106 protein-coding genes, 1 tRNA gene, 2 pseudogenes and 1 riboswitch (2 of these 110 running past the window's edge) are annotated in these 113,335 nt (G+C 67.9%); of the genes and pseudogenes, 49 read left to right on the top strand and 60 right to left on the bottom strand.

Annotated features, from left to right (window positions below):
* The 7 genes from OCQ_RS04775 to OCQ_RS04745 all read right to left on the bottom strand — a co-directional run.
* Positions 1–1,957, bottom strand: partial view of a vWA domain-containing protein gene (locus tag OCQ_RS04775; RefSeq protein WP_026071411.1) — the 5' portion only. Its footprint begins 29 nt before the window's first position; only the first 1,957 of its 1,986 coding nucleotides appear in the window; its start codon is at positions 1,955–1,957; its stop codon lies beyond the left edge, outside the window.
* Positions 1,950–3,344, bottom strand: coding sequence for an ATP-binding protein (locus OCQ_RS04770; protein ID WP_009957820.1), 1,395 nt, complete (start codon positions 3,342–3,344; stop codon positions 1,950–1,952). The genes OCQ_RS04775 and OCQ_RS04770 overlap by 8 nt, the downstream gene beginning before the upstream one ends.
* 133 nt (positions 3,345–3,477) lie before the next feature.
* A complete protein-coding gene (locus tag OCQ_RS26860; protein WP_026071410.1) occupies positions 3,478–4,041 on the bottom strand; it encodes an LGFP repeat-containing protein in 564 nt (187 codons plus the stop codon).
* 105 nt (positions 4,042–4,146) lie between these two features.
* Positions 4,147–5,730 carry a bifunctional phosphoribosylaminoimidazolecarboxamide formyltransferase/IMP cyclohydrolase gene (purH, locus tag OCQ_RS04760; protein WP_008254027.1) on the bottom strand — a complete coding sequence of 528 codons (1,584 nt, stop codon included), beginning with the start codon at positions 5,728–5,730 and terminating at the stop codon, positions 4,147–4,149.
* Between the two features lie 13 nt (positions 5,731–5,743).
* On the bottom strand, positions 5,744–6,373 hold the full coding sequence (gene purN, locus OCQ_RS04755; protein ID WP_041784810.1) for a phosphoribosylglycinamide formyltransferase: 630 nt from the start codon (positions 6,371–6,373) through the stop codon (positions 5,744–5,746).
* A 234-nt stretch (positions 6,374–6,607) separates the two neighbouring features.
* Positions 6,608–8,101, bottom strand: coding sequence for a cell division protein PerM (locus OCQ_RS04750; protein ID WP_162130194.1), 1,494 nt, complete (start codon positions 8,099–8,101; stop codon positions 6,608–6,610).
* Between the two features lie 38 nt (positions 8,102–8,139).
* Entirely contained in the window at positions 8,140–9,036 is an 897-nt protein-coding gene (locus OCQ_RS04745; RefSeq protein ID WP_008254020.1) for a DUF5336 domain-containing protein, read from the bottom strand.
* 242 nt (positions 9,037–9,278) lie between these two features.
* On the opposite strand from OCQ_RS04745, the gene OCQ_RS04740 reads away from it, so the two are divergent.
* Complete coding sequence (locus OCQ_RS04740; RefSeq protein WP_009957825.1) at positions 9,279–10,127, top strand: LLM class F420-dependent oxidoreductase; 849 nt, start codon at positions 9,279–9,281, stop codon at positions 10,125–10,127.
* A gap of 6 nt (positions 10,128–10,133) precedes the next feature.
* Here OCQ_RS04740 and OCQ_RS04735 read toward each other — a convergent pair whose 3' ends face one another.
* The 3 genes from OCQ_RS04735 to sucC form a co-directional block, all read right to left on the bottom strand.
* Entirely contained in the window at positions 10,134–11,660 is a 1,527-nt protein-coding gene (locus OCQ_RS04735) for an acetyl-CoA acetyltransferase (protein ID WP_009957826.1), read from the bottom strand.
* A 75-nt stretch (positions 11,661–11,735) separates the two neighbouring features.
* Entirely contained in the window at positions 11,736–12,638 is a 903-nt protein-coding gene (gene sucD, locus OCQ_RS04730) for a succinate--CoA ligase subunit alpha (protein WP_008254012.1), read from the bottom strand.
* Positions 12,639–12,650: 12 nt separating this feature from the next.
* A complete protein-coding gene (gene sucC, locus OCQ_RS04725; protein WP_014383911.1) occupies positions 12,651–13,814 on the bottom strand; it encodes an ADP-forming succinate--CoA ligase subunit beta in 1,164 nt (387 codons plus the stop codon).
* Between the two features lie 329 nt (positions 13,815–14,143).
* Between sucC and OCQ_RS04720 the strand changes: the two genes are divergently transcribed.
* Positions 14,144–15,196 (top strand): M23 family metallopeptidase, encoded by a 1,053-nt coding sequence (locus tag OCQ_RS04720; RefSeq protein ID WP_014383910.1) that lies wholly within the window; start codon positions 14,144–14,146, stop codon positions 15,194–15,196.
* A 1-nt stretch (position 15,197) separates the two neighbouring features.
* Positions 15,198–15,788, top strand: coding sequence for a hypothetical protein (locus OCQ_RS26855; protein WP_179945066.1), 591 nt, complete (start codon positions 15,198–15,200; stop codon positions 15,786–15,788).
* Positions 15,789–15,872: 84 nt separating this feature from the next.
* On the opposite strand, the gene pcrA is transcribed toward OCQ_RS26855, so the two are convergent.
* Positions 15,873–18,215, bottom strand: coding sequence for a DNA helicase PcrA (gene pcrA, locus OCQ_RS04710; RefSeq protein WP_008254003.1), 2,343 nt, complete (start codon positions 18,213–18,215; stop codon positions 15,873–15,875).
* Positions 18,216–18,606: 391 nt separating this feature from the next.
* Between pcrA and OCQ_RS04705 the strand changes: the two genes are divergently transcribed.
* The gene (locus OCQ_RS04705) at positions 18,607–18,927 is read left to right on the top strand and encodes a chorismate mutase (protein ID WP_080587981.1); all 321 of its coding nucleotides are present in this window, start codon (positions 18,607–18,609) and stop codon (positions 18,925–18,927) included.
* A gap of 113 nt (positions 18,928–19,040) precedes the next feature.
* On the top strand, positions 19,041–20,705 hold the full coding sequence (gene pgi / locus OCQ_RS04700; RefSeq protein WP_008253999.1) for a glucose-6-phosphate isomerase: 1,665 nt from the start codon (positions 19,041–19,043) through the stop codon (positions 20,703–20,705).
* Positions 20,706–20,712: 7 nt separating this feature from the next.
* Here pgi and OCQ_RS04695 read toward each other — a convergent pair whose 3' ends face one another.
* The 4 genes and pseudogenes from OCQ_RS04695 to cobF form a co-directional block, all read right to left on the bottom strand.
* Complete coding sequence (locus tag OCQ_RS04695; RefSeq protein ID WP_008253997.1) at positions 20,713–21,462, bottom strand: SDR family oxidoreductase; 750 nt, start codon at positions 21,460–21,462, stop codon at positions 20,713–20,715.
* A gap of 41 nt (positions 21,463–21,503) precedes the next feature.
* On the bottom strand, positions 21,504–21,971 hold the full coding sequence (locus tag OCQ_RS26990; RefSeq protein ID WP_232065649.1) for a zinc finger domain-containing protein: 468 nt from the start codon (positions 21,969–21,971) through the stop codon (positions 21,504–21,506).
* 201 nt (positions 21,972–22,172) lie between these two features.
* A pseudogene (locus OCQ_RS26985) lies at positions 22,173–22,313 on the bottom strand (Fpg/Nei family DNA glycosylase); the annotation flags it as partial.
* A 58-nt stretch (positions 22,314–22,371) separates the two neighbouring features.
* A complete protein-coding gene (gene cobF / locus OCQ_RS04685) occupies positions 22,372–23,115 on the bottom strand; it encodes a precorrin-6A synthase (deacetylating) (protein ID WP_041785384.1) in 744 nt (247 codons plus the stop codon).
* Positions 23,116–23,241: 126 nt separating this feature from the next.
* Between cobF and OCQ_RS04680 the strand changes: the two genes are divergently transcribed.
* The 4 genes from OCQ_RS04680 to OCQ_RS04665 all read left to right on the top strand — a co-directional run bounded on the left by OCQ_RS04680 (position 23,242) and on the right by OCQ_RS04665 (position 27,490).
* Positions 23,242–24,147 (top strand): AurF N-oxygenase family protein, encoded by a 906-nt coding sequence (locus OCQ_RS04680; protein ID WP_008253992.1) that lies wholly within the window; start codon positions 23,242–23,244, stop codon positions 24,145–24,147.
* Positions 24,148–24,401: 254 nt separating this feature from the next.
* A complete protein-coding gene (locus OCQ_RS04675; protein ID WP_232065648.1) occupies positions 24,402–25,379 on the top strand; it encodes a DUF4873 domain-containing protein in 978 nt (325 codons plus the stop codon).
* 380 nt (positions 25,380–25,759) lie between these two features.
* On the top strand, positions 25,760–26,524 hold the full coding sequence (locus OCQ_RS04670) for an STAS domain-containing protein (protein WP_008253988.1): 765 nt from the start codon (positions 25,760–25,762) through the stop codon (positions 26,522–26,524).
* A gap of 99 nt (positions 26,525–26,623) precedes the next feature.
* Positions 26,624–27,490, top strand: coding sequence for an LLM class flavin-dependent oxidoreductase (locus OCQ_RS04665; RefSeq protein ID WP_041785383.1), 867 nt, complete (start codon positions 26,624–26,626; stop codon positions 27,488–27,490).
* 95 nt (positions 27,491–27,585) lie between these two features.
* Here the strand turns inward: OCQ_RS04665 and OCQ_RS04660 are convergent, their stop codons facing one another.
* Positions 27,586–28,392, bottom strand: a complete 807-nt coding sequence (locus OCQ_RS04660) for an enoyl-CoA hydratase/isomerase family protein (RefSeq protein ID WP_036396658.1) — start codon at positions 28,390–28,392, stop codon at positions 27,586–27,588.
* Between the two features lie 62 nt (positions 28,393–28,454).
* Between OCQ_RS04660 and OCQ_RS04655 the strand changes: the two genes are divergently transcribed.
* A complete protein-coding gene (locus tag OCQ_RS04655; RefSeq protein WP_014381878.1) occupies positions 28,455–29,372 on the top strand; it encodes a class I SAM-dependent methyltransferase in 918 nt (305 codons plus the stop codon).
* Positions 29,373–29,376: 4 nt separating this feature from the next.
* Here OCQ_RS04655 and OCQ_RS04650 read toward each other — a convergent pair whose 3' ends face one another.
* A complete protein-coding gene (locus tag OCQ_RS04650) occupies positions 29,377–31,329 on the bottom strand; it encodes a fumarylacetoacetate hydrolase family protein (protein ID WP_008253979.1) in 1,953 nt (650 codons plus the stop codon).
* A complete protein-coding gene (locus OCQ_RS04645) occupies positions 31,326–33,593 on the bottom strand; it encodes an ATP-dependent DNA ligase (protein ID WP_008253977.1) in 2,268 nt (755 codons plus the stop codon). The genes OCQ_RS04650 and OCQ_RS04645 overlap by 4 nt, the downstream gene beginning before the upstream one ends.
* Before the next feature lie 11 nt (positions 33,594–33,604).
* On the opposite strand from OCQ_RS04645, the gene OCQ_RS04640 reads away from it, so the two are divergent.
* Together OCQ_RS04640 and ku are read left to right on the top strand one after the other, a co-directional pair.
* The gene (locus tag OCQ_RS04640) at positions 33,605–34,528 is read left to right on the top strand and encodes a carbohydrate kinase family protein (RefSeq protein ID WP_014383905.1); all 924 of its coding nucleotides are present in this window, start codon (positions 33,605–33,607) and stop codon (positions 34,526–34,528) included.
* A 154-nt stretch (positions 34,529–34,682) separates the two neighbouring features.
* Complete coding sequence (ku, locus tag OCQ_RS04635; protein ID WP_008253954.1) at positions 34,683–35,612, top strand: non-homologous end joining protein Ku; 930 nt, start codon at positions 34,683–34,685, stop codon at positions 35,610–35,612.
* A gap of 15 nt (positions 35,613–35,627) precedes the next feature.
* On the opposite strand, the gene pstA is transcribed toward ku, so the two are convergent.
* The 4 genes from pstA to pstS (OCQ_RS04615) all read right to left on the bottom strand — a co-directional run bounded on the left by pstA (position 35,628) and on the right by pstS (OCQ_RS04615) (position 40,056).
* A complete protein-coding gene (gene pstA, locus OCQ_RS04630; RefSeq protein ID WP_008253952.1) occupies positions 35,628–36,530 on the bottom strand; it encodes a phosphate ABC transporter permease PstA in 903 nt (300 codons plus the stop codon).
* Between the two features lie 48 nt (positions 36,531–36,578).
* Complete coding sequence (gene pstC, locus OCQ_RS04625; protein WP_014379265.1) at positions 36,579–37,577, bottom strand: phosphate ABC transporter permease subunit PstC; 999 nt, start codon at positions 37,575–37,577, stop codon at positions 36,579–36,581.
* 6 nt (positions 37,578–37,583) lie between these two features.
* Entirely contained in the window at positions 37,584–38,696 is a 1,113-nt protein-coding gene (gene pstS / locus OCQ_RS04620) for a phosphate ABC transporter substrate-binding protein PstS (protein ID WP_009953045.1), read from the bottom strand.
* Positions 38,697–38,949: 253 nt separating this feature from the next.
* Positions 38,950–40,056 (bottom strand): phosphate ABC transporter substrate-binding protein PstS, encoded by a 1,107-nt coding sequence (pstS, locus tag OCQ_RS04615; RefSeq protein ID WP_139826546.1) that lies wholly within the window; start codon positions 40,054–40,056, stop codon positions 38,950–38,952.
* A gap of 238 nt (positions 40,057–40,294) precedes the next feature.
* Between pstS (OCQ_RS04615) and OCQ_RS04610 the strand changes: the two genes are divergently transcribed.
* The 7 genes from OCQ_RS04610 to OCQ_RS25785 all read left to right on the top strand — a co-directional run bounded on the left by OCQ_RS04610 (position 40,295) and on the right by OCQ_RS25785 (position 46,076).
* The gene (locus OCQ_RS04610) at positions 40,295–41,086 is read left to right on the top strand and encodes an SDR family oxidoreductase (protein ID WP_014383903.1); all 792 of its coding nucleotides are present in this window, start codon (positions 40,295–40,297) and stop codon (positions 41,084–41,086) included.
* 24 nt (positions 41,087–41,110) lie between these two features.
* Positions 41,111–42,187, top strand: a complete 1,077-nt coding sequence (locus tag OCQ_RS04605) for an NAD(P)H-dependent amine dehydrogenase family protein (protein WP_014383902.1) — start codon at positions 41,111–41,113, stop codon at positions 42,185–42,187.
* Between the two features lie 95 nt (positions 42,188–42,282).
* Positions 42,283–43,509, top strand: coding sequence for an Nramp family divalent metal transporter (locus OCQ_RS04600; protein WP_008253939.1), 1,227 nt, complete (start codon positions 42,283–42,285; stop codon positions 43,507–43,509).
* Entirely contained in the window at positions 43,510–44,589 is a 1,080-nt protein-coding gene (locus OCQ_RS04595) for a poly-gamma-glutamate hydrolase family protein (protein WP_041784809.1), read from the top strand.
* An 8-nt stretch (positions 44,590–44,597) separates the two neighbouring features.
* On the top strand, positions 44,598–45,422 hold the full coding sequence (locus OCQ_RS04590; protein ID WP_009953038.1) for an LLM class F420-dependent oxidoreductase: 825 nt from the start codon (positions 44,598–44,600) through the stop codon (positions 45,420–45,422).
* A 48-nt stretch (positions 45,423–45,470) separates the two neighbouring features.
* Positions 45,471–45,543: transfer RNA gene (locus OCQ_RS04585), tRNA-Arg, on the top strand.
* A gap of 140 nt (positions 45,544–45,683) precedes the next feature.
* Positions 45,684–46,076, top strand: coding sequence for a hypothetical protein (locus OCQ_RS25785; protein ID WP_080552569.1), 393 nt, complete (start codon positions 45,684–45,686; stop codon positions 46,074–46,076).
* 27 nt (positions 46,077–46,103) lie between these two features.
* Here the strand turns inward: OCQ_RS25785 and OCQ_RS04580 are convergent, their stop codons facing one another.
* The gene (locus tag OCQ_RS04580) at positions 46,104–47,480 is read right to left on the bottom strand and encodes a PPE family protein (RefSeq protein ID WP_041784808.1); all 1,377 of its coding nucleotides are present in this window, start codon (positions 47,478–47,480) and stop codon (positions 46,104–46,106) included.
* A gap of 35 nt (positions 47,481–47,515) precedes the next feature.
* Positions 47,516–48,745, bottom strand: coding sequence for a PPE family protein (locus OCQ_RS04575; protein ID WP_020188652.1), 1,230 nt, complete (start codon positions 48,743–48,745; stop codon positions 47,516–47,518).
* 889 nt (positions 48,746–49,634) lie between these two features.
* Between OCQ_RS04575 and OCQ_RS27260 the strand changes: the two genes are divergently transcribed.
* Complete coding sequence (locus OCQ_RS27260; RefSeq protein WP_080587915.1) at positions 49,635–49,850, top strand: hypothetical protein; 216 nt, start codon at positions 49,635–49,637, stop codon at positions 49,848–49,850.
* Positions 49,851–49,895: 45 nt separating this feature from the next.
* On the opposite strand, the gene OCQ_RS04570 is transcribed toward OCQ_RS27260, so the two are convergent.
* Positions 49,896–50,276 (bottom strand): hypothetical protein, encoded by a 381-nt coding sequence (locus OCQ_RS04570; protein ID WP_026071406.1) that lies wholly within the window; start codon positions 50,274–50,276, stop codon positions 49,896–49,898.
* A 48-nt stretch (positions 50,277–50,324) separates the two neighbouring features.
* Positions 50,325–51,854 carry a DUF4185 domain-containing protein gene (locus tag OCQ_RS04565; RefSeq protein WP_014381863.1) on the bottom strand — a complete coding sequence of 510 codons (1,530 nt, stop codon included), beginning with the start codon at positions 51,852–51,854 and terminating at the stop codon, positions 50,325–50,327.
* Positions 51,855–52,713: 859 nt separating this feature from the next.
* Between OCQ_RS04565 and OCQ_RS04560 the strand changes: the two genes are divergently transcribed.
* The 3 genes from OCQ_RS04560 to OCQ_RS04550 are packed head-to-tail and all read left to right on the top strand — an operon-like array spanning position 52,714 to position 55,950.
* The gene (locus OCQ_RS04560) at positions 52,714–53,934 is read left to right on the top strand and encodes an acetyl-CoA acetyltransferase (RefSeq protein ID WP_009957327.1); all 1,221 of its coding nucleotides are present in this window, start codon (positions 52,714–52,716) and stop codon (positions 53,932–53,934) included.
* Between the two features lies 1 nt (position 53,935).
* The gene (locus OCQ_RS04555; RefSeq protein ID WP_014381862.1) at positions 53,936–55,462 is read left to right on the top strand and encodes a carotenoid oxygenase family protein; all 1,527 of its coding nucleotides are present in this window, start codon (positions 53,936–53,938) and stop codon (positions 55,460–55,462) included.
* A complete protein-coding gene (locus OCQ_RS04550; RefSeq protein WP_008253915.1) occupies positions 55,462–55,950 on the top strand; it encodes a VOC family protein in 489 nt (162 codons plus the stop codon). The genes OCQ_RS04555 and OCQ_RS04550 overlap by 1 nt, the downstream gene beginning before the upstream one ends.
* A gap of 4 nt (positions 55,951–55,954) precedes the next feature.
* Here the strand turns inward: OCQ_RS04550 and OCQ_RS04545 are convergent, their stop codons facing one another.
* The 8 genes from OCQ_RS04545 to OCQ_RS04510 all read right to left on the bottom strand — a co-directional run bounded on the left by OCQ_RS04545 (position 55,955) and on the right by OCQ_RS04510 (position 63,884).
* The gene (locus OCQ_RS04545; RefSeq protein WP_008253914.1) at positions 55,955–56,389 is read right to left on the bottom strand and encodes a hypothetical protein; all 435 of its coding nucleotides are present in this window, start codon (positions 56,387–56,389) and stop codon (positions 55,955–55,957) included.
* A gap of 73 nt (positions 56,390–56,462) precedes the next feature.
* A complete protein-coding gene (locus OCQ_RS04540; protein ID WP_008253913.1) occupies positions 56,463–57,233 on the bottom strand; it encodes a VOC family protein in 771 nt (256 codons plus the stop codon).
* A gap of 84 nt (positions 57,234–57,317) precedes the next feature.
* Positions 57,318–57,779, bottom strand: a complete 462-nt coding sequence (locus OCQ_RS04535; protein WP_008253911.1) for a type II toxin-antitoxin system Rv0910 family toxin — start codon at positions 57,777–57,779, stop codon at positions 57,318–57,320.
* A 3-nt stretch (positions 57,780–57,782) separates the two neighbouring features.
* Entirely contained in the window at positions 57,783–57,971 is a 189-nt protein-coding gene (locus tag OCQ_RS04530; RefSeq protein WP_008253910.1) for an antitoxin, read from the bottom strand.
* 65 nt (positions 57,972–58,036) lie between these two features.
* Entirely contained in the window at positions 58,037–60,424 is a 2,388-nt protein-coding gene (locus OCQ_RS04525) for a cation-translocating P-type ATPase (protein ID WP_014383899.1), read from the bottom strand.
* Positions 60,421–61,998 carry a serine hydrolase gene (locus OCQ_RS04520; RefSeq protein ID WP_014383898.1) on the bottom strand — a complete coding sequence of 526 codons (1,578 nt, stop codon included), beginning with the start codon at positions 61,996–61,998 and terminating at the stop codon, positions 60,421–60,423. Before OCQ_RS04520 ends, OCQ_RS04525 begins: the two co-directional genes overlap by 4 nt.
* Before the next feature lie 38 nt (positions 61,999–62,036).
* Positions 62,037–63,146: an MBL fold metallo-hydrolase gene (locus tag OCQ_RS04515; protein WP_009957318.1), complete on the bottom strand. Its 1,110-nt coding sequence runs from the start codon at positions 63,144–63,146 to the stop codon at positions 62,037–62,039.
* A gap of 6 nt (positions 63,147–63,152) precedes the next feature.
* Entirely contained in the window at positions 63,153–63,884 is a 732-nt protein-coding gene (locus OCQ_RS04510) for an enoyl-CoA hydratase (protein WP_014383897.1), read from the bottom strand.
* A gap of 27 nt (positions 63,885–63,911) precedes the next feature.
* Between OCQ_RS04510 and OCQ_RS04505 the strand changes: the two genes are divergently transcribed.
* From OCQ_RS04505 to OCQ_RS04485, 5 genes are read left to right on the top strand one after another with little or no spacing between them, the layout of a single operon-like run.
* Positions 63,912–65,393: an acetyl-coenzyme A carboxylase carboxyl transferase subunits beta/alpha gene (locus OCQ_RS04505; protein WP_014383896.1), complete on the top strand. Its 1,482-nt coding sequence runs from the start codon at positions 63,912–63,914 to the stop codon at positions 65,391–65,393.
* A gap of 51 nt (positions 65,394–65,444) precedes the next feature.
* Positions 65,445–66,155 (top strand): two-component system response regulator PrrA, encoded by a 711-nt coding sequence (gene prrA / locus OCQ_RS04500; protein WP_008253900.1) that lies wholly within the window; start codon positions 65,445–65,447, stop codon positions 66,153–66,155.
* A gap of 15 nt (positions 66,156–66,170) precedes the next feature.
* Positions 66,171–67,508 (top strand): sensor histidine kinase, encoded by a 1,338-nt coding sequence (locus OCQ_RS04495; RefSeq protein WP_008253899.1) that lies wholly within the window; start codon positions 66,171–66,173, stop codon positions 67,506–67,508.
* Positions 67,509–67,561: 53 nt separating this feature from the next.
* Positions 67,562–67,825, top strand: a complete 264-nt coding sequence (locus OCQ_RS04490; protein ID WP_008253898.1) for a DUF2630 family protein — start codon at positions 67,562–67,564, stop codon at positions 67,823–67,825.
* 26 nt (positions 67,826–67,851) lie between these two features.
* On the top strand, positions 67,852–69,423 hold the full coding sequence (locus OCQ_RS04485) for a phytoene desaturase family protein (protein WP_008253897.1): 1,572 nt from the start codon (positions 67,852–67,854) through the stop codon (positions 69,421–69,423).
* Positions 69,424–69,466: 43 nt separating this feature from the next.
* Here OCQ_RS04485 and OCQ_RS04480 read toward each other — a convergent pair whose 3' ends face one another.
* The 3 genes from OCQ_RS04480 to pdxH form a co-directional block, all read right to left on the bottom strand.
* The gene (locus tag OCQ_RS04480) at positions 69,467–70,762 is read right to left on the bottom strand and encodes a citrate synthase (RefSeq protein ID WP_008253896.1); all 1,296 of its coding nucleotides are present in this window, start codon (positions 70,760–70,762) and stop codon (positions 69,467–69,469) included.
* Between the two features lie 269 nt (positions 70,763–71,031).
* Positions 71,032–71,931 carry an amidohydrolase family protein gene (locus OCQ_RS04475; protein ID WP_014383894.1) on the bottom strand — a complete coding sequence of 300 codons (900 nt, stop codon included), beginning with the start codon at positions 71,929–71,931 and terminating at the stop codon, positions 71,032–71,034.
* A gap of 31 nt (positions 71,932–71,962) precedes the next feature.
* Positions 71,963–72,592 (bottom strand): pyridoxamine 5'-phosphate oxidase, encoded by a 630-nt coding sequence (pdxH, locus tag OCQ_RS04470; RefSeq protein ID WP_041784806.1) that lies wholly within the window; start codon positions 72,590–72,592, stop codon positions 71,963–71,965.
* 117 nt (positions 72,593–72,709) lie between these two features.
* Here pdxH and OCQ_RS04465 point away from each other — a divergent pair, with 117 nt between their 5' ends.
* Both OCQ_RS04465 and OCQ_RS04460 read left to right on the top strand, forming a co-directional pair.
* Positions 72,710–73,831, top strand: coding sequence for a citrate synthase 2 (locus OCQ_RS04465; RefSeq protein ID WP_008253892.1), 1,122 nt, complete (start codon positions 72,710–72,712; stop codon positions 73,829–73,831).
* Positions 73,832–73,965: 134 nt separating this feature from the next.
* Positions 73,966–74,424, top strand: a complete 459-nt coding sequence (locus tag OCQ_RS04460) for a VOC family protein (RefSeq protein WP_009957306.1) — start codon at positions 73,966–73,968, stop codon at positions 74,422–74,424.
* A 53-nt stretch (positions 74,425–74,477) separates the two neighbouring features.
* Here the strand turns inward: OCQ_RS04460 and OCQ_RS04455 are convergent, their stop codons facing one another.
* Together OCQ_RS04455 and OCQ_RS04450 are read right to left on the bottom strand one after the other, a co-directional pair.
* Positions 74,478–76,166 carry an FAD-dependent oxidoreductase gene (locus OCQ_RS04455; RefSeq protein WP_041784804.1) on the bottom strand — a complete coding sequence of 563 codons (1,689 nt, stop codon included), beginning with the start codon at positions 76,164–76,166 and terminating at the stop codon, positions 74,478–74,480.
* A 21-nt stretch (positions 76,167–76,187) separates the two neighbouring features.
* Entirely contained in the window at positions 76,188–77,213 is a 1,026-nt protein-coding gene (locus tag OCQ_RS04450) for an AurF N-oxygenase family protein (protein ID WP_026071403.1), read from the bottom strand.
* A 247-nt stretch (positions 77,214–77,460) separates the two neighbouring features.
* Here OCQ_RS04450 and serC point away from each other — a divergent pair, with 247 nt between their 5' ends.
* Together serC and sepH are read left to right on the top strand one after the other, a co-directional pair.
* On the top strand, positions 77,461–78,591 hold the full coding sequence (serC, locus tag OCQ_RS04445; protein ID WP_085978362.1) for a phosphoserine transaminase: 1,131 nt from the start codon (positions 77,461–77,463) through the stop codon (positions 78,589–78,591).
* 135 nt (positions 78,592–78,726) lie between these two features.
* Positions 78,727–79,497, top strand: coding sequence for a septation protein SepH (sepH, locus tag OCQ_RS04440; RefSeq protein ID WP_014379240.1), 771 nt, complete (start codon positions 78,727–78,729; stop codon positions 79,495–79,497).
* Positions 79,498–79,548: 51 nt separating this feature from the next.
* Here sepH and OCQ_RS04435 read toward each other — a convergent pair whose 3' ends face one another.
* Genes OCQ_RS04435 through OCQ_RS04425 form a run of 3 tightly spaced genes read right to left on the bottom strand, consistent with a single transcriptional unit; the run spans position 79,549 to position 81,111 of the window.
* Positions 79,549–79,827, bottom strand: coding sequence for a DUF2537 domain-containing protein (locus OCQ_RS04435; RefSeq protein ID WP_008253878.1), 279 nt, complete (start codon positions 79,825–79,827; stop codon positions 79,549–79,551).
* 10 nt (positions 79,828–79,837) lie between these two features.
* On the bottom strand, positions 79,838–80,683 hold the full coding sequence (locus tag OCQ_RS04430; RefSeq protein ID WP_008253875.1) for a TrmH family RNA methyltransferase: 846 nt from the start codon (positions 80,681–80,683) through the stop codon (positions 79,838–79,840).
* Positions 80,680–81,111 carry an Rv0880 family HTH-type transcriptional regulator gene (locus tag OCQ_RS04425; RefSeq protein WP_008253872.1) on the bottom strand — a complete coding sequence of 144 codons (432 nt, stop codon included), beginning with the start codon at positions 81,109–81,111 and terminating at the stop codon, positions 80,680–80,682. The genes OCQ_RS04430 and OCQ_RS04425 overlap by 4 nt, the downstream gene beginning before the upstream one ends.
* A 150-nt stretch (positions 81,112–81,261) precedes the next feature.
* Between OCQ_RS04425 and OCQ_RS04420 the strand changes: the two genes are divergently transcribed.
* Positions 81,262–81,537, top strand: a complete 276-nt coding sequence (locus OCQ_RS04420) for a DUF2530 domain-containing protein (RefSeq protein WP_008253869.1) — start codon at positions 81,262–81,264, stop codon at positions 81,535–81,537.
* A gap of 23 nt (positions 81,538–81,560) precedes the next feature.
* Positions 81,561–82,016 (top strand): SRPBCC family protein, encoded by a 456-nt coding sequence (locus OCQ_RS04415; RefSeq protein WP_008253866.1) that lies wholly within the window; start codon positions 81,561–81,563, stop codon positions 82,014–82,016.
* A 185-nt stretch (positions 82,017–82,201) separates the two neighbouring features.
* Here OCQ_RS04415 and OCQ_RS04410 read toward each other — a convergent pair.
* A pseudogene (locus OCQ_RS04410) lies at positions 82,202–82,984 on the bottom strand (DUF3027 domain-containing protein); the annotation flags it as partial.
* A gap of 130 nt (positions 82,985–83,114) precedes the next feature.
* Between OCQ_RS04410 and OCQ_RS04405 the strand changes: the two are divergent.
* From OCQ_RS04405 to OCQ_RS04395, 3 genes are all read left to right on the top strand, one after another.
* On the top strand, positions 83,115–84,764 hold the full coding sequence (locus OCQ_RS04405) for an MFS transporter (protein WP_036428514.1): 1,650 nt from the start codon (positions 83,115–83,117) through the stop codon (positions 84,762–84,764).
* Between the two features lie 20 nt (positions 84,765–84,784).
* Entirely contained in the window at positions 84,785–85,261 is a 477-nt protein-coding gene (locus OCQ_RS04400) for a DUF2771 domain-containing protein (protein WP_373307964.1), read from the top strand.
* A 193-nt stretch (positions 85,262–85,454) separates the two neighbouring features.
* Positions 85,455–86,390 (top strand): hypothetical protein, encoded by a 936-nt coding sequence (locus OCQ_RS04395; RefSeq protein ID WP_014383889.1) that lies wholly within the window; start codon positions 85,455–85,457, stop codon positions 86,388–86,390.
* A gap of 78 nt (positions 86,391–86,468) precedes the next feature.
* Here OCQ_RS04395 and OCQ_RS04390 read toward each other — a convergent pair whose 3' ends face one another.
* The 3 genes from OCQ_RS04390 to OCQ_RS04380 all read right to left on the bottom strand — a co-directional run bounded on the left by OCQ_RS04390 (position 86,469) and on the right by OCQ_RS04380 (position 89,946).
* Positions 86,469–87,473 carry a glutathione S-transferase family protein gene (locus OCQ_RS04390; RefSeq protein WP_041785382.1) on the bottom strand — a complete coding sequence of 335 codons (1,005 nt, stop codon included), beginning with the start codon at positions 87,471–87,473 and terminating at the stop codon, positions 86,469–86,471.
* Between the two features lie 15 nt (positions 87,474–87,488).
* The gene (locus OCQ_RS04385) at positions 87,489–89,441 is read right to left on the bottom strand and encodes an acyl-CoA dehydrogenase family protein (RefSeq protein WP_014383887.1); all 1,953 of its coding nucleotides are present in this window, start codon (positions 89,439–89,441) and stop codon (positions 87,489–87,491) included.
* Positions 89,442–89,538: 97 nt separating this feature from the next.
* A complete protein-coding gene (locus OCQ_RS04380; RefSeq protein ID WP_008253852.1) occupies positions 89,539–89,946 on the bottom strand; it encodes a cold-shock protein in 408 nt (135 codons plus the stop codon).
* Between the two features lie 165 nt (positions 89,947–90,111).
* Here OCQ_RS04380 and OCQ_RS04375 point away from each other — a divergent pair, with 165 nt between their 5' ends.
* The 4 genes from OCQ_RS04375 (at position 90,112) to OCQ_RS04360 (ending at position 93,117) form a co-directional block, all read left to right on the top strand.
* Positions 90,112–90,519, top strand: a complete 408-nt coding sequence (locus OCQ_RS04375; RefSeq protein WP_014383886.1) for a YccF domain-containing protein — start codon at positions 90,112–90,114, stop codon at positions 90,517–90,519.
* Positions 90,516–91,610: a GTP 3',8-cyclase MoaA gene (gene moaA, locus OCQ_RS04370; RefSeq protein WP_041784803.1), complete on the top strand. Its 1,095-nt coding sequence runs from the start codon at positions 90,516–90,518 to the stop codon at positions 91,608–91,610. The genes OCQ_RS04375 and moaA overlap by 4 nt, the downstream gene beginning before the upstream one ends.
* 4 nt (positions 91,611–91,614) lie before the next feature.
* On the top strand, positions 91,615–91,893 hold the full coding sequence (locus OCQ_RS04365; RefSeq protein ID WP_009957587.1) for a MoaD/ThiS family protein: 279 nt from the start codon (positions 91,615–91,617) through the stop codon (positions 91,891–91,893).
* 232 nt (positions 91,894–92,125) lie between these two features.
* Positions 92,126–92,309, top strand: a riboswitch (cyclic di-AMP (ydaO/yuaA leader).
* 13 nt (positions 92,310–92,322) lie between these two features.
* A complete protein-coding gene (locus OCQ_RS04360; RefSeq protein ID WP_014383885.1) occupies positions 92,323–93,117 on the top strand; it encodes a transglycosylase family protein in 795 nt (264 codons plus the stop codon).
* 100 nt (positions 93,118–93,217) lie between these two features.
* On the opposite strand, the gene OCQ_RS04355 is transcribed toward OCQ_RS04360, so the two are convergent.
* From OCQ_RS04355 to OCQ_RS04340, 4 genes are read right to left on the bottom strand one after another with little or no spacing between them, the layout of a single operon-like run.
* Positions 93,218–93,643 (bottom strand): molybdenum cofactor biosynthesis protein MoaE, encoded by a 426-nt coding sequence (locus tag OCQ_RS04355; protein ID WP_008253842.1) that lies wholly within the window; start codon positions 93,641–93,643, stop codon positions 93,218–93,220.
* Positions 93,640–94,122 carry a MogA/MoaB family molybdenum cofactor biosynthesis protein gene (locus OCQ_RS04350; protein WP_009951770.1) on the bottom strand — a complete coding sequence of 161 codons (483 nt, stop codon included), beginning with the start codon at positions 94,120–94,122 and terminating at the stop codon, positions 93,640–93,642. The genes OCQ_RS04355 and OCQ_RS04350 overlap by 4 nt, the downstream gene beginning before the upstream one ends.
* On the bottom strand, positions 94,119–94,649 hold the full coding sequence (gene moaC / locus OCQ_RS04345; RefSeq protein WP_026071397.1) for a cyclic pyranopterin monophosphate synthase MoaC: 531 nt from the start codon (positions 94,647–94,649) through the stop codon (positions 94,119–94,121). Before moaC ends, OCQ_RS04350 begins: the two co-directional genes overlap by 4 nt.
* Positions 94,650–94,657: 8 nt before the next feature.
* On the bottom strand, positions 94,658–94,858 hold the full coding sequence (locus OCQ_RS04340) for a hypothetical protein (RefSeq protein WP_008253834.1): 201 nt from the start codon (positions 94,856–94,858) through the stop codon (positions 94,658–94,660).
* 109 nt (positions 94,859–94,967) lie between these two features.
* On the opposite strand from OCQ_RS04340, the gene OCQ_RS04335 reads away from it, so the two are divergent.
* Together OCQ_RS04335 and OCQ_RS04330 are read left to right on the top strand one after the other, a co-directional pair.
* Complete coding sequence (locus tag OCQ_RS04335) at positions 94,968–97,226, top strand: helicase-associated domain-containing protein (protein WP_014383884.1); 2,259 nt, start codon at positions 94,968–94,970, stop codon at positions 97,224–97,226.
* A 54-nt stretch (positions 97,227–97,280) separates the two neighbouring features.
* Positions 97,281–98,930, top strand: coding sequence for a DNA repair helicase XPB (locus OCQ_RS04330; protein WP_014379227.1), 1,650 nt, complete (start codon positions 97,281–97,283; stop codon positions 98,928–98,930).
* 60 nt (positions 98,931–98,990) lie between these two features.
* Here the strand turns inward: OCQ_RS04330 and OCQ_RS04325 are convergent, their stop codons facing one another.
* Together OCQ_RS04325 and OCQ_RS04320 are read right to left on the bottom strand one after the other, a co-directional pair.
* On the bottom strand, positions 98,991–100,136 hold the full coding sequence (locus OCQ_RS04325; RefSeq protein ID WP_014383883.1) for a thiolase family protein: 1,146 nt from the start codon (positions 100,134–100,136) through the stop codon (positions 98,991–98,993).
* 15 nt (positions 100,137–100,151) lie between these two features.
* Positions 100,152–100,568, bottom strand: coding sequence for a Zn-ribbon domain-containing OB-fold protein (locus OCQ_RS04320; protein WP_009951778.1), 417 nt, complete (start codon positions 100,566–100,568; stop codon positions 100,152–100,154).
* Between the two features lie 144 nt (positions 100,569–100,712).
* Between OCQ_RS04320 and OCQ_RS04315 the strand changes: the two genes are divergently transcribed.
* Complete coding sequence (locus tag OCQ_RS04315; protein ID WP_008253825.1) at positions 100,713–101,006, top strand: putative quinol monooxygenase; 294 nt, start codon at positions 100,713–100,715, stop codon at positions 101,004–101,006.
* Positions 101,007–101,020: 14 nt separating this feature from the next.
* Here OCQ_RS04315 and OCQ_RS04310 read toward each other — a convergent pair whose 3' ends face one another.
* Positions 101,021–101,953: an AraC family transcriptional regulator gene (locus OCQ_RS04310; RefSeq protein ID WP_014383882.1), complete on the bottom strand. Its 933-nt coding sequence runs from the start codon at positions 101,951–101,953 to the stop codon at positions 101,021–101,023.
* 82 nt (positions 101,954–102,035) lie between these two features.
* Here OCQ_RS04310 and OCQ_RS04305 point away from each other — a divergent pair, with 82 nt between their 5' ends.
* The gene (locus tag OCQ_RS04305) at positions 102,036–102,530 is read left to right on the top strand and encodes an anthrone oxygenase family protein (RefSeq protein WP_014383881.1); all 495 of its coding nucleotides are present in this window, start codon (positions 102,036–102,038) and stop codon (positions 102,528–102,530) included.
* On the opposite strand, the gene OCQ_RS04300 is transcribed toward OCQ_RS04305, so the two are convergent.
* Complete coding sequence (locus OCQ_RS04300) at positions 102,527–103,516, bottom strand: LLM class F420-dependent oxidoreductase (protein WP_014383880.1); 990 nt, start codon at positions 103,514–103,516, stop codon at positions 102,527–102,529. The two genes, OCQ_RS04305 and OCQ_RS04300, sit on opposite strands and share 4 nt — an antisense overlap.
* 27 nt (positions 103,517–103,543) lie before the next feature.
* Positions 103,544–104,080, bottom strand: coding sequence for a TetR/AcrR family transcriptional regulator (locus tag OCQ_RS04295; RefSeq protein ID WP_009951783.1), 537 nt, complete (start codon positions 104,078–104,080; stop codon positions 103,544–103,546).
* A gap of 81 nt (positions 104,081–104,161) precedes the next feature.
* Between OCQ_RS04295 and OCQ_RS04290 the strand changes: the two genes are divergently transcribed.
* The 3 genes from OCQ_RS04290 to OCQ_RS04280 all read left to right on the top strand — a co-directional run bounded on the left by OCQ_RS04290 (position 104,162) and on the right by OCQ_RS04280 (position 106,932).
* Positions 104,162–105,370 carry an FAD-dependent monooxygenase gene (locus OCQ_RS04290; RefSeq protein WP_014383879.1) on the top strand — a complete coding sequence of 403 codons (1,209 nt, stop codon included), beginning with the start codon at positions 104,162–104,164 and terminating at the stop codon, positions 105,368–105,370.
* A gap of 63 nt (positions 105,371–105,433) precedes the next feature.
* Positions 105,434–106,294, top strand: a complete 861-nt coding sequence (locus tag OCQ_RS04285) for an LLM class F420-dependent oxidoreductase (protein ID WP_009951786.1) — start codon at positions 105,434–105,436, stop codon at positions 106,292–106,294.
* Positions 106,295–106,326: 32 nt separating this feature from the next.
* A complete protein-coding gene (locus OCQ_RS04280; RefSeq protein WP_014383878.1) occupies positions 106,327–106,932 on the top strand; it encodes a class I SAM-dependent methyltransferase in 606 nt (201 codons plus the stop codon).
* A gap of 71 nt (positions 106,933–107,003) precedes the next feature.
* Here OCQ_RS04280 and OCQ_RS04275 read toward each other — a convergent pair whose 3' ends face one another.
* Both OCQ_RS04275 and OCQ_RS04270 read right to left on the bottom strand, forming a co-directional pair.
* The gene (locus OCQ_RS04275; RefSeq protein WP_014383877.1) at positions 107,004–109,148 is read right to left on the bottom strand and encodes a 3-hydroxyacyl-CoA dehydrogenase NAD-binding domain-containing protein; all 2,145 of its coding nucleotides are present in this window, start codon (positions 109,146–109,148) and stop codon (positions 107,004–107,006) included.
* A 4-nt stretch (positions 109,149–109,152) separates the two neighbouring features.
* Positions 109,153–110,364 (bottom strand): acetyl-CoA C-acetyltransferase, encoded by a 1,212-nt coding sequence (locus tag OCQ_RS04270; protein ID WP_009951789.1) that lies wholly within the window; start codon positions 110,362–110,364, stop codon positions 109,153–109,155.
* A 200-nt stretch (positions 110,365–110,564) separates the two neighbouring features.
* On the opposite strand from OCQ_RS04270, the gene OCQ_RS04265 reads away from it, so the two are divergent.
* Complete coding sequence (locus OCQ_RS04265; protein WP_014379219.1) at positions 110,565–111,746, top strand: pyridoxal phosphate-dependent aminotransferase; 1,182 nt, start codon at positions 110,565–110,567, stop codon at positions 111,744–111,746.
* On the opposite strand, the gene OCQ_RS04260 is transcribed toward OCQ_RS04265, so the two are convergent.
* The 3 genes in view from OCQ_RS04260 to OCQ_RS04250 are tightly spaced (at most 58 nt apart) and all read right to left on the bottom strand, a layout consistent with a single transcriptional unit that may run on beyond the window.
* Entirely contained in the window at positions 111,739–112,194 is a 456-nt protein-coding gene (locus OCQ_RS04260; RefSeq protein WP_026071396.1) for an SRPBCC family protein, read from the bottom strand. The two genes, OCQ_RS04265 and OCQ_RS04260, sit on opposite strands and share 8 nt — an antisense overlap.
* 58 nt (positions 112,195–112,252) lie before the next feature.
* Positions 112,253–112,708, bottom strand: coding sequence for an SRPBCC family protein (locus OCQ_RS04255; protein WP_014379218.1), 456 nt, complete (start codon positions 112,706–112,708; stop codon positions 112,253–112,255).
* Positions 112,709–112,766: 58 nt separating this feature from the next.
* A protein-coding gene (locus OCQ_RS04250) for a CaiB/BaiF CoA transferase family protein (protein WP_014383875.1) crosses the window boundary here: on the bottom strand, positions 112,767–113,335 show its 3' portion. It continues 511 nt past the right edge of the window; 569 of the gene's 1,080 nt are visible here — the last part of the coding sequence; its start codon lies beyond the right edge, outside the window — the gene reads right to left on this strand; its stop codon occupies positions 112,767–112,769.

The raw sequence follows: 113,335 nt of genomic DNA, 5'->3' as shown, positions 1-113,335 counted from the left end.
CGCCGACCACCGCCGCTCCCAGCCCGTCGAGATCGGGCACCACGACGCGTCCCTCGACGCGCCGGGCGACCTGGTCAATGAAGCGCGCCAGGCCGGGATCGCTGCCCAGCCGGAAGATCGTGATTTGCGCACCGAGGCGCGCCATTTCATCGAAGCCGCGCACGGTGTGGGCGATGGTCCGCGGGTGCGGCGGGTAGTCGAAGAAGACCGTCGTGCCATCACCGTCGAAGTCCTCCAGGTGGGCGGTCGGCTCGCCGTCGGTCACCACCAGCACGACGGGCTGGGCATTGGGGTGGCGGCGCAGATGACGCCCCGCCAGCGCCAACGCGTGATGCAGGTTGGTCCCCTGCTCGTAGACACCTTCCAGGCCGGTGAGTTCGGCGGCGGTCACCGTCCGGGCGTAGCGGCCAAAGGCGATGATCTGCAAGGCATCCGAGCGAAAACGCGTGCACACCAAGTGGTTGAGCGCCAGCGCTGTCTGCTTCATCGGCAGCCAGCGGTTCTCCATCACCATGGAAAACGACGTGTCGACCAGCAGCGCGACCGCGGCCTGCGTGCGGGTCTCGGTCTCGGAGACCTCGACGTCGTCGACGGAGATCTTCAACCGCGCGTCCGGCCCATCGAGGGTGGCCGTTCCCGCCTGCCGCAGCACGGCATTGGTCAGCGTGCGCGAAATGTTCCACGGTTCGGTGTCACCGAACTGCCAGGGCCGGGTGGCGCCCGTGAGCTCGCCGGCCGCACCCGCCCGCCGATGATCACGCTCACCGCGCCGCCCGGAAAGTTGTTGCGCCACATCGCGTAGCGCCGTCTCGCCGAGCCTGCGCATCGCCTTCGGCGACAGCCGCCACTGGCCGTCGGAACCGCGGTCCAGGAAGCCCTGATTCACCAGCGCACGTTCCAATTCGGCGAGCGTGCGGGCATCGACGGCCGCCTCGTCGCCGAGCTGGCGTGCCAGCGCGTCGAGGTCGACGTCATCCATGGTGGCGCCGGGATAGCTTTGCGAGAGCTGCTCGGCCAGTTGCTCGAGCTCGGCGATGTCGGACAGCGCCTGGGTGCCCTCACCCATCCCGAACGGGTTGTCACCGGAGAACTGTTCGGATCCGGTCCAGTCCTCCCCGGGCCGCGCCGCCTGCAGGTGCGCATCGAGCCGACTCAGCGACTCCATCAGGGCCGGTGAGCCGAATGCCTGCTGCGCCAAGGCATCCAGCTCCGCGCGCTGCTCGGCGCTGAGGCTGTTGCGGAAGCGCTGCGCGGCGGCGGCCCGCTTGGCCAGCGAGTCCAGCAGCTCGTCGACGTTGCGCGGGTTCTCCGGGAAGAACTCGCCGTGGGAGTCCATGAAGTTTTCGAAGTCTTCCTGGGTGTCCTCGCCGCGCGCGTGCTTGTCCAGCAGGTCGTTGAGGTCGTTCAGCATGTCGTTGACGCGCTGGCGGTCCTCGTCGGTGGCCCCCTGAAGCGCCTGCTTCATGCCCGCGAAGCGCTGGTCGAGCATCTCGCGGCCGAGCAGATCCTTGATCTGGTCGTACTTTTCGCGCGCCTCGCCGCTGCGCCAGTTGTACTCGGAAAGCTCCTGGACGGCCTTGGCCGGCGACGCCGGTAGCGCGTCCAGTTGGAGTTCGCCGAAGCGGGCGTCGTCGTCGAGCGCGCGGGCCAGCTCCTTGCGTTCGGCCAGCACCGCCTCGTCCAGCAGTTTCTTGATCTCCTGCAGCGTGCCGTCCAAGTTGTTGCGCCGCAACAACTCCCGTCGCCGTCGGTTGGCCTCGGCCGCCAGCCGGTCCGCGCCCGGCATGTTCTTGGTGCCGCGGCGCAGCAGCTCGGAGAGCGCGCGTCGCGGCGAGGTACCGGCCATGACGTCCTGGCCGATCTGTTCGAGCGCCTCGCGCAGATCCACCGGCGGAGCCAGCGGGTCGGGCCCGCCGGTGTACGCCGAGTACCGCGATGAGTGCCCTCTATTAGCCATAGACGGTTTGCCCCTCCTCGGACACCTTGTCGATGCGCTTGGCCAGATACAAAGCCTCGAGCGCCAGCTCGAGCGCGGCGGCGCGTTCGCCCTCCGACCGCGCGCCCAGCTTGTCCGCGATCTTGTCCACCACCGGCAGGCTCGGGACGGCGGCCAGCACGTCCTTTGCCGACACCCGCTCGCCCGTCGTCACCGCGGAACCGCCCTCGACCGCGGACACCAGCGAACCGACGTCGATGCCGCCGAGCACCCGCGACGCCGTGTCCGCGGTCGCCCGGCGCAGCAGGTGTTCGAGCACCGCCTGCTCGCGGCCTTCCTCGCCGGACTCGAATTCCAGCTTGCCGCGCAGGACGTCGATCACGGTGCCCAGATCGACCACCCGTGCCACCGGGTCCGTCTCCCCCAGGATCGCGCCGCGATGGCGGGCGGCGGCCGCGACGGTCTCGGCGGCGGCGATGGCGAACCGCGCCGACACCCCCGAGCGTTGGTCGACGGAATTCGACTCCCGCAGGTAGCGGGCGAACCGGGCGATGATCTGCATGAGGTAGTCGGGCACCTGCGCCGACAGGTGCGCCTCCTGCGCGATCACCCCGACTTCCGCGTCGAGCTCGAGCGGATAGTGGGTCCGGATCTCCGCGCCGAAGCGGTCCTTGAGCGGGGTGATGATGCGCCCGCGGTTGGTGTAGTCCTCGGGGTTGGCGCTGGCGACCACCAACACGTCGAGCGGCAGGCGCAGCGTGTAGCCGCGGACCTGGATGTCGCGCTCCTCCATCACGTTGAGCATCGACACCTGGATGCGCTCGGCGAGGTCGGGGAGTTCGTTGACCGCGACGATGCCGCGGTGCGCGCGCGGAATCAGCCCGTAGGCGATGGTCTCGGGGTCCCCCAGGCTGCGGCCCTCGGCGACCTTGATCGGGTCGATGTCGCCCACCAGGTCGGCGACGCTGGTGTCGGGCGTGGCGAGCTTTTCGGTGTAGCGCTCGCTGCGGTGCTTCCACTCCACCGGCAGGTCGTCGCCCAGGGTGGCGGCCTTGCGGATCGACTCCGGCGTGATCGGCGAGAACGGATGCTCCCCCAGTTCGGCCCCCGCGATCACCGGCGTCCACTCATCGAGCAACCCGACCAGCGCACGCAGCAGCCGGGTTTTGCCCTGGCCGCGCTCGCCGAGCAGCACGAAGTCGTGACCCGCGATCAAAGCCCGCTCGAGCTGGGGCAAGACGGTGTCGTCGAATCCCAGAATGCCAGGCCAGATGGCTGCGCTGTCCGGCCCGTCGGCCAGTGCGGTCAGCAGATTTTCGCGGATTTCCTGCTTGACTCCCCGTTCACGGTGACCGGCGGCGCGCAGTTCGCCGACGGTGCGGGGCAGGTTGCTCGGTGACGTCACCACTCCACGCTACGACGATGCCGCCGATGGGACACTATGCCCTCCCCCAAGTACGCGGGTGCCGGGCAGGCTGATCGACTGCCCGGCACCCGGTCGGAGATCCCGAGCGCAGCGCGATGCTGCACCCGAACACCGCTCAGCTGTAGCTGACGACGGCCTGCGCGTCACCCGGCTTCCACGTGATCGTGCCGTGCTCGAAAGTCGACTTCTTCATGCCATCGGGGGTGTCGACCTCGTCACTGGTCGGATACCCGAGCTTGCCCTGCGAACCGCCGAGCTCATTCCACTTGTCGCGGATCAAGCCCCACACCACGTAGGCCTGCGTCTTGTTGACGATGACGCCGCCATCGAATTGCTGGTAGGTGCCACCGTCGGGATTCGTTTGCTGATTATCCTTCGGGGCCCCTAAGTCCTTGCGCGCCTTGTCGTCGAGGGACTGGTACTTCGCCAAAATTGGTCCCTGAACGGTGTACGGCGTGCCGTTTGCGCCCGGAATCTGCGTCGTGCTGCCTGGCGCACTCGGAGTCGTTGCTGCTGATGTTCCCGCGGCGGCTGAGCTCGAGGTTGCGGCCGACGAAGCGGGTGTAGTTGTTGAACTGCCGGCTTCACCCGATTTATTTGCCGAGCATCCTGCGCCGACGAGTGCGACACTCGCAATCGCGACGGAAATTGTGGCCGTTCGTATTGCGTTCGCGCGCATATCAATTCCTCTCGAATTGTGTTCGCCCCGCTATTGCCGACCCAAAGTGATGCTATTTCCATTCGCGACCATAGAGCAAGGACTGGGATCGACAATTGCCGATCTTCAGTGGGCGAAGTGGCGCGCCCCAGTGAGATACAGCGTGATGCCGGCGTTGGCCGCGGCCGCGGTCACCTCGTCGTCGCGCACCGATCCGCCCGGATGCACGATGGCCTTCACCCCGGCAGCGGTCAGCGTCTCGAGTCCGTCGGGGAAGGGGAAGAACGCGTCCGAGGCCGCGACCGCGCCGCGCACCCGATCCCCGCCGCGTTCGACGGCCAGCCGCGCGGCGTCGACGCGGTTCACCTGACCCATGCCGACGCCGATGGTGGCGCCACCGGCGGCGATCACGATCGCATTCGATTTGACGGCGCGGCATACCCGCCAGGCAAAAGCCAGGTCCGCCAGCGTTTCCGGGTCGGCGGGGTCCCCCGTCGCAAGGGTCCAATTCGCCGGGTTGTCCCCGTGGGCGTCGAGTTCGTCGCGCTGCTGCACCAACAGCCCGCCACTGACGGGCCGCAGTTCGGTGCCGCCGGTGAGCGGCTCGGAGGCGACCAGCACCCGGATGTTCTTCTTGCGGGTCAGGATGTCCAGGGCGGCCGGATCGTAGGCGGGCGCGATGATGACTTCGGTGAAAATCGTGCTGACGTATTCGGCCATCTCGACGCTGACTTCGGTGTTGGCCGCGATGACCCCGCCGAATGCGCTCAGCGGATCGCATTCGTGGGCCTTGCGATGGGCGTCCGCCACCGAGGCCGACGAAATCGCGATTCCACATGGGTTGGCGTGCTTGATGATTGCCACGCATGTCTCTTCGTGGTCGAAGGCGGCCCGCCATGCCGCGTCCGCGTCGGTGAAGTTGTTGTAGGACATCTCTTTTCCGTGCAGCTGCTCGGCCTGGGCCAGCCCGGGCCACGCGCTCGGGTCGTTGTAGAGCGCGGCCTGCTGGTGCGGGTTCTCGCCGTAGCGCAGCATCGCCGAGCGGCGCCAGCTGCGGCCCAGCCACTTCGGGAAGGCGGTCGCTGGATGTTCGGGGGCCAGCGTCGACTCCATCCAACTCGCCACCGCGATGTCGTATTCGGCGGTGTGCTGAAACGCCAGCGCCGCCAGTCTTTTGCGCTCGGCGAGCGTAAACCCGCCCTGCCGGACCGCGGCCAGCACGCCGTCATAGCCCTGCGGGTCGGTGATCACCGCCACGCTGGGATGGTTCTTCGCGGCGGCCCGCACCATCGACGGTCCCCCGATGTCGATCTGTTCGACGCAATCGTCGATGCTCGCGCCGGAGTCCACCGTCTCGCTGAACGGGTACAGGTTGACGACGACGAGTTCGAAGGCCGCGATGCCGAGCTGTTCGAGCGCCTCGGCGTGCTCGGGTTTGCGCAGATCCGCCAGCAGGCCCGCGTGCACGCGCGGGTGCAGGGTCTTGACGCGGCCGTCGAGCACTTCGGGGAACCCGGTCAGTTCCTCGACCCGGGTCACCGGAATGCCTTTTTCGGCAATGTTCTTCGCGGTGGATCCCGTGGAGACGATCTCGACGCCCGCCGCGGCCAGCCCCCGGGCCAGGTCGATGAGCCCGGTCTTGTCGTACACGCTGATCAAGGCGCGGCGGATCGGCCTTTTGGCGTTCTCCCGCCAGTCGTCGGTGCTCATCCGTTGTCGCCTTTCATCCGATCGTCGCTTTTCTCCCGACCAGGGTCAGCCCGCCGGTTGCGATCGCGGCCACCACGTCCGCGAGCAGCTTGCGTTCGGTGACCTTGATGCGTTCATGCAAAGTCTCTTCGTTGTCGCCGTCGAGCACGGGAACGGATTGCTGCGCCAGGATCGGCCCGGTGTCCGTCCCGGCGTCCACCAGGTGCACCGTACAGCCTGTGATTTTCACGCCGTAGGCCAACGCGTCGGCCACCCCATGCGCGCCCGGGAACGCCGGCAGCAGCGCCGGATGCGTGTTGATGACGCGTCCGTAGAACCGTGAAAGGAACTGTGGTCCAAGGATTTTCATGAATCCCGCGGACACCACCAGGTCGGGCGAGTGAGCGGCGGTGGCCTCGGTGATAGCGGCGTCCCAGGCGTCGCGGTTGGGGTGGTCGCCGAGCCGGACGGTAAAGGTGGGCAGGGACGCGGCCGCGGCGATCTCGGTGGCCAGGCAGTCGCGGTCGGCGCCGACGGCGACGATCCGGGCAGGATAGTCCGCGACGGCGGCGGCGATCAGGGAGTTCAGCAGCGATCCGGTGCCCGAGGCCAGTACCACTACCCGCGCCGACGCGTTGGGGGGCACATGGAGGGCTTCGACCACATCGGCGAGCCTAGTCGGGCGACGATGCGCGCCCTTACGGGCGCGCTGAGGAGCCCGACGATCGGCACAGCGGGCGACGATGCGCGCCCTCACGGGCGCGCTCAGGAGCCCGATGGCGGCGGCATGCGTTTGACGATCAAGCTGGCCAATAGGGCAATTGCCCACCTCCGAGCGACAACCGTCCGACGCCCGCGATTTCCCACGGCCGTTGTCGCTCGGAGGTGGGCAATTTGCCTATTGCTCCGGATCGCGTTCGGCAGCGGTAGGTCCCGGCTCGCCCTCCGCCGCGGGAGACCCCGCCTCGCCCTCCGCCGCGGGAGACCCCGGCTCGCCCTCCGCGGCATCGCCCCCCGCCGCGGGAGACCCCGGCTCGCCCTCCGCGGCATCGCCCTCCACCGCGGGAGACCCCGGCTCGCCTTCCCCGGCATCGCCCTCCACCGCCGGAGTCCCCGGCTCACCCTCCCCCGGATCACCCGCGGGACCCTCGAAGACGTCCTCCTCCGCCACCCGATCGTCGAAAACATCGGTGAAATCGGCCGGCTCTTCGGCCGGTGCGGCGGACGCGGGTTTGGCCCGCAACCGCCTGGGTCGGGGCCTGATCCCCCCACTCAGCACCACGGTGATCCCGCCGATCACCGTGAACCAGAAGAAGACACCGAGCAGCAACGCGCCCTGGTCGACGCCGACATGGCCGAAGTTACCCAGCTGGCCGCTCCCGGCGTACGCGAGCAGCGACATCACCAAAGCCCCGGCGGCCGAGGCGACCAACAGCTTGACCATCGCCGCGGCCGGCGGCAGCGCACGCCGGGCGCACTGCTGTCCCACCGCCACGCCCGACGACGCACCGATGATGAGCAGCGCAACCCATACCGGCCCCAGCGGCGGCCTGGGCACCGCCGCCAACACCGGCAAGGCCGGAATATCGCCACCGAACACGGTGAACGAGCTGAACGTCGCGAAACCGATGTGGGCGCTGGAGCCGACGGCGACCGCCGCGGTGCCCACAATCACGTTGGGCGCGTACAGCATTGACAGCAGGGTGAGGCTGAACTCGCCGAAGATCGAATCGGTGATGCCGTAGAGCTCCTGCATGGTCGCCCAGTGCACGACGAGCGACCCGGCCGTCACGAACCCGGAGAGCCCGAGCAACGCCAGCAGGCCGGCGGACGCGGCGCGCAGCGAATCGCCCAGCCAATAGGGCAACGACGACACCGCCAGCACGCGTGGCCCGACCCGGGACCACACCCCGATTCCCGCGCCGGCTGCGTGGACCACGAGCACGCTGAGGAACGCCCGCAGCGCGCTCGGGGTTTGCAGCTCGGTGATCACCGACGACGCGTCGTGGATGACGGCGAGGGCGATGGCCGTCATCAGCAAGGGTCCGCCCAGCGCCGACGCCACCACCCAGCGAACGACCAGCCACGACGAGTGCGGCGAGGTGGCCCGCGCCGTGCTGCGCGCGGTGGCCCAGACCATGAGCAGCACCGGCAGCAGCGGCATCACACCGAGTTCGCGGCCACCGATGGAGATCGGCACCTGGTGCACGCCGAGCCACATGCTGGCGATGGCACCCAGGGCGCCGGTCATGTCGCTGTTGGCGATCAGCAGTTGGATGAGCGTGACCGCGGCGATGATGACCAACGCCACCACGGCCGGGGCGAACGCGACCCTGACGAGGTCACGCGCCTGGCGAGCGCCCGCTGCCCGGTTGTCCTCTAGCCGTGTCACTCTTGGGCACGTCCCCGACTAGGCGCGACAGCGCACGGTTAAGCGGGCGCTGGGCCAGACGGTGAGGACGGCGACTGCTGCTCCTGGCCGAAGGATTGACCGCCGGATTGCTCGGAGTAGTTGGTGGGTGAACCGGCGTCCGATCCGCCGCCGACGTTCGGCGGCGGGCTGAAGCTGGGGAAGCCGGTGGGGGGCGTCGACGAGCCCTGGTGCTGCGCGGACGGCTGCGAGCCCGACTGCGGCGAAGGCTGGGCGCCGAAACCGCCGGTCGGTGCGCCGCCCTGGGTCGGCGCACCGCTGGCCCCATAACCGCCGTATTGCGATCCGTATCCCTGCTGGCCGCCGTGCTGCTGGCCGCCCGGCTGACCGTAGTAGGGCTGCTGGCCGTACTGCCCGTATTGCCCGTACTGGCCGTACTGCGAGTAGGGGTCGTACTTGGGGCGCGGCGTCGGCGCCGTGATCACGCCGGAGTCCAGCAACACGACGACGACTGCGGCGATCGCCTGCAGCACGATGGCCGCCACCAGGGGCCACATCGCCCAGCCGATGGCGAAACCGGCGGGCAGGTTGATCGTCTCGGTGATGGCCAGCAGCGCTCCCAGCACCGCGATGACCGCGACAACGCCCACGTAGCTCTTGGCTTTCGGGAGCAGGCTCAGGCCGGCGAGCAGCGCGGCCAGCAGGGCAACCACGACCGCGGTACCGGCATCGCCGGCCCGGCCACCGATGCCCGGCCCGAGGTCGGCGCTGATGGTGAACGTGGGCCCGAAGTTCAGGAGGTAAGCCACCAAGCCGAGCACCACCACCGCAATGTTCAGATACAGCGGCAGCTTGCTCTTGCCGTCGTCTTCTTTGGCGAACGAGGGTGTGGCGCCTGCATACGTGCCGCCGGACTGCGGCGGTGGGTATCCGGGGCTACCGGGAGAGTAGGTCATTGCTCCTCCTGTTGCTACCAGTGCCTTTAAGTGCCGAGCGGGCGCCGCGGTGGCGATGCGACGCTGTGCTTGCAGGCGCGTCACCGCATTGCGACGCGGTCGATCACCCACGCTAGCGCACGTGCGGGAACCGGTGGCGCCGCCACTGTCTTGGGCGGCGAGGCCCCCGGCGGCCCTCCGGCGAGACGGTCGGTATCACCGGAGCTTGCTCAGCACAGGTAGAACACGTTCTAATTCTCTGCATGGATTACGGGCTTGTGCTTTTTACCAGCGACCGCGGCATCTCTCCGGCGACGGCCGCGAAGCTTGCCGATGACCACGGCTTTCAAACCTTCTACGTGCCAGAACACACTCATATCCCGATCAAGAGAGAGGCCGCGCACCCGACGACCGGCGACGCGTCGCTGCCCGACGACCGCTACATGCGCACGCTGGACCCGTGGGTGAGCCTGGGCGCCGCCTGTGCCGTCACGTCGCGGGTGCGACTGTCGACCGCGGTGGCGCTGCCGGTCGAACACGACCCGATCACGCTGGCGAAAAGCATTGCCACCCTTGACCATCTCTCCGGCGGACGGGTCAGCCTAGGCGTCGGATTCGGTTGGAACACCGACGAACTCGCCGACCACAACGTGCCGCCCGGGCGTCGGCGCACCATGCTGCGCGAGTACCTCGAAGCGATGCGGGCGCTGTGGACCGAGGAGGAAGCCTCCTACGACGGCGAATTCGTCAAGTTCGGGCCCAGCTGGGCCTGGCCCAAGCCGGTGCAGCCGCACATCCCGGTGCTGGTGGGCGCCGCTGGCACCGAAAAGAACTTCAAGTGGATCGCGCGCAGCGCCGACGGCTGGATCACCACCCCCCGCGACTTCGACATCGACGAACCGGTCAAGCTGCTACAGGACACCTGGGCGGCCGCGGGCCGCGACGGCGCCCCGCAGATCGTGGCACTGGACTTCAAGCCCGTCCCCGAAAAGCTCGCCAAATGGAGCGAGCTGGGCGTGACCGAGGTCCTGTTCGGGCTGCCGGACAAGCCCGAGGCCGAGGTCGCCGCCTACGTCGAACGGCTCGCCGGCAAACTAGCGGCTCTCGTGTAACTGCGGTCAGGCCAGCGTGGCCCGGTTGTCCTTATCCGTCGACCGCACCACGATCGAAGCCCCCAGCGGCTCGCCGTCGCTGAGTAACCCGACCAGATCGGGGTCCTCGCTCAGGGCCAGGAAGCGGCTGCCGTCGTCGTCGAGGCGGCCGATGATGAGGCCGGTGCGCACCGGCCAGTCGTAGCGCACGGTGTAGGTCTCGATGGTCGCGCGACCGTCGGCCTTGATGGTCACCGCCATCTTGGGGCGGGCCGCGACCTCGGCGCGCAGTGCGGCGCTGTTGTCGGGCTTCCAATTCACCGGCGTGGTCGAGTACACCCCAGCGGAGTACTTGCTCATGATCCCGCCGTTGGCGGCGACCAGGCCGAATTGCCCTGGCAGATCCCGCATTTCGCTGACCGTTTCGGCGATGCCGTGCAGTGAGTAGTTGTTGCCCGGTCCACCGAAGTACGGCAGGCCGCCGGTGAGTGTGAGCCCCCGCGGATCGTCGGTGGCCAGCTGAGTCCCGTCGCAGAAGTTGAACACCGGCACCGGGAAGCAGCTGTAGAGGTCGAAGGTCGAGACGTCGTCGATGCCGACACCGGCCACGGCGAGCGCTTCCTGGACCGCCAGCACCGAGGCCGAGTTGTAGGTCAGGTCGAGGCGGTCCAGCAGTGGCTGGTCCACCATGTCGGCGTGGCCGTGCAGAAACACCCAGCGCTCCTCGGGCACACCGAGCCGGCGGGCGGCGCCCACCGACATCAGCAACGCGGCCGCGCCCTGATTGACCTGATCGCGGGCCACCAGCAGCCGCGGGTACGGATCGCAGATCATCCGGTTGGACTCGGTGACGGTGATCAGCTCGTCGACGCTGCGCTCCACCGGGGAGGACGCGAACGGGTTCTTCGCCGCCACCTTGGTGAACGGGGCGAACAGCTCGCCCATTTCGCGCCGGTAGTCGGCGACGCTCAAGCCCAGCCGGCCGCGGCGCGCGTTCTCCAGCAGCCCGTACTGGGCCGGCGCTCCGATGAGCCCATGCGCGACGGTGTAGTCGTCGAACAGGCCGTCGTATCCGAACCCGCGGTCCTCGAGGGAACCCTCGACCGTGTCGGAATGATCCGGCTTATCCCGGTCGGCGAAATACCGGATGCTGGACGTGTTTTCGGAGCCGAAGATCATCACGACCTCCGCCTCCCCCGAGGCGATGACACCGGCGAACTCGGTGACCAGATGCTGGGGGCCCTGGCCGCCGATGGGCTCGAGGATCGCGCGGGCCGGCGCGGCGCCGATGCGCTGGGCCACCGACCGCGGGTAGTTGTTGGACTTGCCCATCGGCGCGGGGGTGCGCCCGGAGATCTCGAACTGCCGGAGGGCGGCGACGGTGTCGATGGCCGTGGCGACGGCGGTGACGTCGGCCCCGGTGTCATGTAGCGCGGCCTGCGCCGCTGCCGTCGCCAACTCCACCGACGACATTCCGCGGTAGCCGGAGTCCTCGATGCGCTCGGTGAACTGCCCCACGCCGACGATGACGGGCGTGTTCGGGTCGAGATTCATAGACCCACTATCTACCGTGTGCCGGGCCACGGCCAAATCCGGGGCCCCCTCGCGGCATCGGCCGGGCACGGCCCCCTACAGGTTCTGCAGGATCTCCCGGGCGAGCGCCGCGGTCTCCGACGGGGTCTTGCCGACCTTGACGCCCGCGGCTTCCAGCGCTTCCTTCTTGGCGGCCGCGGTGCCCGACGAGCCGGACACGATGGCGCCCGCGTGGCCCATCGTCTTGCCTTCCGGCGCAGTGAATCCCGCGACGTAGCCGACGACCGGCTTGGACACGTTCGCCTTGATGTAGTCGGCGGCGCGCTCCTCGGCGTCGCCGCCGATCTCGCCGATCATCACGATGACCTTGGTGTCGGGGTCCTTCTCGAACGCCTCGATGGCGTCGATGTGCGTGGTGCCGATCACCGGGTCACCACCGATGCCGATCGAGGTGGAAAAGCCGAAATCGCGCAGCTCGTACATCATCTGGTAGGTCAGGGTGCCCGACTTGGACACCAGGCCGACCGGACCGGGGCCGCTGATGTTGGCGGGGGTGATGCCGGCCAGCGCCTCGCCCGGGGTGATGATGCCGGGGCAGTTCGGCCCGATGATGCGGGTCTTCTGCCCCTTGTCGACGTTGTAAGCCCACGCATAGGCGCTGTCCTGCACCGGAATTCCCTCGGTGATGACGACCAGCAGCGGGATCTCGGCGTCGATGGCCTCGATGATCGCGTCCTTGGCGAATTTCGGCGGGACGAAGACGACCGACACGTTGGCGCCGGTTTCCTTCATCGCTTCGGCGACGGTGCCGAACACCGGCAGCTCGACGTCCCGGCCGACCGGGTCCACGTGCGAGACGGTGGTGCCGGCCTTGCGGGCGTTCACGCCGCCCACCACCTGGGTGCCGGCCTTCATCATCAGCGCGGTGTGCTTGGTGCCCTCGCCACCGGTGATGCCCTGGACGATGACCTTGGAGTCTTTGTTCAAAAAGATCGACATGGCTTGGGTCCCTTACTTGTTCGCCAGCTCGGCGGCTTTGTCGGCACCGGCGTCCATGGTCTCGGCCTGGATCACCAGCGGGTGGTTGGCTTGGGCCAGGATGCGCCGGCCTTCGTCGACGTTGTTGCCGTCGAGCCGGACCACGAGCGGCTTGTTCGCCTCGTCGCCGAGCATGTTCAGCGCGGTCACGATCCCGTTGGCGACGGCGTCGCAGGAGGTGATGCCACCGAACACGTTCACGAAGACGCTCTTGACCTGCTTGTCGTTCAGGATGACGTCCAGGCCGGCGGCCATCACCTCGGCCGACGCGCCACCACCGATGTCCAGGAAGTTGGCCGGCTTGACCCCGCCGTGCTTCTCTCCCGCGTAGGCGACGACGTCCAGCGTGGACATCACCAGGCCCGCGCCGTTGCCGATGATGCCGACCGAGCCGTCCAGCTTGACGTAGTTGAGGTCGTGCTCCTTGGCCTTGAGCTCCAGCGGGTCGGTGGCGTCGCGGTCCTCGAACTCGGCGTGGCCGGGCTGACGGAAGTCGGCGTTGGCGTCGAGGGTGACCTTGCCGTCCAGCGCAAGGATTTGGTCTTTGGGGTCGCGCACCAGCGGGTTGACCTCGACCAGCGTGGCGTCCTCGGCGACGAAGACCTCCCACAGCTTGTTGATGGTGACGGCGGCGGCGTCCAGCACCTCGGCGGGCAGGTGGCCCTGCTCGGCGATGGCACGCGCGGTCGCCAGGTCGACACCCTTGACGGCGTCCACCGGAACCTTGGCCAGCCGCTCCGGCTTGGTCGCGGCGACCTCCTCGATTTCCATGCCGCCCTCGACCGAGCACATGGCCAGGTAGGTGCGGTTGGCGCGGTCCAGCAGGAAGGAGATGTAGTACTCCTCGGCGATGTCGCTGGCCTCGGCGACCAGCAGCTTCTTGACGACGTGTCCCTTGATGTCGAGACCGAGGATGTTCTTGGCGTGCTCGTAGGCGTCGTCGGGCGTCGCCGCGTACTTGACGCCGCCGGCCTTGCCGCGCCCGCCGACCTTCACCTGCGCCTTGACCATCACCGGACGGCCGATCTCGGTGGCGATCTCGCGGGCGCCCTCGGCGGTGTCGGTCACGCGTCCCGGCGTAGTCGGTACGTTGTGCTTGGCGAACAATTCTTTTGCTTGATACTCGAAAAGGTCCATGGACTCTCTGTCTTCGCTCGACTCAACTTTTAGGCCTCTTGGTGGGCGGTGCCGCAGCCGGCAACTCGCACGGACGAACTGTATCCACCCTCGAAATGGCTTTGACCGCCGCGTCCGCCGATGTGGCACAGCTCACGGGACATGGATAGACGGCCCGCGTGATCCAAATCACAATTCCGGCCGGATTGTGCGACGAGGTTGCCAGTCCCGCGCGTCAGCGGATACCTTCCTAGGGTCCAGATAACGTTATGGTCACGATACGAGGACATTTCAGGTTGCCCCAGCACCGTTTTGCCACGCCCGCTGCCGTAACAACAGGCATCTTGAGGGTGAGTCGCGCGGCAGGCGCCCGGTCGGCGGAGCCCCATCGCACCGAAGTCACGGAGATCCTTCCGCTCGACGGCTTCGACTTCGATGACCTTGATTTCAGCGATTCCTATGACGACGTCGGCGATCACGCCGGCCTGGACTTCAGCAACGACTCGACGTTCGACAACGAAGCGCAGGTCCTGCTAGCGCCGGAGCTCGACGACCTCCACGAGGTCGACGACCTGAGGCCTCGGTGGCTGGCCGCCCCCGCCCCCGAGGCGTTGCCGCGGGTCCCCGTCGAGCCCCACACCGAGCGCCGCCTCGATCACGCGCGCGCCACCGACGTCGTCGGCGCCGCCCGCCGCGGAGGACAGCACCGCAAGCAACCCACCAGCGCGGCCCGCGGTCGCCTGCTGATCTCGGCGATGGCCGCCGGCGCCGCCGCCGCGGCCGCCCACACGGCCACCAGCCACGCCGACACCCCCAAGACCGAGGCGGTGCTGACCGCCAACGCGTCCGCGCTCACCGGCGGGTCGGGCAGCAACACCGTCCGAGGCCCCCAGGTGATCGCGGTGGAGCCCGCGGCCACCGCGGCGCTGCACAACCAGGAACTCGCCCGGGGTGTGGCCTTCGCCAACGACCGCGCCGAGCGCGAGGCGCGCTTGCAGCAACCGCTCTACGTGATGCCGACCAAGGGCATCTTCACCTCCAACTTCGGTTACCGCTGGGGCGTGCTGCACGCCGGCATCGACCTGGCCAACTCGATCGGCACGCCGATCCTGGCCGTGTCCGACGGCGTCGTCATCGAAGCCGGACCGGCCGGCGGCTACGGGATGCTGGTCAAGCTGCGGCACGCCGACGGCACGGTCACGCTCTACGGTCACATCAACACCGCCCTCGTCAGCGTCGGCGAGCGCGTGATGGCCGGCGATCAAATCGCCACCATGGGCAACCGGGGCAATTCGACCGGCCCACACCTGCATTTCGAGGTCCTGCAGGGCGGCACCGAGCGGATCGATCCGGTGCCGTGGCTGGCTAAGCGTGGTCTTATGGTCGGCAACTACGCTGGTTGAGGTGACCGCGCCGAACGAACAACCTTCCGGTCCGCCTCCGTCCGAGCCCACTGCGGAGCCCTCATCTACCTCCGATTCACGGACGCGGATCATCCGCCGCGCGCCGACCGGACCGATCCCCACCACGCCGGACTCCCCTACTAGTCAATTCGTTCCACCGACCCCGACGTCCCGGGGCGGCCCGCGTGCGGGACGGACGGGTTATGCCGGAGTGCCGGCCCTGGAACCCAGCGATCGCACGGCTGTCGCCGCCTGCGCGGTCAGCATTCTCAGCGGATGGGCCACGTCGGTGGTGGCCACCGATCTGATCGCCGGCTGGTGGCGGACCGATCGCCTGTTCTGCATCGCGGTGGCGTTTCTCGCCCTGGTGTTCGGCGCCACCACGGTGACGGGTGTGATCGCGCTGCTGCAGCGCCGACCGGTCAGCCGCTACCTCCTGTTGGCCGGCGCGCTCGTCGCTTTCCTCACCTATATCGGCGTGTTCATCGCCGGCGCCCGTGTGGCGTGGGTCGTGCACCTGCTGCCGCTGTTGCCGATCTCCACGGCGGTGCTGGTGATGCTGCCGCAAACCAAACGCTGGCTGGACGCCTGACCTTCGCCGAACGTGTTCTGGCGGCGAAGATTTCGCCGATTTCTCGCCCAGGGTGCACGTTCGACGCGCTGTATTCTCGCCCGATTAGAGCTTGCTGATCGGGGCGTGGTTGTGCATCAGCTTGACCCGTCCCGAGCTGCCGAAGTCGATCAGCGACATCGCCGATTCGCCGACGCCGGAAACTTCTTCGACCCGTCCCAGGCCGTACTTGTCGTGGGTCACCCGGTCGCCGGGTTCGAGCACCAGCAGCGGTCGTTTGCTCATCCCGGAACGAGTGGGCGCCGCGCGCGGCGGGCCGAATCGTCCGGCGCCGCTCACCGGCGCGCTGAACGACGGCGCCGGCGCGGTGCGGCGCCAATCGATCAGTTCTTGCGGAATCTCCCGCAAGAAACGGGATTCCGGGTTGAGCATGGGCTGCCCCCAGGAGGAGCGGACGATGGCCCTGCTCAGGTACAGCCGCCGGCGGGCCCGGGTGATGCCCACGTAGGCCAGCCGCCGCTCCTCGGACAGTTCGGTCGGGTCGTCCAATGACCGCATGTGGGGGAACATCCCGTCCTCCCACCCGGTGACGAACACCACCGGAAACTCGAGGCCTTTCGCGGTGTGCAGGGTCATCAGCGTGACCATGCCGGCGCCGTCCTCGGGGATTTCGTCGCTGTCGGAAACCAGCGACACCCTTTCCAAGAACTCCGCCAGCACACCGGTATCCGGCACGTCCTCGTCTTCGGGCGTGTGCAGCGACTCGTCCAGCGCGTCGGCGTTCGCCCGGTCGGTACTGAATTCGTGTGCGACACTGACGAGTTCGTTGAGGTTGTCCAACCGCGCCAGTTCCTGGGGATCGCTGGAGGATTCCAGCTCCCTGCGGTACCCGGTGCGTTCGAGCACAGACTCGACGAGATCCCCGAGATCGTCATCCAGGCGGCCGCGCAGCTCGTCGAGAAGCTCGACGAAACCCGCGATCGCCTTCTCCGCGCGGGAATTCAGCATCGGCACTTTGCCTTCGGCCGCGGCGACGAGTGCGTCGGCGAAGCTGGCCCCGGTGTTCTCGGCGTACACCGCCACGCAAGCCTCGGCGCGATCTCCGATGCCCCGTCGCGGGGTATTGAGGATGCGCCGCATGCTGACCGCATCCCCGGGGTTGTCCAGCACCCGCAGATAGGCGACAATGTCGCGAATCTCCTTGCGCTCGTAAAACCGCACTCCCCCAACGACTTTGTACGGAATCCCGGCGCGGATGAAGACCTCTTCCAACGACCGCGACGAGTTGTTGGTGCGATAGAAGACGGCGACGTCGTTGTAGGTGATCTCGCCCTTGTCGGCGAGTGCGTCGATCTCCTCGGCGACGAATCTGGCCTCGTCGTGCTCGTTGTCGGCGACGTAGCCGACGATCAATTCGCCGGCGCCTTCGGCGGTCCACAGGCGTTTGTCCCGGCGCCCGGAATTGCGGGCGATCACGGAGTTGGCCGCCGACAAAATGTTCTGCGTCGACCGGTAATTCTGTTCCAGCAGAATGGTTGTCGCGTCGGGGTAGTCGCGTTCGAAGTCCTCGATGTTGCGGATGGTGGCGCCGCGGAACGCATAGATCGACTGGTCGGCGTCGCCGACCACGCACAACTCGGCGGGCGGCACATCGTCGGACGATGCCGGTGCTTCTGTGCCGCCGCGGCCCACCAGTTCCCGCACCAGCACGTACTGGGCGTGGTTGGTGTCCTGGTACTCGTCGACGAGCACATGCCGGAACCGCCGCCGGTAATGCTGGGCGATCTGCGGGAAAGCCCGCAACACCGCCACGGTTTCCCCGATCAGGTCGTCGAAGTCCAGCGCGTTCGCCGCCCGCAGCCGGCGCTGATACTCGCCGTAGACGCTCGCCACCGTGCGCGACAACTCGTCGGAATCGTCGGTCAGCTTGGAGACCGCGTCGGCGGGGTCGATCAGCTCGTTCTTCAGGTTGGAGATGGCGTTGGCCAACAGCCGCGGCGAGTAGCGCTTGATGTCGAGGCCCATGTCGCGCCCGATCATCTGCAACAGCCGCCGCGAATCGTCGGCGTCGTAGATCGAAAAGTTGGAGTTGAGGCCTTCGATCAGGGACGCCTGGTTGCGCAGGATGCGCACGCAGGTCGAGTGAAAGGTGGACACCCACATGGCGCGGGCCCGGTTACCGACCAGCCGCACCACCCGCTCCCGCATCTCGGCCGCGGCCTTGTTGGTGAAGGTGATCGCCAGCACCTGGCCGACCCCCACGCCGCGGGCCGCGATCAGGTAGGCGATGCGACGCGTCAACACCGCGGTCTTGCCCGAACCCGCCCCGGCGACGATCAGCAGCGGGGAGCCCTCGTGCACCACCGCCTGGCGCTGTTGCGGGTTGAGCCCCTCGAGCAGTTGATCGGCTTCCGAGGCCGGCTTGGTATCTGTTGCGTGCACACTCATGTCAGTCCAAACTTACCGCCGCCCAGTGACACAAAGCGCCCAGGCATCAAACCAGGCTAGTGGCTCGGCCGGCCTGGATCGCGCCCCGCGGGCCACCGGAGAATGGGCGTGTCGGAACGCATTCTTCGACCCCGTTCTCGTGCCGGTGCCGTAATTGCACCCAAGTCCAAAAAGCGCAGCTTAAACATGTTTTTTTGCGCGCCCACCGTTTTTAATGGCACACTCATTTCGTGCTCAATGTGCAGTGTCGACGACGCTCCTCGACCCCGGAGTGGCGCCGCCGATTTCCCTACGGGTGCCGGTCCGCGGTGCCCGTGGTCTAACTGCTTCCGCAGAGCCCCGGACCCGCCTTCGGCGCCCGGGGCTCGTCTTCAGTGAGGCCCGATGCTGCATGAGTCCAGAACCCACACATCACGACGAAGGCGCGGAGGCAACAGGGATGAACATCGAGACGGTGGAGACCCAAGGGGCCACCGACATCGACGACCTACGTCTCGAGATCGATCGGCTGGACGCCGAGATCCTCGCCGCGGTCAAACGGCGCACCGAGGTATCACAAGCGATCGGCAAGGCCCGGATGGCCTCCGGCGGGACGCGACTTGTCCACAGCCGCGAGATGAAGGTCATCGAGCGCTACAGCGAGCTCGGCCCCGACGGCAAGGACCTGGCGATACTGTTGCTGCGGCTGGGCAGGGGCCGGCTCGGTCACTGAGCCCGGCGCTCGCCCCCACATCTGGCTCCTTCACGTCAGAGCCCATAGGGTCGAAGCATGACGGCCCGCGTCGGCGACGATGCAGAGCGAAGCGATGAAGAGGAGCGACGCCAATGACTTCCCTGCACACCCTCCCCGACATCACCGCCACCCCCGTGTGGGACGCCCTCCGCAGGCACCATGAACGCATCGGCGCCACCCATCTGCGCCAGTTCTTCGACGAGGACCCCGACCGCGGCCGCGAGCTGACCGTCTCGGTCGGCGACCTCTACATCGACTACAGCAAGCATCGGATCACGCGAGAAACGCTGCGGCTCTTGGTCGATCTGGCCCGCACCGCCAACCTCGAACAGCGCCGCGACCAGATGTTCGCCGGTGTCCACATCAACACCTCGGAGGATCGGGCGGTGCTGCACACCGCGCTGCGGCTACCCCGGGACGCCGAACTGACCGTCGACGGTCAAAACGTCGTCGAGGACGTGCATGCCGTGCTGGACCGGATGGGCGACTTCACCGACCGGTTGCGCAGCGGTGAATGGACCGGAGCGACCGGCAAACGGATCAGCACCGTGGTCAACATCGGCATCGGCGGATCGGACCTCGGCCCGGTGATGGTCTACCAGGCCCTGCGCCACTACGCGGATGCGGGCATCTCGGCGCGCTTCGTCTCCAACGTCGACCCCGCCGACCTGATCGCCACCCTGGCCGACTTGGACCCCGCCACAACGCTTTTCATTGTGGCATCGAAGACGTTCTCGACTCTGGAAACCCTGACCAACGCCACCGCAGCGCGCCGCTGGGTCACCGACGCCCTCGGCGACGCCGCGGTGGCCCAGCACTTTGTGGCCGTCTCCACCAACAAGCGCCTCGTCGACGACTTCGGGATCAACACCGACAACATGTTCGGGTTCTGGGATTGGGTCGGCGGCCGCTACTCGGTGGATTCGGCGATCGGCCTGTCGGTGATGGCCGCCATCGGCCGGGAAGCGTTCGCGGACTTCCTGTCCGGATTCCACATCGTCGACCGGCATTTCAAGACCGCCCCGCTGGAGTCCAATGCTCCTGTGCTACTTGGCCTTATCGGCCTGTGGTATTCCAACTTCATGGGCGCGCAGTCGCGCGCGGTGCTGCCGTACTCCAACGACTTGGCGCGGTTCGCGGCCTACCTGCAGCAGCTGACCATGGAGTCCAACGGCAAGTCGACCCGCGCGGACGGCAGCCCGGTCACCACCGACACCGGTGAAATCTTTTGGGGCGAACCGGGAACCAACGGCCAGCACGCTTTCTATCAGTTGCTGCATCAGGGCACCCGGTTGGTGCCGGCCGACTTCATCGGTTTCAGCCAACCCATCGACGACCTGCCCACCGCCGAGGGCGACGGCAGCATGCACGACCTGTTGATGAGCAACTTCTTCGCGCAGACCCAGGTGCTGGCCTTCGGCAAGACCGCCGAGGAGATCGCCGCCGAAGGCACGCCCGCCGATATCGTGCCGCACAAGGTGATGCCGGGGAACCGGCCGTCGACCTCGATCCTGGCCGACCGGCTCACCCCGTCGGTGCTGGGCCAGCTGATCGCGCTCTACGAGCATCAGGTTTTCACCGAGGGCGTCATCTGGGGAATCGACTCGTTCGACCAGTGGGGCGTGGAGCTGGGCAAAACTCAGGCCAAAGCCCTGCTGCCGGTGCTCACCGCGGACGCCTCCCCGGCGCCGCAATCGGACAGCTCGACCGATGCCCTGGTCCGCCGCTACCGCAGCGAACGAGGCCGGACCAGCTGATCGGTCCTCAGGCGAACATCTTGGTCAGCTGAGGCGGCAGCACCCGCATCAGCTGCACCAGCGGCGCCCACGGCCACCACGGCACCGCCGCCCGCCCGGGCTCCCGCTCCATGGCGGCGACGAGCGCGTTGACGCCAGTTTCGTTGTCCACCATCAACATTGTGCTGTTCGACTTGGCCGTCATCTCCGACTCGATGTAGCCGGGTTCGATGACCGACACCTTGACGGGTCCCTTGGCGTATTCGGCGCGCAACGATTCGCCCAGCGAGCTCAGGCCGGCCTTGCTGGCCGCGTACGCGGCCTTGACGCCCGGCACGCCCTTGTTGCCGAGCACCGACGAAATCAGCACCAGGTGGCCCGAACCGTTCTTGTTGAACATCTCCAGCGCGGTCTCGATCTGCACCAGCGCGGCCACCAGGTTGGTCTCGAGGGTCGCCTTGTTGGCCCACAGCTTGCCGGAGCCGAGTTTGGCGCCCTTGCCGATGCCAGCGTTGACGATGATGCGGTCGATGCCGCCCAGCTCGTCGCTGAGTTCGGCGAACACTTTGGGGACGGCCTCGTGGTCGTTGACGTCCAGCGCGGCGACGGCGATCGTCACGCCCGGATACTTCTGCGTCAGCTCGGCTTTGAGCTCCTCGAGCCGGTCGGTGCGACGCGCGCACAGGGCGAGGTCGCGGCCCTTGGCGGCGAAGGCGCGCGCCATGCCGGCGCCCAGCCCGGAGCTGGCGCCGGTGATGAGGATCTTCTGGCGAGTCATCGGGGCAGCATATCGACAGGTGTCAAGTCCCGGACGGGCGACTACTTCAGCAAACGCGACATCCGCCGGTCGGCCAGGACCTTGCCTCCGGTCTGACACGTCGGACAATATTGAAAAGACTTGTCCGCGAACGACACTTCACGCACGGTGTCCCCGCACACCGGGCAGGGCAGGCCCGTGCGGGCGTGCACGCGCAATCCGGAGCGCTTCTCGCCCTTGAGCGTGGCCGCGCCCTGGCCGACGGATCGGCTCACCGCGTCGGTGAGCACGGTGATCATGGCGTCGTGCAGCGCGGCGAGCTGCTTCTCGGACAGCTTGCCGGCGGTGGCGAACGGCGAGATCTTCGCGACGTGCAAGATCTCGTCGCTGTAGGCGTTGCCGATACCGGCGATCACCTTCTGGTCGGTGATGACGGTCTTGATCCGCCCGGTGTTGCCCGCCAGAATGCGGGCCAGGTCGTCGGGGCCGAGGTCCAGCGCGTCCGGCCCGAGGGAGGCGATCTGTGGGATCTGCTGCGGGTCGCTTACCAGCCACACCGCCAGCCGCTTCTGGGTGCCGGCCTCGGTGAGGTCGAAGCCGGGCGCCTCACCGGGCGTGCCCAGGTGCACGCGCAGCGCGATCGGGCCCTTGCCGGGGCGCAGCGGCGCCGCGGCCAGCTTGTCGGACCACCGCAACCAGCCCGCCCGGGACAAGTGGGCGACCAGGTAGAGGTCGTCCGTCCGCAGCCCCAGGTATTTGCCCCAGCGGTCGGCGCCGACCACGGTCTGGCCGTGCAGCGCGTTGATCGGCGGGTCGAAGGTCTTCAGGACGGACAGGGCGGCGATGTCGACACGGCCGACCGTCAGGCCCACGGCGTTGCGCCGTAGATGATCGGCCAGCGCTTCGATCTCGGGCAGTTCGGGCACGGTTTCAGTCTGCCGGTCGGAGCAAATAGGTGTCCATGATCCAGCCGTGCCGGGCGCGCGCCTCGGCCCGCTGCGAAACGATGCGGGGTCCCACTTCGCCGACCGTGCCGGCGATGAGCAGTTCGTCGTCGGTGCCCAGGTAGGCGCCCCACCAGATGCGGGTGTTAGGCGGGCACGTGTTGAACGAGCAGTCCGCGTCGAGCATTACGACCGCATCGCCGGCCAATCCGTGCGCGCGCAGCTGCCGGCCGGTGGTGATCAGGACGGGTTCGCCGACCCCGTTGAGCGGGATGCGATGCCGGGCGGTCAGCGCCTGTATGGCGGTGATGCCGGGGATCACGTCGAACGTGAAATCGACCTGCGCGGCAACAGCGTCGAGGATGCGCAGGGTGCTGTCGTAGAGCGACGGGTCGCCCCAGGCCAAGAATGCGCCGACGCCGTGCGGACCCAGCTCGGCCGAGATGGCGTCGGCCCAGATCTGCGCGCGCGCGGCATGCCACTCCGCGACGGCGTCGCGGTACTCGGCGTGATCTGCGCGCCTGGGGTCGGCCAGCTCGACGAACCGGTAGCCCGGTTCGCGGATGAACCGGGCGCAGATCTCGCGTCGCAGCGCCACCAGGTCGCTTTTCTGGTCGCCCTTGTCCATCGCGAAAAACACCTGCGTGTCGTTGAGCGCCTCGATCGCTTGCACGGTCACATAGTCGGGATCGCCGGCGCCAATGCCGATGACGTGGATGTGCCGGCCCAATGAACCCTCCTGACTCGCGTCGCTGCTCAACCACATTGCCGAATCGATACCGAATAGGCCTAGTCGGGACCTGAAGTACCCAGTACCATGGGTACCGTCTAAGCACCCAATGGAGGGACGCCAGGGATGACCACGTCGCTGAAGCCAGGTGGGCCGAGCCGTGAAGAGTTCTCCGAGCGCTTGCTGAAGGGCTCGGTCAAAAAGTCCTATGAGCCCGTCGTCGACATCGACTGGGACGCTCCGCTCGACCCGGACAAGTTCTATCTGCCGCCGCGGTTGGTGTCGCTGTACGGCACCCCGATGTGGGACGAGATGACCCGCGAACAGCAGATCGAGTTGTCCCGCCAGGAACTGGTCAACACCCTCTCGGCCGGGATCTGGTTCGAGAACATGCTCAACCAGTCGTTGCTGCGCACGATCCTGCACGAAGACCCGACCAGTAACTCGACGCATTACAAGCTGACCGAACTGGGCGACGAGACACGTCACATGGTCATGTTCGGCAAGGCCATCGAGCGCGTCGGCGCAAAACCGGTGCGCCCCCGGATGTTTCACCGGATGATCATCAACATGCTTCCGCTGGCGTTTCAGCGCGGGTCGATGCTGTGGGTGGCCGCCCTGATCGGCGAGGAGATCTTCGACTCGCTGCAGCGACAGATGATGGACGACCCCGAGCTGCAGCCAATCATTCAGCGGCTCATGCGTATTCACGTGACCGAAGAGGCGCGTCACATCCAATTCGCGCGCGATGGCGCGCGCAAACGCGTCGCCGAAATGCCCCGGTTCAACCGCTGGTTCATGGCCAACATCAACGGGCTGGGCGGCTACTTCTTCAACTATCTGTTCAGCAACCCGGTCCCTTATGCGCGAACGGGTCTCGACCCGCAGCGGGCCCGAAAGACCGCGCGCACCAGCCCGCATCGCCGTGACGTTCAGGTCGCCGGCTTCGCTCCACTGGCGGCGTTTCTCACCGAGGTAGGCCTGATGGGCCGCTTCGCGCGCCGCGGCTGGAAGCGCAGCAGGTTTCTGTGACGGCTTCGCGTCCCGGCGGCGAATCACGTTGCCACACGGCCATTGTCGGCGCGGGGGTCGGCGGTCAGAGCGCCTGTGATGCGTTGTCGGGCGCCGGCTTCACCGACCTGGTCCTGCTCGACCGGCCCGGCCAGGGCGTCCTCCGGTCGCGGTTCGACGACGCCTCCGACACTTGGCTGTTGACCACGGCCCGTGGCGAGATCGTGCGGGCCGATGTCGTCGTCGCCGCGGGTGAAGACGTCTACGTTCCCTGGGTGCCGCACCTTGCCGGGCGTGACGAGTTTCGCGGCGAGTCGTTTCACGCGGCGGCGTGGGAGCCGGCGTTTGACCCGTCCGGCAAGCGCATCGCGGTCATCGGCACCGATGCCGCTGCCGGCTACCACCTCGGCCGGCTGGTCGAAGCCGCGGCATCCGTCACCGTCTTTGCCCGCGCACCCCGCCGTGTGGTCACCGAGGTACCGCTGTGGTCTACCCGCGTCGCGCGCTGGCTGCGCCGCCACACCCGCCCGAGCGCGTCGCGGCCGTCGGTGGTGATCGCTTCGTCGGCGGTCGAGACGGTGACCCCGTTGGGGGTGCGCACCGGCGATGGTGTCCACCACAGCGTCGACGCCATCATCTACGGCACCGGATTCTCGATCGCCGATCACGTCGCCGACGAGACGCTGACCGGCGCGGGAGGGCTGCCCATCCGAGAGGCTTGGCACGACGGCATGGAGCCGTTCTGCGGGGTGGCGGTGCGCGGGTTCCCCAACTACTTCTTCATCACCGGTCCCGACCCGGACGCGCAAGCCCGCTACATCGTGGAGTGCCTGAAGCTCATGCAGCGCACGGGCAGCCGCCGCATCGAGGTGCGCGCCAGCAGCCAGCATGTCTTCAACGAACGCGCCCAGCTGCGACCGATCGAGCCGCCACCGGCGGCGTCCGCCTTCGACCTATCGGCCAGCGCGCCTGCCGGCGACGACGCCTACGACGGCACCGCCATGCTGGAGATCGCCGGAAGCCGTCATCCGGTACGAGTCCGGCTCACCGGCCATCTGGACCCGATCGACGGTCGCTACCACTGGCAGGGAACCGTGTTCGGTTCGCCGTCCGACGACCTCAAGCAGGCGCGGACGGCCACGCTGACGGTGGGTGAGCGCAGTGCGCCGGCGCGCATCGTCGAACGGACACCCTGGGGCACGCACTCGGTTGCGGGCGTGGGCGCTCCCCCCTACGCGCTGAGCATTGGGTGAACGGGCACCGCGGCTGCTGACGGAGGCCAGCGTATTTCTGCAGGAAACGACCTGTTTTCAGGCCATACCAGAAAGTTTGGCCGCGCCCCCTATGTGGTAATCCCGTGGAACAGCGCGTGTTGGGCAATGAACTCCATTGTGCGTGCGGGGCGGTGCGGATCGACGCCGCGACGGGCACGGAGGGGGGCGCATGATTCATTCGATGCGGGGCTGCGGCATGAGTCCGGGGGGATCGGGATCGCGGCCTGCCGCTTTTCGGTGCAACGAAGCGAGCTCGCCGCGAACTAGACTTTTGCCGCTGAGGGCGGATACTCAAGCAGTCGGCCCGGCAGAACACACAAGGAGCGGGAAATGAAACCGGACGTCCCGATCGAGCTGGGATGAGCCCGGTGGCTGAGTCGGCCAGCTCACTGGCCGTCGCGACGCGAACGGATGATTCGATCGCCGTTCTGACCGTCGACGGCGTGCTTGACGCCGCCAATTCCACCGCACTGCGCGACCGCCTCATCAAGGCGACATCCGACGCGGCTTCCGCCGTCATCCTCGACGTCTCCGGCCTCAAGCTGAACGCCGAACCGGCATGGTCGACCTTTATGGGCGCCTACTGGCAGATCGGCAGCGCGGCCCACGTTCCGATCGTCTTCGTCTGCAGCAATCGGGCGACCCGCGAGGCGATTACGCGCAGCGGGATCGCGCACTTCATGCCGGTGTATTCGAGCCAGAAGGCGGCGATGAAGTCGCTCGGGCAGAACGGCCGTCGTGCCGTGCGGCGCGCCGACGCGCAGCTGCCCGCCGACCTGACCAGCCTGCGCGAGTCGCGGCGGCTGGTCCGCGAGTGGCTCACCACGTGGTCGCAGGCCAAGCTCATCCCCGTCGCGTTGGTGGTCGTCAACGTGTTCGTGGAGAACGTGCTGGAACACACCGCCGGCGTCCCGGTGATGCGGCTCGAGGCGCAGGGCACGACGGCGACCATCGCGGTCTCCGATGCCAGCAACACGCCCGCCGTGCGGCTTCCGTCTCCAGCGAAGGGCATCGACGTCTCCGGCCTGGCGATCGTCGACGCGTTGTCCCGCACGTGGGGCAGCACGCCGACGGGGTCCGGCAAGACGGTGTGGGCGGTCATCGGCCCCGAGAACCAGCTCTGACTCGTTCCAACCAGTTCTAGCCACACCCATCTGGCGGTTGTGCTGAAACTAGAACACGTTCTAATGTCGTGGGACGACCCCTTCAGGAAGGCAGATGACGTGCGGTTTACCTACGCAGAGGCGATGACTGACTTTCGGTTCTACGTCCCGCTGGCCAAGGCGGCCGAGGCGGCCGGCTACGACGCCATGACGATCGCCGACAGCATCGCCTACCCGTTCGAATCCGACTCGAAGTACCCCTACACCCCGGACGGCAACCGCGAGTTCCTGGACGGCAAGGAGTTCATCGAAACCTTCGTGCTGACATCGGCATTGGGGGCGGTCACCTCGAAGCTGCGGTTCAATTTCTTCGTCCTCAAGCTGCCCATCCGGCCGCCGGCGTTGGTGGCCAAGCAAATTGGGTCGCTCGCCGCGATGACCGACAATCGGGTGGGTTTCGGTGTGGGCACCAGCCCGTGGCCCGAGGACTACGAACTCCTGGGAGTCCCGTTCGCCAAGCGCGGCAAGCGGATGGACGAATGCATCGAGATCATCCAGGGCCTCACCTCCGGTGAGTACTTCGAATTTCACGGCGAGTTCTACGACATTCCCAAGACCAAGATGACGCCCGCGCCCACCAAGCCCGTCCCGATCCTGATCGGCGGTCACGCCGACGCGGCGCTGCGGCGCGCGGCCCGCCTGGACGGCTGGATGCACGGCGGCGGTGACCCCGAAGAACTCGACCAGCTGCTCGCCAAGCTCAAGCGTTTCCGCGAAGAAGCCGGCAAGACCGGGCCTTTCGAGATCCACGTCATCTCCGCCGACGCCTACACCCCCGACGGCATCAAGCGGCTTGAGGACAAGGGCGTCACCGACGTCATCGTCGGCTTCCGCATCCCCTATGTCAAGGGCAAGGACACGGAGCCGCTGGAGAACAAGATCCGCAACCTGGAGATGTTCGCCGAGAACGTAATCGCGAAGCTTTAGCGGCGGTCGCAAGCGCGGCGCAAGCCGGGCGCAGCGGGCCGCCGCCATCGGGCAAGCGGTGGTCGCAAGCGCGGCGCAAGCCGGGCGCTATCTCGTCACAGCGGATCCCACCTGGGCGCGCGCTTCTCCTGGTGAGCCTTGGCGGCCTCAACCGGGTTGTTGGTGAAACCGCTGAGGACCTGGGTGCGGTTCTCGATCTCGATGGCATGGCGGAGGCTGGGCGCGTCCAGCGCGGCATTGAGCCCAATCTTGGTCTGCCACACGCCATAAGCGTTGTTCTCGGCGATCGAGCGGGCTAGCCTCAGCGCGGCGGGCATCAGGTCGTCGGGCGCGACCACCTCATGCACCAGCTTGATGCGATAGGCCTCGGCCGCGTCGATGATGCGGCCGGTGAGCATGAGTTCGCGTGCCACGCCGGCGCCGACGATCTTCGGCAGCAGGTAGCTGGTGCCCATGTCCATCGACGAGAAGCCGGCCTTGATGAACACCGAACCGAACCGGGCCTGATCCGAGGCGACCCGGATGTCGCTGACCAACGTGAACGCCAGGCCGCCCCCGACGGCGACACCGTTGACCGCCGCGATCACCGGGATGTCCAGCTCGTAGATCCGGGTGTACAGGTTGGCCAGCCGGACCTGAGCGTCGTAGGTGACCTTGAACGCCGGGGTGGTCGGCTTGTTCTGCGTCCACGGCTGCCCGGTGCCGCTCAAATCCGCACCGGCGCAAAATCCCCGCCCGGCACCCGTCAGGATCGCCACCCTGAACTCGCCCGCGCTGAGCGCGTCCAACGCGTCGTCGACGCCGTCGATCAACGACCCATCGATCGCGTTGAGGCGTTCGGGCCGGTTCAGGGTGATGCAGGCGATGTTGTCCTCGAGGGTTTCCAGGTTCACTGAAGGCATACCGAGACCGTAGGCGACCGATCGGGCATACCGTGGTTGGGCCACACATCGAAGGAGCAGCCATGGCACGAAGCGAGGGCGACACCTGGGACCTGGCCAACAGCGTGGGCGCCACCGCCACCATGGTGGCCGCGGCCCGGGCGGCCGCCACCAGGCGGCCGCAACCGGTCATCACCGATGAATTCGCCGAGCCGCTGGTGCGCGCCGCCGGCCTGGACCTGTTCACAAAGCTGGCAACCGGCGAACTCGATTCCTCCGACATCGAAGAGGGGGTCGGGTTTTCGCGGTTCGTCGACACCTTCGCCGCCCGGGCGCTGTTTTACGACGACTATTTCGCCGCGGCCGGGCAGGCCGGCCTGCGCCAGGTCGTGATCGTGGCGTCGGGGCTGGATTCCCGCGCCTACCGGCTGCCGTGGCCCGCGGGGACCACGGTGTACGAGATCGATCAGCCCGAGGTGATCGCGTTCAAGACCGCCACGCTGGCCGAGATCGGCGCGGCCCCAACCGCCGAGCTGCGCACCGTGGGTGTCGATCTGCGTGAGGATTGGCCGGCGGCCCTGCAGGCGTCGGGTTTTGACCCGAGCAAGCCGACAGCGTGGTTGGCCGAGGGAGTGCTGATCGGATTCCTTCCGCCCGACGCCGAGGTGCGGCTGCTGGATGCCATCATTCCGCTGTCCAGCGAGGGCAGCCGGTTCGCCGCCGATTTCGGTGCCGTGGCCGGCACGTCGCCGGAGGCGCTGGAGAAATCCCGGCTCATGGCCGAGGGGTGGCGACGGCAGGGGCTCGACCTGGACATCACCGCGTTGACCTATCCGGGGGAGCACACCGACGTGGCCGCGCATCTGCGGGCCAACGGATGGGAGACTACCGAATTCCGGCTCTCCGACCTGTTTTCGGCGGCGGGCCTGCCGGACTTGGGGGAAGCCGAGCACCAGGCGCCCGCCGCCACGATCAGCTTCGTCCGCGCGGTGCGGACCTGAAGCGTCACACCGCCCGTTTGGCCAGCCACTCAGCCTGCATCACGAGCAGGCCCATGACCTCCAATTGCGGTGTCTGCGGGTCGAGTTCGCGGTAGCGCTGATAGACGTTGACGACGACGCGCTCGGCGTCCAGCCAGGACGCGTACTCACCGAGATCAATGGTGTCGGCGGCCTCCGCCCACGACAGCCCCTTGTGGTAGGCGGCCTCGGCCTGTTCGGCGACATGCATGAGATAGCCACGCACAGCACGGATCCCATCCGGATCGGTGACCGGGCCGTGGCCGGGTACCACCGTCGGCGCGTCCAGCGCGATCATCGCGTCACAGGCGGCGACCCAGTTGGCGATCGGGCCGGCCCACACGATGGGCGTGCAGCCGATGAACAACAGGTCGCCGCCGAACAACACCCCCGCGTCCGGTACATGCACCACCGAGTCGGCGGCGGTGTGCGCGGGACCCAGATTCAGCACATCGATGCGCCGCCCACCTACCTCGACGGCAAGGTTGCGCTCGAACGTCTGATCCGCATTGCGCAGCTTGATGTTGCTGAAGTCGAAGTGCCCGAAGCGTTCTCGTGTGTACGGCGTGGCGACCGGCCCGAGGTTGGCGGTCTGCGCCATGGCGAGCATCTCCGGGGCCATCCCATGTTCGATTTCCTCGGCGGTGCCGCGCGCGGCGATGATGCGCACCGAGGGATCGAGCAGTTGGTTGCCGTGTGTGTGGTCCCCGTTGGAGTGCGTGATCACCGCGTCGGTGATCGGCGCGGACGCGGTGAGCGGCCGCATCGCGGTGAGCATTTCGCGGGTCAACGCCAGGTCGAACAAGGTGTCCACCAGCAGCGACGCCCCGTCGCCGGCGATCAGCCCGGCGTTGCTCCATCCGTAGCCGCCGTCGGGCAGGGTCCAGGCCCACACCCGGCCGCCGACCTCGTGCAGCCCGCGGGTGTAGGGCACCCGCGCGCGGGCCGGGTTGACTCGCGGCGGGGCGGGAGCGGCGTCCGGATTCGGCCGCACCGCCAGCGGGTGCGGGGCACCGCTGGCCCGCACGGTTTGCCGGGTCTCTCCCAGCCCTTCGACCTGGAGCGTGACGATGTCGCCGTCGTGCAGCCAGCCCGGAAACGATTCCAGGGCCGCCGGATTGAGGTGCTCGACCAGCGTGCAGGTCGGCACGGTCCCGGAGCCGATGACGTCGCCGGGCGAGAGGGTGACGCCGCGCGAGGCATAGGAGATGACCTCGCCGAAGGTCCAGTCCATCTGGGCGGTCGACCCGGAACCGATGACGACGTCGTTGACCAGGGCGGTGACCCGCAGGTCCAATCTGCCCGGATAGGAGGGGTGGCGATACGGTTCGAGCTCGTCGGGGGTCACCAGGTACGGGCCCAACGTGACCCCGCTGTCTTTGCCCTTGCCTTGCCCGATCCCCAGTTGGCTCTCCATCTGCTGCAGATCGCGGGCGGACCAGTCGTTGAAGATGGTGTAGCCGATGATCGCCTGCTCCGCCTCTTCGACCGTGAGATCTTTGCCCCCGGTCCCGATCACGGCAGCGATCTCCAATTCGAAGTCCTGCCACGCGCTTCCGGGCGCCGTGGGGGCGTCGTCGTACGGACCCAAAACGGTTGCCGGGCAGGCGAAGTAGAAGGCCGGTATGCGGTACCAGGAGTCGCCGAGGGTGCGCCCGGCGCCCAGCGCGGCCTGGCAGTTGCGCATGTGGTCGAGGAAGCACAGGGAATCACGGATGGACGGCGGGCGTGGAATCGGCGCCAGCAATCGCACCTCCGCCAGCGGTGCCACCGCCGCCGGGGATCGCTGCGCATCCTGCCCCGCCTGCCGCAATCCCTCGGAACCGCGGGCGACGAGATCGAGCAGCGTCACGCCCGGTGGCATCGCATAGATCGTGTCGCCCGAGACCACGCCGACGTGTTCTGCGCCCGAAACATCTTGATAGGTAACCCATTTCACTCGCGCACCACCTCACTCGCCTCCTTGTCCGGTCGTAGTCCGCGCCAACTCGATTGGCGTAACCGGTCATCCGGGGTCCACTCGCTGTAGCGCACCTCCCCGACCAGCTCCGGCCGCACATACGTCACGCCGCGCGCTTCGCTCCTGGGAAGCGGTGGGTCAAAGGGGGATTCGTCGGTGTGCAGCGGTGCCAGCGTCTTCTTCAAGTTTGCCAGGTCGCGGTCGGTGAACCCGGTGCCGACGCGCCCGGCGAAGTGCAGTCCGCCCGCGGTTGGGATACCCATCAGCAGTGAGCCGATGCCGCTGCTGCGTCCGCCTTCCCCGGCTTTCCAACCGCCGATGACGACTTCCTGGGTGTTCCAGTGCTTGTCCTTGATCCACGACGACGAGCGGCGGCCCGGCTGATAGGTGGAGTCGCGCTTCTTGGCGATCACCCCCTCCCAACCGCGCTCCGCGGAGTGCTCCAGCGCCTCCCTGCCGTCGCCGGGCAGTAGGTCGGGGACGATGAGCCTGCTGCCGGCGGCCAACATTTCCAGCAGTTTTCGCCGATCCCGGTAGCGGGCCCGCAGCAACGAGCGGCCGTCGAGGTAGAGCAGGTCGAACGCCCAGAATTCGACCCGTGAGCCCCGTCCACGGTTTTGCATCTCGTGAAAGTTGGGCACCCCGGAGGAGTCCAGGACGACGGCCTCCCCGTCGAGCACCACGTGATGGTCGGCGAGATCGTCTGCCAGCCAACGCAGTTCGCGGTATTCCTGGGTGACTTCGCGACCGCGTCGCGACCGCACCCGAAAGGCACCGTGGTCGGCCTCGATCAGAAGCCGGTAACCGTCCCATTTGCCCTCGAACGCCCACTGACCTGCCTTCAGGGCCGTCACCGAACCGTGGGTGGCCAGCATGGGTGCGATGGTGTCGAACTCGAAGACCTTCTGGTCCTTCATCCGATGTGCCAACCACTGGTCGCCATTGGTTTGAATCAGCGCGTAGCGTCCGGAGATCTTGCTGCCGTGCAGGTTGACGATGACCTCGTCGTCAAGGAACTTTTCGGCGTCGTAGGTTCCGGAGTCCCAGATGATCACCTTGCCCGCGCCGTATTCGCCCTTGGGGATGACGCCTTCGAACCCGCCGTATTCCAGCGGATGGTCCTCGGTGTGGACCGCCAGGTGGTTCACCGACGTGGTTTCGGGCAGGTTTTTGGGCACCGCCCAGGACACCAGCACGCCGTCGCGCTCCAGCCGGAAGTCGTAGTGCAGGCGTCGCGCGTGGTGTTCCTGGATGACGAAGGTATTTCCTTGGCCGACAGCGGGTTTCGCCGCCGGAACCGGCTCGGGGGTTTTCGACGCGTCGCGCATGCTGCGGTACTTGGTCAACCGATCCGGCACCGGAGCGTCCTCGTCCAGCTCTGCAAGCAGGTCGCCGTCGCGCGCGACCCGGGACAGCACTTCGTCATACCGCAGCTGGCGCAGCGACGGGTCGTCGAGTTCGTCCCAGGTGCGCGGCGCCGCGACGGTGGGATGTTCGCGTCCGCGCAGGGAATACGGTGCGATGGTCGTCTTGGAGCCGTTGTTCTGGCTCCAGTCCAAAAAGATCTTCCCCGCCCGCAGGCTCTTGGTCATGGTCGACGTGACAAGCTTGGGCATCGTCTTTTCCAGCTGTTGCGCAACGCGTTTGGCTAACACCGTGGCGCCTTTGCTGCTCACCGGCTCGTCGAGCGGCGCATACAGATGCAGTCCCTTGCTGCCGCTGGTGAGCGGGAAGGTTCTCAGCCCGATCCCGGCGATCAGGTCGCGCACGGCGCGCGCCACCTTGGACATCTGCGCCATCGTCACGCCTTCGCCGGGGTCGAGGTCGAACACCAATCGCGTCGCCGGCCCGGGCTTGAGTTCTTCGGCCCGGCTGCGGGTCCACTCGGCGACGAACCGCCACTGCGGAACGTGAACCTCCAACGCCGCCTGTTGGGCGATCCAGGCCAGGCCGGTGGGGTCGTCGATGATCGGATAGGTCGTCGTTCCGGATCGATGGGTCACGCTGGCGCGCGGCAGCCAGTCGGGTGCCGACGCGGCGAGTTGCTTCTCGAAGAAGGATTCCTGTTCGACGCCGTTGGGCCAGCGTTTGCGCGTGGCCGGACGCCCGGCGATGTGCGGGATCATCACCTCGGCGATCCGCGTGTAGTAGTCGAAGATGTCGCTCTTGGTGGTTCCGGTGGCGGGATACAGCACTTTTTCGGCGTTGGTCAGCTTGACCCGTGGCCCCGCCGTCGGACTCATACTCTGAGTCTATGGGCGGCGCGCTGGTCATCGGTGAAGCGCTGATCGACAGGGTCGAACGGCGCGGCGCCGTCGAGCACGTCGGCGGCAGCCCCCTCAACGTCGCGGTCGGGCTGGCCCGGCTGGGTCGTCACGTCGACTTCTTGACCCATATCGCGGACGACGAATCCGGCCAGCGCATCGCCGCGGACCTGAAATCCTCTGGTGTGCAACTCGTTCCGGGAAGTGTCTCGGCCGAACGCACGCCGGCCGCGGTCGCGACGATCGCCGACGACGGCTCGGCCGCTTACACATTCGATCTGCAATGGCGGCTTTCCGGTACGCCCGAGGTGGCACCGCCGCTGCTGGTGCACACCGGGTCGATCGCCGCCGTGCGCGAACCGGGGTGCCTGGCGGTCGCCGCGCTGCTCGAGGCTTACCGCGTCTCGGCCACCGTGAGCTTCGATCCCAACGTGCGACCGTCGCTGATTCCCGACCGTGACGCCGCGCAGGCCCGCATCGCACACCTGGTCGAGCGCAGCGACATCGTCAAGGTCAGTGACGAGGACTTGAAGTGGATCGATCCCGACCGCGAGCCGCAGCGCACGGCCCGGGGGTGGCTGGCGTCGGGACCCGCGATCGTCGTCCTGACGCTGGGCGCCCGGGGCGCCGTGGCGTTCTGCGCGGCCGGCGATGTCCGGGTGGCGGCCAGGCCGGTCCGGGTGGTCGACACCGTCGGTGCCGGCGACGCCTTCATGGCCGGTTTGCTCGATGCGCTGTGGGAATTGGGTCTGTTGGGCGCCGACCGCCGCGCCGCCCTGAGCCGGGTCGGGCTCGACGCGCTCACGGCGGCACTACAAGCCGCCAGCCTGGCGTCGGCGGTGACGGTCTCGCGGTCCGGCGCCGACCTCCCCGATCGCGCCGCGCTGCGGGCCCAAGCAAACCGTCGCCGCTAGTGTCTTCGAGCGCGGCCCTTTCGCTCGCGGATGTAACGCCACGGCGAAAATTCGAGGACAATCTCGCCGTGGCGTTACGGGCGCGGGCTTTTGAACAGCGGCGCGGCGGCGGGGGTGCTGTTAGGCAGCGAACAGTGTGGGCATACTGACTTACATGCGCTCCATCTGGAAGGGTTCCATCGCGTTCGGGCTGGTGAACGTCCCGGTCAAGGTGTACAGCGCCACCCAGGACCACGACATCAAGTTCCACCAGGTGCACGCCAAGGACAACGGCCGCATCCGATACCAGCGCGTGTGCGAGGTGGACGGCGAAGTCGTCGAATACCGTGACATCGCCCGGGCCTACGAATCCGATGACGGCCAGATGGTCATCATCACCGACGACGACATCGCCACGCTGCCCGAGGAACGCAGCCGCGAGATCGAAGTGCTGGAGTTCGTGCCGGCCAGCGATGTGGATCCGATGCTGTTCGACCGCAGCTATTTTTTGGAGCCCGACTCCAAATCGTCGAAATCCTATGTGCTGCTGGCCAAGACGCTTGCGGAGACGGACCGGATGGCGATCGTGCACTTCACGCTGCGCAACAAGACCCGGCTGGCGGCGTTGCGGGTCAAGGACTTCGGCAAGCGCGACGTGATGGTCATCCATACGTTGTTGTGGCCCGACGAGATTCGTGATCCGGACTTCCCGATCCTCGACAAGAAGGTTGAGGTCAAACCCGCCGAGCTCAAAATGGCGGGGCAGGTGGTTGATTCGATGGCCGAGGAGTTCAACCCCGACCGCTACCACGACGACTACCAGGAGCAGCTGCACGAGCTGGTCCAAGCCAAACTCGAAGGCGGAGAGGCGTTTACCACCGAGGAGCAGCCCAAGGAGCTGGATGAGACCGAAGACGTCTCCGATCTGCTGGCCAAGCTGGAGGCCAGCGTGAAGGCGCGCTCCGGTGGAGGCAACGGCAAGGCAGCGGAGAAAAAGGCGCTCGCGAAAAAGAGCGCAGCGAAGAAGACCGCCGCCAAGAAGGCACCCGCGAAAAAGACCGCCGCCAAGAAGACTCCGGCCAAGAAAGCGGCCTCGAAGTCCTGACCCGACGCGCCTCGGTCAGCGTTTGCGGGTCGCCAGAAATCGGGTGGCCGCGGCGACGACGTTGATCACGGCGACCATGATGATGAGCGTCAGCGCCGCACCCCAGATCCGCAGGAATCCGGCGTGTTCGGGGTTGGTGAGCTCGGTGTAGATCAGCAGCGGCAGCGAGGCCATGTTGCCGTGGAAGATGTCGAAGTTGATCGACCTGCTGTAGCCGACCAGCACCAGCACCGGCGCGGTTTCGCCGATCACCCGCGCGATGGACAACAAGATGCCCGAGACGATGCCGGGCATCGCGATCGGAAAGACGATCGAAACGATGGTCTTCCATTTCGGCACACCCAGCGCGTAGCTGGCCTCGCGCAGGTCGTCGGGCACCAGCCGCAGCATTTCCTCGGCGGAGCGCACCACCACCGGCAGCATCAGCAAGACCAGCGCGAGCGACACCGCAAAAGAGCTCTGCTGGAAGCCCAGGGTGGCGATCCAGAGGCTGAAGATGAACAGGGCCGCGACGATCGAGGGGACCCCGGCCAGCACGTCGACCATGAAGGTGGTCAGCCGCACCAGGCGGCCAGAACCGTATTCGACGAGGAAGACCGCGGTCATCAGGCCCAGCGGCACGGCCAGCACGGCGGCCACCCCGGCCTGCACCAGCGTCCCGTACAGCGCGTGATAGACGCCGCCGAGGAACTGTTCGGGCAGCACGCCGCGCAGCGAGTGGGTCCACCACCCCGACCGGGTCACGGCGTACCAGCCCCGTGCGACCACGATCGACAGCACCCAGAACAGCGGCACCAGCGCGATGAGGAACGAGGTGAGAAAGAAGATCGTCGCGGCGCCGTTGGTGATCCGCCGCCGGAAGCTGAGCGGCCTGAACACCTCGGCCTTGACCGGCCGGTCGAGCGCGTCAACCGTCATGAGCGCCGCTTCTCCTCATCGCTTCGCTCTGCATCGTCGCGGCGCGCGTCATCCGTTGACCTTGCCGCCGGCGATCGCGCGGGCCAGCGCGTTGACGATAAACGTCAGCACGAACAGGGCGAATCCCGCCGAAATGTACGCCCCGGTGGGCAGCGGTGCGCTGAACTCCGCGGCCGCCGACGCGATCTTGGAGGCAAACGTGTAGCCACCGTCGAACAGCGACCAATTCCCCGGGCGGGCGGCCGAACGCAGAATGATCAGCACAGCCACGGTCTCGCCCAGCGCGCGTCCCAACCCCAGCATCGAGGCGGCGATGACGCCGCTGCGGCCGAACGGCAGCACGGTCATCCGCACCACCTCCCACTTGGTGGCGCCCAGCGCCTGCGCCGCTTCCATCTGGATGTGGGGGGTCTGCCGAAACACCTCGCGCGAGACCGACGTGACGATCGGCAGGATCATCACCGAGAGCACGACGCCGGCGGTGAAGATGGTGCCGCCGCCGGCCAACGACACGTTGCCCTGTTTGAACAGGAAAAACCATCCGAGGTGCCGATTGAGAAACGCCGCGACCGGCTCGAGCCGGGGGGCCAGGACGAAGATTCCCCAGAGCCCGAAGATGATCGACGGCACCGCGGCCAGCAGGTCCACCACCGCGCCGAACGGGCGCCCCAGCCGCTTCGGCGCGTATTGGGTGAGGAACACGGCGATACCGACCGCGATGGGCACGGACAGCACCAGCGCGGTGAGCGAACTGAGCACCGTGACCATGAGCAGGTCACGGATGCCGAAGGCCAGGTTGTGGGGGTTGCTGGTGCTGAACTCGGCGCTGGTGAAGAAGTTTGCGTGATTGACGCGCAACGACGGCAGGGCGCGCAGCAACAGGAACACCGCGATCAACAGGATGGCGACCACGATCGTGGAACCAGCGGCCGCGGCGACCAGCTTGAAGATCCGGTCGCCCCGCCGCGACACGCGTGCATTCAGCGCCGTTGATGCCGGTTTTTCCGCGGTCGACGGGCTGGTTGCTGTTCCTCGTGTCACGACCACCTCAGGTTATGTGATGGCGTTGATCGAAGAAGACAGCCTCGCCTTGAACGCGTCGGGGATCGGAATGTAGCCATTGTCGGCCAGGCCATTTTGCCCGGCGCCGATGGTGCTTTGCAGGAATCCCTTCACCGCCGCACCGACCCCGGAGTCGGGGTACTTCGAGCACACGATCTCGTAGGTCGCCAGCACGATCGGGTAGGAACCGGCCTGCTTGGGTTTGTAGAACGACAGCGTGTCGAGCACCAGGTCGTTACCTTGGCCGGAGATTTTGGCCCCAGCAATCGTCTTGCCCACCGATTCGGCGCTGATCGACACCGCGTCCGGGCCGGCCGAGGTGATGATCTTGGCCATGTTCAGTTTCTGTGCCTGGGCAAACGACCATTCGTTATAGGTGATGGATCCCTCGGTGGCCTTGATCGCCGCCGACGTGCCGTCGTTGCCCTTGGCTCCCTCACCGACGCCGCCCTTGAAGGTCTTTCCGGCGCCCTTGCCCCATGCCCCGTCCGCGGCGGCGTCGAGATATTTCTGGAAATTGTCGGTGGTGCCGGACTCGTCGTTGCGGAAGACGACGTGAATCGGCACGTCGGGCAACGTGGCACCGGGGTTGAGGGCCTGAATCGCGGGGTCGTTCCACGTCGTGATCGAGCCGTTGAAGATCTTGGCGGCCGTGGGGCCGTCGAGGCTGAGCGAGTTCAGGCCCGTCACGTTGTAGGTGATGGCGATCGGGCCGAAAACGACCGGCAGGTTCCAGGCCGGCGAACCGCACCGCTGCTGCGCGGCGGCGTATTCGTTGGCCGCCAGCGGCGAGTCAGAACCACCGAAATCCGTTTGGTTGCCGTTGAATTCGCTGATTCCCGCACCGGATCCGTTGGCCGTGTAGTTCAGCGTCTGGCCGGGGCAGGCCTGCTCGAACGCGTTCACAAAGCGGGTCATCGCGTTGGCCTGGGCCGTCGACCCGCTGGCCTTGAGGGCCTTCTTCCCGCCACAATTCACCTTGCCCGACGACGAGCCGGTCGGCCCACTGGCGCCGGACCCGTTGTTGTCGCTGCCGCACCCCGACAACGCCAGCGCAGTAACGCTCAAGGCACTCAGCACGGCGCCAAATCGGTTGAGTTTCAATTCGCTTCCTCACGGTAGGGATGAAACATGATCGCGGCCGGTCAGTTAGCCGTAGCGCGCCGACCAGCCGGTATCGCGGCCACGAACGTAACAGTAACAATTGAACGTTGAGCAAACTTTTCGGCGATCACCGCTGAACGCGTCGGCGGGCCGTCGCGACGTCGGCCGCAGCACACCGCGACGTCGCCTGGCCGGTGTTCGTCAGCAAAGGCCCCACCCGGCCCTCCGAGGCGCCGCCGACTGGTTGCTGACATCACGCGATGGCGTTGATCGCATCCGACAGCCGGGACTTGAACGACTCCGGCACCGGGATATACCCGTTGTCCGCCAAGCCATTCTGGCCGGCACCGATGGTGCTTTGCAGGAACGCCTTCACGGCCGCGCCGACCTGCGGGTCGGGATACTTCGAACACACGATCTCGTAGGTCGCCAACACGATCGGGTAGGAACCGGGCCGGGTCGGCTTGTAGAACGAGAAGGTGTCCACCACCAAGTCGTTGCCCTGCCCGGTGAGGGTGGCACCGGAGATCGTTTTCCCGACCGATCCGGCGCTGATGCCCACCGCCTCGGGCCCGGCCGAGGTGACGATCCTGGCCATCGTCAGCTTCTGCGCCAGACCGAACGACCATTCGTTGTAGGTGACCGATCCTTCGGTCGCCCGGACGGCCGCCGACGTACCGCCGTTGCCGTCGGCGTCCTGCCCGACCCCACCGTGGAACGTCTTGCCGATGCCCTTGTCCCACACGCCGTCGGACGCGGAGTCCAGGTATTTCTGGAAATTGTCGGTGGTGCCGGACTCGTCGCCGCGGAACACGACACGGATGGGCTCGGCAGGCAGCGCGGTACCCGGGTTCAGCGCTGCGATCGCCGGGTCGTCCCAGGCAGTGATGGCGCCCTTGAAGATTTTGGCGGCGGTGGGCCCGTCGAGGATCAGCGAGCTGACGCCCCTGACGTTGTAGGTGATCGCGATCGGGCCGAAGACCACGGGCAGATTCCACGCCGGCGAACCGCATCGGGTCTGCGCCGCGAAGTATTCGATCGGGGCCAACGGTGAATCCGAACCCGCGAAATCGATTTGGTTTCCGGTGAATTGGCCGATTCCCGCGCCGGAGCCATTGGGTGTGTAATTCAGCGTCTGACCGGGGCAAGCGTGCTCGAAGGCGCCGGAGAATCGGGTCATCGCGTTGGCCTGGGCGCTCGAGCCCGCCGCCGTCAGGGCCTGCTTGCCACCGCAATTGACCACGCCCGACGCGCCCGCCCCGGTTCCCCGGGCCGTGCTGTCGTGGAATCCGCATCCCGACAACACCAGCGCACCGGCTGTCAGGAGGCCCAGCACAGCACCAAAACGGTTGCGTCCCAAGTCTCTTCCTCACGGTAAGGACCACAAAGATCGGCGTCACCGAGCTAACCGCACCAAGGTGAACGACGGGCAAATGGTGTGGCAACGCGCGCAACGTCACCGGCGCCGGGCCGCCGCCCCGACCGCCGCATCGGAACCCGCCCCGGATAGAAAAATAGAACTTGTTCTAGAAATGCCTTATCCGCGCCGCCGCGGCTTGCTACCGTGTCGCCTGACACCGAAACGAAGAGAGGCCGCCATGATCCTTGACAGGTTCCGTCTCGACGACAAAGTCGCCGTCATCACCGGTGCAGGCCGCGGCCTCGGGGCGGCCATCGCGCTGGCGTTCGCCGAGGCAGGCGCCGACGTCCTCATCGCCTCGCGAACTGAATCCCAACTAGAGGCCGTCGCCGAACAGGTCCGCGCCGCCGGGCGCCGCGCCCACGTCGTGGCCGCCGACCTGGCGCATCCGGAATCCACCGCCGAGCTGGCCGGCCAGGCCGTCGAGGCATTCGGGAAACTAGACATCGTCGTCAACAACGTCGGGGGATCCATGCCCAACACGTTGTTGACGACCTCGACGAAGGATCTCAAAGACGCCTTCACCTTCAACGTCGGCACCGCCCACGCGCTCACACTGGCTGCGGTGCCGTTGATGCTCGAGCACTCCGGCGGCGGCAGCATCATCAACATCACCTCGACCATGGGCCGGCTGGCCGGACGTGGCTTCGCGGCCTACGGCACCGCCAAGGCCGCGCTGTCCCATTACACCCGGCTGACCGCCCTGGACCTGTGCCCACGGATTCGGGTCAACGCGATCGCGCCGGGATCGATCCTCACCTCCGCGCTGGACGTGGTTGCCTCCAACGACGAGCTGCGGTCGCCGATGGAGAAGGCCACCCCGATGCGCCGGCTGGGCGATCCGGTCGACATTGCCGCTGCGGCAGTCTATTTGGCGTCTCCCGCCGGCAACTTCCTGACCGGCAAGACCCTCGAGGTCGACGGCGGCCTCACCTTCCCCAATCTCGACATCCCCGTCCCGGACCTGTGACCCACGACCGCTAAGGAGCACGTCATGCCCATCCCCGTCGTCCAACTGGGCACCGGCAACGTCGGTATCCACGCGCTGCGCGCGCTCATCACCAATCCGGAGTTCGACCTGAAAGGCGTGTGGGTGTCGTCCGACGCCAAGGCGGGCAAGGACGCCGCCGAGCTCGCCGGGCTTGCGGAGGCGACGGGGGTGCTCGCCAGCACCGACCTGGACGCCGTGCTCGCCACCGGGCCGCAGTGCGCGGTGTACAACGCGCTGGCCGACAACCGGTTGCCCGAGGCGCTCGAGGATTACCGGCGCGTGCTGGCGGCCGGGATCAATATCGTCGGCAGCGGCCCCGTCTTCTTGCAGTATCCGTGGCAGGTGATCCCCGAGGAGCTGATCAAGCCGCTGGAAGACGCAGCGCGCGAAGGCAATTCAAGCCTCTACGTCAACGGCATCGACCCGGGCTTCGCCAACGACCTGCTGCCCCTGGCGCTGGCCGGCACCTGCCAGAGCATCCAGCAGATCCGGTGCATGGAGATCGTCGACTACGCCACCTATGACAGTGCGGCGGTCATGTTCGACGTCATGGGATTCGGCAAGCCACTCGACGAAATTCCCATGTTGCTGCAGCCCGGTGTGCTCAGCCTGGCGTGGGGCTCGGTGATCCGGCAAATGGCGGCGGGCCTTGGCATTTCGCTCGACGAGGTCACCCAGTCGCACGTGCGCGTACCCGCCCCGGAGGACTTCGACATCGCCTCGGGCCATATCGCCAAGGGCACCGCCGCGGCGCTGCGCTTCGAGGTGTTCGGCATGGTCAACGGCGATCCCGTCGTCGTCCTCGAACACGTCACCCGGCTGCGCGAGGACCTGTGCCCGGACTGGCCGCAACCCGCACAGGAGGGTGGCTCCTACCGCATCGAGGTCACCGGCGAGCCGTCGTACGCCATGGACATCTGCCTGAGCAGCCGCAAGGGCGATCACAACCACGCCGGGCTGGTGGCCACCGCGATGCGAGTCGTCAACGCGATTCCCGCGGTGGTGGCCGCCGATCCGGGAATCGTCACCACGCTCGACTTGCCGCTGATCACCGGCAAGGGGCTCTACCGTCCGGCCTGAGCCTGGACGGCACGAAACACCGCGGCCGCTGGGCAGCCCGACGGGATGTTCGACTAACCTCACTTTCTTATTCGGTGAAGTGAATCGAGGTCACGTTGGCGCAGCGCACCCAGGGCTCGCTCAAGGGCAACTGGTATCTGCTCGGGCCCGCGTTCGTCGCCGCGATCGCCTACGTCGACCCCGGAAACGTCGCGGCCAACGTCAGCGCCGGCTCACAGTACGGCTACCTGCTGTTGTGGGTGATCGTCGCGGCCAACGTCCTCGCGGGCCTGGTGCAGTACCTGTCGGCCAAGCTCGGGCTGGTCACCGGGCGATCGTTGCCGGCCGCTCTGGGCAAGCGGATGAGCAGCCCACTGCGGCTGGTGTATTGGGCGCAGGCCGAACTCGTGGCGATCGCCACCGACGCCGCCGAAGTCGTCGGCGGGGCCATCGCCCTACACATCCTGTTCGGCTTGCCGCTGATGGTCGGCGGGCTCATCACCGGCGTGGTGGCCTTGCTGTTGCTGGGCATTCAGGATCGGCGCGGACAGATCATCTTCGAGCGGGTCATCACCGGCTTGCTGCTGGTCATCGCGATCGGGTTCGCGGCGAGCTTCTTCGTCAAGACCGCGCCGCCCCACGACGTGCTGGGCGGCCTGGTGCCGAGGTTCCGCGGCACCGAGAGTGTGCTGCTGGCCGCCGCGATCCTGGGGGCCACCGTGATGCCGCATGCGGTGTACATGCATTCGGGTCTGGTGCTAGACCGGCACGGGCATCCCGACCATGGGTCGCATCGCCGCCTGCTGCTGCGGATCACCCGCTGGGACGTCGTCCTGGCGATGGCGGTGGCCGGCACGGTGAACGCCGCCATGCTGCTGGTCGCCGCGATCAACCTGCAGGACCGCAACGTGAGCGCCTCCATCGAGGGCGCCTATTCCGCCATCCACAACACGCTGGGGGCGACCATCGCGGTGCTGTTCGCGATCGGTCTCCTCGCGTCCGGGCTGGCGTCCTCGTCGGTGGGCGCCTACGCCGGCGCCATGATCATGCAGGGGCTGCTGCACCGGTCGATCCCGATGGTGGCGCGCCGCCTGATCACCCTGTGCCCCGCCCTGGTGATCCTGGCGGTCGGGTTCGACCCCACCCGCGCGTTGGTGCTGTCCCAGGTGGTGCTGTCGTTCGGCATTCCGTTTGCGGTGCTGCCTCTGATCAAGCTGACGAGCAACCGCGAGCTGATGGGCGACGACGCCAACCACCGCATCACGACGATTCTTGGCTGGGGCGTCGGCATATTGATTAGTCTGCTTAACATGGTGCTCGTCTGGCTGACGGTGACCGGCTGAATGCCGGCCCTGCGTCATCTGTACTTCGCATACGGCTCGAACCTATGCGTACGGCAGATGGCGCGCCGCTGTCCCGACGCCGCCGATCCGCGCCCCGCGGTCCTCGCCGACCACGACTGGCTGATCAACCAGCGAGGCGTGGCCACCGTCGAGCCGTTGGCCGGAAACCAGGTGCATGGGGTGCTCTGGCAGATCTCCGACGGCGACCTGGCGACCTTGGACAGCGCCGAGGGTGTGCCGGTGCGCTACCGGCGCGACCGGCTGACCGTGCACACCGACGACGGGCCGTCACCGGCCTGGGTCTACATCGACCACCGGGTGACGCCGGGCCCTCCCCGCCCGGGCTACCTGCCCACCATCATCGACGGTGCCGCGCAGCACGGGCTGCCCCCACGCTGGCTCGAGTTCTTGCGCCGCTGGGATCCGGCCGGCTGGCCGCGCCCGAAATCGTCGGCGGCGTGCGGGCCTGGGCCGCAGTCGTTTTCGGCGTTGCTGAGCGAGCCCGGGGTGGCCGAGAGCTGCCAATTGCGTTCGCGTTTCGGATTTTTGGCGATCCACGGCGGCGGACTGGAAGAGATGACCGACGTGATCGCCGAGCGCGCCGCCGAGGCCGCCGGTGCGTCCGTCTATGTGGTGCGTCATCCCGACCACTACCCGCATCACCTGCCGTCGGCCCTGTTCGATCCGGCCGAGTCGCCACGGCTCGCCGCTTTCCTCGACCATGTCGACGTCGCGGTGTCGCTGCACGGCTATGGCCGCGACGGGCGCAGCACACAGCTGCTGGCCGGTGGTCGCAACCGGGAGCTGGCTGCCCATTTGGCCCGCCACATCCGGCTGACCGGCTATCAGGTCATCACCGACCTCGACGACGTGCCACCGGAATTGCGCGGGCTGCACCCGCGGAACCCGGTGAACCGGGTGCGTCAGGGCGGAACCCAGCTGGAGCTCTCGGCGCGGGTCCGCGGGATCAGCCCGCGCAGCCCGCTGCCCGGCGATGACGGTTTGTCGTCGGTCACCAGCGCGCTGATCCAAGGGCTGGCCGAGGCCGCTCGTCGTTGGTCTATGTCGTCGGATCGCTAAAACGGAGGTTGTTGGTGGCCAAGGATTTTCGCTTCGGAATGAGCATGCGGTTCTTTAAGTCCCGCGAGGCGCTGCTCGACAAGGCCAAGCGGGCTGAAGACGCCGGTTTCGACATTCTTTGTGTGCCGGACCATTTGGGCGCGGCGGCGCCCTTCCCGACGCTGACCGCGGTCGCGATGGTCACCACCACGCTGAAGCTGAGCATGTATGTGCTCAACTCCGCCTTCTACAAGCCGGCCCTGCTCAGCCGGGACATGCAGGCCCTCGATCTGCTCAGCGACGGCCGCCTCGAAATCGGGCTGGGCACCGGCTACGTCCGCGAAGAGTTCGAAGCCGCCGAGATCCCCTATCCCAGCGCCGGTGCCCGCGTCGACTACCTCGAACACATGACGAAGTACCTGAAGGAACACCACCCGTCGACGCCGCTCATCATCGCCGGCAACGGCGACCGGGTGCTGACCATCGCCGCCCGCAACGCCGACATCATCGGCCTGACCGGCTCCAAGGTGCGCGCGGTCGAGGACCCGTTCGCCGAACGTGTCGATTTCGTCCGCAACGCCGCGGGGGATCGCTTCGACGCCCTGGAGCTGAATCTGGCGATCACGGCGATGCCGCGGGTCGGCGAGACCGAGCCGGACCTGAAGCTGACCCGCAGCTACGCGCCGGACCTGTCCGATGAGGAGATCCTGTCCCAGCCCTCGGTGCTCAGCGGTTCCCCCCGCGAAATCGCCGAGACGTTGATCGCGTACCGCGACAAGTACGGTGTCTCATCCTTCACCGTGCAGGACAACAACATCGAGAACTTCTCGAAGGTGATCGCCGAACTGCGCTGACGCCGTGGCCCTCGGCTTTTGATCCAGCCCGGTAAGCTCAGGCCGTCCGCCCTCGTAGCTCAGGGGATAGAGCACGGCTCTCCTAAAGCCGGTGTCGCAGGTTCGAATCCTGCCGGGGGCACTTTTGTTGTATGACGTCGGTTGATGCATGTCGTTTCGCCTTCGGGTGATGCTTGACGGTGTTTCGGCTGATGCTTGACAGCTACTTCGGCTGATCCTTGACACTCCCTAGATGAGGGAGTTGAGGACGAGGATGTTCCTATGACCACTGCACCGAACAGCGCCCTCATCCCCACATTCGCCGCACTGCGATTCGCCACCGGTGTCGCCGCATGGGCTGTACCGGCGAGGGCGGCGCGTCTGTTTGGGCTCGCTTCCGCGAGACAGCAGCCATTCATTACTCAGTTGTTCGGGTCTCGCGAACTGACTCTGGCGCTCGCGGTCACGGACCCGTCACAGCAGCTGCGCACCCGGGCGTTGCAATTGGGGCTGCTCACCGACGCACTGGACATCGTTGCAGCACTCCGCGGCGTCCAACGCCAGACCTTGCCGCCAGCCGGCGCATTCGTTACCGGGGGTGGCGCAGCGCTGTTTCTTGGCTTAGGCCTTGCTGCGTTGGCCAATCAACAACGCGCAAATGCTTCAACAAGATAAGCCGGTGGTGAGTTAGGCCCCTTCTCACTAGCCCCACGTTGCCCGTGGCGGTGTGACCTTGGACTTGTCGGCCGAGGACAAGTGCACCGCGTGGACACCCGGCTTCTTCGACAGCTGATCCAAAAGGCTTTCCAGGTGCGCCTTGTCGGTGTGCCAGTGCTGAACAGACTCCGGCGCCTCCTGCAGTTCCGCCAGGACCGTCTTCAGTTTGTCCGGGGTCTTGTCGTCGTTGTCCGACGAGCGGCGGCCCAATCCCCGGGTGGGGCTTGCGGCGACCGCGCGGGGCACCGCACCGCCCAGCGCTCCTCCGGCCAGGCCCGCCAGGCCCATCTGACCGAGGGCACCGGCGCCGGCCGCGACCGTCGGCGCGGCACCCGCGCTGGTGTACTCCAACACGGTGGCGGCCAGCTTGGCCGCGGGACTGGCCACGGCCCAGCTCGGCGGTACCGACAACGCCCCCGCCAGACCCGCATTGCCGAGACCTGCGGTCACCGCAGACGCGCCAACGGCTCCTGCGGCCGGGGTGCTCGAACCCAGCGAAGCGAACAGCGGCCCTTCGAGTTCGACGGCGGTGTCACCCCACGTCCGTGCCGTTGCCACCAGGCCCAAACTGAGGCTCAGCAACGTGTCGTTGACCGGGCGGATGCCTTTGGTGACGAACTCGATGTTCGCGGCGATCTTCGCCAACGGCGTGGAATTCAGGTTGTTCAACCATGTCGCCAATGACGACGGATCGGCCGCCGGCAATGCGGAAGGCGACGCGAAGCTTTGCAGCGTTCGCGGGGTCGACGACATCAGCTGCGCCAAGGCCGACTGCGCGTTGGCGGGCGCCGTACCGGCGGCTTGGGCGACCGCGCCCGATTGGCCGGCTCCTCCCGCTGGGTTGGTGGTTTGCGGTGGCGCGTTGAAGGGCTCCAATTGCGCAGCGATCGCCGAAGATCCGGCGTAGCCGTACATCGCGGCGGCGTCTTGCGCCCACATCTGTGCGTACTCCGCCTCGGTGGCCGCGATGGCGGCGGTGTTCTGCCCGAGAAGGTTCGTCGCCACCAGCGACGCCAGCCGGCCGCGGTTCTCCGCGATCGCCACCGGGGGCACCGTCGCGGTGAACGCGGCCTCGTACGCCGCCGCGGCCGCTCTGGCTCGAGAGGCGGCCTGTTCGGCTTGAGCGGCGGTCGTGCTCATCCACGCCGCATACGGCGCGGCCGCACCGGCCATGGTCAGCGAGGACGGCCCCTGCCAACCGCTGGTCAAGTTCGAGATCACCGACTCATACGACGTCGCCGCAGAGTGCAGTTGGGCGGCCAACCCATCCCATGCCGACGCCGCGGCCAACATTGAGCCTGCGCCTTCACCGGCGTACATTCGACCAGAGTTGATCTCCGGCGGAAATGCTCCGAAATCCATTGTCACTCCTTGTTCTTCGCGATAAGTAGTCCGTGCTATTCCTGCGGGTCGTCCGCGTTGATGACGATGATCGTGGCCGTGGTCGCGGCGCGCCCGAAACCGGCGCCGATGCCCGATGCCCGCGCGGAGCCACCGCCGGTGGCGGCCATGGCGCGCCCGACCAGACCCGACGCGGCCATGCTGGAGAACAGCGATCCCTCTCCTTCGGCCGCGAGGGCCGAAGGAGCGCCGGCAAAAGCGGTTTGTGGAATCACCGTGGCGACCGACCGGATCTCCGGGGCGGCCGCCGCCCATCCCGGCGGCACCGACAAGCGCCCGACGACGCCGGCACGACCGATGCCCGGCGACATTCCGGTTCCAGCGGCTCTCGGCGAGCTCACCATTTGCGTCCCCGAATTGACCTCGCCACCCAACCGCCCCAGCGCCGACCGGTCCCGGTCCAGCCTTTGCCGGGCACTGTTCACATTCGCCACGTTTTGGGGCACCAGGTAGTTTTCGACGCCCAGCAGATACGGGCTGCCGCCGATGCCGAACAATGACACCGGACCCAACGGGCCCGTGAGCGCCGAGTCGAATGCTGACAGCAGCGATGGTGGATCGGCGGCGGCGGCAGGCGTTGTCAGGGTCTGCAACGATTGCGGTACGGACGACATCAGTTGCGGGAGAGCCGATTCCGTGTTCGTCGCGACCGAGCCGCCGGTGGCCTGCGCGACGGCGGCGGCCTGTCCCGCGGTCCCGGCCGGATTGGTGCTACGCGGCGGCGGGGCGAATGGCGTCACCTGCGCGGCGGCCGCCGAGGCACCGGCGTAGCCGTACATCGCCGCGGCATCCTGGGCCCACATCTCGGCGTACTGGGCCTCGGTGGCCATGATCGCCGGGGTGTTCTGACCCAGAAAATTGGTCGCGATCAGCGCCATCAACTGCGCCCGATTGGCCGCGATGACCGGTGGCGGCACCGTCGCGAGGAACGCCGCCTCGTACGCGACCACCGCCGCCCTCGCCTGGCTGGCGGTCTGCTCGGCCTGGGCGGCGGTCGCACTCATCCATGCCGCATACGGCGCCGCCGCGGCGGCCATCATGCTCGATGAAGGACCGCGCCACCCGGCGGTCAGGTTCGAGATCACCGACTCGTAAGACGCTGCGGCGGCGTGCAACTGAGCTGCCAGCGCTTCCCAGGCCGCGGCGGCGGCCAGCATCGGCCCCGCCCCGGGGCCAGAGTACATTCGACCGGAGTTGACCTCCGGCGGCATCACTCCGAAATCCATTGCTATACCTCATAACTCGTTGCGGGACGCCCGAGGGCGACGTGAGTCGACCGCTGCATCGCCTGAATGATTTGATGAACTTCTGTAACCGCGCCCTATAGACGCGCGACTCGGCCGGATCGTGAGAGCGGTTATCCGCTGCGGCCCCGGCGATGTCCCGTTAGCGTTGTAGCGCGGACTGATTCAACGACGGGAACATGCATCCCACGGCAGAGCTGACATGCCTAGTACCGATGCCGCGACCAGATACGTTGCCGCGGTGTGAACTTGCTAGCTGGACACCGGTGTGCGCATCATCGGCGTGACGAAGCGACGCCAACCGTCGTCGACATGACGGTCAAAGCCGAAGGCTAGGAACCCCGGTTGCGCCACGGGCGGTGCCGCCGACGCTGCAGATAGGACTCGACGCGGCGGTTGTGCGTATTGGCGATGATTTCAATTGCGCGCCAGCTGTCTTGGCGTGTTTGCTCACGGGCGACCGAGGCGAGGCACAGCCGCATCCGCCCGAGCGGGCGGCCGGCCAAGGGGGTAAAACTGCGCGGGGCGATTGGACAAGCGCTCACCGCCGTCGATGACGGCGAACCCTCATCGACATATCTCATCGCGGTGCTCCTGCTTGCATATCAGATAAATGACAGACCACGATCGTACTTATTCCGGTCAGGCCGTGTCCAGTTTGCGTTCACGCCATACCGGCAGGTCGGCGCGCGTCCGCACCTGCGCAAACCCGCTCACGACCCCCACCAGAGCGGCACCCCGAAAAGCCCAGAGCAAATGCAATCAAGTCCCACAAAGCGCAGGAATGCGGACTACCATCGATACCGTGCGCGTAAGGGAAGAAACGTAGCGACCGTCGCTTCGTTGGGGCATAGCACTTGCCGGGCCTGCGATGCGGAAGCTAGTCGCCACACAGATGGCCGTTGGGGCTTTAATGCTCAGCGGGGCGATCGCACACGCTGAGGACCAGCCGCCACCGCCTCCTCCCGCCCCTTCGTTCTACGCACCGAAGTGCCTGAGTTTCGATCCCAATCCGCCGGCGCACTGGAACTACCTGCCGTGCGGATGGACAACGGATGGCAAGCGGTGGATTCCGCTGCCTCCGTAGCCGATACCGCGTGACCTCGCCCCGCGAAATTCCCTCAGCCGCTGACTAACTGGCCTTGAGGTGTCCGCCTCCCCGGCAGCTAACGCCGCAGACGCCCGCATCCCCCCGGGCGTCTGCGAGCGAAAGCGCCTGGTCAATCGGGAGCCCGCTGCAATCCAAACCGTTGACCACCAGGCCCAGACTGATGGCGCCGTCCGCGCGGGCGCTCTCGATGCACACCTCGATGTCTCGGAGCCCCGGCCTGCCCACGGTCCAATAATCCGGGCGGTGCCCATCGAACACCGTGTGATCGTCCGCGCCGTCACCGCTCTCCCGCAGTTCGCCCGCCGATGAGACAGGCACGTCGTCGGGTAACGCGGCCGCGGCGAGAGGAGTGAGCGGATCAGCAAGACCGCAACAGTTGTCGTGATACTCCAAGGCGATCATCATCGCCCTCCTCTCACCAGACCATCGTATCTTCGACGGCGACGTTTCCTACGGCAACACGGTGTGCATCAGCATCACGTCGTACGCCGACCACAGCGACAGGTTGAAGTACAGGTCCCGTCCCGACGACCAGGGATGGATCATCGGCGCATAGATGCCGCCGGGCATCTGGAACGAGGACACCAGCGGTTGCGGGGGACTCCACGGCCCCTGCGGCGCCGGCGCGGTCCGTGCGATGACGTCGTTGCTGCCGCCGTCGGTGTAGAGGACCAGGTATTGCTTGAGGTAACTGTTGTACTGGGCCGACATTTCGCCCACCGGCGCCGGGAAGATCGGCGTCGCCGCACCCGGATTGTTCGGGACCCAACGACCGCCCTCGTCGCCGTTCCAGTATTGGTACTTGGTCAGGTCCGGCAATTGGTTCGGTGGAACCCGCGAGAGGAAGGCCGCGCCGCCGCGACCCGACGGCGTCCCGAACTGGTAGATGTAGCCGTCCTTGCCCTTCAAGAACGCGCCCATCTGGAAGTTCTCGTTTCCAGGCGTAAACCCGGCTCCCGGAATGGCATCCGCGGACGCCGTGCGGATCGTGGTGGGGAAGATCCCCCAGTTCTGGCCGTTGTCGTTGGACCGCGCGATCGCCGAATAGTTCGTTGTCCATTCGCCGTCACGGCCCCACTGGCGGATGGACATGTAGCTCATGTACTGGGTTCTGCCCATCGACATCGCCCCGGTCGGAATGATTCCCGTCTCGTGCGCGGCCTTGTGGATGGTGTTGACGACCTGTTTGGAGAGCCCGGGCGCCCACACCGGCGAGCCGGAATACTTGTCGTTCGGCACGCCGTCGGCGATGTGGATTCCCTTGGACAGATCGCGATCGTTGCTGCGGAACAGGGTGTTGTAGCGCCACTGCTGGCCGTGCACCTTGCAGTAGCCGAAGGTGTCACCGAAGGCCATCAGCACCTGGCGGTTGACGGGATCGCCGTTGTCCCAGGCAATCCCGAGGTCGGTGCCGGAGATGCCGAACCGTTGCAGCGTTTTGTTGGGGCCGTCCGGCCCGGTGACCCAGTCGACGAGGGACGTCGGAGCGCCCGCGATCGACGGAGGCGGCGGGCCCGGCTCGGGTTGCGGCTGCGGCACCGGGGCGGCGTTCGGCCGTAGCGGGTTGGCGTTCGGCAGTTGCGGGACCGCGGGCGGGTTGGGAGCCGGAGGCAGGACCTCGGCTTGCTGTTGCAGCGGCGCGGAGGGTCCGGGTCCCGGCGTCGGCCCCTCGGCTCGCGGATGGACCGGCGCGGAGTAGCGCTGCCCCGGCGTCGCCGGCTTGAGCAACGAGGAGATCAGCGGACCCAGCCTCGGCAGCGGCGCCTGGTCATTCGTGTGACTGGGCCTGCGCCCGGTCGGCGGCTGCACGACCGGCTGAGGCGCGGGCATCGCCGGCTGCGCGGCGGGAGGGTCGACGTTTGCCTCGGGGGCACCGCATGGCGTGGCGTGGGCGGTAGGCGCGGGCCCCACCACGAGGACGAATCCGACAGCGGCCGCCGACGCCATCGATAGCGACACACTTCGAAGAATCGCCGACATGTAACACCTTTCGAGGGGTAGGACACCGCGCTGACGTCCGTAGTTGGCTCATGTGACGATAGTGATCTGCGGGGCATATGTGACCAACGATGAACCGATAGGTATGCATCCGTGACCGTGTCGCAACGCGGCAGTCGCCGCCCCGACTTCCCTCGCGTGGCATTAGCTGGAAGCAATATGTAAGCTGCTAATCGGCGTTTCTGATTTTGCCAACGCTGCCACTGGCTGGGTCAGGTATCGACCCGGAAGATGTCACGATGGACCGCAGACCGACCCGCCCCGGGGGGTGAGCCCGCCCCGGGCCTTCCACCCGGTCGCCAAGAGCCGGTCGCGTCCTCACAAGTGGCCGCCTGCCCCCGCGGGGTCGTCGCCGGCCGGGGGTGGACGTCGCGGCTACTTTGCTGGGACGGCCGCAAAACGAACGGCCGACGGGTGCGCATATCGGCTTACACCGCAGCCTCGCGCGACGCCACGATGCGGGGTGGCCGCTTCGCGGTGGGACTGGCCGCACGACGGCGCAACCCCACCACATCGCCGCAGCTCAGACTTCCGGCCGACCGCCTGCCCGAGTGCCCCGCGCGCACCCGGAAAAGGTGAATCGACGTTAACCGGACCCGGCGCCGTCGGCGGCCCGGCATCAACGAGACGTCAAATAGATTGAGGCCGCATGTTTGTCGGCACCGCTGGGGGGCAATGATCCAACAGTAGGCGAGTGCGTCGGCCGGCCTTCGCGCCCGCCTAGGTCCCGTCGGTTCAGCCCGAGAGCCGACGGGGCCGCCCTCTTTGGACCGCCCAGGGACCCGCGCCGGCCCGCCGATAGGCCCTCAACAACCGCCCCGCCCGGGAGTACCGTCGGCGTATGGATCGCTCCTCCGGTGTGTGGATTCTCGGCGGTTACCAAAGCGATTTTGCTCGCAACCTCACCAGGGAAGGCCACGACTTCGCCGCGCTGACCGCCGAGGTCGTCGACGCGACGCTGGCAACGGCCAAGCTGGACGCGGCCGGCATCGAAGTGGTGCACGTCGGCAACGCCTTCGGCGAGATGTTCGCCCGGCAGGGCCACCTCGGGGCGATGCCCGCCACGGTCTGCGACGGCCTCTGGGACACCCCGGCGTCGCGCCACGAAGCCGCCTGCGCTTCCGGCAGCGTGGCGGCGCTGGCGGCGATGGCCGATCTGCGGTCGGGCGCCTACGACACCGCGCTGGTAGTGGGCATCGAGCTCGAGAAAACGGTCCCGGGCGACACCGCCGCGCAGCATCTGGGGGCCGCGGCATGGACCGGTCACGAGGGGGCCGACGCGCGCTACCTGTGGCCGTCCATGTTCGCCCGGGTGGCCGACGAGTACGACCGCCGGTACGGACTGGACGACGCGCACCTGCGGGCCATCGCCCAGCTCAACTTCGCCAACGCCCGCCGCAACCCCAACGCCCAGACCCGCGGGTGGACCGTCGCCGATCCCATCACCGACGACGACGACGCCAACCCGATCACCGAGGGCCGGCTGCGACGCTTCGACTGCAGCCAAATGACCGACGGCGGCGCGGGATTGGTGCTCGTCAACGACGCCTACCTGCGCAACCACCCCGACGCGCGCCCGATCGGCCGGATCGAGGGCTGGGGTCATCGCACCGTCGGGCTGGGGCTGCAGCAGAAACTGGACCGTGCCGGCGACGATCTCTACGTGTTGCCGCATGTGCGGGCGGCGGTGCTCGACGCGCTGCGCCGGGCGGGGCGCGGCCTCGACGACATCGACGGGTTCGAGGTGCACGACTGCTTCACTCCCAGCGAGTACTTGGCCATCGACCACATCGGGTTGACCGGCCCGGGCGAGTCATGGAAGGCGATCGAAAACGGCGAGATCGAGATCGGGGGGAGGCTGCCGATCAATCCCAGCGGCGGGTTGATCGGTGGCGGGCATCCGGTGGGCGCCTCCGGGGTGCGGATGCTGCTCGACGCGGCCAAGCAGGTCAGCGGCGCCGCCGGCGACTATCAGGTCGACGGTGCGCAAACCTTCGGGACCCTCAATTTCGGCGGCAGCACCGCCACCACCGTGAGTTTCGTTGTCAGCAAAGGCGGTTGAGATGGACTTGCCAAAAGATATAGCGATCGTCGGCAAGTTCCTGTCCACCCTTCCCGAGGACGACGACCACCCCTACCGGACGGGCCCGTGGCGTCCCCAGACCACCGAGTGGGACGCCGACGACCTGGCCGCGGTCGAGGGTGAGATCCCGGGCGACCTGGACGGCGTCTATCTGCGCAACACCGAGAACCCGCTGCACCCCGCGTTCAAGACCTATCACCCCTTCGACGGCGACGGCATGCTGCACGTGGTCGGCTTCCGCGACGGAAAGGCCTTCTACCGCAACCGTTTTATCCGCACCGACGGATTCCTGGCCGAGAACGAGGCCGGCGGGCCGCTGTGGCCGGGGCTGGCCGAGCCCGTGCAACTGGCGCAGGGCCCGCAAGGCTGGGGCGCGCGAACGCGGATGAAGGACGCGTCGAGCACCGACGTCATCGTGCATCGCGGCGTCGCGCTGAGCAGTTTCTACCAGTGCGGCGACCTGTACCGAATCGACCCGTATTCGGGTGACACGCTCGGCAAGGAGTCCTGGAACGGGCGCTTCCCGACCGCGTGGGGCGTGTCCGCACACCCCAAGGTAGACAACGCAACCGGTGAACTGCTGTTCTTCAACTACAGCAAGCAAGACCCGTACATGCATTACGGTGTCGTCGACGAGCGCAACGAACTGACTCACTACGTCGACATCCCGCTGCCCGGTCCGCGCCTCCCCCACGACATGGCGTTCACCGAAAACTACGCCATTCTCAACGATTTCCCGTTGTTCTGGGATCCTCAGCTGCTCGAGCACGACGTGCACCTGCCGCGCTTCCACCCCGACATCCCGTCGCGGTTCGCGGTGATCCCGCGCCGCGGCGGGACCGAGGACATTCGCTGGTTCGAGGCCGACCCCACGTTCGTGCTGCACTTCACCAACGCCTACGAGGATGGCGACGAGATCGTGCTCGACGGCTTCTTCGAAGGCGACCCGTCCCCGCTCGATACCGGTGGAACCAAGTGGGACAAACTGTTCCGCTTCTTAGCCCTGGATCGCCTGCAGGCACGCCTGCACCGGTGGCGTTTCAACCTGGTCACCGGCGAGGTGCGCGAAGAGCGGCTCTTCGAATCCGTCACCGAGTTCGGCACCATCAACCCCGGCTACGCGGCCGCCGACTACCGCTACGTCTATGCGGCCACGGGCAAGCCGGGTTGGTTCCTGTTCGACGGCCTGGTCAAACACGACCTGCGCACCGGAACCGAGGAGCGGTTCTCGTTCGGGGACGGCGTCTACGGCAGCGAGACCGCGATGGCACCGCGCGTCGGCGGCACCGGCGAAGACGACGGCTACCTGATCACGCTCACCACCGATATGAATACCGACGCCTCGTATTGCCTCGTGTTCGACGCCACCCGCCCCGGCGACGGGCCGGTGTGCAAACTCCCACTGCCGGAACGGATTTCCAGCGGCACCCACTCGACCTGGGCGCCCGGCTCCGAGCTGCGCCGCTGGGACACCGCCGAGTCCGCCGCGGACGCGATCGGACTGTGATGAGCACCGACCAGCACAAGCACCACCGCACGACGCACTGGCCGCCGCAGTTGGCCCCCATCGGCGGCATCCGCTTCGCGCGCCGCTCCTCGCACTTCGCGGAAACGGTGCGGTTCTACCGCGACCTCGTCGGCCTGCCGCTCTACGAGACGTTCGAGGACAGCTACGGCAGCAACGGCGCGATCTTCGGGCTCCCCAGCTGGAACCTCACCATGGAGATCGTGCAGGCCGCCGACGACGTCGCGGTGGACCCCCATGAACAGCTCTGTCTTTATTTTCCGAACCCCCAAGCACAACGAGCCGCACTCGCGCGCCTGCACGACGCGGGCGTCGAACCCGTCGACCAGCACCCGTACTGGGCGGCCACGGGCGCGATCACCTATCGGGATCCCGACGGGCGCGAGATCGTATTCGCGCCCTTCGTGTTCGGCGTCAACGAGCCCGACACCAGCGCCGCTTCGGGGAAGCACGAGTTCCCGTCGGCGTGAGGGCTCAGCGCCGCGGCCGTCCCGAGGCCAACGCCGAGATCACCGCCACGATCGAGCACGCTGCGGCGCACACCGCGCCGCCCGCACCGACGTAGAGGCCGTATTCGGCCGACACCGGCGGGTTGACGTTGAGCTTGTAGTACCACACCGTCAGCGCCACGATCAACAGCGAAATCAGCAGCGCCGCAACCGAAGCGAGCTTCACCGACAATCCTCGGCCCATCATTGCGCCGGCCACCAGCAGGGTCGAGGCCAGCAGCACGATGAGCTGGCCGGCGCCGAACCCCGGGGGCAGTTCCAAGTTGCCGTGGGCGCCTCCGATGGCGTTGGCCCAGCCCCCGCCGTTGACCGCCGTCCTCAGCCACGGCAGCCACGCGCTGGCCGAAACCACCACGGCGAAAAACGCCACCAGCCAACCGGGGCGCAGTCGGCGAGTCATGGTAGCGAGGTTAACCGACTCCGCCGCCGGTCCGCGGCACCGAGCGTCGTCCTAGCGTGGCGGCGCTCGTCGGCTAGGCCTGCAGCGATGACAGGTTGAACGGGGCGCCCGTCGGATCGGTCGCGGCGGCCAGCCGTCCATACGGGGTGTCCTCGGCGTCGCGCACCACAGCGCCGCCATTGTCGACGATCACTCGCAGGGTCTTGTCGACGTCCTCGGCGCCGAAGAAGGTCACCCAGTTCGACGGGACGGCCTCGGGTAGCAGCGAGGCGCCGTCCATCACGCCGAGCAATTGCTCGTCGCCGAACCACGCTGTGGTGTAGCGGAATTCGTCGGTATCGGACTCGGATTCGGTACGCCAGCCGAGGACGTCGCGGTAGAAGTCGAGGGCCGCACCGTAGTCGCGGGTGGTCAGCTGATGCCAGACGGGGGCGCCGGCCGCTCCGATGATCTCGAAACCGCGGTGCTGCAGCGGCTGCCACAAACCGAACGTCGCGCCGGCGGGGTCGGTCGCCAGGCCCATATGGCCCTTGGCGGGCACCTCCATCGCCATGCAGACCGAACCGCCCGCCCCGGTCACCGCGGCCAGCGTGGTCTGGATGTCGGCGGTGTGGAAATAGGTAACCCAGCGGTCCGGCGCCTCGGCCCCGGCCCGGTTGGCCATGATCCCGGCGACGGGGTGGCCGCCCTTGGCTGCGTTGACATATCCGCCGTACTCGGGCCCGGCGGATTCGAACGTCCAGCCGAAGACCGTGCCGTAGAAATCCTGGGCGCGGGCGACGTCGGACGTGGTCAGATCGATCCAGCATGGGGCGCCCAGCGGGGCGCTGTCACGAATAGGCATGGTGACCTCCTGATGATGTGTCCCCGGAAGAAAGGGGGTTCACACTATCGACCGCGCCCGAGGCGAAAACTCATCGGCGGGCGATCAGCGATGCCCGTTGCTGCTCGGATCGGGCCGGGTGAACACCGTCACGAAGTTCTCCAGCGACTGGTCGATATCGCCGCGCAGTGCGGCGGCGACGATCATGCCGATGGGGCCGAACAGTGCGGGGCCACCGAGGTGCACGTCGAAACTGACGAGGGAGCCGTCCCCTTTGGGCTGGATCTTGGCCATCAGCTTGACCTTGACCCCGCCGACTCCGTCGCCGTTGAGCGTCATGCCCTCGGGTGGCTTGTAGCGCACGACCGTCCATTTGATCCGGTTGGGCATGCCCTTGACCTCGACAATCGACTCGACGACCGAGCCCTTCTCGATCTCGTCGGGCAATGCGCTGCGCCACACCCGGTGGATGGTCAGCCAATCCTTGTACCGGGACAGGTCGGAGGCGTGCTGCCAGGCCACCTCGGGCGGCAGCGGGACATCGATGGATCCGGAAAGCTTGGCCATGGCTCAGTTCTGCTGGTCGCCCGTGTCCGCGGCGCCGGCCGCCTTCTTCGCCTGCTCCTGCACCTGGTGAATGGTGTCGGAGTATTTGCCCTGCGTCTTTTCGTCGACGAACTCGCCTGCCTTGTCGATGGCCGTCTCGACCTTGTCGGCGTTCTGCCACAACAGATCCTTGGCCTTGTCCAGGAATCCCATGTGCCCTCCCTTTTTCCGGCATCGTACTTGCCCGGTGAAACCGGCCGGCGCCGAGTTCGCTGTGCTCAGCGCCACAGCCGCGGCTGCACGCCCAGCATCCTGGCGCGGATCCACCACATGGCCTCGACCGCGGCTACGCCCAGCAGACCGATCCCCAGCGCGGTCGCGGTCACCGTGACATTGGACGGATCCAGCAGGAACTGCTTGCGGGCCAGGGGGAGGCTGAAGATCACCACATACGCCAGGCCCGAGACGATTACGAGCGCCACCCGCCACCACTGGTAGGGCCGTGCGACCACCGCGAGCACCCACAGGGCCGTCATGAGCAAGGTGATCAGGGCCGCGGTCGACGCCTGATCCTGTTGCTGGAAGCCGGCGTGCCGGCCAGGGTAGGCGGCCAGGTACGACGCGAAGGTCGCGGTGCCGACGATCAGCCCGGACGGCAGCGCCGAGCTCAGCACCCGGCGCACGAAACCGGGCTCGGCGCGCTCGATGTTGGGCGCCAGGGACAGGATGAACGACGGTATTCCGATGGTGAACCACGCCGCGATGGTGACGTGGATCGGCTGGAACGGATACAGCAACGGATCGGCTTTCAACGCTTTGGAAAACAGGCATTCGATGCCCACCAACAACGCCAGCAGCACCGAGTACACCGTCTTGGTCAGGAACAGGTTGGCGACCCGCTCGATGTTGCCGATCACGCGTCGGCCCTCGCCGACCACGTACGGTAGCGTGGCAAACCTGTTGTCCAGCAGGACGATCTGTGCGACGGCACGGGAAGCCGGGCTGCCGGCCCCCATCGCGACACCGATATCGGCGTCCTTGAGGGCCAGCACGTCGTTGACGCCATCACCGGTCATCGCGACGGTGTGTCCGTGCGATTGCAGGGCGTGCACAACGGCGCGCTTCTGATCCGGCCGCACCCGGCCGAACGTGGTATGGGTGTCCAGCGCGTCAGCCAATTGCACCGGGTCTGAGGATAGTTGGCGCGCATCCATCGTCTCGCCGTGCAGCCCGAGCTTGTCGGCGACGGCGCCGACCGAGACGGCATTGTCCCCGGACAACACTTTGACCACAACACCCTGATCGGCAAAGTAATCCAGCGTCTCCCGCGCGTCCGGGCGGACCTTCTGTTCGAGGACCACCAGTGCGACGGGGATGACATGCCCGGGTGCATTCGGGTGGTCGACGGCCACCTCCCCGGCGCCTACAAGCAGCACCCGCAGCCCTTGCGCCCCGATCCGCTCCGCCTGTCCAGCCGCCGCGGACGCAGGCTCGAGCAACACGTCGGGCGCCCCCATCACCCAGTTGCCGTGGCCTTCGAAGGACACGCCGCTCCATTTGGTGGCCGACTTGAAAGGTGCTGTCGCCGTGGCGGTCCAGCCGGGGGGCTCGTGATAGGTCTCGGCGATCGCCCGCATGCTGCCGTTGGGCCGCGGGTCGGCGGCGGCCAACGCGGCCAGCACGTCGGCGATCCGATCCCGATCCTCGGCATCGTCGAGCTCGTCGACCCGCGCGACCCGCATGCCGCTTTCGGTCAGGGTGCCCGTCTTGTCCGCGCAGACCACGTCGACCCGCGCGAGTCCCTCGATGGCGGGAAGCTCCTGCACCAGGCAGCGGCGCTGACCGAGCCGGACCACCCCGACAGCGAACGCGACCGATGTCAGCAGGACGAGCCCTTCGGGCACCATCGGCACCAGCGCGCCCACCGTCCGCAGCACGGACTCCCGCCAGCCCGCGTGCGTGGTGAACAGCTGGGTGTAGATCGTCAGCAGGCCGGCGGGCACCAACAGGTAGGTGATGAACTGCAGGATGCGGTTGATGCCGTTGCGCAGTTCGGATTTCACCAGGGTGAACTTGCTGGCCTCCTCGGCGAGCTTGGCCGCGTAGGCGTCCGGCCCGACCTTGGTGGCCCGGTAGGCGCCGGCGCCCGCGACGACGAAACTGCCCGACATCACCGCGCCGCCGACGGCCTTGGAGATCGGGTCGGCCTCACCGGTCAGCAGCGACTCGTCGACTTCCAGGTTCGCCTCTTCGACGACCTCTCCGTCGACGACGACCTGATCACCGGGCCCCAGCTCGATGATGTCGTCGAGCACCACCTCCTCGGGCGGCACCGCCCGCGTCCCGGATTGCCTGCGCACCAATGGTTTTGCTTGCCCGACGATCGCGAGCTTGTCCAGTGTCTGCTTGGCCCGGATCTCCTGAACCATGCCGACGACGCTGTTGGCGATGATCAGCAGGCCGAACATCCCGTTGATCAGCGAACCCGTCGACAGCACGATCAGCAGCAACACCCCCAGGATCGCGTTGATCCGGGTGAACACGTTGGCCCGGACGATATCGGTGATGCTGCGCGTCGCGCGTTTCCGTACCGCGTTGCTCTGGCCGTCGGCAACGCGCTGGGCCACCTCGGCATCGGTCAGGCCGTGGATCAGCGATAGGCTCATCGGGCGAAGGTCCCCAGCTTCTCCGAGTCGTAGTACTCCAGGTTGAGGGTGTTGCCGGAGAACACAGCTTTGGAAATCGTTCCGGGCGGTGCGTTTTCGTCGGTCAATGGGAACGCGAAGGTGTCGCCGTCCCAGTGGGTGAGGGTGACCGTCCGGTTTTTCGGGCCCATCGCCAATTGCAGGGCGCCGTCGTGTTCGGTCACGATGGCCGGGCCCCAGTAGTCGCTGGCGTACACGCCGGTGTAGTCGCCGAGCGGCTTGGCCGGGGCGGCGTTGGCGGGGGGTTGCTTGCCGACCAGCGAGCCCACCGGATCGTTCAGCCAGCCGATCGCCTTCTTGTACAAGGGGCCCCAATCCTCGCGGATCTGGCCGTACTGGACGAGGTCCATGAATTCGGCGGTCAGCGTTTCCGGGATGCCGTAGGGCGCACCGTTGGTCAGCGCGATGATGCCCAAGTCCTCCGACGGCATCGCCACGAAGTTCGTCGCCGCCCCCAAATCGAAAGCGCCGGAATGGCTGTACTCGGTGCGGCCCGAGGAGTCGACCGACGCGTTGAAGCCGTATCCGTAGAATCCCGTGCGCGCCTTGGGGTTCGTCGCGGGCGCCGACACCATCTGCGGGCTGGTGGCGGGCAGCAGGGCTTCCGGCGAGGCGATCCGCCGGCCGTTGTACGTTCCGTTGCCCAGCACCATCATCAGCCAGCGCGCCATGTCGTTCACCGAGGAACTCACGCCGCCCGCGGGTGACTGGGGATCGGGGTCACGCTGGAAGCGGGCCTCCCACTTGTCGGCGACCTTGATGTGGTTGACCGCACGGTTGGGCCGGGCGATGAAGTCGGCGAAGCGCGAACTCGTCGACGTCATTCCCAGGGGGCGGTAGAGCACCTCGTCGGACAGGTCCTCCCATGACTTGCCGGCCGCGGCCGCCACGGCCTCCGCGCCGGCGGTGATCCCATAGTTGGTGTAGGCGTAGCTGATCCGGAAGGGTGCCAGCGGCAGATACCTGAGCCGCTCGAGGGTCTGACGACGGTCGTAGCCCAGGTCTTCGAGTTTGTCGCCCGCGTGATCGGGCAGCCCGGAGCGATGCGAATACACGTCGGCGACGGTCACATGGCTGCTGACATAGGGATCGCCGAGCGTGAACCAGGGCAACTTTGCGGCCACTGGGGTGTCCCAGGCGACGACGTGATCGCTGACCTCGTGCGCGATCACCGTCGCGCCAACCGATTTGGACACCGAGGCCAGCTGGAAGACGGTGTCGGCGTCCACCTTGTTGCCTTGCCCGTCGCCCTTGCTCACATCCTTGACACCGAAGCCCTTGGCGTACAACACTTTCCCGCCGTGGACAACGGCGACCGCCATTCCCGGCACGCCGGTGTTCTTCATCAGGTCGCCGACCAGGCCGTCGATCTTGGCGACGGCATCGTCGATGCGGCCGGCAGGAATCGCCACGCCGGCCACTTGGTTGGGCGGGACGTCAGACAGTGTGGACGGGGCCCCGGCGGTCGGCTGCGCGGAGCCGCATCCCGTCAATCCGAGCAGCACCGAGATGGCAGCGACCGCGCGTTTGGTCATGGCGCACTCTAACGCGGTGGGGTTGCCGGACTCCGGAATCAGAGCTGCCACCACGGGTTCGATTTCACCGGGGCCGCGAGATCAATGCGCTGGCCCGGCACCGGAACCGCCACGTTCACCTGCTCGGGCTCCGCGGCGGCGAGCAGCCGCTCGACCGGTTCGGCCCACGGGTGCGGGGCCAACCGGAAGGTGCCCCAGTGGATCGGCACCAACAGCCCCCCGTCGGTGACGTCCAGGTGCGCCCGCAGCGCCTCCTCGGGGTTCATGTGCACGTCGGGCCACGCCGTGTTGTAGGCCCCGATGGGCAGCAGGGTCAGGTCGAACGGTCCGTGGTCGGCGCCGATCTGGGCGAAGCTCTTCGTGTACCCGGTGTCGCCGCCGAAGTACGCGCGATGGGTCGGCCCGCGAAAGACCCACGACGCCCACAGCGTCGTGTTGCGATCCAGGAAGCGCCCCGAAAAATGCCGCGCCGGCACGCACACCACGGTGAGCTCGTCGACCGTCGCGCTCTGGTGCCAATCGAGCTCGACGATGCGGTGCTCGGGTATCCCCCACCTGCGCAGGTGGGCGCCGACACCGAGCGGAACGAAGAACGGGGACCGCTGCGTGCGGGCCAACGCCCGAATCGTGTCGATGTCGAGGTGGTCGTAGTGATCGTGGCTGATCACCACCGCGTCGACGGCGGGCAACCCCTCGAGTTGAATCGGCGGCGGGTGCAGCCGCTGCGGCCCGACGACGTCCGACGGCGAACACCGGTCGCTCCACACCGGATCGGTGAGCACCCGGTAGCCGTCGATTTCCACCAGCGCCGTGGAGTGGCCGAACCAGCTGACGGCCAGCCCGCTGGGATCCGCGCGGAAGACCCCGGGGGCCGTCAGCGGGATCGGCCCGCGCGGCCGGCTTCCACCCCGGTTGCCGACCAGCTCCCACGCGATGAGCCGCAGTTGCTCGCGGTCCATCTTGGTTTCCGAGGCGGGCTCGAGGTTGACGAAGACGCCGTCGCGACAGTTCGGGGACCCCGCGGTCGCCGCGGCGATCGATGCGGGGTGGGCGCCGAGGGCGTCCGGCGCGCCGTGCAGCGCGCGCAGCAGCCAACCCCCGCCCGCCAGCGACGCCGTGCCGGCGATCAGCCGTAGCGTCCCCCGCATGGCTCGTCAGGCCCCCTGGAACTTCGGTGGCCGCTTCTCGATACGCGCGACCTGGGCCTCGATGACGTCCTGGCTGCCCCACGCCTTGTCGAAAAGCTCCTTGTGCACCGGGCCGGCCTCCTCGATGGCGCCGTCGTCGTTGAGCACCCGCTTGGCGTGCTGGATCGCCAGCGGGGCCAGGCCGGCGATCTCGGCGGCCCAGGCCTGGGCGTCGGACAGCATCCCGATGCGGTTGGCCATCCCGGTCTGCAGGGCCACGTCCGCCGTCAGCTTTTCGGCGGCCAGCAGCATCGCGCGGGCCCGGCCGTGACCGACCAGTGAAGCCAGGCGCCGGATGCTCCAGTTGTCAAGGGCCAGACCGTATTTCGATGTGGGGAATTGGAAGAAGGCGTCCGGCGCGACGACCCGGAGATCGCATTGCATGGCCAGCTGCAGGCCCGCGCCGATGGCCGGGCCGTTGATGGCGCCGATCACCGGGATGAGGGTGGCGTCCAAGACCCTGTGCAGCTCGATGAGGCGGTCGGGATAGTCGGCGGCGAATGCGTCACCGCTCAGGTCCGCGCCGGCGCAGAACACCGTGCCCTGCCCGGTCAGCACGATCGCCCGGGTGGAGCCGTCGCCCGCCTTCAGCACCGCCTCGCGCAGCTCCTCGACGAGCTGGGAATTCAAGGCGTTGCGGCGCTCGGGGCGCTGCAACTCGATGGTCAAAACCGCTTCGGCCTGGCTGACACCGATCATGGCAGCCACCCTATATAGCCTCGTCACGTGAGTCGTATCACGGCTGGTCAACTACGCGACGCGGTCCTGGACGAGAATTCCTTCATCCGCTGGGACAGCGAGCCGCTCGCCGTGCCGGCCAGCGCCGCCTATGCGCGAGAGCTGGCCGATGCCCGCGCCGCGACGGGCCTGGACGAATCCGTGCTGACCGGCGAAGGGCGCATCTTCGGGCGCCGGGTCGCGGTGGTGGTCTGCGAATTCGGCTTTCTGGGTGGCTCGATCGGGGTGGCCGCCGCCGAACGGATCACCGCGGCGGTGCAGCGGGCGACCGCCGAGGGGCTGCCGCTACTGGCCTCGCCGAGCTCCGGCGGCACCCGCATGCAAGAGGGCACGGTCGCGTTCCTGCAGATGGTGAAGATCGCCGCGGCCGTCCGGCTGCACACCCGGGCTCACCTGCCCTACCTGGTCTATCTGCGCAATCCGACCACCGGTGGGGTCTTCGCGTCGTGGGGCTCGCTGGGCCACGTCACGCTCGCCGAACCGGGCGCGTTGATCGGCTTCCTCGGACCTCGCGTGTACCAGCTGCTCTACGGCGAACCGTTCCCCGAGGGCGTGCAGACCGCGGAGAACCTGCAGCGGCACGGCGTGATCGACGACGTCATCCCGCTCGACGAGCTGCGCCCGACGCTGGACCGAGCGATGACCGTCATCGCCGACCCGCCCGGGCCGCTGCCCACGCCGCCACCACCCGAACCGACACCCGACGTCGCGGCGTGGGATTCGGTGGTGGCATCGCGGCGTCCGGACCGGCCGGGCGTCGGACTTCTGTTGCGGCACGGCGCAACCGACCAGGTGCTGTTGTCGGGGACCGGCCGGGGAGAGGCGGCGACGACGCTGCTGGCGCTGGCCCGATTCGCCGGTCAGCCGGTGGTGGTGCTCGGCCAGCGGCGGATAGCGGGCGGCCGGGCGAGCACCGTGGGCCCCGCGTCGTTGCGCGAGGTCCGGCGCGGCATGGCGCTGGCCGCCGAGTTGCGCCTGCCGCTGGTGCTGGTGATCGACACGGCGGGACCGGCGCTGTCGGCCGACGCCGAACAGGGCGGGCTCGCCGGGCAGATCGCCCAGTGCCTGGCCGAGCTGGTGACCCTGGACACCCCGACGGTCTCCGTGCTGCTGGGCCAGGGCAGCGGCGGGCCGGCGCTGGCGATGGTGCCGGCCGATCGGGTGTTGGCCGCGCTGCACGGCTGGCTGGCGCCGCTACCGCCGGAAGGCGCGAGCGCGATCGTCTTCCGCGACACCGATCACGCCGCCGAACTTGCCGCCGCACAAGGCATCCGGTCGACCGACCTGTTGGCGTCCGGGATCGTCGACGTCGTCGTCGCGGAACATCCCGATGCCGCCGACGAGCCCGTCGAGTTCTCGCGGCGACTCTCACGCGCCATCGCCGCCGAGGTGCAGGCGTTGCGCGGGATACCCGCCTCCGAGCGGCTGGCCGCCCGGCTGCAGCGCTACCGCAACATCGGTCTGCCCTGAAACGCTCGCGACGGTGGTGCCTCCCGCATCCATAGGCGGCAATCAGGCAAGATGGGCGGCATGGACACAGGAGCTAGCTCACCTCGGGTCTTGGTCGTCGACGACGACTCCGATGTGCTCGCGTCGCTGGAACGTGGCCTGCGCCTGTCCGGGTTCGAGGTGTCGACCGCGGTCGACGGCGCCGAGGCGTTGCGCAGCGCCACCGAAACGCGGCCGGACGCGATCGTGCTCGACATCAACATGCCGGTGCTGGACGGGGTCAGCGTCGTCACCGCGCTGCGCGCCATGGACAACGACGTCCCGGTCTGCGTGCTCTCCGCCCGCAGCTCGGTCGACGACCGGGTGGCGGGCCTGGAGGCCGGCGCCGACGATTACCTGGTCAAACCGTTCGTGCTGGCCGAGCTGGTCGCGCGGGTCAAAGCGCTGCTGCGCCGCCGCGGCGCCACCGCCACCTCCTCGTCGGAGACCATCACGGTGGGACCGCTGGAAGTCGACATCCCCGGCCGGCGGGCTCGCGTCAACGGCGTCGACGTCGACCTGACCAAGCGGGAATTCGACCTGCTGGCGGTGCTGGCCGAACACAAGACCGCGGTCCTGTCCCGTGCGCAGCTACTCGAGCTGGTATGGGGCTATGACTTTGCCGCCGACACCAACGTCGTCGACGTCTTCATCGGATACCTGCGCCGCAAGCTCGAGGCCCACGGCGGGCCCCGGCTGCTGCACACCGTGCGCGGAGTGGGATTCGTGCTGCGCATGCAGTAACCCGGTCGAGCGGCCATGAACTTCCTGTCCCGGATCCTGACCCGTACGCCGTCGCTACGGGCCCGGGTCGCGGTCGCGACGGCGATCGGCACCGCGATCGTGGTGGTGATCGCGGGGGCGGTCGTGTGGTTCGGCATCACCAGCGCCTGGAAGGAGCGGCTGGACCGCCGCCTGGACGAGGCGGCCGGTTTCGCCATCCCCTTCCTGCCCCGGGGCCTCGACGACATCCCGCGCGCACCCCACGACCAGGACACCGTGATCACCGTCCGGCGCGACGGCCAGGTCAAGTCCAACTCGGACGTCACACTGCCGCCGCTGGAGGTGGGGTATGCAGACACCTACATCAACGGGGTGCGCTATCGCGTCCGAACCTTGGAGGTCGCCACGCCGCAGCCGGCGACGGTGGCAGTGGGCGCGACGTACTACGACACGATCGCCCAGACCAACAACCTGCATCGCCGGGTGATCCTGATCTGTGCGCTGTCGATCGGCGCGGCGGCGGTGTTCGCTTGGCTCCTGGCGGCTTTCGCGGTGCGGCCGTTCAAACGCCTGGCCCAGCAAGCCCGTTCGATCGACGCCGACGAACGGCCGCAAGTGGCGGTGCGCGGTGCCACCGAGGCGGTCGAGATCGCCGAGGCCATGCGGGGCATGCTGCAGCGCATCTGGACCGAGCAGGACCGGACCAAGGATGCGCTCGCGTCTGCGCGCGACTTCGCCGCCGTGTCCTCGCACGAGCTGCGCACCCCCCTGACCGCGATGCGCACCAACCTCGAAGTGCTCTCCACCCTGGACATGCCGGACGAACAACGCAAAGAGGTGCTGGGCGACGTCATCCGCACGCAGTCGCGCATCGAGGCCACGCTGACCGCCCTCGAGCGCCTGGCCCAGGGCGAGCTGTCGACGTCCGACGATCACGTGCCGGTCGACATCACCGAGCTGCTCGACCGCGCCGCCCACGACGCCACCCGCGTCTACCCCGGGGTCGACGTCTCACTGGTGCCCTCGCCCACCTGCATCATCGTCGGGCTGCCGGCCGGGTTGCGCCTCGCGGTCGACAACGCGATCGCCAATGCCGTCAAGCATGGCGGCGCCACCCGCGTCGAGCTGTCGGCGGTCAGCTCCCGCGCCGGCGTGGAGATCGCCATCGACGACAACGGGCGCGGCGTCCCGGAGGACGAGCGCCAGGTGGTGTTCGCGCGGTTCTCCCGCGGATCGACGGCCTCGCATTCCGGGTCGGGCCTGGGATTGGCCTTGGTAGCCCAGCAGGCCGAGCTGCACGGCGGGACTGCCGAGCTGGAAAGCAGCCCGCTGGGCGGTGCGCGGCTGGTGCTGCGACTACCCGGACCCAGTTAGCCGCGGGCCGTCGGCGGCTATCCGCCCCCTCCCGAGTCGGGCAGACTGGAGCGATGGCCAACGGCAGCAAACCCACCGACAACGACACCCTGGCACACATCCGCGAACTGGTCGCCGAAGAAAAAGCGCTGCGGGCCCAACTGCAGCGCGGTGACATCGACACGTCGGAGGAACATGACCGCCTTCGGCGCATGGAGATCGAACTCGACCAGTGCTGGGATCTGCTGCGGCAGCGCCGGGCGCTCCGCGAGAGCGGCGGCGACCCGCGCGAGGCGGAGGTGCGGCCGCCCGACGAGGTCGAGGGCTACCTGAGCTGAGCGGCCACGCGGACGCCGACGACGCGGTGGACGTCGCCGTCGTCGGGGGCGGGCACAACGGCCTCGTCGCGGCGGCCTACCTCGCGCGGGCCGGCCTGCGGGTGCGCCTGCTGGAACGGCTGGAACAGACCGGCGGGGCCGCGATCTCGGCGCAACCCTTCGACGGGGTCGGCGTCCGGCTGTCGCGCTACTCCTATCTGGTCAGCCTGCTACCGAGCCGCATCGTCGAGGACCTGGGCGCCGGGATTCGGCTGGCCCGGCGTCCCTATTCGTCGTACACGCCCGACCCCGCCACCGGCGGCCGCAGCGGGCTGCTGATCGGGGCGCCCGGTAACACCTTCGCCGCCATCGGCGCGGCCGACGACGCCCAGGGCTTCGCGGACTTCTACCAGCGCTGCCGGCTGGTGACCGAGCGGCTGTGGCCGACGCTGCTCGAACCGCTGCGCAGCCGCGAGCAGGCCCGCCGCCACGTACTGGAAAGCAACGACCGCCGCGCGGCGGCCGCCTGGGAAGCCCTGATCGAGGAACCGGTCGGCGAGGCCATCACCGACGCGGTGGGCAACGACCTGGTTCGCGGGGTGATGGCCACGGACGCCCTCATCGGCACCTTCGCGCGCCTCGACGATGAGTCGTTGACGCAGAACGTCTGCTTCCTGTACCACGTGCTCGGCGGCGGCACCGGGGACTGGGACGTCCCGATCGGCGGGATGGGCGCGCTGACCACCGCCCTGGCCGCGGCCGCCGTCGGCCACGGTGCCGAAATTATCAGCGGCGCAGAGGTTTACGCGCTCGACCCGAGCGGCGAAGTGCGCTATCGCAGCGGCGGCCATGAGCGCCGGGTCCGGGCCCGGTTCGTCCTCGCCGGCGTCACGCCCACCGTGCTGGCCGGGCTGCTCGGCGACGAACCGCCACCGGCGGACGGCGGCGCGCAGGTCAAGGTGAACATGGTGCTGCGGCGCCTGCCCCGCCTACGCGACCGGGGCGTCACACCCGACCAGGCCTTCGCCGGCACGTTCCACGTCAACGAGACCTGGACGCAACTGGATACGGCCTATACCCAGGCGGCCGCGGGGCAACCGCCGAATCCCCTGCCGTGCGAAGCGTATTGCCACTCCCTGACCGATCCCAGCATCCTGTCCGATGACCAGCGCCGCTCGGGCGCCCAGACGATGACGGTGTTCGGCCTGCACACCCCGCACGCGCTGTTCGGCGACGCCGACCCGGACGCGCTGCGCGATCGGCTCACCGACAAGGTGCTGGGATCGCTGAATGCTGTTCTGGCCGAACCGATTCAAGAACTGCTGCTGCACGATGCGCAGGGGCGCCCGTGCATCGAGACGACGACCACATCAGATCTCGAGCGCACCCTCGGCATGAGCGGCGGCAACATTTTCCACGGCGGGCTGTCGTGGCCGTTCGCCGATGACGACGATCCGCTGGACACCCCGGCGAGGCAGTGGGGCGTGGCCACCGCTCACGAACGAATCATGTTGTGCGGCTCGGGCGCTCGCCGCGGTGGGGCGGTGTCGGGCATCGGCGGGCACAACGCGGCGATGGCAGTGCTCGCCTCCCTCGCGACCAGGCAGAGAATCGCGTAAATCCCGCCGCCCGCAGGCGATTCTGCGTCTGCTCGGCAGGAAACTAGCGCGCGTCGATCGTCGCGTAGTCGCGCTCGGTGTAGCCGGTGTAGATCTGGCGCGGACGGCCGATCTTGCTGTCGCCCTCGTCGTGCATCTCACGCCAGTGCGCGATCCAGCCGGGCATCCGGCCCAGCGCGAACAGCACGGTGAACATCCGGGTCGGGAACCCGAGGGCGCGGTAGATCAGGCCGGTGTAGAAGTCGACGTTGGGGTACAGCTTGCGTTCGACGAAGTAGTCGTCGGTCAGCGCCGCCTCTTCGAGCTCCTTGGCGATGCTGAGCAGGTCGTCGTCGCCGCCGAGCTTGGCCAGGATCTTGTCCGCCTGCTCCTTGACGATGCGGGCCCGCGGGTCGTAGTTCTTGTAGACGCGGTGGCCGAAGCCCATCAGCTTGACGCCGGCCTCGCGGTTCTTCACCTTGCGGACGAATTCACTGACGTTGTCGTCGCTTTCGCGAATCTGCTCGAGCATCTCGAGGACCGCCTGGTTGGCGCCGCCGTGCAGCGGGCCCCACAGCGCGTTGATCCCACCGGAAACGGAGGTGAACAGGTTCGCCTGCGACGACCCGACCAGCCGCACCGTCGACGTCGAGCAGTTCTGTTCGTGGTCGGCGTGCAGGATGAGCAGCATGTCCAGCGCCCGGATGATCTCGGGGTCCGCCTGGTACGGCTCGGCCGGTAGGCCGAACGTCATGCGCAGGAAGTTCTCCACCAGGGTCAGCGAGTTGTCCGGGTAGAGGAACGGCTGACCGACCGACTTCTTGTACGCGTAGGCGGCGATGGTCGGCAGCTTGGCCAACAGCCGGATGGTGGACAACTCGACCTGCTCGTTGTCGGTCGGGTCGAGGGAATCCGGGTAGTACGCCGAGAGCGCGTTGACCGCGCTGGACAGCACCGGCATCGGGTGGGCGTTGCGCGGAAATCCGTCGAAGAACCGCTTCAGGTCCTCGTGCAGCATGGTGTGCAGCTGAATCCGCTTGGTGAACTCGGCCAGCTGCTCCTTGCTGGGCAGCTCACCGTAGATCAGGAGGTAGCTCACCTCGATGAAGGTCGACTTCTCGGCCAGTTGCTCGATCGGGTAGCCGCGGTAACGCAGGATTCCGGCGTCGCCGTCGATGTAGGTGATGGAGCTCTTGCACGACGCGGTGTTGACGAAGCCGTTGTCGAACGTGGTGTAGCCGGTCTTGGACAACAGCGAGCCCAGCGCGATGCCGTCGGCGCCTTCGGTGGCGCTGACGATCTCCAGGTCGGTCTCACCGCCCGGGTACTTCAGAGTGGCGGTGTCGTCGGTGTCGGCCACGAGAACCCCTTCGTGCTTCCGGCTGATATGGCTGCCCCTGACTTGGTGCTTACAGCTGAAGGTAGTCGTTATCGCGACGAGGCGCCCGTCCGGGGTCGGGTCTGGGAACCTTCCTTAAGCTTTCATCAGGTAGCGCGGTGACGATCCCGGCAGCTCGTGTCTTTCGCCGCTGCGCGCCCGGCGGTCGGCGACGCGTGCCGCGCGGATCTGCCGTGGCGCGGGCCACAACAGGTACGGCGCACCGCCATTGTCCCGGAAAGCGGCGCCCATCACCCCGCCGTGGACATCGGCCCGGCCAACCCGAAGGCGTGAGCGGCGTTGTCGTGTAACACCTTTCGCAGCCACACATCGTCGATGCCGGGCAGCCGGGTGAGGACCTCGACCGCGTCGACGTAGCCGTACGGGATGTTGGGAAAGTCGCTCCCGAAAAGTATGCGGTCGGCGAGATCACGGAGGCGTCCGTACTCGGCGGGCGGGAAGGGCATGGCCTCCTCGACGAACGGGGTGAACGCCATCGTGGTGTCGAGCCGCACGTCGTCGTAGCGCTCGGCCAGGTCGAGGAAATCCGTGTACTCGGGCATGCCCAGGTGGGCGATGATCAACCGCAGGTGCGGATGGCGCGCGAGCAGTGCCGCGACGGGCCCGACGCCGGTGTGTTCGCCGGGGACGGGACCCGAGCCGCAGTGGATGATCACGGGGATCGCGGCGTCTTCGATGACGCCCCAGGCGCCGTCGAGCAACGGGTCGGTGGGGCTGTAGCGGCCGACCTGAATGTGGGCCTTGAATACGCGGGCGCCGGACGCGATGGCCTGACCGACGTAGTCCTCGACGCCGGGTTCGGGGTACAGCGTCGCGGTGTGCAGGCAGTCGGGCGTCGTCGCCGCGAACGATCGGCCCCACTGGTTCAACCAGGCCGCCATGTGCGGCTTGTGCGGATAGATCAGCGCCGTGAACGCCCGGACCCCAAAGCCGCGGAGGGTTCGCAGTCGCTGTTGTTCGTCGCTGCGGTAGGCGATCGGCCAATGCCGTCCCACCAGCGGGCCGGCGTCATCGAAGTACCGCCACACCTTGTCCATCACGGATTTGGGCATGAAGTGCGTGTGCACGTCGACGATGCCGGGCAGCCCGAGCGCCGTCCAGATCCGACGTACCGACTCCGTTTCGTCCATCGCCAGCCAAGTTAGCCGCCGCGCGGGCACGCTACGGCTGGAGGCGCTCGATGCGACCGCCGCTGACCCGGATGCGGTTATGCAACCGGTTTTCCCGTCCCTGCCAGAACTCGACCACCTCGGGCGCGATGAGATAGCCGCCCCAGCCCGGCGGCACCGGAACCTGCTCGCGGTCGGCGAAGCGCGCGGTCACCTCCTCCAGCTGGCCCAGCAGGGCCGCCCGCGACGCGATCGGTTGCGACTGATGCGAGGCCCAGGCGCCCAGCTGTGATCCGCGCGGTCGTTTCGACCAGTACTCCTGGGTCGCCTCCGCAGTGACCTTGCTCACCGGGCCGCGGACGTGGACCTGGCGGCCGAGCTGGTACCAGGGAAACGTGACCGCGGCGTACGGCGTCGCGGCCAGATCGCCGCCCTTGGCCGAGTCATAGTTGGTGAAAAAGGTGATCCCGGTCTCGTCGACGCCCTTGCACAGCACCGATCGGCTCGCCGGCCGCCCGTCGGCGGTGACGGTGGCCAGCACCATCGCGTTGGGCTCGGCGACACCCGATCGCTCGGCGTCGTCGATCCATTTGCGCAACAACGAAACCCAACCATCGCCGAGCCAGTCCGCGTCGAGATCGGGACTGCCGTCCTTCTCCGCCGATCCGTATTCCACACGCATTCTTTGCAGGTGCTCTTTTCCTGGCTCGGGGTCCCGTCGTGCCATCGCGTCAACGCTACCGGCGCTTGCTACCGGCCGGTAGCGTCGGCCCGAGCGGGGGGTGCGAGAATTTTCGGCATGACTGTGGTCCCCGAAGACTTTGTCCCCGGCCTCGAAGGCGTGGTCGCCTTCACCACCGAAATCGCCGAGCCGGATAAAGACGGCGGCGCGCTGCGCTACCGCGGTGTCGATATCGAAGACCTGGTGGGTCAGCAGGTCACTTTCGGCGACGTGTGGGCGTTGCTGGTCGACGGAAAGTTCGGCCACGGGCTGCCGCCCGCCGAGCCGTTCCCGCTGCCCATCCACACCGGCGACGTGCGCGTCGACGTGCAGGCCGGCCTGGCGATGCTCGCCCCGATCTGGGGGTACAAGCCGCTGCTGGACACCGATGACGCCACCGCCCGCAACCAGCTGGCCCGGGCGTCCGTCATGGCGCTGTCCTACGTTGCCCAGTCCGCGCGCGGCATCTATCAGCCCGCGGTGCCCCAGCGGGTGATCGACGAATGCGAAACGGTCACTGCCCGTTTCATGACGCGCTGGCAGGGCGAGCCGGACCCGCGCCACGTCGAAGCGATTGACGCCTACTGGGTTTCGGCCGCCGAGCACGGGATGAACGCCTCGACGTTCACCGCGCGCGTGATCGCCTCCACCGGCGCCGACGTGGCGGCGGCGCTGTCCGGGGCGATCGGCGCGATGAGCGGTCCCCTGCACGGGGGCGCGCCGGCGCGGGTGCTGCCGATGATCGAAGAGGTCGAGCGCACCGGCGACGCGCGCGGCCTGGTGAAGAAGATCTTGGACAGCGGCGACAAGCTGATGGGATTCGGGCACCGGGTGTACCGCGCCGAGGATCCGCGGGCGCGGGTGCTGCGCGCCACCGCCGAGCGGCTGGGCGCACCGCGCCACGAGGTTGCCGTGGCGCTGGAGCAGGCCGCGCTGGCCGAGCTGCGGGAGCGGCGCCCGGACCGGGCCATCGAGACCAACGTCGAGTTCTGGGCTGCGGTCATCCTGGACTTCGCCCGGGTGCCGGCCAACATGATGCCGGCGATGTTCACCTGCGGACGCACCGCCGGGTGGTGCGCCCACATCCTCGAGCAGAAGCGGCTGGGCAAGCTGGTCCGGCCGTCGGCCATCTACGTGGGCCCTGCCCCGCGCAGCCCGGAATCCGTCGAGGGTTGGGACCGCAGCCTCACCAACGCCTGAGGCCTTCCTGGTTGTCGGTGCCCGGCGATCTAATGGTTGCTGTCGCGCGATGACTTTGCGTCGCCGACGCAGTCATACGTCGTGAGCCTGTCCGCGGTGGGCAGGCGACGGAACCGACAGCAAGGAGAATCAGGATGGCGATCAACATCGAACCCGCACTGTCCCCCCACCTCGTGGTCGACGATGCCGCCGCGGCAATCGACTTCTACGTCAACGCTTTTGGGGCCGAGGAGATCGGGCGCGTGCCGCGCCCGGACGGCAAACTGGTGCACGCCGCGCTGCGCATCAACGGCTTCACGGTGATGCTCAACGACGACTTCCCGGAGGTGTGTGGCGGCAAGTCGATGACACCGACCTCGCTGGGAGGCACCCCGGTGACGATCCACCTCACCGTCACCGACGTCGACGCCAGCTTCCAGCGGGCGCTGGACGCCGGTGCCACCGTGGTGGCCCCGTTGGAGGACCAGTTCTGGGGCGACCGCTACGGCGTGGTCGCCGACCCGTTCGGCCACCACTGGTCGCTGGGGCAGCCGGTCCGCGAGGTCAGCATGGAAGAGATCACCGCGGCGATGTCCGGGCAGGGCGCCGGCTAGCGGCGATCGCAAGCGCGGCCGCGGCCGGGCGCGGCGGGTCGCCGCCATCGGCATTAACCGAGCAGCCGGTCCAAGAGCCGGCGTCGCGGTGGCGGGGCCGGCTCGGCGGTCGCGGCGGCCGCGAGCATCGCGGCGACGTCGGTGAACTTGTTGCGGGGCCGGCCGTCACCGCTGCCGCGCGCGATTTCGGCGGCGTCGATGGCACGCCATCCCGCGGCGTCGACGGCCTCGGGCCGACGGGAGCGCACCAGGGCGGCCAGCGCCTCGGGCTTGGCCGCCGGTTCGGTCAGCTTGCCGGCGTTGAAATCGGCCACCAGGGCCTGCACGGTCTCAAACGAGCACGACTTGTTGGTCCCGATGAACCCGCTCGGTCCCCGCTTGATCCAGCCCGCGACGTACGCGCCGGGCACGGGTGCGCGCGAGGCGGGATCGACGACGCGCCCGCCGTCGTTGGGCACCACGGCCGACGATTCGTCATAGGGAAGCCCACGAATCTGCTTGCCGCGGTAGCCGATCGACGTCAGCACCAGGCCCGTGTTCAGGCGGCGCGCCTCATCGGTGCCGGTGACCGAGAACTCCAGACCGGAGACACGCTGCTCCCCCAGCACACGGGTCGGGGTGAGCCGGTATGCCAGCCTGATCCGCGGGCGTGCCGCCGGCGCCGAATCGTCGCCGAGCGTGCTCAGGATTTCCAGCTTGTTTTTCGTCAAGGGATCCGACGCCGTCGCCAGGTCGGCCGCGACCAGTTCGTGGTCGGCCGCGCTGAGGACGACCTCGGAGCTGCCCGTGAGCCCGATCAGCTCGGGCAACGTGAACGCCGACTGGGCCGGGCCGCGCCGGGCGGCGATCACCACCTCACGCACCGCCGAGCCGCGCAGCGCCGCCAAGGCGTGGTCGGCGATGTCGGTGCGGGCCAGGTCGTCGGGGTCCGCGGTGAGCACCCGGGCGACGTCGAGGGCGACGTTCCCGTTGCCGATGATTACCACCCGCTCGTGGCCGAGATCGACTGGCAGGTCGGCGAAGTCGGGATGACCGTTGATCCAGGCCACCAATTCGGTCGCGGTCCCGGTGCCGGCCAAACCCATGCCCTCGATGTCCAGGCGACGGTCGTCGGGCGCACCCACGGCGTACAGCACGGCGTGGTGGTGAGCCAGCAGGTCGTCGTGGCTGAGGTGTTCGCCGATCTCGACGTTGAGATAGAAGCGGAAGCGCTCGTGGCCGGCGACCCGCTCGAAGAGGCGGGTGACCCGCTTGGTGTTCTGGTGATCGGGCGCCACCCCGGCCCGCACCAACCCGTACGGGGTGGGCAACTTCTCAAAGACGTTGACGCGCACGCCGTGCTGGGTGAGTAGCTCGTCGGCGGCATACATCGCCGCCGGACCCGATCCGACGATGGCCACGGTCAGCGGCCGGCGGCGGGCCCGCACTTCGGCGGCCGGGATGACCGGCGCCAGCTTCGACGTCGGCGGAAGCTTCTCACCCTCGGGCCGTTTCGGGTAGAACGACGCGTTGATTTCGACGAAGGGCAGCTGGTTGGTGTCCAACCGGGTGTCGGGCGCGATGGCCCCGACCGGGCACGCGCTCACGCAGGCGCCGCAGTCCACGCAGGCCGCCGGATCGATGTAGAGCATCTCCGAGGTGGCGAAGCCGGGCTCGTCCGGCGTGGGGTGAATGCAATTCACCGGACACGCGAAAACACAGGACCCGTCGTTGCAGCACGACTGGGTAATAACGTGCGGCATGAAACCTACAGACCGGACTCGTTACGCGGCCGGGACCGAGGCCAGGTGCTGGCGCTGCGGCTCGCTGCGGTAGCGCGACGGCTTGCCGTTGATCTTGCACAACCGCCACATCAGCCGCGCCGAGCGCGTCTCCATCAGGCCGGTGTCATAGGCCAGCATTCGCACGTCGCCGAACATGTCGCTGAGCCACTTACGCGATTCCGGCGACCGGAAGAACAGTTCCTTCTTGACCTCGCGCGGGATGTCGAACTCCTGCCAGAAAGCCTTGGGCGGCACCACAATCGCGCGGCAGAGCACCTTCATGGTCAGCGGCAGGTACAACGCGGTCCAGAACCGCTGCCTCTTGGTCAATTCCGGCACCCGCTTGCGCAGGAACTCGTGGGCGAACGAGATGTGGCGCGCTTCCTCGGCGACGTGGATCGCCATCACCCGTTCCATGATCGGGTGCAGGGACTTGCCTTCGCGCAGCACATTTTTCTGTGTGTGGTCGATGGGCTCCTCGCCGGCGAGCACGCCGATGAAGAACGCTACCGGCAGCGGCCCCGCCACCAGCGGAACCAACGGCGACAGCCACTTGAGCATCCGCGGCATGCCCGGGACGTCGGCGCCTATCCGGTTCACCATCTCCTGGAACATCATGGTGTGGTTGCATTCTTCGACCGACTCGTGCAGGCAGTACCGGTATTCGGGCGAGCCGTTGGGCACCCAGAACGTGTAGTTCATCAGGCCGCGGATCAGGATGGATTCGAAGTGCAGTCCCACCTTGGCCACGTTGGCCTGTCGCCACATCCCGATCTTGATCTTGCGCTCGTCGGACTGCGCCAGGTACCAGGGATGACGGCCCAGCGGGTCGGTCTCCGGCAGGATCCACCGAGGGTCGTTCTCGGTGACAGCGAATTCCGGTGAGTCCCAATCGATGTCGGTGTACGGGTTGAAGTTGCGCCGCACCGACCCCTCGGACAGTGTGGCAAGCATGTTGACGTAGTCAGCGTCGTCGCGCACTTCCATGTTGCGGCGCCAACGCCGGACCAATCGCGTCCTAGCCATAACCTAGGCCTCCTCAATGAGGTTTACATTTGGACGTGCTATGTCCAGACAGTACCGGAGGTACCGGATATTTCCTAGACCCGTCCGAGGCACTGTGACCTGACCAGTGGTCATCGAATTCGTATGCCCTGGATCACAACGGAGGAAACGTCGGAGGCCCCCCGAGCAGGCGTTTTGCGTTGACGGCCCGGTCCGACGGTCGGCCCGCCGCAACGGCCCGCCAGGGTGGCTCACTACCCTGATGAGCATGGCTGACCAGCTCGCAGATTCCCTTCAAATTCCCGACGCCATCAAGCCCCGCGACGGCCGCTTCGGGTGCGGCCCGTCCAAGGTCCGGCCCGAGCAACTGCAGGCGCTGACCACGACGGCGGCGCCGCTGTTCGGGACCTCGCACCGGCAGGCGCCGGTCAAGAATCTGGTGGGCCGACTGCGGTCGGGGCTCGCTCAGCTGTTCTCGGTGCCGGACGGCTACGAGGTCATTCTGGGCAACGGGGGGGCGACGGCGTTCTGGGACGCCGCGGCGTTCGGCCTGATCGACAAGCGCTCGCTGCACTTGTCCTATGGGGAATTCAGCTCGAAGTTCGCCTCCGCGGTGGCCAAGAACCCCTTCGTCGGCGACCCCGTCGTCATCAAGTCGGATTCGGGCAGCGCCCCCGAACCCCAGAGCGATCCGTCGGTGGACGTGATCGCGTGGGCCCACAACGAGACCTCGACCGGGGTCGCGGTGCCCGTGCGCCGACCCACCGACTCCGGTGACGCGCTGGTCGTCATCGACGCGACGTCCGGGGCCGGCGGCCTGCCCGTCGACATCGCCGAGACCGACGCCTACTACTTTTCGCCGCAGAAGAACTTCGCCAGCGACGGCGGGCTGTGGCTGGCCGTCATGAGCCCCGCCGCGCTGGCCCGCGTCGAGTCCGTCGCCGCTTCGGGCCGCTGGGTGCCCGACTTCCTGTCGCTGCCCATCGCGGTGGAGAACAGCCTGAAGGACCAGACCTACAACACCCCCGCGGTCGGCACCCTGGCGCTGATGGCCGAGCAGGTCGACTGGATGCTGGGCAACGGCGGGCTGGACTGGGCCGTCAAGCGCACGGCGGACTCCTCGGGACGGCTGTACTCGTGGGCACAGGAGCGGCCCTACACCACCCCGTTCGTCAGCGACCCGAAGCTGCGCTCGCAGGTGGTGGGCACCATCGACTTCGCCGACGACGTCGACGCCGCGGCCGTGGCGAAGGTCCTGCGGGCAAACGGCATCGTCGACACCGAGCCCTACCGCAAGCTCGGCCGCAACCAGCTGCGGGTCGGGATGTTCCCGGCCGTGGATCCCGACGACGTCAGCGCCCTCACCGAGTGCGTCGACTGGGTCGTTGAGCGGCTCTAGTCGCGCGCCCTTGAACAGCCGGTAATCGGCGCGCCGCCGCCCAGCGTGTCAGCACAGATGATGGGCGGTTGCTGGACTAAAGTGCGCCGTGACGGGTCCGTCGCTGATCTGCACGGAGCCTGCGAGGAGATAGCCATGCGGGAACTCAAAGTGGTTGGGCTCGATGCCGACAGCAAATATGTCATCTGCGAGAGCGATGATCCCGCGGAGCAGTTCAAGCTGGCGGCCGACGACCGCCTGCGGGCCGTTCTGCGCGATGCGGCCCAGCACCCCGAGCAGCCGCAGCTCGAGATCGAAGTCACCAACATGCTCAGCCCCAAAGAAATTCAGGCCAAGATCCGCGCCGGCGCGTCCGTCGAGCAGGTCGCCGCGGCGTCGGGGTCGGACGTGTCGCGGATCCGCCGCTTTGCCCACCCGGTGCTGTTGGAACGGTTCCGGGCCGCGGAGCTGGCAACCGCCGCCCATCCCATGCTGGCCGACGGTCCCGCCGTGCTGACCCTGCTGGAGACCGTCAGCACCGCCTTGGTGACGCGGGGCCTCGATCACGACAAACTCAGCTGGGACGCCTGGCGCAACGAAGACAACCGGTGGACGGTCCAGCTCGCGTGGAAGGTCGGCCGTTCGGACAACCTCGCGCATTTCTGCTTCACGCCCGGCGCCCACGGCGGGACCGTCACCGCCATCGACGACGCGGCCAGCGCGTTGATCGACCCGACCTTCGAGCGTCCGCTGCGGCCGGTGGCGCGGGTGGCCCACGTCGACTTCGAAGAGCCCGCGAAGCCGCCCGTCACGCAGGAGCCGGCCCCGGAGCCGGAAGAAAAACCCGTGCACACCCGCCGGGGCAAGCCGGTCATCCCGGCGTGGGAGGACGTGCTGCTCGGCGTGCGCTCGGGAGGGCAGCGCTAGCCCGCTAGGCGCGACCCGCTTCGCCCGGCTGCGCCGCGCTCGCGATCACCACTAGGCGCGGCCCGCGGCCGCCAGGGCGAGAAGCGCGACCCACGCTCCCGTCACGCCGACTCCGGCGCCGAGCACGAACCAGCGCAGGACCGGGGTGCGCCGCCACCCCCACAGGGTCGGCGCCAGTCCCCCCGCGGCCACGATGTTGAGCCCGACGGCCAGCAGCAGGTGCACGCGAACCAAGCCCAGAGTGAGCACGACGATCGCCGCGGCGGTGACCGCCGCGACGAACGCGGCCACCGTCAAACCCGTTGCCCAGGGCACGGACTCGTCCTTCATCAGCCGAAGCCTAGCCTGACCGTTCATCGCCGCCTCTCGTCACCGAGCGCTCGTAGAACGCCAGTGCAGCCGCGGTCGCGACGTTGAGCGAGTCGGTTCCGCGCGACATCGGAACGCGCACCCGCACATCGCTGCACCGCAAGGTGGCCGGCGTCAGCCCGGGTCCCTCGGCGCCCACCAGCACCGCGACGCGTTCGCCCCGCGCGGCCGTGATCGCCTCGGCCAGCGGGCACGCCGACTCGTGCGGGGTCATAGCCAGCAGCCGAAACCCGTTCTCCTTCAACGTCATCAGCTCGGCCGGCCAACAGGTTGCGCGCGCATACGGCACCAGCAGCGCGTGTCCCATCGACACCCGGACGGCGCGGCGGTACAACGGGTCGGCGCACCCACTGCCGAATACCACGGCGTCGACGCCGAGCCCGGCCGCGTTGCGGAAAATCGAGCCCAGGTTCTCGTGATCGTTGACCCCTTCGAGCACGGCGACGGTGCGGGCGCCGGCGATCACCTCGGCCACGCTGGGCTCCCCCACCCGCCGGGCGGCCGCCAGCACGCCGCGATTGAGGTGGAAGCCGACCACGCGCGCCATGACGTCGGCGGACGTCCGGTAGAAGGGGACGGCGCTGCCGGCGAGGTCGTCTTTGAGCTCGGTGAGCCGGCGGTCGGTGCCGAGCAGGGCATGCGGGTGGAACCGGGACGCGAGCATGCGCTGAACCACCAGCACGCCTTCGGCGATCACCAGCCCCTTGCCCGACGGCAGGTCGGGACGGCGATCGACACTGTTCAGGTCCCGGAAGTCGTCGAGCCTCGGGTCATCGGGATCCTCGACGTCCTGGACGTTGCCGGCATCGGCGCTCACGGGCTTTCGTCGACCAGCGCCAACATCAAATCGGCGGCGCTGCGCAGGATGTCGCGCTGCTCGGTGTCCAGCGTCGACAGCCGCTTGGCCAGCCATTCCTGACGGGCGCGACGATTGGCCTTGACCAACTCGGCCCCGGATTCGGACACCGAGACGAGCACCTGCCGGCCGTCGACGGGATGCGGCACGCGGTCCACCAAACCCATCTCGGCCAGCGACGCGATCACCCGCGTCATCGACGGCGGCCGAACCCGTTCGCGAATCGCCAGGGCGCCCGGCGTCATCGGACCTTCGTTGGCCAGCATCGCCAGCGCCGACAGCTGCGACAGTGACACCGGCGACGACGGGTTGCGGAACCGCAGCTGGCGGGCCAGCCGCATGACAGCCAGTGACAGGTCGCTGGCGAGCCGCGCATCGCTGTCAGGCATGGCGCGAGGTTACACGCAAGCCTGAGAAACCGGGACACCAACCGGCTCTTGATTCGTTCCGCCAAATGCCGCGGAATTTCATCGAAGCGCTTAGTTTCGGCAAGTAGGTGAGCGCCCGGCGGGGACCGGCGGCGGGCTATGTTATTCGCGATGTCCGCCGAACCTGATCACCACCGCGCACCGCCGCCGCTGCCGGCGGTACTGGTGCACGCGTGGGCGTTCATCGCGCTCGGGGCGCTGGGTTGGGTCGCCGCGGCGGCCGCGGCGTTCCTGGTGCCCGCCCTGACGAGCTGGCGCCCGGTGACGCTGGCCGGTCTGGGCGTGGGGCTGCTCGGTACGACCATTTTCCTGCTCCAACTCGCGGCGGCACGCCGCGGCGCCCGCGGCGCCCAGGCCGGACTCGAAAACTACCTCGACGAAAAATGATTCGCTGACCCATTGGAGGAGCGATGGTAGCCCCGCTATTGCAAGCGCACGTCGACATCAACGCACCGGTTGCCAAAGTGTGGGAATTGATTTCCGACCTTCGGCGAATGCCGGAGTGGAGTCCGCAGTGCCGCTGGATGAAGCCGTTCGGCCCGCTGCGTCAGGGCACGCGCACCCTGAACCTCAACCGCCGCAACCGGATGTTCTGGCCGACCACCTGCACGGTGGTCGAGATCGTCCCGGACCGCAAACTCGCGTTCCGCGTCGACACCAACAACACAATCTGGAGCTATGAGCTCGAACCGGCCGGCGAGGGCACCCGGGTGATCGAGAGCCGCCACGCCGAAAACGGTGTCACCGCGTTTTCGAACCTGTCGGTCAAAGCGCTCTTCGGCGGCACCGACAACTTCGAACACGAATTGCTCGACGGCATGAACGCCTCGCTGGCGCGCATCAAGGCCGCCGCAGAAAAGGGCTAGTCCAGCGACTCGCTCTGGGGCTCGGGTGCGGACTGCTGCTCGGATTCGGCAGTCTCGGTCTCGGACTGCGCCTCCGGCGCTCGGATCACCGACTCCGGCTGGGCTTCCGACGTCTCCTGCGTCGGCTCGGCCGCCTCCTCCGTGGTCTCGGTCGTCTCTTCCGTCGGCTCGGACGGCGCGGTCGGCTCGACCGGCGCCTGGGTGACGTCCAGCAGGCCATCGTCGTAGGGCTCGTACGCGGGGGACCCGGTGCCCGCGGGCGCCGGGGTGTCCGAGTGCGCACCGCAGCCATACTGCTTGTCGACGATGTGCCCGTCGGCCGACAGCTCGTTGCCGCACACGCCGAACATCGCGCCGAGGGATCCCGATAGCGGCAGGAAGAAGCCGCAGTCGCGGCAAACGCGCTTGGTGGATCGTGCCATCGGCGAGTCGGGGCCGTAATCGCCGGTGTGCCAGCGTTCGGCCGCTGCCGCGCGGCCCTCGCCGCTCATCACCCAGCGACGGCCCAGCCCGATCTCGGCGGCGGTCTCGTCGACCTGCGGGTCGCCGCTGGCGGTGTAGCCGGGAACCAGGCGGGGATCGTCGGCGGCGGGCGCCAACAAATCCCCGGGACTGAGGTCCCCGGGGCGCACCCGGTGTTCCCACGGCACCCATTCCGGCGCCAGCAAAGCCGTCGGCCCCGGGACCAGCACCACCTCGCTGACGGTGGCGTGATCGGCGCCGGGATAGGCGGCCACGACCACGGCCCACTGCCACCCCTGGTAGCCGGGTAGGTGCGCCAGGAACCGGTGGGTGGCGGTGTTGGGGTCTTCGTAGCCGACGCCCAGGTAGTCGCCGACCATCTCCGGTCCGCTGAACTCCGCAACAGCCGCCCTGGCCTGGTCGGCCGCGCCCGTGAGCACCGCCGCCAGCCCTTCGGGCCACTCGTCCACGGTCGCCACGGAGGATCCTTCGGTGGGTCTGGTCACGTTGTCTTCTGTCTGCATTGCGGTTCCAATACTAGGTTGACGAGCCACGCCCCGTTACCTGCAGACGCATGTCGCCGGCATAGGGGAGAATCGGGGAGTGTCTGGGCGGCGGCAACACGATCCGGGCCGGGTGGCCTCCAAGCCAGGCCGCCGGGCCCCTAATGGCGTGGCCGCACAACATCCGGGCGCGGCCAACTACCCCGCCGGCGACGGTGCGCAGCGCCGAACGCGCCGCCCGCCGCCGATGCCGAGCGCCAACCGCTATCTGCCCCCGCTGGGCCAGCAGACGGAGCCGGACCGTGGCAGCAGCGCGCCCCCTCGCGGGCCGTCTTCGGGCGAGCGGATCACCGTCACCCGCGCCGCGGCGCTGCGCAGCCGCGAGATGGGTTCGCGGATGTATTGGATGGTGCAGCGCGCGGCGACGGCCGACGGCGCCGACAAGTCCGGCCTGACGGCGCTGACGTGGCCCACGGTGGCCAACTTCGCGGTCGACGCCGCGATGGCCGTCGCGCTGGCCAACACGTTGTTCTTCGCCGCGGCGACCGGGGAGAGCAAGGGCCGCGTCGCGCTGTATCTGCTGATCACCATCGCGCCGTTCGCGGTGATCGCGCCCCTCATCGGTCCGGCGCTGGACCGGCTGCAGCACGGCCGCCGCGTCGCGCTCGCCGCGTCGTTCGCCCTGCGCACGGCGTTGGCGCTGGTGCTGATCCTGAACTACGACGGCGCCAGCGGGAGCTACCCGTCGATGGTGCTGTACCCGTGCGCGCTGGCCATGATGGTGTTCTCGAAGTCGTTCAGCGTGCTGCGCAGCGCGGTGACGCCCAGGGTGATGCCGCCGACCATCGACCTGGTGCGGGTCAACTCGCGGCTGACCATGTTCGGTCTACTGGGCGGCACCATCGCCGGGGGCGCCATCGCCGGGGGCGTCGAATTCGTCTGTACCCACCTGTTCAAGCTGCCCGGCGCATTGTTCGTCGTCGTGGCCGTCACCGTCGCCGGGGCGTCGCTGTCCATGCGGATTCCGCGCTGGGTCGAGGTGACCGCCGGGGAGGTGCCCGCCACCTTGAGCTACCGCCACGACAGCGAACCCCTGCGCCGAAGCTGGCACAGGGAGGTCAGCGGGGCACTTCGGCAACCGTTGGGCCGCAACATCATTACTTCGCTGTGGGGTAACTGCACCATCAAGGTCATGGTGGGGTTTCTGTTCTTGTATCCGGCATTCGTCGCCAAGGCGCATGACGCTAGCGGGTGGGCGCAGGTCGCCATACTCGGGGTGATCGGCGCAGCGGCCGGCATCGGCAACTTCGTCGGCAACTTCACCAGCGCGCGCCTGAAACTGGGCCGGCCCGCCGTGCTGGTGGTGCGCTGCACGCTGGCGGTGAGCGCGGTCGCATTGGCGGCCTCGGTGGGCGGCAACCTGGTGCTGGCCGCGATCGCCACGCTGGTGACGTCGGGGGCCAGCGCGATCGCAAAGGCGTCCCTGGACGCCTCGTTGCAGAACGATCTGCCCGAGGAATCCCGGGCATCGGGGTTCGGGCGCTCGGAGTCGACGCTGCAGTTGGCCTGGGTCCTCGGCGGCGCCGTGGGTGTGTTGGTGTACACCGAACTGTGGGTCGGTTTCACCGCGGTCACTGCGCTGCTCATCCTGGGCCTGGCGCAGACGCTCGTCAGCTTCCGCGGCAACTCGCTGATTCCCGGCCTGGGAGGTAATAGGCCCATCATGGTCGAGCAGGAGGGCGCGCGTCGCCGTGTCGGCAGCCCGGCGGTGGTCGCCGAGTGAAACCCCGAATCAACCGCGGCATGTCCGTGTTGCTGGCCTGCCTGATGGCCCTGCTTTGTGTGGGCGTCGGGGTCGGCACCTGGCTGCTGGTGGGCCGCTCCGGTCCGCAACGCCCGGAGATCAGTGCGTACTCACATGGACACCTGACCCGGGTGGGGCCCTACCTCTATTGCAACGTGCTCAACCTCGAAGACTGTGCGACGCCGCAGACGCAGGGCGAGCTACAGGTCAGCGAGCGGTATCCGATTCAGCTCTCGGTGCCCGATGCCATCTATCGGGCGCCGTGGCGCCTTGTGCAGGTGTATGAGGATCCAACGAACAGCACCAGCACCATCTTTCGGCCGGGCACCCGACTCGCCGTGACCATTCCGCCGGTGGACCCGCATCGCGGTCGCCTCGCCGGGATCGTCGTGCAGTTACTGACTTTGGCGGTGGACCCGGCCGGCGAACTCCGCGATGTCCCGCACGCGGAATGGTCTGTGCGGCTCGTCTTCTAGGTCTTTTCCGTCCAACGTTCGCCGCCCTCCGCGCCCACGTTCGACACCCTCCGCGCCCAGCGTCGTTACCCTCCGCGCCCAGCGTCGCCACCCTCCGCGCCCAGCGTCGACTTGTTGCGACGACACGCCGCAAATTCCCGCCACAACCCCACGTTCGACCAGACGTGTCGGTGCCGACCGGCACCGTGTCCCCATGGAAATCCCGGACTGGCCATTTCGAGGCACCGACGCACTGGCCGCTGGAGTTATTACTCGGCACCGATTGCGAACCGAATTCGAGATGGTTCATCGCAACGTCTACATCCGCCGTGGACAACTGTTGACGCCGGTGACCCGAGCGGTCGCCGCCTGGCTGTGGTCTGGAAGGACCGCAACGCTGGCGGGGCTATCCGCGGCGGCGCTACACCGCACCAAGTGGATCGACGACTGGCTGCCGGCCGAGCTCAACCGTGCCGGCCGCGACAAAGCACGGGGCATCATCGTGCACAGCGACACCTTGGACGACGACGAAATATGCACGCGCGACGGGATGCGCCTGACCACGCCGGCGCGCACGGCGTTCGACCTTGGTAGGCGAAAGGGCTTGACCACAGCGGTGATTCGGCTCGATGCCCTCATGCATGCAACAGACTTGAAGCCAGCCGACGTCGAACTGCTGGCCGACCGCCATCGTGGCGCCCGCGGCCTGGTGCAGTTGCGAACTGCTCTGACCATGGTCGACGGGGGCGCTGAATCGCCGTACGAGACGAGGACCCGGTTACTACTCGCCGGCAGCGGATTGCCGCGGCCACAAACCCAGATCGAAGTGCTCAACGAATGGGGCGCGGTGCTGGCGCGCATCGATATGGGCTGGGAGGAATGGAAGGCCGGTGTGGAATTCGAAGGCGCGCATCACTGGACCGACCCGGCGCAGCGGGCCCGAGACATCGATCGCCTGGCAGAACTCGAAGCCCAGGGCTGGTCAATCATCCAGGTGAGCGCCGAGATGCTGCGGTACCGGCCGTACGTCGTCGTGGAGCGCGCCCGCGGCGCTTTGGTCGCGGCGGGTTGCCCGGTCTCAGCCGCCGAGCGTGGACTTGTTGGGCCAAAACGCCGCGATTTCCCGCCACAACTCCACGTTCGGCGGTAGCGGGTGGGCCACGTTCGGTGGTAGGGGGTGGGCCACGCTCGGCGGTAGAGGGTGGGCCACGTTCGGCGGTAGGGTGGGTCACGCACCGTGGCCGGGCGGTACCCGTTCGCCTTCGACGGGCGGACCCGGGGGCGTCCCCTCCCCGAAGGGCTTGCCGCCCAAGCTCTCTCGCCCGTGCGGCGATAGCCACCCGGACAGGTCGGGACCCTTGGGCACGATGCGGGTGGGGTTGATGTCGGCGTGGACGATGTAGTAGTGCTGCTTGATCTGGACGAAGTCGACGGTGTCCCCGAAACCCGGCGTCTGGAACAGGTCGCGCGCGTAAGCCCACAGCACCGGCATCTCGCTCAATTTGCTGCGATTGCACTTGAAATGCCCGTGATACACCGGGTCGAAGCGGGCCAACGTGGTGAACAACCGCACGTCGGCCTCGGTGATGGTGTCGCCCACCAGATAGCGCTGGCCGCCCAGCCGATCGCTCACCCAATCCAGCGCGGCGAACAGCCGGTCGTAGGCGGACTCGTAGGCCTCCTGCGAGCCGGCGAAGCCGCACCGGTATACGCCGTTGTTGATTTCGGTGTAGACCCGCTTGTTGACCTCGTCGATCTCCGCGCGCAGCCGCTCCGGGTAGAGCTCGGGCGCGCCGTCGCGATGAAAGGCCGACCACTCCGTCGACAGGTCCAACGTCATCTGCGCGAAGTCGTTGGTGACCACCGCCCCACTCGGCACATCGACGATCGCGGGAACCGTGATGCCCTTGGGGTAATCGGGGAACCGCTTGAAGTAGGCGTCCTGCAGCCGCGGGATCTTCAAGACCGGGTCCACACCACCGGGATCGAGATCGAACGTCCAACTGCGCTCGTCGTGCGTCGGGCCGCAAAAGCCAATGGAGAGAACGCCTTCGAGGCCCAACAACCGGCGGACGATGATGGCGCGGTTGGCCCACGGGCACGCGCGCGCCACGACGAGCCGGTACCGGTCGGGCTCGACCGGGTAGCCGTCACGGCCATCGGCGGTGATGCGGGTGGTGATGTAGTCGGTGTCGCGATTGAACTCGCCTTCTTGGGCGATGTAGGAAGCCATGTGTTCCATCGTGGCTCAACGCCGGCTCGTTGCCGAACGGTCGCCGGATGAGAACCGCCGGGCCAGATTGGCCTCGGTCGACTCACCCTCTTCCCAGTGGGCGATCCACGGCCCGGTGCCCTCGGACTGATCGATGATGCCGGCCTCGAGCCAGCCGTACCGGCCCTGCAGCAGGTTGCGCGTCAGCTGCACATCGCTTGCGTCAGTGTTGTCCCACAACCCGCGAAACAGCGCCTCCACCCGCAGGGTCGCCTGGGCGCAGAACGCCTCGGCCAGCTCGTAGGCCTGTTGCCCCACCACCGGATCGGCGGCGCGTTGCGACTCCGCGTGCACGCACGCCGCGGACATCGCGAACAGCTCGGCACCGATGTCGACGACGCGCCCGAGGAACCCCTGCCGCTGCTCCAGCTTGGCCTGCCAGCGCGCCATGCCATAGAAGGTGTTTCGTGCGAGCTTGCGGCTGGAGCGTTCGATGAACCGCAGGTGCGCCGCCAGCGGACCGAACTCGTGGTAGGCCCGCGGCCGCTGTCCTTCACCGAACACCAACTGCGGCAACCACTTTGCATAGAATCCGCTCGCACCGACCGCCGCGGCGGCCTTCTGCCGCAACCCCGTGTCGGGCTTGGCGAGGTCGCCGGCCGCGGCAAGGTGCGCGTCGACCGCCTCGCGCGCGATGAGCAACCTCATGATCTCGCTGGACCCCTCGAAGATGCGGTTGATCCGCAGGTCCCGCAACGCCTGCTCGACGGGCACGGCGCGTTCGCCGCGTGCGGCCAGAGACTCCGCGGTCTCGTAGCCCCGCCCGCCCCGGATCTGCATGACCTCGTCGGCGATCACGCAGGCCATCTCGCTGGACCACAGCTTGGCCAACGCCGCCTCGATCCGGATGTCGTTGCGCCCTTCGTCGGCCATCTGCGCGGACAGCTCGAGCACGGCGTCGAGCGCATAGACGGTCGCGGCGATGAACGAGAGCTTGCGGGCCACCGCTTCGTGCTCGGCCAGCGGCTTGCCCCACTGCACACGCTCGCCGGACCATTCGCGCGCGATCTTCAACGCCCACTTCGACGAGCCCGTTGCGCTCGCGGGGATCGACAACCGTCCGGCGTTGAGCGTGGTCAACGCGATCTTCAAACCGTCTCCCTCGGAGCCGATCAGGTTTTCGCGCGGGACCCGAACGCGGTGCAGCCGGGTCACGCCGTTTTCGATGCCGCGCAGGCCCATGAACTTGTTGCGCCGCTCCACGGTGATTCCGGGTGAATCGGCCTCGACGACAAAGGCGCTGATGCCGCCGCGGCGCCCTTCGCTCTTCGGCACCCGCGCCATGATCACCAGCAGTTCGGCGACCACGCCGTTGGTAGTCCACAGCTTCACGCCGTCGAGCTCGTAGGCCTGCCCGTCGTCGATGGGGGTCGCCGTCGACGCCAACCGGGCGGGATCGGAGCCGACGTCGGGTTCGGTCAGCAAAAACGCCGATATGGCGCCAGCGGCGCAGCGCGGCAAAAACTTCTTTTTCTGCTCGGGGGTCCCGGCGAGTTTGAGCGGCTCGGGCACCCCGATGGATTGATGGGCCGACAGCAGTGCGCCCAGACTGGGATGAACGCTCGTCACCATCATCAGCGCCCGGTTGTAGGCGACCTGCGACATCCCCAGGCCGCCGTATTCGGTGGGAATCTTCATCCCGAAGCAGCCCAGGTCGGCCAAACCCTTCACGTACTCGTCGGGAATTTGGGCGTCGCGTTCGATGACGCTGCCATCGACGGTCTCCAGGAATTCGCGCACGCTGTCGAGAAACGCGCGGGTGCGGGTCTCGTCGGCTTCCGTGGGAGTGGGGAACGGGTGTATCAGCTCCAGCGGAAAACGACCGAGAAATAGTTCTTTCGCGAAGGACGGTTTATCCCAACCTGTTTCGCGAGACTCCTCGGCGAGCGCTCTCGCCTGTTCCTCGGTGACCTGCGCTTGCTGTGCCATCGCAGCCTCCTTGCTAGACGACCGTCATGGGGTGTGGAGTACCCCATCTGCGGCTCGCCACCGAGCCGTCGCCTGCGAATTGGCTGCGTTTCGCGCGTTAGGCGTCGAGCTCCCGCGCCACGGCCTTGACGACCTCGGACACCCGGCGCGCGGTCTTGCGGTCCGGGTAGCGACCCTTGCGCAGCTCGGGCTGCACGGTGCTCTCCAGCAGCGTGATCATGTCCTCGACCATGCCGTGCAGTTCGTCGGGGTTGTGCTTGTGTTCGGCGGGCGCGTCGCGCCGCGCCTTGGTCAGGCTGGGCGGCGGCTCAATCAGCTTGAGGCTCAACGCCTGCGGTCCGCGCCGTCCCGAAGCGATACCGAATTCCACCCGCTGGCCCGCCTTGAGCCCCTCGACCCCAGCGGGCAGCGCCGACGAGCGGACGTAGACGTCTTCGCCGTCCTCTTGCGACAGGAAGCCGAAGCCCTTGTCAGCGTCGTACCACTTAACCTTGCCGGTCGGCACTGGTCTCACCTGCTTGTCTTACGGATCAATAGAAATAGGCAACACAATAAGCGTCCCGCCTGCGCAGGACGCCGTATTAAGAGTCTGATCCTACTCGGATGCGGCCCTAACGAGCACCCCCGTTATTGGTCACTCGGTACGCTTGGTATTACCCGCGGAGGTGATATGCGCCTGATCCTGAACATCATCTGGCTTCTGTTCGGCGGCCTATGGATGGCCGCCGGATACCTCGTCGCGGCGCTCGTCAGCTTTCTGCTGATCATCACCATCCCGTTCGGCTTCGCGTCGCTGCGCATCGCCTCGTACGCGCTGTGGCCGTTCGGCCGCACGATCGTCGACAAGCCGACCTCGGGGTCGGGCGCCTTGATCGGAAACATCGTCTGGGTGGTGCTGTTCGGGCTCTGGCTCGCGATCGGTCATCTGATCAGTGCGGTGACGATGGCGCTGACGATCGTCGGCATTCCGCTGGCGCTGGCCAATCTCAAACTGATTCCGGTGTCGCTGATGCCGCTGGGCAAGGAGATCGTTCCCGTCGACTCGCCGGTTCATTACGCGCCGCCGGTGGCCGCATGACCCTGACGGCGTTGGGTTTCCCGACGGTGCGGAGCCGCCCTGACGGCCCGCCCGGCGGGCGTGCCGTTGCCGGGACGGCGCCGTCCGCGGGCCCATTGGTGGACACCTACGGGCGGGTCGCCACGGATCTGCGGATCTCGCTCACCGATCGCTGCAACCTGCGCTGCACCTACTGCATGCCCGCCGAGGGCCTGGACTGGTTGCCGGGCGAGCAGCTGCTGACTGCCGGCGAGCTGGCCAGGCTGATGGACATCGCGGTCACCCGGCTGGGGGTCACCAACGTCCGGTTCACCGGCGGTGAGCCGTTGCTGGCGCGCCACCTCGAAGAGGTGATCGCCGCGGCGGCCGGGCTACGGCCCCGCCCCGAGATCTCCCTGACGACCAACGGCGTCGGGCTGGCACGGCGGGCCGCCGGGCTCGCCCGGGCGGGCCTGGACCGCGTCAACGTCTCGCTGGACAGCGTGGATCGACAGCATTTCGCGGCCATCACCCGCCGTGATCGGCTCGACGACGTGCTGGCCGGGCTGGCCGCCGCCCACGAGGCCGGCCTGGCGCCGGTGAAGGTGAACGCCGTGCTCGACCCCGCGACGGGACGCGAGGACGTGGTGGACCTGTTGCGGTTCTGCCTCGAGCACGGCTACCAGTTGCGTGTCATCGAGCAGATGCCGCTCGACGCCGGGCACCAATGGCGGCGCGACGCGGCGTTGAGCGCCGAGGACGTGCTGGCCGCGCTGCGCCCGCATTTCCGGCTGCGACCGGACCCGGCGCCGCGGGGATCCGCTCCCGCCGAGCTGTGGCTGGTCGACGAGGGCCCCGGCACGCCGGCCGGCAAGGTGGGTGTCATCGCGTCGGTCTCGCACGCGTTTTGCTCGACATGTGACCGCACCCGGTTGACGGCCGACGGCCAGATCCGCAGCTGCCTGTTCGCCAAGGAAGAGACGGACCTTCGGGCGCTGCTGCGCAACGGCGCACCCGACGAGGCGATCGAGGCGGCGTGGCGCACCGCGATGTGGGGCAAGCCCGCCGGCCACGGCATCAACGACCCGAACTTCATCCAGCCCGACCGCCCGATGAGCGCGATCGGTGGCTAGCCCCATGGGGCAGTCCCCCGCCCAGGAGACCGGCATCGGAGTGACGGTGCGCTACTTCGCGGCCGCCCAGGCGGCCGCGGGCGTCGAAGCCGAGACGCTGGTGGTGCGCCCCGGCACCACGGTCGGCGAGCTGGTCGAGCGGCTGGCCGCGCGCGGATCACGCCTTGCCACCGTCTTGAGCCGATGCTCGTACCTTTGCGACGGGGTCGCCGTGCGCGACGAGACCACCGCGTTGCGATCCGGTGACACGATCGATGTCTTGCCGCCATTTTCCGGCGGCTGAAACTGTGAAACATCTCACATAACGGAACGATAACGGCGCGGTCACGCTCCAATCTCGAGTGTAATGACCTGCGCAAACACCGTGTGTTGCTGCGGTTTTCGCAGATGACCGAGAGCGAAACGCCAGGTTTCGCGACACGTGACGAGACCAACAGAAACCGTTACGGTCTCCGAAGGCTCGCCAGCCATCCCGATTGGCGGACCTCCCCTCCCTATCGCGCCGAGCTCCATCCAATAGGCGGGGGCCACCAACTCATGGATGGAGACGGGGGACCCACCGGTCCACCGTGATCGGACTGGGGCCGTTCGCGGCCCCTAGGGGTGAAGCCGGCGTCGTCCTCGACGGCCGCGCCGGCCGGGTGGCCTCTCCAACCCGAACCCGACAGCTGACCTCGCAGGCGCGTGACGAGAGAGGAATACATCGGCGCGCATGAGCGGACGTCACCGTAAGCCCACCGCATCCAGTGTCAACGTCGCCAAGATCGCCTTTACCGGCGCAGTGCTCGGTGGCGGCAGTATCGCCCTAGCCGGCCAGGCGGCCGCGGCCACCGACGGCGAATGGGACCAGGTAGCCCGTTGCGAGTCCGGCGGCAACTGGGCCATCAATACCGGCAACGGCTACCACGGCGGGGTGCAATTCAGCGCCAGCACGTGGTCCTCGCACGGTGGCGGCCAATACGCCCCGTCGGCCGAGCTTGCGACCAAGGAACAGCAGATCGCCGTCGCCGAGCGGGTGCTGGCGACCCAGGGTCGCGGCGCGTGGCCCGTCTGCGGCGGCCCGCTGTCGGGTCCCAGCCCGCGCGAAGTGCCCGCCCCGGCCGGCCTGGACGCCCCGCTGGATGCGCCCGGCGTCAACGGCGCCCCGGCGCCCGACGCTCCACCGCAGGACGCCCCGCCGCCCGCTCCAGTACAGCTGGCCTCCTTCGACCGTCCGGCACCGCCGGAGGCTCCGCCCGCAGACCTGCCGGCGCCCCCTGAGGAGCTGCCGCCCGCTCCCCCCGCGGACGCCGCTCCCCCGGCCGATCTGCCCCCCGCCCCGCCCGCCGACGCGATGCCGCCCGTACCCGTAGCGGACGCGGACTTCCACGGTTTCGTCCCGGTCGGCATGCCGGAGGTCGCCTCCGACGCCAGCTACACCCAGCAGCTGTGGGAAGCGATTCGGGCACAGGATGTTCAGGGGAACGACGCGCTGGACGCCCTGGCGCAGCCGTCGCCCAACGCCTGAGGCTCTAGCGCCACCAGATTCCCCGCACGCCCCGAAAACCCTCCTGTTCGGGGCGTGTTGGGCACGGCGCACCAACTCCCGGACTCAGCTGGCCACGGCATCAGGCCGAGCCCACCCACTCCTCGGTGCCGTCGGCGAAGAACTGGTGCTTCCACACCGGTAGCCGCGCCTTGATGGTGTCGACGAGTCGCGCACAGGTGGTGAACGCCGCCTGGCGATGGTCGGCGGCGACGGCCGCGACCAATGCCGCCTCTCCGATGTGCAGCACACCGACGCGGTGGCTGGCGGCGACGGCGCGGACACCGCTGGACTGCGCCGCCACATCGGCCACCACGTCGGCCATGACCTGGGCGGCCGAGGGGTGCGCCGAGTACTCCAGCCGCACCACCCGGCGCCCCACGTCGTGGTCGCGGATCATGCCGACGAACCCGACGATGGCCCCCGCCGACTGATGGCCCACCAGCTCTTCGTGCTCAGCCAGAAGAATCGGCTGCTCGGTCATGGCTGCGCGCACGACCAGCGTCATCGCTGATGGTCTTTACCGGCGAGTTGATCGAGCGCGTGGTCGAGCACGTCGGCGAGCACCCCGAGCCCGTCGCGCACCCCACCGGGTGAACCCGGCAGGTTGACGATCAGGGTCCGTCCGGCCACCCCGCACACGCTGCGGGACAACACCGACGTCGGCACCTTGGGCAGGCCCGACTGGCGGATCGCCTCTGCCAAGCCGGGGATGAGGTAATCGATGACGGCCACGGTCTGGTCCGGGGTGCTGTCACTGGGTGAGATGCCGGTGCCGCCGGAGGTGAGGATGACGTCGACGTCGTCATCGATCGCGTTGCGCAGCGCATCACCGACCGGCGACCCGTCGGCGACCACCTCCGGCTCCCCGGCCGAAAAGCCCCGCTGGGTCAGCCATTCGGTGATGATCGGCCCGCATCGGTCTTCGTACTGTCCGGCCGACGCCCGGGTCGAGGCGATGATGACGCGGGCCGATCGGGTGCTCATGACCGCGTCCACATTCCGGTTTTGCCGCCTTCCTTGCGCAGGACTCGAATGTCATCGATCCGCGCGGCCGGGTCGACCGCTTTGATCATGTCGTAGAGCGTCAGGGCCGCGACGCTGACGGCGCTCAGCGCTTCCATCTCCACCCCCGTGCGGTCGGTGCTGCGCACCGTCGCGGTGATCTCGATGTCCGACTCCGCCACGTCGAAGTCGATGTCGACCCCGGTCAGCGCCAGCTGATGGCAGAGCGGGATGAGCTCGCTGGTGCGCTTCGCCGCTTGGATACCCGCTACCCGGGCGGTGGCAAGCGCGTCGCCCTTGGGCAGGCCCCCGGTCGAGATCAGCTCCACCACGTGTGCCGACGTGCGCAGGGCGCCCGCGGCGACGGCGGTCCGCTTGGTGGCTACCTTCTCGCTGACGTCGACCATGTGGGCCGCCCCCTGGTCGTCCACGTGTGACAGCGCACCCGAGCGGGATTCTCCCGACGCCCAGGTCGCCGAGGCTTTCGAGGCCTCAGAGGCCCTAGCCATGGAAAGACCTACCGATTGACGACGGTGACCGGGTGCAGGTAGGGCAGCTCGGTGGAGGGCAGCGGGAACGTCAGCTCGCCGAAGGGCGACAGCGCACCCGTCCGGTCGGTGACGAGTTCACTGACCGCGTGGTCGTCGGGGTCCGTCGTCGGCCAGCCGTTGTCGACGTACTTGGTTTTGCGAGCTTTGCCCTCAGCAGTGTCAGCCACGAGGTCCATTCTGACAGGTGACCCAGGAGCGCGTGGCGCAAGACCGTAGGTTCGCGCCGCCCCTTCGCGATCTGCTCGGCATCCACGACCTGCTTTACGCTGGTCAGCGATGACCGACAACACCCCGGATATCCCGCTGGGGTCGTGGCTGGCCGAGTTGTCCGATGAGCGCCTGATCCGACTGCTGGAATTGCGGCGGGACCTCGCCCAGCCCCCGCCCGGCAGCATCGCCGCACTGGCGGCCCGAGCCCAGGCCCGCCAGTCGATCAAGGCCGCCACCGACGACCTCGACTTCCTGCGGCTGGCGGTGCTCGACGCGCTGCTGGTGCTGCGGGCCGACGCGGAACCGGTGCCGACCGCGAAGCTGCTGGCGCTGATCGGTGATCGCGCCCCCGAAGGCGACGTCCTCGACGCGGTCGACGACCTCCGGCAACGCGTCCTGGTCTGGGGCGAGACCGCGCTGCGGGTCGCCCCCGACGCCGGGACGGGAATGCCGTGGCATCCGGGGCAGGTCATGCTCGAGGACACCTCGCGCGACGCCGAGCAGATCGCGGCCCTGATCGACGACCTCGACCGGGCGCAGCTCGAGGTGCTGGAGAAACTTCTCGAAGGCTCCCCGATGGGCCGCACCCGCGACGCGGCGCCGGGCGCGGCGGCGGACCGCCCGGTGCCCCAGCTGCTGGCCATGGGCCTGTTGCGGCGCATCGACGCCGAGACCGTGATCCTGCCCCGCCACGTGGGACAGGTGCTGCGCGGCGAGCGGCCCGGCCCGATGCAACTGACCGCGCCGAACCCGGTGGTGTCGACCACCACCGCCGACGACGTCGACGCGACGGCCGCCGGAGCCGCCATCGACCTGCTGCGGGAGCTCGACGTTCTGCTCGAAACGCTTTCCGCCGCACCGGTTTCCGAGTTGCGCAGCGGGGGCCTGGGAATCCGGGACGTCAAGCGGCTGAGCAAGGTGACCGGGATCGACGAGTCACGGCTGGGTTTGATCCTCGAAGTCGCCGCCGCGGCCGGGTTGATCGCCAGCGGCATGCCCGACCCCGAACCGGCGGCCGGCGAGGCACCGTACTGGGCGCCGACGGTCGCCACCGATCGGTTCGCCGCGCTGTCCGCCGCCGAGCGTTGGCGCCTGTTGGCCAGCAGCTGGCTCGACCTGCCCAGCCGGCCGGCGCTGATCGGCACGCGCGGTCCCGACGCCAAACCCTATGGGGCCCTTACCGATGCCCTGTATTCCACCGCCGCGCCGCTGGATCGCCGCCTGTTGCTCGGCATGCTGTCCGGGCTCCCGCCCGGGGCCGGCGTCGACGCGGCGGAAGCATCGGCCGCGCTGATCTGGCGGCGTCCGCGGTGGGCCAAGCGGTTACAGCCGGGGCCCGTCGGGGATCTGCTCGCCGAAGGCCACGCCATGGGGCTGGTGGGGCGCGGGGCGATCAGCACGCCCGGCCGGGCGCTGCTGGACGAGGACAACGATCCGCAGGCCGCGATCGACGCCATGACCAGGGCGCTGCCCGAACCGGTCGATCACTTCCTGGTGCAGGCGGACCTGACGGTTGTCGTGCCGGGTCCGCTGCAGCGCGACCTGGCCGAGCAACTCGCCACCGTGGCCACCGTCGAATCGGCGGGCACGGCGATGGTGTACCGCGTCAGCGAGCAGTCGATCCGGCATGCGCTCGACGTCGGCAAGACCAGCGACTGGATGCATGCCCTGTTCGCCAAGCACTCCAAAACGCCAGTGCCCCAAGGGCTTACCTATCTCATCGACGACGTCGCGCGCAGGCACGGGCAGCTGCGGATCGGCATGGCCGCGGCGTTCGTGCGGTGCGAGGATCCGGCGCTGCTGGCCCAGGCCGTGGCCGCTCCCGCGACCGAAGAGGTGCAGTTGCGCGCCCTGGCCCCCACGGTGGCGGTGTCGCCGGCGCCGATCGGCGAGGTGCTCGCCGCGCTGCGAGCCGCGGGCTTCGCTCCGGCGGCCGAGGACTCGACCGGCGCCATCGTCGACGTCCGGCCCCGGGGCGCCCGGGTGGCCACACCGCAACAACGCCGTCCCTATCGCCCGCTGCGCCGTCCCAACAGCGACAGTCTCCACGCGGTGGTCGCGGTGCTGCGCAAGGTCACCGCCGCACCGTTCGGCAACGTTCGCGTCGATCCGGCGGCCACCATGACGCTGTTGCAGCGCGCCGCCCGGGAACAAGACACCCTGGTGATCGGTTATCTAGACGCGGCCGGCGTGGCCACCCAGCGCGTCGTGTCGCCGATCACCGTCCGGGGCGGTCAGCTGGTGGCCTTTGATTCGGCATCGGGCAGGCTGCGCGACTTCGCCATCCACCGCATCACGTCGGTGGTGTCGGGCTCGGGCCGATAATGGACGGCATGCCGGAGCTTATGCAGGGCGAAGCGATGAGGAGTGGCGCCATCTATGTCTGACGGACCGTTGATCGTGCAGTCAGACAAGACGGTGCTGCTCGAGGTGGAGCACGAACAGGCCGGCGCGGCGCGGGCCGCGATCGCGCCGTTCGCCGAGCTGGAACGCGCACCCGAGCACGTGCACACCTACCGCATCACACCGCTGGCACTGTGGAACGCCCGCGCCGCCGGGCACGACGCCGAACAGGTCGTCGACGCGCTGGTCTCCTTCTCCCGCTACGCGGTGCCGCAGCCGCTGCTGGTCGACATCGTCGACACCATGGCCCGCTACGGCCGCTTACAGCTGGTGAAAAACCCGGCGCACGGCCTGACGCTGGTGAGCCTGGACCGCGCGGTGCTCGAGGAAGTGTTGCGCAACAAGAAGATCGCCCCGATGCTCGGCGCCCGGATCGACGACGACACGGTCATCGTCCACCCGAGCGAGCGCGGCCGGGTCAAGCAAATGCTACTCAAGATCGGTTGGCCCGCAGAGGATCTCGCTGGCTACGTCGACGGCGAGGCGCATCCGATCAGCCTGGCCCAGGACGGCTGGCACCTGCGCGACTACCAGCAGATGGCCACCGACTCGTTCTGGTCGGGTGGCTCCGGCGTGGTGGTGCTTCCCTGTGGCGCCGGCAAGACCTTGGTGGGCGCCGCCGCGATGGCGAAAGCCGGTGCGACAACGCTGATTTTGGTCACCAACATCGTCGCGGCGCGGCAGTGGAAGCGTGAGCTGATCGCCCGCACCTCGCTCACCGAGGACGAGATCGGCGAATACTCCGGTGAGCGCAAGGAGATTCGGCCGGTGACCATCTCGACGTACCAGATGATCACTCGCCGCACCAAGGGCGAGTACCGCCACCTCGAGCTCTTCGACAGCCGCGACTGGGGGCTGATCATCTACGACGAGGTCCACTTGTTGCCGGCGCCGGTGTTTCGGATGACCGCCGATCTGCAATCCAAGCGGCGCCTGGGGCTGACCGCCACGCTGGTCCGCGAGGACGGCCGCGAGGGCGACGTGTTCTCCCTGATCGGCCCGAAACGCTATGACGCGCCGTGGAAGGACATCGAGGCGCAGGGGTGGATCGCACCGGCGGAGTGCGTCGAGGTGCGGGTCACCATGACCGACAACGAGCGGATGATGTACGCCACCGCCGAGCCCGAAGAGCGCTACAAGCTGTGCTCGACGGTGCACACCAAAATCGCTGTGGTCAAATCGATTCTGGCGAAGCATCCGGGTGAGCAGACCCTGGTGATCGGCGCGTACCTCGATCAGCTCGACGAGCTGGGCGCCGAGCTGGGCGCCCCGGTGATCCAGGGCTCCACGCGGACCAAGGAACGCGAGGAGCTGTTCGACGGCTTCCGCCGCGGCGAGGTGAACACGCTGGTGGTTTCCAAGGTCGCCAACTTCTCCATCGACTTGCCGGAAGCCGCGGTGGCCGTGCAGGTTTCGGGAACCTTCGGCTCGCGCCAGGAAGAGGCGCAGCGGCTGGGCCGGTTGCTGCGGCCCAAGGCCGACGGCGGCGGCGCCATCTTCTATTCCGTGGTGGCGCGCGACAGCCTGGACGCCGAATACGCCGCCCACCGGCAGCGTTTCCTGGCCGAGCAGGGTTACGGCTACATCATCCGCGACGCCGACGACCTCCTGGGTCCGGCCATCTAGCGAGCGAACGCAAAAGCCCCCGAAACTCCGTTGTTTCGGGGGCTTTTGTGTCTGGCGGCGCTACCGAGACAGGATGGTCGCCGAGGCGGTGCCGGGCGCGCCGTACACCTGGGCCAGGCCGACGCGCGGATCGCCGGGGACCTGACGCTCCCCCGCCTCGCCGCGCAACTGGCGCACCAGTTCGTGCATCTGCCGCAGCCCCGACGCACCGATCGGCTCGCCGTTGGCGATCAGCCCGCCGTCGGTGTTGACGGGAATCGAGCCGTGGATCTCGGTGGCGCCGTCGGCCAGCAGCTTCTCCTGTTCGCCGTCCGCGCACAATCCGGTCTCGGCCATGTGGATCACCTCGGCGCCGGCGTCGGTGTCCTGCAACTGCGCGACGTCGACGTCTTCGGGTCCGATGCCGGCCGCCTCGTAGGCGGCCTTGGCCGCGTACACGGTCGGTGACGCGTCCTCGTCCAGCGGCGCCGACGTGGCGTGCACCTCGTAGGCGCCGAAGCGCCGGGTGCGAATCTCGCAGGCGCGCACATAGACCGGCTTGTCGGTGAATTTCTCGGCCATGTCGGCGCGACACATGATGACCGCGGCCGCCCCCTCGTCGGGCGCGCAGAACATGTACTGCGTCAACGGGTAGTTCAGCGCGGGCGAGGCGAGGATCTCCTCGACGGAGATCTCCTTGCGCCGGAAGGCATTCGGGTTCAGCGCACCGTTGCGGAAGTTCTTGTTGGCCACCCGCGCCAGCGTCTCCTGGGAGATGTTGTGGTCGTGGATGTACTTGTTGGCCTTCATGCCGAAGAACTTGGTGGTGACGAACTGCCCGTTGTTGGCGTACCACTGCGGCAGCGCCAGCTTGGCGGGGTCGTCGGTGAAGGCACCGCGCGGATGCTTGTCGAGGCCGATGGCAATACCGATGTCGTACTTGCCCAACCGGATGGTGTCGGCGGTCTGCTGGATGGCGCTGGCCGCGGTGGCGCAGGCGTTGAACACGTTGGTGAACGTGATGCCGGTCAGGCCGACCAGGCGGGTCACGGCGTCGGGGTTGGAGACCTCGTAGCTGCCGCCGAATCCGAATTGGATGTCTTTCCAGTCCACTCCGGCGTCTTTGAGCGCGAGCTGGACGGCCTCGGCGCCCATCTGCATCGCCGTCTTGTCGAACCTGCCGAACGGGTGCAGGCCCACGCCGATGATGGCGACGTCGTTGGTCATCTCGATCCTCCTGACTCAGGCGACGGGCTGGAACGCGAAGGTGATGATTTCGGCGCCCTCGTCGTCGGTGGCGAACGGCACCATGGTGAGTTCGACTTCCTGGCCGAACTTCAACTTGGCCGGGTCGTTCTCGGTCAGGCGGCCTTCGACCCGGATCACATCACCGAGCTGGACCAGTCCCACTCCGAAGGGCACGAAGTCCTTACCGGCCGGGCCGATGTAAGGGGCTCCAGGGGGAAAGCCCTGGGTCGTCCACGCCACCAGCGTTCCGCGCCGGGGCAACAGCACGTCGGACATCTCGCCACCGCTGCAGCGCGGGCACCACTGCTGCACCGGGAAGGTGGTCGCCTCGCAGCTGCCGCATCGGCTGCCGATGAGCTGCGGGCTCTCATCGGGCCAGGTAGAGATCTCCGGGGCAAGTGCCTTCTGCATCGGGGGGTCCTCCAGGAACGTCGACAATCCGCCAACAGAACTCACTGAACCGTATAACAGCTTTCCGAAAAGTGGAAACCGCATTCTCGCCTCCGCGCAATGGGCGAGGACTGGCGTCGGGCGCGGGGAAGATATGTTGGCGCCATGACGGTCACCGTGATACTCGAGCTCAGGTTCAAGCCCGACGAGGTCGCCGCGGGGCGCGAGCTGATGGGCCGGGCGCTGCAGGACACCCGCGCGTTCGACGGGAATGTCCGCACCGACGTGCTCGTCGACGAAGACGATGAAGCGCACTGGCTGATTTACGAAATTTGGGAGACGGTCGAGCACGACGAGGCTTACCGCGCGTTCCGCGCGGGCGAGGGCAAGCTGACGCAGCTTCCCCCGCTGCTGGCCGCGCCCCCGGCCAAGACCAGGTATCTCACCAGCGACGTGTAGCTCGCGCCGGCCGATCAGCCCGCGCCGGCGCGGTGGGTATTCGGGCTCACCCCGTAGGCGCGTTTGAAGGCGGTACTCAACGCGAACGGGGTGGCGTAGCCGACCTCTCGGGCGACGGCGGCGATGGTCGCCTGGCTGGACCGCAGCAGATCGGCGGCCAACGCAAGCCGCCAACCGGTCAGGAAAGCGATCGGCGGCTCGCCCACCTGCTCGGTGAACCGGCGGGCGAACGCTGCGCGTGACGCGCCAACTGCCGCAGCGAGATTCGCGACGGTCCAGGGGTGCGCGGGGTTGCTGTAGATCAGCTTCAAGGCCGGCCCCACCACCGCGTCGCGTTCGGCGTGCCACCAGGCGGGCGCGTTGACGTCGTTGTCGAACCAGATGCGCAGCACCCCGATGAGCAGCAAGTCGAGCAGCCGATCCAGATACGCCTCTTGGCCGGGGCCGCCACGGCCGGCCTCGCTGGCCAACAGCGGAACCAGCGGACTGTCCCATTCGTCCGCGCGCAACACCAGCACGGCGGGCAGCGCGTCGAGCAACCGGGCGCTGACCTCGCTGCGTCCCTCGTACGCGCAGACGATGGAGCGGGTCGCACCCGAGGGACTGTTACCCCACGTCCGCACGCCCAACGACATTTCGAAGTGCAAGTCGTCCCCGGTCTGCGTGGTGCACCGTTGACCCGGATGGATCACCGCCGTCGGGGCGGTCCCCGGGTCGTCCGCGAAGACGTAATGCTGGGTGCCGCGGGTGAGCGCAATGTCCCCGGGACGTAGCCAATCGGTGCCGCTGTCGTCGCCGACGATGACGGCGCTGCCATGCGTCTGGCAGATGATCGCCAGCGGCGCGTCGTCCTGGATGCGCAGCGACCACGGCGGGTCCATCATCATGCGCAACACAAATGCCCCGCGCGCCCGAACGCCGTCGAGCAATCCCACCACGGCGTCCACAACCGGATCGTAGACGGGCGCATATGTAATCGGGACGGATAGCGATGGATGGTCTCAGCCGGCCCGCGGTTGACTTCAGGCCATGAACGCAAGTCCGGTTGTCATCCTGACCTCCATCGCCACGATCGTCGGCGCCGCCGCCGGCGGAATGATGTACGTGTTCTCCACATTCGTGATGCGCGGCCTGAATGGCATCGATTCGCGCGAGGCGATTGCCGCGATGCGCGGTATCAACGTCGCAGCGAATTCCAGTCCCGCGTTTCTGCTCGCGTATTTTGGTGCGGCGATCCTCGCCTTGGCGGTCGGCGTCGTTGCGGTGACGCAGTTGCCCCAACCCGGCAGCTGGTGGCTGTTGGCGGGAGCGGTTTTCGCGATCCTCGCCGCGATCATCACGGTGGTGTTCAACGTGCCGCTGAACAACCGTCTCGACGGCGTAGACCCGGTGGGGCTGTCGGCCGCCGACGCCGCGCGCGAATGGCAGACGTACTTCTCCACGTGGACGGCATGGAACCATGTCCGCACCGTCACCGCGTTCCTCGGCGCCGCACTGATGCTGGTCGGGCTGCGCTGCCGCTAGCTCAGTGCGGGAATGACCTCTCGTTCGAACAGCTCGATGCCGGAACGGTCGTAGGCGGCCTCGGGGAAATAGCAGATGGCGTAGTCGCATCCGAGATCTCGGAGCTTCGTCAGACGCTCGACGACCTGTTCCGGCGTGCCGGTGGCCGAGTCCGGCCCGCTGGTGCCGGCGATCATCGCGTCCGCGGCGGCCTCCCCGACGTAATCGGCCATGCGTCCGCGGACCCGTTGCAGCCGGTCTTTGACGTCGGCCTCCGACGGGCCGACGACGGCGTTGACGTTGACCGAACGCACGATGGCGTCGAAGTCGGTGCCCACTTCGCGGCAGTGCCCGGCCAGCACCTGCGACTTGTGGGCGAACGCGGCCGGCTCGGGCGTGAAGTTGGTGTACTGCGCGTACCGGGCGGCGATACGCAAGGTCACCTTCTCGCCGCCGCCGGCGATCCACAGCGGAATCCCGTTGTCCTGCAGTGGCTTAGGGGCGACGATCGCGCCGTCCACCTGGTAGTGCTTGCCGTCGAAGCTGACCTTGCCGTCGCGCCAGGCGTCGCGCATGATCTGGACGCCTTCGTCGAGGCGACCCAACCGGACGCCCGCCGACGGGAATCCGTAACCGTAAGCGCGCCATTCATGTTCGTACCAGCCGCCGCCGATCCCCATCTGAATCCGGCCACCGGAGATGATGTCGGCCGTCGCGGCCACCTTGGCGAGGTAGACCGGGTTGCGGTAGCTCATGGCCGTGCACATCTGGCCGAGCTTGATGCGCGACGTGGTGGCCGCGTACGCGGACATGAGCGACCACGCCTCGTGGGTGGCTTCCCCGGTGGGCACCGGGACGGTGTGGAAGTGGTCGTAGACCCACAACGAGTCCCACCGGCCGCGGTCCGCGTGATCGGCCAGATCGCGCATCACCGCCCAGTGTTTGTCGGGTTCGATGCCGACCAGATCCATCCGCCAGCCTTGCGGAATGAAGAGACCGAAGCGCATACCAACGGACTTTAGCCCCGCCACTATTCAGCCATTCAGCGCGTCGAACGCGGCCGCGACCGACTTCTCGCGCAGTTCCTCCTGCGGCGCGTCGACGAACTGCACGCAGCAGTCCTGCAAGCCGCCGAACGCGACGACCGCGCGGGTGGACTGTGCGAGCGTCGGCGTCTCACCGAACACCAGCCGCGCCAACCGCTCTCGCCACGCCAGCACGGTGTCGATGAGGTCCAGGTCGATCAGCGTCGACAACTCGGTCAGCAACAGCACCAGGTCCCGGCGGTGCCGGTAGTGGAAATCGAAATAGCCCTCCAACAACTCGCGAACATCGACGGCGCCGCGGCCCTCGTGGTCGGCGACGAACCGCTCGCCCTCGTCGATCAGCGGCACCAGGATGCTGCGCACCAGGTCCTCGCGTGACGGAAAGTGGTAGTACAGCGCGGGTTTGGTGATGCCCAGCTGGTTGGCGATGTCCTGCAGGCTGGTGCGCTGCACGCCGCGCTGCAAAAACAGCTCGCGAGCGACCTCCTGAATCCGCTCGCGCGTGTCTGACCGGGGCCTGCTCACCCGCCCGAGTTTATCTGACTTACCGATCGGTAAGTGGGATGCTATGCTTACCGAACGTTAAGTAAGTGCGGGAGGTGGATCGTGCGGATACTCATTTCCGGCGCCAGCGTCGCCGGCCCGGTGCTGGCGCACTGGCTGTCCCGCTACGGCTTCGACGTCACCGTCGTCGAGCGCGCCCCGACGCTGCGCAAAACCGGCGGCCACGCCGTCGACTTGTTCCGTCCGGCGATGGAGATCTCGGCGAAGATGGGCGTCCTGCCCCGCATCGAGGCCCTGGCCACCGGAACCACCCGCCTGGCGCTGTACCGAGAAGGCCGGCCGCGGGCCACCGACATCGACCTCACCAAGATCTACGCCGCCGGCTCCGACCGGCACGTGGAGATCATGCGCGACGACCTCAGCGAGATCTACTACGACGCCGCCCGCGACGACGTCGAGTACCTGTTCGGCGACTCGATCACCGAGATCGAGCACGACGGCACCGTGGCGTTCGAGCGCTCCGAGGCACGCACCTTCGACGTCATCGTCGGCGCCGACGGCCTGCACTCCAACGTTCGGCGCCTGACCTTCGGCGAGGAAGCCGGCCTGACGCGCTTCCTCGGGGGATACCTGTCGGTGCTGTCGGCGCCCAAGGCGCTGGTGCGGGCCGGCGAGATGGTCGGCCACGTCGGCGTCGGCCGCTTCGCCGGTATCTACACTGCGGACCACCTGGACGACGCGCGGGTGGTGTTTCTGTTTCGCCGCCGGGAAGAACCCGACTACGACCACCGCGATGTGTTGCGGCAGAAGGAGTTACTGCGCGACGCGTTCACCGGGATGCATGACCAGGTGGACGGCTGGCTGGCCGAAATCGAGCGCACGCCCACCTTCTACTTCGACTCCATCACCCAGCTCCGCACGGACAGGTGGTCGCGCCGCCGCGTCACCCTGGTCGGCGATGCCGGATACTGCCCCGGGCCGGCGGTGGGCGGCAGCACCAGCCTCGCCGTCCTCGGCGCCTACGTGCTCGCCGGAGAACTCGCCCGCGCCGACGGCGACCACCTGCGCGCCTTCGCCGCCTACGAACTGCAGATGCGCGAACCGGTGCATCGCAGCCGGTCCTTCGCCCGCGGCGCGGCCAAGGGCATCATCCCCGGTTCCCGCGCCGGAGTCTGGGCGTTAACCCGTGGAGCCCAACTGATCTCGGCGATGCCGGGGTCGCTGTCCCGGTCGCTGGCCAAGCTGAACACCAAGGGCGTCCGCATGCACGACTCGATGCCGGTCCCCGACTACGCCGGAAGCGACGTCTGACAGCATGTCCAGTAGGCCGCGGACCCGAGCGGCCGCGCGCGTGCCACGAAGGGAAGGCCTCAGATGGAACTGACCGGTGTTGGGATCTGGAGCAGTCAACTGCGCTACGGCGACCCGGCCGAATCCGCCGACGCCGCAGCCGAACTCGATGAACTCGGCTTCCCCGCGCTGTGGATTCCCGACGTCGGTGGGCCGGTGTTCGACTCGGTCGGTCATCTGCTCGCCGCGACCAAGCGGACCGTGATCGCCACCGGCATCCTGAATCTATGGATGCATGGGCCCGGCGACGTCGCCGAATCCTATGCGACGCTCACCGCTGAGCACGGCGACCGCTTCCTGCTCGGAATCGGCGTCAGCCACGCACCGCTGATCGACGCCGGCCAGCCCGGACGCTACCGCAAACCGCTCGCGGCCACGGCGTCGTTCCTGGACGGGTTGGACGCCGCGCCGCGGCCGGTTCCCACCGGGCGCCGGGTTCTTGCCGCGCTCGGACCGAAGATGCTGAAGCTGTCCGCGAGCCGCGCCGCGGGCGCCCACCCCTACCTGGTCACCCCCGACCACACCGCTTCTGCCCGTTCGACTTTGGGCCAGGGCCCCCTGCTCCTGCCGGAGCAGACGGTCATCCTGACCGACAGCGCCGACGAGGCGCGTCAGATCGGAACCGAGTGGCTGCGGTCCTATTTGGCGTTGCCCAACTACGCGAACAACCTGCTGCGCAGCGGCTTCTCCGAAGACGATGTGGCGCAGGTGAGCGATCGACTGTTCAACGCGATCATCGCCTGGGGTGACGAAGACGCCATCATGGGCAGGGTCGCCGAACATCGTTCCGCCGGCGCCGATCACGTCTGCGTCCAGGTGTTGCGGGCCGATCCGAGAGCCTTCCCGCGCGAGGAATGGCGCCGAATCGCCGCCGCCTGCCGATAGCAGGTGATCCGCCGCGCGGCATAGGGTGAGCTATGGCTTCCAAACAGATGCTGTTTCGGATCTTCTACCGCATCGGTTTCACCCCATGGGACGGTCACCCGCTGGCCCGCAGTGTGCGGGACCTGGTCGAGGGAACCGGCGACACGGCCCCGCTTGCCGCCGGGTCCGCCCTCGAACTCGGATGCGGTACCGGTGACTGCTCGATCTACCTCGCTCAGCACGGCTGGCGCGTCACCGCGGTGGATTTCGTGGCCAAACCCCTGGAGCGGGCGCGGGCCAAGGCCACCAAGGCCGGCGCGGCCGTCGACTTCGTCCAGGCCGACGTCACCCAGCTGAGCCGGGCCGGAATCGGCGCGAACTTCGAGCTGATCGTCGACAACGCCTGCCTGCACAACATGAGCGACGCGGATCGCGACGCCTACGTCCGCGAGGTCAGCGCCGTGGCGGCCCCGCATGCCCGGCTGCTCATCATCGCGTTCGTGCCCGGCGGCCGCGTCGGGGTGCGCGGCATCGACCACGCCGAGATGGAACGGCGCTTCACTCCCAACTGGACGTTGCTGTCCGCGGGCGCGGAACGCGAACTGGACCGCGCCGAGAAGACCCCGGCTCGGTACTACCTGTTCCAACGGCGCACCTGACCGGCGAGCGGACGTAAAAACCCCCGACACGCCGTGCGTGCGAGGGTTTTTACGTCCGCTCGTGGCAGGACTTAACTCAGTGACTTCGGCGGCAGGAACCGCTCGCCGTACTTGGCCGCCAGTTCCTTGGCGCGGGCCACGAACGCATCCTTGCCCGTGCCGCCGGCACCGGAGTAACCGACGATGAACTGTGCGCTACCACCGGTGTACGGCGGGAAGCCGATGCCCATGATCGAGCCGATGTTGGCGTCGGCGGTCGAGGTCAGCACGCCCTCGTCCAGACACTTCTGCGTCTCGAGCGCCTCGGCGAACAGCATGCGATCGATCATGTCCTGCAACGGAATCTCCGCGCTGCCCGACTTGAACGTCTCCTGCAGGCCGGGCCACAGGCGGGTCCGCTTGCCGTCCACGTACTCGTAGAAGCCGGCGCCCTTCAAGCGGCTGGGCCGTCCGATTTCGATCATCTTGTCGACGACGGCCTCGGCCGGGTGCGGCTCGTAGGTGCCGCCCGCGTCCTCGACGCCCTTGCGGGTGGCCGCGGCGATCTTGTGCATCAGCTCCAGGTTGAGCTCGTCGGACAGCTGCAGCGGCGGCGCCGGGTAGCCGGCCTGCGAACCGGCGTGCTCGATGCTGGCCGGGGCCACGCCCTCGCCGAGCATCGCCAGCGCCTCGTTCACGAACGTGCCGATCACGCGGCTGGTGAAAAACCCGCGGCTGTCGTTGACCACGATCGGCGTCTTGCCGATCGCCAGCGTGTAGTCGAACACCCGGGCCAGGGCCTCGTCGGAAGTCTTCTCGCCCTTGATGATTTCCACCAGCGGCATCTTGTCGACCGGCGAGAAGAAGTGGATTCCGATGAAGTCCTCCTGCCGCTTGACGCCGGTCGCCAGACCGGTGATCGGCAGGGTTGAGGTGTTCGACCCGAGCAGCGCGTTGGGTTCGACGATGTCCTCGATCTCCTGGAACACCTTGTGCTTGAGTTCCTGGTTCTCGAACACCGCCTCGATCACGAAGTCGACGCCCGCCAGCTCGGCGGGGTCGGCAGTCGGCGTGATGCGGTCCAGCAGCGCCTTGCTCTTCTCCTCGGTGGTCTTGCCACGCTGAAGTGCCTTGGCCTCAAGCTTTTCCGAGTAACCCTTGCCCTTCTGGGCGGCCTCGATGTCGACGTCCTTGAGCACCACGTCGAAGCCGGCCTTGGCCGACACGTAGGCGATGCCGGCGCCCATCATGCCCGCGCCCAGCACACCGATCTTGTTGATCTTGACCGGCTCGATGCCGTCGGGGCGCGAACCGCCGCCGTTGATGTGCTGCAGGTCGAAGAAGAACGCCTGGATCATGTTCTTGGCGACCTGGCCGGTGACCAGCTGGGTGAAGTAACGGCTTTCGATGCGGCTGGCCGTGTCGAAGTCCACCTGCGCGCCCTCGACGGCCGCGTCCAGGATGGCCCGCGGCGCCGGCATCGGGGCGCCCTTGAGTTGCTTCTTGAGCAGCGCCGGGAACGACGGCAGGATGCCGGCCAGCGCGGGGCTGGACGGGGTGCCGCCGGGCATCTTGTAACCCTTTTTGTCCCAGGGCTGTTCGTGCGAATCGGGGTTGGCCTTGATCCACGCCTTGGCGGCGGGCACCAGTTCGTCGACCGAGCCGACGAGCTCGTCGACCAGGCCGATCTCCTTGGCCTTGGCCGGCTTGAAGCGGGTGCCCTGGCTCAACACCTCCATGAATGCCTTCTGGATGCCGAACATCCGCACGGTGCGGGTCACCCCGCCGCCGCCCGGCAGCAGGCCCAGCGTCACCTCGGGCAGACCGAGGACGCTGCCCTTGACGTCGGCGGCGATCCGGTGGTGGCAGGCCAGCGCGATCTCCAGGCCGCCGCCCAGTGCGGCGCCGTTGATGGCGGCCACCACCGGCTTGCCCAGGGTCTCCAGCGCACGCAGGTCGCGCTTGACCGACTCGACGGTGTCGAACGCCTCGCCGGCGTTCTCGGGGCCGAGGTTGATCATGCCCTTCAGGTCACCACCGGCGAAGAAGGTCTTCTTCGCGCTGGTGATCACCACGCCGGTGATCGAATCCTTCTCGGCGGCAAGGCGTTCCACAGCGTTGTGCATGGACTCGCTGTAGTGCTCGTTCATCACGTTGGCCGACCCGGTGGGGTCGTCAAGCGTCAGGGTGACGATGCCGTCGGCGTCCTCATCCCACGCAATGGTGTTCTCTGCCATGGTCTTAAACCCTCTCGATGATGGTGGCGACACCCATGCCGCCGCCGATGCACAGCGTGATCAGGGCGCGACGCGCGTTGCGGCGCTCGAGCTCGTCGACCATGGTGCCGGTGATCATGGCGCCGGTGGCGCCCAGCGGGTGGCCCATCGCGATGGCGCCGCCGTTGACGTTGAGCTTCTCGTCGGGAATGTTGAGGTCCTTCTGGAACTTCAGCACCACCGACGCGAACGCCTCGTTGAGCTCGAACAGGTCGATGTCGTCGATCGTCAGGCCCGCGCGGTCGAGGACCTTGCGCGTGGCCGGGGTCGGGCCGGTCAGCATGATGACCGGGTCCGAGCCGCTGGTCGCCGTGGCCACGATGCGGGCCCGCGGCGTCAGGCCCTGCGACTTGCCGGCGGCCTCCGAACCGACCAGCACCAGCGCGGCGCCGTCGACGATGCCCGAGCTGTTGCCACCGGTGTGGACGTGGTTGATCTTTTCGACCCAGTGGTACTTGGTGAGCGCGACGTCGTCGAAGCCGCCCATCTCGCCGATGCCGTCGAACGCGGTCTTGAGCTTGCCCAGGCCCTCGAGCGTGGTGTCGGGGCGCATGTGCTCGTCGTGGTCGAGGATGACCAGGCCGTTCTGGTCGCGCACCGGCACGACCGACTTGGCGAAGTAGCCGCCCGACCACGCCGCGGCGGCCTTCTGCTGGCTGCGCAGCGCGTAGGCGTCGACGTCGTCGCGGGAGAAGCCCTCGATGGTGGCGATCAGGTCGGCGCCGATGCCCTGCGGCACGAAGCCGATCTGGTAGTTGGTCTCGGGGTCGGTCGCCCAGGCGCCGCCGTCGGAGCCCATCGGGACGCGGCTCATCGACTCGACGCCGCCGGCCAGCACCAGGTCGTCCCAGCCGGAACGAACCTTCTGAGCGGCGGTGTTGACGGCCTCCAGACCGGAGGCGCAGAACCGGTTGAGCTGCACACCCCCGGTGGTCTCGGGCAGGCCCGCGGCCAGCACCGCGGTGCGGGCGATGTCGCCGCCCTGGTCGCCGACCGGGGACACGACGCCGAGGATCATGTCGCTGATCAGGTTCTCGTCCAGGTCGGGGAAACGCCGCCGGAGCTCGTCGACCAGGCCGACGACCAGGTTGAGCGGCTTTACCTCGTTGAGCGAGCCGTTACGCTGCTTGCCCCGCGGTGTGCGGATGGCCTCATAAATGAAAGCTTCTTCGGACATGACGACTTCCTTGTTCGCGAATAGGGTTCGAATCCCGTCTTCAGGACTAGGTCCCGCACCACCCTAACAGCAGGCCCGGCCAACCTGTTGGTTGAGCAGGTTGGCGCTGGTCAGAGCCTCGAGCGTGACGCGACAGTCACGTTCGGCGCCGAACGTGACGGTGCAGTCACGCTGGGCGCAGGAAGTTAAGCTCGACGACCATGACGGTCTCGCGACTGCGCCCGTACGCGACCACGGTGTTCGCCGAGATGTCGGCGCTGGCTGCGCGGATCGGAGCGGTGAACCTCGGCCAGGGGTTTCCCGACGAGGACGGGCCGCCGGCCATGCTGAAGGCCGCCCAGGAGGCCATCGCCGACGGCGTCAACCAGTACCCGCCGGGGATCGGCATCGCGCCGCTGCGATACGCGATCGCCGCCCAGCGCCACCGCCAGTACGGCATCGAGTACGACCCCGACACCGAGGTGCTGGTGACGGTCGGGGCGACCGAGGCCATCGCCTCGGCGGTGATCGGCCTGATCGAACCCGGCTCGGAGGTCCTGCTCATCGAGCCGTTCTACGACTCCTACTCGCCCGTGGTGGCGATGGCCTCCGCGCGGCGGGTCGCCGTGCCGCTGGTCCCCCACGGTCGCGGCTTCGCCCTGGACGCCGACGCGCTGCGCCGGGCGGTGACGCCACGGACCCGCGCGCTGATCGTCAACTCGCCGCACAACCCGACCGGCACGGTGCTCAGCGCGGCCGAGCTGGCCACCATCGCCGAGATCGCCGTCGCGGCCGACCTGTTGGTGATCACCGATGAGGTGTACGAACACCTGGTGTTCGACGGGCGCCAACACGTGCCGCTGGCCGGCTTCGACGGCATGGCCGAGCGGACCATCACGATCTCCAGCGCGGCCAAGATGTTCAACTGCACCGGCTGGAAGATCGGATGGGCTTGCGGCCCAGCGCAACTCATCGCCGGGATGCGTGCGGCCAAACAGTATCTGAGCTATGTCGGCGGCGCGCCGTTCCAGCCGGCCGTGGCCTTGGCGCTCGAGCAGGAGGGCGCCTGGGTGGACGACCTGCGCGCCACGTTGCAGGCCAGGCGCGATCGGCTGGCCGCCGGGCTGATCGACGTCGGGTTCGAGGTGCACGACAGCGCCGGCACGTACTTCTTGTGCGCCGATCCCCGCCCGCTGGGCTACGACGACAGCGCCGCGTTCTGCGCGGCGCTACCCGAAAAGGTGGGGGTCGCCGCCATCCCGATGTCGGCCTTCTGCGACCCGGACACGGCACGCGGGCCGGCCGACGTGTGGAATCACTTGGTGCGCTTCACCTTCTGTAAACGCGACGACACGCTCGATGAGGCGATCAAGCGACTGGCCGCACTGCGCGACGCTACCTAGCCGGGCCGAAGCCCCGAGGCCCCATCACCCGCTTGCGCAAGCCCTCCAGCGCGGAGTGCAGGATCTTCTTGCGGGCCCGCGCGACCCAGAACTCCGGCAGCGGGGCCCACGGTTCGACGGTGATGGTGAACCGCACCCTCGTCCGGTCGTCGCCCAGCCGGCTCAGGTTGTACTCCCCGTGCTGGCCGTGTTGCTGGGCCGTCTTGTGGGCGTCCCACACCATCCAGTCGGGCCCCCAGTGGTATTCGAGCAGTTCGGTGTCGTGGATGCCGGTCACCGCGATCGTGACCTTCACGTGGTGCGGTCGCCCGTCGGGGTGCTTGTCGATGACCTCGACCCGCTTGTGCACCGACGACCATGACGGCACCGCGTCCATATCGGCGAGCGCCTCCATGATGACCTCCGGAGGCGCATCGATCACGATTTCCGACGATGCTTGTACAGCCACTGCTAACAAGTTAACTACAGCGCCGCGGCCGGCGAGGGCCGAAAACCACAGACGCCGGCTATTCGGGCTCCGCGGGACGGGTGCCGCGCATCACCATTTCGCGCAATCCCTTTTCCGCCCCGTCGAGGGCGCTTTCGCTGGCCCGCCGGACGATGAACGCGGGCATGGGCCGGCCCGGTTCGACGGTGATGTCGAAGCGCACTCGGGTCTGGCCGACGCCTTCGGGTTTGAGGTTGTATTCGACGTGCTGACCGTGCTGCTGGGAGGTTCCTTTGGCGTCGTAGCAGACCCAGTCCGGGCCCCAGTGATATTCCAGGATCTCCTTGTCGACGAGCCCCAGGATCTTGATGGTGGTCTTGACGTGGTGGGGCCGGCCGTCGGGATACCGGTCGATCACCTCGATGTTCTTGTGCAGCGGTGACCAGGACGAGAGGACGCCGACATCTGTCAGCGCCTCCATGACCACTTCTGGCGGCGCGTTGACGACAAATTCGCGAGATGCTTTTACGGCCACTGGGATCAAATTTAGCAACGCCGGCCCGGGCATGGATCGGTTCGTCGTAATCGATGGCCTACCAGTTGATTTCGTCAAGCGGTGTCGTCGCCGCCGGGGGTGGCTCGACCGGCCCGGTGGGTGTTCGCGAAAAGCGCGGGGCGGGTGCGGCCTGGTCGACGCCGTGGGCGGTGATGACGGTGGACCGCGTCCGCAGGTGGTCGTCGGTCGCGGCTTCGGTCCATGTCAGCACCGGGGTGACGCACGCATCGGTGCCGGCGAACGTGCGCGCCCATTCGTCGCGGGTTCGGCTCGCGAACCGTTTCGTGAAGATCTCGCGCATCCGTGGGTAGGAATCCTTGTCGAGCTGGCCGGGCACGTCCTCGGGTGACAGGCCGAGCCCGGCGAGCAACGCCGCGAAGAATTGCGGCTCGATGGCGCCGACGGCCACGTATCCTCCGGCGGCGGTCTCGTAGCAGCCGTAGAACGGGGCGCCGCCGTCGAGCAGGAAGGATTGGCGTCGGTCGCGCAGTGCGCCAGTGGACTTCATCGTCCACATCATCTGGGCCAACAGACTCACCCCGTCGACCATCGCCGCGTCGATGACCTGACCCTTGCCCGACCGTTCCCGTTCGTAGAGGGCGACGG

This window comes from Mycobacterium paraintracellulare (assembly GCF_000276825.1).
GTDB lineage: Bacteria > Actinomycetota > Actinomycetes > Mycobacteriales > Mycobacteriaceae > Mycobacterium > Mycobacterium intracellulare.
Note: the sequence above shows the minus strand (reverse complement) of the source record. Positions and strands in the feature narration are given on the sequence as shown.

Excerpts from the sequence above, each read along its gene's own strand:
- moaA (WP_041784803.1), top strand. The coding sequence starts at position 90,516 with ATGACCCTGACGGCGTTGGGTTTCCCGACGGTGCGGAGCCGCCCTGAC.
- OCQ_RS26860 (WP_026071410.1), bottom strand. The coding sequence starts at position 4,041 with ATGCGCGCGAACGCAATACGAACGGCCACAATTTCCGTCGCGATTGCG.
- OCQ_RS04525 (WP_014383899.1), bottom strand. The coding sequence starts at position 60,424 with ATGAGCCTATCGCTGATCCACGGCCTGACCGATGCCGAGGTGGCCCAG.
- OCQ_RS04335 (WP_014383884.1), top strand. The coding sequence starts at position 94,968 with ATGACCGACAACACCCCGGATATCCCGCTGGGGTCGTGGCTGGCCGAG.
- OCQ_RS04435 (WP_008253878.1), bottom strand. The coding sequence starts at position 79,827 with ATGAAGGACGAGTCCGTGCCCTGGGCAACGGGTTTGACGGTGGCCGCG.
- pgi (WP_008253999.1), top strand. The coding sequence starts at position 19,041 with ATGACTTCCCTGCACACCCTCCCCGACATCACCGCCACCCCCGTGTGG.
- OCQ_RS04745 (WP_008254020.1), bottom strand. The coding sequence starts at position 9,036 with ATGACCTACTCTCCCGGTAGCCCCGGATACCCACCGCCGCAGTCCGGC.
- purH (WP_008254027.1), bottom strand. The coding sequence starts at position 5,730 with ATGAGCACCGACGACTGGCGGGAGAACGCCAAAAGGCCGATCCGCCGC.
- pdxH (WP_041784806.1), bottom strand. The coding sequence starts at position 72,592 with ATGCGTGTGGAATACGGATCGGCGGAGAAGGACGGCAGTCCCGATCTC.
- OCQ_RS04580 (WP_041784808.1), bottom strand. The coding sequence starts at position 47,480 with ATGGATTTCGGAGCATTTCCGCCGGAGATCAACTCTGGTCGAATGTAC.
- OCQ_RS04420 (WP_008253869.1), top strand. The coding sequence starts at position 81,262 with ATGTCCGCCGAACCTGATCACCACCGCGCACCGCCGCCGCTGCCGGCG.
- OCQ_RS04605 (WP_014383902.1), top strand. The coding sequence starts at position 41,111 with ATGCCCATCCCCGTCGTCCAACTGGGCACCGGCAACGTCGGTATCCAC.
- OCQ_RS04495 (WP_008253899.1), top strand. The coding sequence starts at position 66,171 with ATGAACTTCCTGTCCCGGATCCTGACCCGTACGCCGTCGCTACGGGCC.
- OCQ_RS04395 (WP_014383889.1), top strand. The coding sequence starts at position 85,455 with ATGGAAATCCCGGACTGGCCATTTCGAGGCACCGACGCACTGGCCGCT.
- serC (WP_085978362.1), top strand. The coding sequence starts at position 77,461 with ATGGCTGACCAGCTCGCAGATTCCCTTCAAATTCCCGACGCCATCAAG.
- OCQ_RS04520 (WP_014383898.1), bottom strand. The coding sequence starts at position 61,998 with ATGACCAAACGCGCGGTCGCTGCCATCTCGGTGCTGCTCGGATTGACG.
- OCQ_RS04300 (WP_014383880.1), bottom strand. The coding sequence starts at position 103,516 with ATGCGCTTCGGTCTCTTCATTCCGCAAGGCTGGCGGATGGATCTGGTC.
- OCQ_RS27260 (WP_080587915.1), top strand. The coding sequence starts at position 49,635 with ATGCGGAAGCTAGTCGCCACACAGATGGCCGTTGGGGCTTTAATGCTC.
- OCQ_RS04670 (WP_008253988.1), top strand. The coding sequence starts at position 25,760 with ATGAGCCCGGTGGCTGAGTCGGCCAGCTCACTGGCCGTCGCGACGCGA.
- OCQ_RS04735 (WP_009957826.1), bottom strand. The coding sequence starts at position 11,660 with ATGAATCTCGACCCGAACACGCCCGTCATCGTCGGCGTGGGGCAGTTC.
- OCQ_RS04680 (WP_008253992.1), top strand. The coding sequence starts at position 23,242 with ATGACCACGTCGCTGAAGCCAGGTGGGCCGAGCCGTGAAGAGTTCTCC.
- OCQ_RS04570 (WP_026071406.1), bottom strand. The coding sequence starts at position 50,276 with ATGATCGCCTTGGAGTATCACGACAACTGTTGCGGTCTTGCTGATCCG.
- OCQ_RS04315 (WP_008253825.1), top strand. The coding sequence starts at position 100,713 with ATGACGGTCACCGTGATACTCGAGCTCAGGTTCAAGCCCGACGAGGTC.
- pcrA (WP_008254003.1), bottom strand. The coding sequence starts at position 18,215 with ATGAGTGTGCACGCAACAGATACCAAGCCGGCCTCGGAAGCCGATCAA.
- OCQ_RS04465 (WP_008253892.1), top strand. The coding sequence starts at position 72,710 with ATGACTGTGGTCCCCGAAGACTTTGTCCCCGGCCTCGAAGGCGTGGTC.
- OCQ_RS04390 (WP_041785382.1), bottom strand. The coding sequence starts at position 87,473 with ATGGCTTCCTACATCGCCCAAGAAGGCGAGTTCAATCGCGACACCGAC.
- OCQ_RS04375 (WP_014383886.1), top strand. The coding sequence starts at position 90,112 with ATGCGCCTGATCCTGAACATCATCTGGCTTCTGTTCGGCGGCCTATGG.
- OCQ_RS04565 (WP_014381863.1), bottom strand. The coding sequence starts at position 51,854 with ATGTCGGCGATTCTTCGAAGTGTGTCGCTATCGATGGCGTCGGCGGCC.
- OCQ_RS04455 (WP_041784804.1), bottom strand. The coding sequence starts at position 76,166 with ATGCCGCACGTTATTACCCAGTCGTGCTGCAACGACGGGTCCTGTGTT.
- OCQ_RS25785 (WP_080552569.1), top strand. The coding sequence starts at position 45,684 with ATGACCACTGCACCGAACAGCGCCCTCATCCCCACATTCGCCGCACTG.
- OCQ_RS04640 (WP_014383905.1), top strand. The coding sequence starts at position 33,605 with ATGGGCGGCGCGCTGGTCATCGGTGAAGCGCTGATCGACAGGGTCGAA.
- OCQ_RS04560 (WP_009957327.1), top strand. The coding sequence starts at position 52,714 with ATGGATCGCTCCTCCGGTGTGTGGATTCTCGGCGGTTACCAAAGCGAT.
- OCQ_RS04350 (WP_009951770.1), bottom strand. The coding sequence starts at position 94,122 with ATGAGCACCCGATCGGCCCGCGTCATCATCGCCTCGACCCGGGCGTCG.
- moaC (WP_026071397.1), bottom strand. The coding sequence starts at position 94,649 with ATGGCTAGGGCCTCTGAGGCCTCGAAAGCCTCGGCGACCTGGGCGTCG.
- OCQ_RS04425 (WP_008253872.1), bottom strand. The coding sequence starts at position 81,111 with ATGCCTGACAGCGATGCGCGGCTCGCCAGCGACCTGTCACTGGCTGTC.
- OCQ_RS04705 (WP_080587981.1), top strand. The coding sequence starts at position 18,607 with ATGAGTCCAGAACCCACACATCACGACGAAGGCGCGGAGGCAACAGGG.
- OCQ_RS04450 (WP_026071403.1), bottom strand. The coding sequence starts at position 77,213 with ATGGCTAGGACGCGATTGGTCCGGCGTTGGCGCCGCAACATGGAAGTG.
- OCQ_RS04400 (WP_373307964.1), top strand. The coding sequence starts at position 84,785 with ATGTCCGTGTTGCTGGCCTGCCTGATGGCCCTGCTTTGTGTGGGCGTC.
- OCQ_RS04645 (WP_008253977.1), bottom strand. The coding sequence starts at position 33,593 with ATGAGTCCGACGGCGGGGCCACGGGTCAAGCTGACCAACGCCGAAAAA.
- OCQ_RS04545 (WP_008253914.1), bottom strand. The coding sequence starts at position 56,389 with ATGACTCGCCGACTGCGCCCCGGTTGGCTGGTGGCGTTTTTCGCCGTG.
- pstA (WP_008253952.1), bottom strand. The coding sequence starts at position 36,530 with ATGACGGTTGACGCGCTCGACCGGCCGGTCAAGGCCGAGGTGTTCAGG.
- OCQ_RS04475 (WP_014383894.1), bottom strand. The coding sequence starts at position 71,931 with ATGGACGAAACGGAGTCGGTACGTCGGATCTGGACGGCGCTCGGGCTG.
- OCQ_RS04515 (WP_009957318.1), bottom strand. The coding sequence starts at position 63,146 with ATGCGGGGGACGCTACGGCTGATCGCCGGCACGGCGTCGCTGGCGGGC.
- sucD (WP_008254012.1), bottom strand. The coding sequence starts at position 12,638 with ATGTCGATCTTTTTGAACAAAGACTCCAAGGTCATCGTCCAGGGCATC.
- OCQ_RS04325 (WP_014383883.1), bottom strand. The coding sequence starts at position 100,136 with ATGACCAACGACGTCGCCATCATCGGCGTGGGCCTGCACCCGTTCGGC.
- prrA (WP_008253900.1), top strand. The coding sequence starts at position 65,445 with ATGGGCGGCATGGACACAGGAGCTAGCTCACCTCGGGTCTTGGTCGTC.
- OCQ_RS04385 (WP_014383887.1), bottom strand. The coding sequence starts at position 89,441 with ATGGCACAGCAAGCGCAGGTCACCGAGGAACAGGCGAGAGCGCTCGCC.
- OCQ_RS04540 (WP_008253913.1), bottom strand. The coding sequence starts at position 57,233 with ATGCCTATTCGTGACAGCGCCCCGCTGGGCGCCCCATGCTGGATCGAT.
- OCQ_RS04535 (WP_008253911.1), bottom strand. The coding sequence starts at position 57,779 with ATGGCCAAGCTTTCCGGATCCATCGATGTCCCGCTGCCGCCCGAGGTG.
- OCQ_RS04695 (WP_008253997.1), bottom strand. The coding sequence starts at position 21,462 with ATGACTCGCCAGAAGATCCTCATCACCGGCGCCAGCTCCGGGCTGGGC.
- OCQ_RS04530 (WP_008253910.1), bottom strand. The coding sequence starts at position 57,971 with ATGGGATTCCTGGACAAGGCCAAGGATCTGTTGTGGCAGAACGCCGAC.
- OCQ_RS04550 (WP_008253915.1), top strand. The coding sequence starts at position 55,462 with ATGAGCACCGACCAGCACAAGCACCACCGCACGACGCACTGGCCGCCG.
- OCQ_RS04460 (WP_009957306.1), top strand. The coding sequence starts at position 73,966 with ATGGCGATCAACATCGAACCCGCACTGTCCCCCCACCTCGTGGTCGAC.
- OCQ_RS04280 (WP_014383878.1), top strand. The coding sequence starts at position 106,327 with ATGGCTTCCAAACAGATGCTGTTTCGGATCTTCTACCGCATCGGTTTC.
- OCQ_RS04660 (WP_036396658.1), bottom strand. The coding sequence starts at position 28,392 with ATGCCTTCAGTGAACCTGGAAACCCTCGAGGACAACATCGCCTGCATC.
- OCQ_RS04355 (WP_008253842.1), bottom strand. The coding sequence starts at position 93,643 with ATGACGCTGGTCGTGCGCGCAGCCATGACCGAGCAGCCGATTCTTCTG.
- OCQ_RS04285 (WP_009951786.1), top strand. The coding sequence starts at position 105,434 with ATGGAACTGACCGGTGTTGGGATCTGGAGCAGTCAACTGCGCTACGGC.
- OCQ_RS04275 (WP_014383877.1), bottom strand. The coding sequence starts at position 109,148 with ATGGCAGAGAACACCATTGCGTGGGATGAGGACGCCGACGGCATCGTC.
- OCQ_RS04305 (WP_014383881.1), top strand. The coding sequence starts at position 102,036 with ATGAACGCAAGTCCGGTTGTCATCCTGACCTCCATCGCCACGATCGTC.
- OCQ_RS04555 (WP_014381862.1), top strand. The coding sequence starts at position 53,936 with ATGGACTTGCCAAAAGATATAGCGATCGTCGGCAAGTTCCTGTCCACC.
- OCQ_RS04265 (WP_014379219.1), top strand. The coding sequence starts at position 110,565 with ATGACGGTCTCGCGACTGCGCCCGTACGCGACCACGGTGTTCGCCGAG.
- ku (WP_008253954.1), top strand. The coding sequence starts at position 34,683 with ATGCGCTCCATCTGGAAGGGTTCCATCGCGTTCGGGCTGGTGAACGTC.
- OCQ_RS04365 (WP_009957587.1), top strand. The coding sequence starts at position 91,615 with ATGGGGCAGTCCCCCGCCCAGGAGACCGGCATCGGAGTGACGGTGCGC.
- OCQ_RS04655 (WP_014381878.1), top strand. The coding sequence starts at position 28,455 with ATGGCACGAAGCGAGGGCGACACCTGGGACCTGGCCAACAGCGTGGGC.
- OCQ_RS04510 (WP_014383897.1), bottom strand. The coding sequence starts at position 63,884 with ATGATCGGTGTCAGCCAGGCCGAAGCGGTTTTGACCATCGAGTTGCAG.
- OCQ_RS04415 (WP_008253866.1), top strand. The coding sequence starts at position 81,561 with ATGGTAGCCCCGCTATTGCAAGCGCACGTCGACATCAACGCACCGGTT.
- OCQ_RS04360 (WP_014383885.1), top strand. The coding sequence starts at position 92,323 with ATGAGCGGACGTCACCGTAAGCCCACCGCATCCAGTGTCAACGTCGCC.
- OCQ_RS04595 (WP_041784809.1), top strand. The coding sequence starts at position 43,510 with ATGCCGGCCCTGCGTCATCTGTACTTCGCATACGGCTCGAACCTATGC.
- OCQ_RS04575 (WP_020188652.1), bottom strand. The coding sequence starts at position 48,745 with ATGGATTTCGGAGTGATGCCGCCGGAGGTCAACTCCGGTCGAATGTAC.
- OCQ_RS04320 (WP_009951778.1), bottom strand. The coding sequence starts at position 100,568 with ATGCAGAAGGCACTTGCCCCGGAGATCTCTACCTGGCCCGATGAGAGC.
- OCQ_RS04270 (WP_009951789.1), bottom strand. The coding sequence starts at position 110,364 with ATGTCCGAAGAAGCTTTCATTTATGAGGCCATCCGCACACCGCGGGGC.
- OCQ_RS04740 (WP_009957825.1), top strand. The coding sequence starts at position 9,279 with ATGGATTACGGGCTTGTGCTTTTTACCAGCGACCGCGGCATCTCTCCG.
- sucC (WP_014383911.1), bottom strand. The coding sequence starts at position 13,814 with ATGGACCTTTTCGAGTATCAAGCAAAAGAATTGTTCGCCAAGCACAAC.
- OCQ_RS04330 (WP_014379227.1), top strand. The coding sequence starts at position 97,281 with ATGTCTGACGGACCGTTGATCGTGCAGTCAGACAAGACGGTGCTGCTC.
- OCQ_RS04610 (WP_014383903.1), top strand. The coding sequence starts at position 40,295 with ATGATCCTTGACAGGTTCCGTCTCGACGACAAAGTCGCCGTCATCACC.
- sepH (WP_014379240.1), top strand. The coding sequence starts at position 78,727 with ATGCGGGAACTCAAAGTGGTTGGGCTCGATGCCGACAGCAAATATGTC.
- OCQ_RS04490 (WP_008253898.1), top strand. The coding sequence starts at position 67,562 with ATGGCCAACGGCAGCAAACCCACCGACAACGACACCCTGGCACACATC.